Origin of the sequence: Duganella sp. CF402 (genome assembly GCF_900109645.1) — a bacterium.
GTDB lineage: Bacteria > Pseudomonadota > Gammaproteobacteria > Burkholderiales > Burkholderiaceae_D > Rugamonas.
In genome coordinates, this window is the sequence record NZ_FOBG01000003.1 from 1 (window position 1) to 115343 (window position 115343).

The following is a 115343-nucleotide window of genomic DNA, read 5'->3' on the forward strand; positions in this document are numbered from 1 at the left end:
ATCGGCCGCTCCATGAGCATGAGGTCTTGCGATCCCCCACTTTCTCCCTTAGGACGTATGCGGTATTAGCGTAACTTTCGCTACGTTATCCCCCACTCCTGGGTACGTTCCGATATATTACTCACCCGTTCGCCACTCGCCACCAGAGCAAGCTCCGTGCTGCCGTTCGACTTGCATGTGTAAGGCATGCCGCCAGCGTTCAATCTGAGCCAGGATCAAACTCTTTAGTTTAATCTCTGTTTTATCTCGTTTTACCGAGATGGTTCGCTCACTCAAAATACTGACAGTATTACTACTGTTTTATTTCTTGTTGAGCATTTAATGCTTTTTGTTGCAGCACCAAATGCCCACACTTATCGACTGTTAATTTTTAAAGATCTTGTCTTGCACTGCGAAGCGTTTTGTTCGCAGCAGAGAGATGAGATTATGCAGTGTTTCGTACATCTCGTCAACCCTCTTTTTCCCTCGCTAACTCTGCATTTGCATGTTGTGTTTCGCGAGGGACAGAATCATATCAAAGACCCTCGAAGTTTGGCAAGCGCTTTTCCAGGAAAGCTTGCATGCCTTCTTTCTGAGCAGGTGTGCCGAACGCAGCCTGGAACAAACGACGCTCATAAGTAACGCCTTCCGACAGCGTGGTTTCAAACGCACGGTTGACCGAATCCTTGATCTGCATGGCGACCGAGGTCGACATCGAAGCGATCTGCTTGGCGATGGCCAGCACTTCCTCAATCAGCTTGTCCGCCGGGATCACGCGCGATACCAAACCAATGCGCTCAGCTTCGGCCGCATCAATAGTACGCGCGGTCAGCAGCATGTCCATCGCCTTGGCCTTGCCGATCGCACGCGGCAGGCGCTGCGTACCGCCCGCGCCCGGCACTACGCCAACCTTGATTTCAGGCTGGCCGAACTTGGCGCTGTCCGCTGCGACCAGGAAGTCGCACATCATGGCCAGCTCGCAGCCGCCGCCCAGCGCGAAACCGGCCACGGCGCCGATCACCGGCTTGCGCACGCGCAGGATGTGCTCCCAGTTGCGGCCGATGTAGTTGTCGCGATAGGTGTCCGGATAGGTGTAGTCCACCATCGCCGCGATATCTGCGCCGGCCGCAAAAGCTTTCTCGCTGCCGGTCAGCACGACGCAGCCAATGGCCGGGTCGGCGTCGAACTTATATAAGGCATCGCCGAGCTCGTTCATCATGCGGTCGTTCAGCGCATTCAGGGCTTTCGGACGGTTCAGGCGGATCAGGGCTACTTTGTCGTGCACTTCTACGATCAGGTCTTCATACTGCATGGGATTCTCCTCCAAGGTGGAATATTACTGATCGATTGTAGCGTCTATCCCCGGCACTCGGTATGATTGAAATTCGGCAATCAGTACTAAAGAGCTTCCCATTCTTAACTTCCTTCGCAACGACGAACTCCTGCGCAACGGCGATTTTCGCCGCTATTGGTCCGCAGCCATCCTCAACGGCTTTGGCAGTTATGTCAGCGCCCTGGCGATTCCGCTGTGCGCGGTATTGCTATTAAAAGCCTCGCCGGCGCAGATGGGTATGATGGGCGCGGCAGCAGCGCTGCCGTTCGCGCTGCTGGCTTTGCCAGCCGGCGTTTTCCTCGACCGCAATCGCAAGCTGCCTATTCTGTTAGCAAGCAAGGCGATTCAAGCGACGGCGCTGGGCAGCATTCCGCTGGCGTGGTGGCTGGGTGTGCTGACGGTGCAATGGCTGTACGCCGTATCCTTTATCACCGGCGCGTGCGGCGTGGTGGGCGGCGGCGCCGAGCAAGTCTTCCTGACCAACCTGATCGGCCGCGACAAGCTGACCGACGCCCAATCCAAGTTTGCCGCCACCGATTCCGCCTCGCGCTTGCTGGCGCCGGGCATGGCAGGCATCCTGATCCAATGGCTTACCGCGCCCTACGCAGTGATCTTGAATGCGCTCGGCTTCGTCGTCTCGATTGCCCTGCTGCGCAATGTGAAGGCCAACGATCCCAAACCGCCGCCTTCCAACAAGCACCCGCTGCGCGATATTCAGGATGGTTTTCGCTTTATCTGGAGCCAGCCGCTGCTGCGCACGCTGGCATGGACCTCGGGCCTGTGGCACATGCTGTTTTACGGCTTCGCCGCGCTGCACGTGATTTTTGCTACGCGCGAACTGGGCATGAGTCCCGGCATGCTGGGCGTGGCGCAGATGATAGGCGGGGTCGGCGTGCTGGCGAGCTCCTTCCTGCTCAAGCCGCTAACCCGGCTCTTCGGCGCGACCGGCGCCATGCTGACCGGCGTCGGCCTGTGCACCTTCGCCTACATTATCAATCCACTGATCCCGGCCAACCTGTTCGGCTATCCGCTGGCCAGCGCGATTGCCTGCGCCTGCCTGTCGCTGTTCCTCGATTGCGGCGTGATGTTATTCCTGATGCCCTACACCACCCTGCGCCAGAAGGTCACGCCAGATGAGTACCTGGGCCGCATGGTCTCCACCATGCGCTTCCTGACTGTGGCGATTGCGCCGGTCGGCGCACTGACGGCAGGCTACCTCGGCGAGCATTTCAATGTGCGCACCGGCCTGGCCTGCGTGGCGGCCGGCAGCGTGGTGCTGATGCTGTTGCTGGCCCTGTCGCCATCCGTGCGCCAGAAAAGCTGACTAGCCGGTAGGCTGGTTCCAGTGTCCACACACGGAGCCCGCCATGTTCAAATCCATCCTGCTGCCCACCGACGGCTCCGACCTGTCGGACAAGGCGACCGCCATTGCCATCGATTTCGCCAAGCTGCACCAGGCCCGCATTGTCGCGGTCACGGTGATCCAGCCGGTTCTGATGCCGTCGCTGGGCGACAGCGGCGCCATGATCGACACCGGCCAGTACGAAAACCAGATGCAAAGCGCGGCCCGCCACCATATCGAAAAAGTGACCAGCGCCGCGCGCGCGGCCGGTATTCCATGTGAAGGGGTGATTGCGATGTCGCCCAATCCCTACGAGGAGATTGTGGAAGCCGCCAAAAAGTACGGCTGCGACCTGATCATGATGGCCTCGCACGGACGCAAGGGCCTGAACAAGCTGTTTTTAGGCAGCGAGACGCAGCGGGTGCTGTCCCACACCACGCTGCCCGTGCTGGTTTTGCGTTAAAACTTCTTCGGCAGGAGCACCCAGATGGCGCCGCGCTGCTTCATGCGGCCGGCGTTTTCCGCCGCCTCAGCGCCAAAGCCGAAGAAGTAGTCGACACGGATGGCGCCGCGAATCGCGCCGCCCGTATCCTGCGCCATCACCAGCCGCTGCAACGGGATATCGCTGTTCGGCTGGGTGGTGGACAGAAACACCGGCGCGCCCTGCGGCAGCTGGGTGGCGTCGATGGCGACCGAGCGCTGCGGCGTCAACGGCACGCCGAGCGAGCCTTTCGGCCCCACTTTCGGATCCGGCAGTTTTTCCTCCTTGAAGAACACATAGCTCGGATTGACGTTGAACAGCTCTTGCATGCGGGTCGGGTGGCCGGCGATCCACGCCTTGATGCCTTGGGCCGAAGCCTGCTCCAAAGTCAGCTCACCCTTCTCTACCAGGTATTTGCCGATGGACTTATATGGATGGCCGTTCTGGTCCGCATACGCCACGCGCACGGTCTCGCCGCTTTCGCTCAGCTGTACGCGCCCGGAGCCCTGCACCTGCAGGAAGAACGATTCGACCGGGTCATCCACCCACAGCAGCTCTTTGCCACTGAAGTTGGCGGCTTCGATCTCCGCGCGGGTCGAGTACGGAATCACCTTCTTGCCGACCACCTTGCCGCGCAGCCGCATGCCCTTCAGCTCGGGATAGACGCTGGCCAGCTCGATGGTGACCATATCGTCCGGCACCCGGTAGAGCGGGGTCTGATAGGCGCCGCTCTTCTTGCGGGAGCCGTGCAGCAGCGGTTCGTAATAGCCGGTAATCAGACCATCGGTGGCGCCGTCCGGTGCGATCACCTGATTTGGCTCGAAGAAGGCCTCGAAGAAGGTACGGATCGCGCGCTCATCGCTGCCATTGACGGTGCGGGCGATGGTGCATGGCTCTTTCCACGTCGCCTGCTTGATCAGTACCGAGCATGAGGTCGTGAAGGCCGGCCAGGCGGCGCGCAGATCATCCTTATCCCAGCCCGGCAGTGCGGCGAAGGTGGCCGGGACCATTTGCAGCTTGGCCGGTGGCGCTGGCTGGGCTGGCGGCTGCGGCTGCGCCGGCGGTTGAGGCTGCACCGGCGGCTCGACCGGCTTATCCGGCGGCAGCGGGGTGGAAGTACAAGCGGCCAAGGCCAGCGCGACGGCGCTCAGCGGAACGAGTAGACTACGGGTCGTGAGAGACATAAAAGGATAACTATGTGGCTATTGATGGTTGAAGCAGGCGTGGCTTTCTTCCTGCTCGTCTTCATCGTCTGGTGGACCATGAAGGGCAAGAAGTAAGCTAATCAGTGCAGCGTGCGCGGCAGCGACAGCACGAATTCGGGGATCTTGACCTCGAACTGGTGGCCATCCTCGGCCACGCAGAAGTATTCGCCGACCATCGAACCCTGCTGGGTTTGCAACGCCGCGCCGCTGGTGTATTCGAATTGCTCGCCCGGCTGCAGCAGCGGCTGATGGCCCACCACGCCCAGCCCGCGCACCTCTTCCACGTGGTTGTTGGCGTCGGTGATGATCCAGTGGCGCGAGATCAGCTGCGCCGCTACCTTGCCGGTGTTCTTGATCGTGATCGAGTACGTAAACACAAAATTCGTGCGCTCCGGGTCCGACTGGTCCGGCAGGTACTGCGTTCTGACCGACACGGTAAATTCATAATTCGACATCAACATTCCTCTAATTTGCAAGCTTGGCGATTGTATATCGCCAAGGGTCCATTGCACCGCAAATCAGGCCGCGATGCAAGGAGGACGCGCCTGAAAACCGGCGCAAAACGGGTACAACCGGCCGGAGCAGCGTAAAATAGCGCATCTTTTTTATTGCAAGCCCAAAGCCATGACCACCTACCGCATTGCTCCCAGCATCCTGTCCGCCGATTTCGCCCGCCTGGGCGAGGAAGTCCGCAACGTCGTTTCGGCCGGCGCCGACATCATCCACTTCGACGTAATGGACAACCATTATGTTCCTAACCTGACCATCGGCCCGCTGGTGTGCCAGGCGATCCGTCCGCACGTGGATGTGCCGATCGATGTGCACCTGATGGTCAAGCCGGTAGACCGCATCATCCCGGACTTCGCCAAGGCCGGCGCCAACATCATCACCTTCCACCCGGAAGCGTCCGACCACATCGACCGTTCGCTGCAACTGATTCGCGACCACGGCTGCAAGGCCGGCCTGGTATTCAACCCGGCCACCCCGCTGAGCTACCTGGAACACGTGATGGACAAGATCGACATGATCCTGATCATGTCGGTCAATCCAGGCTTCGGCGGCCAGTCCTTCATCCCGCAAGCGCTGAAGAAAATCGCTGAAGCGCGCCGCCTGATCGACGAATCCGGCCGCGACATCCTGCTGGAAGTAGACGGAGGCATCAAGATCGAGAACATCGCCGCCGCTGCGGCAGCTGGCGCCGACACCTTCGTGGCCGGTTCCGCCATCTTCGGCCAGCCGGACTACAAGGCCGTGATCGACGCCATGCGCGCCAATCTGGCCAAGGTCTGAGACGATGAGCGTGCTGGCAGGCGTACGCGCCGCAATCATTGACCTCGACGGCACCATGCTGGACACGATCCCCGACTTCCACGTCGCGATCAACGGCATGCGCGCAGAACTGGGCCTGGGCCCGATCACGCAGGAGCAAATCGCCCTGATGGTCGGCAAAGGCTCGGAAAACCTGATCCGCTCCGTCCTGGCGCTGGATTGGGACGCGGGCCGCATCGAGGCCGCGTTTGCGCAAGCGATGGACGCCTATCAGCGCCACTACCTGAGCATCAACGGTAATTACAGCACGCTGTTCCCGCAAGTGATCGAAGGCCTGACTGCCATGAAGGCAAACGGCCTGCGCCTCGCTTGCGTGACCAACAAGCCAATCAGCTTCACCACGCCTTTATTGAAGCTGAAAGGCCTGGATCAGTTCTTTGAAGTGGTCTACGGCGGCGATTCGCTGCCGCGCAAGAAACCGGACCCGCTGCCGCTGCAAACCGTGTGCGCCGACTTCGACCTGCCGCCGTCGCAGGTGGTGGCCATCGGCGATTCCTCAAATGACGCGCAAGCCGCACGCGCTGCGGGTTGCCCGGTTTTGACGGTGCCATATGGTTATAACCACGGAGAGTCTATACACGAAACCGATTCCGATGGTATAGTAACCACGCTGCTAGAAGCGGCTAGCCTGATTCGTTCACATCACACCAATAGCTGAACACTGACCAAAATGTCGTCTCTCACCAAAAAACACATCGTCAACCAACCAGGCTCGATTGAGGCCTGGCTGTGGCGACGCTGGCAATCCTGGCATAACTAAGCCGAACTGATTGCTGTCGTCCGCCCGCTTGCGCGCGACAGGTTTTTTGATGCACCACTACGCTGGCACACCTCGGCCAGCGCATGGAGAGAACACATGACCGAACTCGAATTCAAATCGTTGGCCACGGATGGCTACAACCGTATTCCCCTGATCGCGGAAGCATTTGCCGATCTCGAAACCCCGCTCACGCTGTACCTGAAACTGGCCCAGAGCCAGAACGCCGGCAAGAACACCTTCCTGCTGGAGTCGGTGGTGGGCGGCGAGCGTTTCGGCCGCTTCTCCTTCATCGGCCTGCCGGCGACCACGCTGCTGCGTACCTTCGGCAACCGCACCGAGATCGTCAAAAACGGCGCGGTGATCGAGACGCACGAAGGCAATCCGCTGGACTTCATCGAGGCTTACCAGAAGCGCTTTAAAGTGGCGATCCGTCCGGGCATGCCGCGCTTCTGCGGCGGCCTGGCAGGCTACTTCGGCTACGACACCGTGCGCCACATCGAGAAAACGCTGGCCCACAGCGCACAGAAAGATGATCTGGGCCTGCCGGATATCCAGCTGATGGTGACCGAAGAACTGGCCGTCATTGATAACCTGAGCGGCAAACTGTATCTGATCGTCTACGCCGACACCACCCAGCCCGAGTCCTACTCGAAAGCGAAACAGCGCCTGAAAGACCTGCGCGTGATGCTGCGCCGTGGCGTGGAAGTGCCGGTGGCGACTGCCTCGGTACGCACCGAAGCCGTGCGGGAATTCGCCAAGGAAGACTATCTGAAAGCCGTCGCCAAGGCCCACGAATACGTGCTGGCCGGTGACTTGATGCAGGTGCAGATCGGCCAGCGCATCCGCAAGCCTTACGTCGATTCGCCGCTGAGCCTGTACCGTGCGCTGCGTTCGCTGAACCCATCGCCGTATATGTACTTCTACAATTTCGGCGACATGCAGATCGTCGGCGCGTCGCCAGAGATTTTGGTGCGCAACGAGACCGCGCCGGACGGCGAGAAAAAAGTCACGCTGCGCCCTATCGCCGGCACCCGCCCGCGCGGTTCGACGCCGGAGCGCGACGCCGAGCTGGCGAAAGAACTGCTGGCCGACCAGAAGGAAATCGCCGAACACGTGATGCTGATCGACCTGGCGCGCAATGACCTGGGCCGCATTTCGGAAATCGGCAGCGTCAAAGTAACCGATCGCCTGGTCATCGAAAAATACTCGCACGTGCAGCACATCGTCTCCAACGTTGAGGGCAAGCTGAAAGACGGCCTGTCCAACCTGGACGTGCTGCGCGCCACCTTCCCGGCCGGTACGCTGACCGGCGCGCCGAAAGTGCGCGCGATGGAAATCATCGACGAACTGGAAATCAGCAAGCGCGGTATTTACGGCGGCGCTTGCGGCTACCTGTCCTTCGGCGGTGAGATGGATGTGGCGATCGCGATCCGCACCGGCGTGATCAAGGACGGTAACCTGTACGTGCAGGCCGCCGCCGGCATCGTTGCCGACTCCATCGCCGAGATGGAATATCAAGAAACTGAACACAAGGCGCGCGCTGTGCTGCGCGCCGCTGAGCAAGTGCAAGACGGCCTGGATGGGGAGTTCTAATATGCTGCTGATGATCGACAATTACGACTCCTTCACCTACAACATCGTGCAATACTTCGGCGAGCTGGGTGAAGACGTGCGCGTTTTCCGCAATGATGAAATCACCATCGCGGAGATCGAGGCGCTGAACCCGGACCACATCTGCATTTCGCCGGGGCCGAAAGATCCTGCGCAGGCAGGCATCTCTATCGCAGTGCTCAAGCACTTCGCCGGCAAGAAGCCGATTCTGGGCGTGTGCCTTGGCCACCAGGCCATTGGCGAAGCGTTCGGCGGCAAGGTCATTCGCGCCAAGCAGGTCATGCATGGCAAAACTTCTTTAATCGCGCATACGGGCGTGGGCGTCTTCAAGGACATCCCATCTCCCTTCACAGTGATCCGGTATCACTCGTTGGCCATCGAGCGTAGCTCGCTGCCGTCCTGCCTCGAAGTGACGGCATGGACCGACGACGGTGAAATCATGGGCGTGCGCCACAAGGAATACGACATCGAGGGCGTGCAGTTCCACCCCGAGTCCATCCTGTCGGAACACGGCCACCAACTGTTGAAGAACTTCCTCGTACGCTGATTAAAGAAGGAATAGCCATGCCTATCACCCACCAAGAAGCACTGGTCCGCTGCATCGAACACCGCGAGATTTTCCACGACGAGATGCTGCACCTGTTCCGCCAGATTATGTCCGGCGAGATGTCCCCAACGATGGTCGCCGCCCTGACGATGGGCCTTCGCGTGAAAAAAGAAACCATCGGTGAAATCGCCGCCGCCGCAACCGTGATGCGCGAGTTCTCCACCAAGGTACCGATGGCCGACACCACCGGCCTGCTCGACATCGTCGGCACCGGCGGCGACGGCGCGCACACCTTCAATATCTCCACTACCGCGATGTTCGTGGCCGCTGCGGCGGGCGCGCGTGTGGCCAAGCACGGCGGCCGCAGCGTGTCGTCGTCGTCGGGCAGCGCGGACGTGATTGAATCGCTGGGCGCGAATATCAATCTGAAGCCGGAGCAGATTGCGCAATCGATCGCGCAGACCGGCATTGGCTTCATGTTCGCGCCGAACCACCACGCCGCCATGAAGCATGTGGCGCCGGTGCGCAAGGAACTGGGCGTGCGCTCGATCTTCAATATTCTCGGGCCGCTGACCAATCCGGCCGGCGCGCCGAATATTTTGATGGGTGTATTCCACGCCGACTTGGTTGGTATTCAAGTGCGCGTGTTGCAGCGCTTGGGCGCTCAGCATGCCATCGTGGTGTACGGCAAAGACAATATGGACGAGGTGTCGCTGGGCGCATCGACGATGGTCGGTGAGCTGATTAACGGCGAGATCCGCGAGTATGAAATCCACCCGGAAGATTTCGGCATGTCGATGATCGCCAGCCGCAATCTGAAGGTGGCCGATGCGACCGAATCCAAGCAGCGCATGATGGAAGCGCTGCGCGGCGAAGCCGGTCCGGCCTACGATATCGTCTCGCTCAACGCCGGCACTGCGCTGTACGCGGCCGGCGTGGCCAGCTCGATCGAAGATGGCCTGAAGCGCGCACGCGAGGCGATTCACTCCGGCGCGGCACTGCGCAAGATCGATCAATTCGTCGAAGTCACGCAAACGCTCGGCCGAGGTAACTGACCATGTTCGGCATCCATGACCTGACGCTGTTCATCATCTCGGGCCTGCTGCTGAACATCATGCCCGGACCGGACAACCTGCTCATCATGACGCGCAGCGCCGCGCAGGGCTGGCGTGCCGGTTCAGCCGCTGCGCTGGGCATCGGTACCGGCACGATGGTGCATGTGCTGGCGGCGGCACTGGGCTTGTCGGCCGTGCTGTCCACCTCCGCCGCCGCCTTCACGGTGGTGAAGTGGGTCGGTGCGGCCTACATCGTCTACATGGGCATCGGCATGCTGCGCGCCAAGCTGCGCGGCGAAGAAGTGGCGGAAGCGCCAGCTGTGCAGCCGCTCGCATGGCGCAAGATCTACCTGCAGGGCTTGCTGACCAACGTGCTGAATCCTAAGGTGGCTTTGTTCTTCCTCGCGTTTGTGCCGCAGTTTATCCATACCGATTCCAGCAACAAGCCACTGGCTTTTATCATTCTGGGCGCGATCTTCAATTTCAACGGCATGCTGTATTGCCACGGCCTTGCCTTGTTCACCGCCTTCGCCAGCGCGCGCCTGAACATCAAGCCGCTGGTGTCGCTGTGGCTGAACCGCACGATGGGCGGCCTGTTCCTGGCCCTCGGCGTGCGCCTTGCACTCTCGGAGCAAAACTAATCATGTCTGACATTCTGAACAAAATCCTCGCGGTGAAAGCCGATGAAGTGGCCGCCGCAAAAAAACACCGCAGCTTCGTCAGCCTGCGCGACGAGGTGGAATCCAACACCGAACTGCGCGCCGGCCTGCGCGGCTTCGAGGCCAGCCTGCGCGCCAAAATCGACGCCGGCAAGCCGGGCGTCATCACCGAAATCAAGAAAGCATCGCCATCGAAAGGCGTGATCCGCGGCGACTTCCGCCCGGCGGAAATCGCCGCCACCTACGAGGCCAATGGCGCGGCGTGCCTGTCGGTGCTGACCGATGAACAGTTCTTCCAAGGTTCGGTAGCCTACCTGCAGCAAGCACGCGGCGCCTGCTCGCTGCCGGTGCTGCGCAAGGACTTCATGATCGACATTTACCAGATCTACGAAGCGCGCGCGATGGGCGCCGATGCGATTTTGCTGATCGTCTCCGCGCTGGACCACGGCCTGATGGCGGAAATGGAAGCCGTAGCCCACGAACTGGGCATGGACGTGCTGGTGGAAACCCACGACGGCGACGAGCTCACCGCCGCCCTCAAGCTGAAAACCCGCCTGCTGGGCGTGAACAACCGCAACCTGCGCACGTTCGAGGTGTCGCTGCAGAACACCCTCGGCCTGCTGGACCGCATGCCGCCGGAAAAAATGGTCATCACCGAATCCGGCATCCTGACCCCGGCCGACGTCAAAACCATGCGCGACGCGAATGTCCACGCCTTCCTGGTCGGCGAAGCGTTTATGCGCGCGCCTGACCCTGGCGCCGAATTGGCTCGCCTGTTCGGCTGAGCACCGCCTCCGGCGCGATCTCGTAACGGTCGCGCCCTCTTTCCTTAGCGCAATACAACGCCTTGTCGGCGCGGACCAGAATGCCATCCAGGCTTTCCTCCGCGCTGCTCTGGCACGCCACGCCGACGCTGACGGTGTACGGCGGGATGTCCGGGCGCGGCGCGCGCAGCGCTTGCTGGATGCGTTCGGTGATGTGCAGCGCCCAATCCAGCCCGGTGGCCGGCAGCAGCACCACGAATTCCTCGCCGCCGAAGCGGGCCACGTGGTCGGAAGCGCGCAAGGCGCTGGAAATGACTTTTGCCACGTCCACTAAAACCCGGTCGCCGACAGCATGGCCGTGACAGTCGTTAATCCGTTTAAAGTGATCAATATCGATATTCAGCATGGTCATGAATGTGCCTTCCCGGCGCATCAGGGCATGCTCTTTGGCGTAAATATCAGCGAACCCTCGACGGTTTAATACCTCGGTTAATGGATCCAGCGTAGAACGGCGTTCAAGAATGATTTGCAGTCGGCGCGTACAAACCGTCATAAAACCTACGGTCATCAGCAAAATCATGAAATGGCCGACCGCCAGGTATAAACTCTGGAACGCGCCCACGGTGGTTAAATCAACATGATCTCCGCCGAATATAAATGCGATCACACCGCGCGTGAAAACCACCACGGTTTGAATCGACATTAAAATCAGGAAAAACCGTGAAGAAAAATGCGGTTCGCCATATTTCCTGATCAAAAATACCTGGCGAACATAAAATACCAATACCGAGAAAGAAAATACCGCGACGCGGGCGGCGAAATTCGGTTCGACAATCCGCCAATATGCAATGCCCAGCGTTGTCACGACCAAGACCATCTGGAACAGGCGCCAGGACGGCGGTATCTCATACAGCTTTTCCGTGCCGATCAGCGTTAATCCCAGCCCGCAGGTTAATGCCGCATTCGCCGCCAGCGAGGTAAATGCCGAGGTTTCGCGCAGGGTGAAAAGCACGGCGCCGATGACCAGCAATACCAGGCCGATAGCCCATTCGCGCATGCCTTGAATCTCTTTGGGGAAGCTCAAATGGGCCGAGTACAGCACGACGCTCATGGCGCAGGCCATCAGCGTGGCCATGAAAATAATAGTGGTAGGGTCGAGCAGAATCACAGTACACGCCAGATTTGAGCTTTTACATGCCAAAAGTTAGCATAATTTCAGGGTAAAAAAAAGCCGCATCAGAGGGATGCGGCTTGAAAATCAGCGACTTGCGCTCGGTCGTAGCGGTCCGGACCTCTTAACCGCCGATTCCAGCGTCAAAGTGACACCCGGTACGCGGTCGCCTTGCAGGACCAGATCGAAACTCATTAACTCGTCGCGACGGAAAGCCATCACCTGAATCGTGTCGCCGACGGCATAACGCGACAGCAGATTATCCAGATTGGTGGCCGTTACGCGCAGGCCGTCGACGGCAACCAGAATATCGCCCGCCGACAAACCAGCGCGGTGGGCGGCGCCGTTCTCATGGACGGCCGACAGTTTGCAATCATTGCCATCACGGCCCAGATTCGCGTCGAAACTCGGCTTGGCCGATTTGCGTTCGTCGTTATATTTGACGCCGAATGGCGCCAGCAATTTAGCCAGCGGTAAATCTTCGGTACCACGAATATATTTATCGAAGAAGGGTTTAAAGCGCCCGCCGCTGATTTCATCGAACAATGCTTCGGCTTCAGCCGGAGTAACGCCACGGCCAGCGCCATGATAAAAGTCGCGGCCATAACGCTGCCACAATGCGCGCATCACATCGTCCAGCGACTTCTTGCCACCAGTTTTGGCGCGGATACTCAAATCCAGCGCCAAACCAATTAAAGAGCCTTTGGTGTAATAACTGACGATGGAATTCGGCGCATTTTCATCCTGGCGATAATATTTACCCCAGGCGTCGAAACTCGAATCGGCTACGCTTTGTTTAGTGCGTCCGCTACCGCGTAATACGCTGCCCACGGTTTTACCCAGCAATTTAAAATACGCCGGCTCGGCGATAAGTCCGGCGCGCACCAGCATTAAATCGTCGTAGTAACTGGTGAAACCTTCAAACAACCACAACAGCGGCGAATAATTTTCAACTTGGAGGTTATACGGCGCAAATACGGCGGGCTTGATGCGCTTCACATTCCAGGTGTGGAAATACTCGTGGCTGCACAGGCCGAGATATTGCAGGTAGCCGTCGCTGACTTCCTTGCCCTTGTTCGAGGTGGTCGGCAGGTCGTTGCGATTGCAGATCAGCGCGGTCGAAGCGCGATGCTCCAGCCCGCCGTAGCCGTCGCCCACCGCCATCGTCATGAACACGTAGCGGTCCATCGGTGCCTTTTTGGTCTTCGGCTCGAAGAAGGCGATCTGGGTTTCGCAGATTTTTTTCAGGTCGGCGGACAGGCGCGCCAGGTCCAGATTCGGCACGCGGCCGGTGATGACGATGTCGTGCGGGACGCCGTGCGCCTTGAAGGTGGCCAGCGCAAAGTCGCCCAGCTCCACCGGGTGGTCGATCAGCTCATCGTAGTTGGAGGCGATGTAAGTGCCAAAACCATAACGTTTCGCTTTCAGCTGCGGCAGCGAAGTGGCCACGCGCCAGTCTTGCGCCGCCTCGTCCTGCGGACGCTGGATGTCGACCACGTGCGGTTGCTCTTCCTGTCCCAGCACGCGCAGGAACACGCTGGTGCCGTTGAAGAAGCCGTGGGTCTGGTCCAGATGCGCGGCGCGTACCGACAGATCCCAGGCGTAGATTTCGTAATGCACGGTCAGCGGCGCGCGGCGGTCGGCCAGCGGCGCGGCCTGCCACGAGTGCTTATCCAGCTTGGTCAGCTCGACCGGCTCGCCCTTCGATTCGGCGCGGATGCGCACAATATTGCGAGAAAACTCACGAATCATGTAGCTGCCGGGGATCCACGCGGGCAACGCGAAAATCTGGCCGCCTTCGGCCGGCGCGCTCACCGTCACCGAAACGTGGAACAAGTGCGCGGCCAGATCATGGCCGACGATGGTATAGGCGATAGCCGATTGGTTTTTTTTCATCATAGATCCTGTTTTGTGTCGATGTCGCGCACTACGCCTTCGTCATCGACCACCACGTCGCTGACCGCGTGGCTTTTTAAAATTGCGCGCGCACCCTGGTCGCCTTCCAGCGCCAGCAGCAACGGCAGGTGATATGCACTAAAGGCGACCGGATTGCCGCGCCGTCCTTCAAAAACGGGTGCCGCGATACGCGCGCCACGCTCGATTGTAGCAACCAGAGCGCGCATGGTGTCGGGACGGACGTGCGGCATGTCGCCCAGCCCTATCAGCCAGCCTTCGGCGCCCTTGGTATGTTCAATCGCAGTGGTGAGGGATTCGGCCATGCCCATGTCGGCGGTGGCGCAGACGCGCACTTCGCAACCGAGGCGGCCCAGCAGCGCGGCGACCTTGTCGTCGCCTTCGCGCACCACCGCGATTACGCGTGGCAGCACGGCCAGCATGTTCTTTGCGCTGGCGGCGACGACGATTTCGCCGTCGGCCATTTGTTGGAGCAGTTTGTTTTCCACGCCGGACGGGTCGAAACGTCGACCGCGTCCGGCGGCCAGCAGGATGCCGGTTAAAGCCATCAGGTGCTGGCCAGGTCGAACGGTAATTTGCGCAGGCGCTTGCCGGTCAACTTGAACAGCGCGTTGGCAAACGCCGGCGCCAGCGGCGGCAGGCCCGGTTCGCCCATGCCGGTTGGCGGATCGTTCGATGGCACGATATGCACCTCGATCTTCGGCATGTCGGTCATGCGCGCCACGGTGTAGTCGCTGAAGTTCTGCTGCTCCACCACGCCGTCCTTCAGCGTGATGGCGGCGCCCGGTAAGGTCATACCGAGCCCCATCAGCGCCGCGCCCTGGATCTGCGCCTCGATGGTCAATGGATTGACCGCCGTGTTGCAGTGAACGCCCGCCGTTACCTTGTGCAGTTTCGGCTGACCGTTCTTCACCGAGGCGACCACCACGTAGGCGATCACTGTGTTGAACGATTCGTGCACTGCCACGCCGTATGCCTGGCCTTTAGGTAAAGCCTTCTTGCCATAGCCGGATTTGGCGACCGCCAGATCCAGCGCGGCGACGTGGCGCTTGCCCTTCTCGCCCATCAGCTTTTTGCGATAGGCCACCGGATCCATCTTGGCCGCGTGCGCGGCTTCGTCGATCAGGGTCTCCATCACAAAGGCGGTGTGGGTCGAGCCCACGGAACGCCACCACAGTACCGGCACATTGGTCTTGACCGAGTGCGCGCTCAGGTTGAGCGGCACTTCATACGGCTCTCCCATGCCTTCCACCATCGTCGCATCAACGCCGTCCTTCACCATCATCGGCTCGAACGGCGTGCCGGTGACAATCGACTGGCCGACGATGACGTGGTTCCACGCCACGATCTCGCCCTTGGCATCAACGCCGATATCGGCGCGGTGCACGTGCGATGGGCGATAGTAGCCGCCCTTGATATCGTCCTCGCGGCTCCAGATCACCTTGATTGGCTCCTTGTGGCCAGCAGCCTGCCATACCTTGGCGATATTGACCGCTTCAACGAGGTAGTCGGAAGTCGGCACCGCACGACGGCCGAAACCACCGCCGGCCATCATGGTGTTCAGCACCACCTGCTCCGGCTTCAGGCCAGCGGTGGCGGCAATCGCGCCTTGATCCACGGTCTGGAATTGCGAACCGGCCCACACAGTGCAGCCATCCTTGCGCAGGTCGACCACGCAGTTCAGCGGCTCCATCGGCGCGTGCGCCAGGTACGGGAATTCGTAGACGGCGGAGATTTTCTTCGCCGCGCCGGCCAGCTTGGAGGTATCGGCCTTGCGCACGGGATTGCCCGGCTTTTGCGACAGCGCCTTGTACTCGGCCAGCTGCTTGTCGCTGCTGACCTTCTCCACGCCGCTGGTGTCCCAGTCGATGGCCAGCGCTTCGCGGCCCGACTTGGCCGGCCAGTAGCCATCAGCGATGACCACCACGCCGCTGCCGCCGCGATCCGTTTTCACTTCCAGCACATCGATCACGCCTTTGATAGCCTTGGCCTTGCTGGCATCGAACTTTGCGACCTTGGCGCCGAATACCGGCGGACGCGCCACCACGGCGACCTTGCTATCCGGCGCCTTGAAGTCCATACCAAATTGCTGCTTGCCGGTGGACTTGGCGCGCGCGTCGAGGCGCTTCACCGGCTTGCCGATGATGGTGAAATCTTTCGGGTCTTTCAGCTTGACGGTGGCAGGCACCGGCTGCTTCATGGCCGCATCGGCCAGCGAGCCGTAGGTCGCCTTCTGGCCTGCGGGGCCGATCAGGGTACCCTTCACGGTCTTGATCTGGTCAGCCGGCACTTTCCACTGCTCGGCCGCCGCCGCGATCAGCATCAGGCGCGCCTTGGCGCCGATTTCGCGGTATTGAATAAACGAGTGGGCCACGCTGCCCGAGCCGCCGGTGATCTGGATGCCGAAAGCCGGATCCTTGTACTGCTCACCGGCCGGCGCCAGCGCGCCGTTCACCAGCGACCAATCGGCGTCCAGCTCTTCGGCGATCAGCATCGGCAGCGCGGTTTGCACGCCCTGTCCGAATTCCAGGCGGTTGACCTGCACCGTCACGCGGTTATCCGGTGCGATGTGCAGGAAGGCGTTCGGTTCATAGGTTTTGGCCGGCGGCTGCTGCGCATTGGCGAAACGTCCGCCGCCCGGGACCACGAAGCCCAGCACAAAGCCACCACCGGCAACAGCACCGGCTTTCATGAAGCTGCGGCGCGAAATGCCGGACGCCGAAGCGCTGGCGATCATCCCTTGGTTAAGCCATTCGATACGCATAATGGTCTCCTTCAGGCGATGGATTTGGCAGCGTCTTTGATAGCGGCGCGAATGCGCTGATACGTACCACAGCGGCAGATATTCCCGCTCATGGCATTATCGATTTCAGCATCCGACGGATTCTTGTTAGTGCGCAGCAGCGCGGTGGCGCTCATGATCTGGCCACTCTGGCAGTAGCCGCATTGCGGCACGTCGATCTTGACCCACGCATCCTGCACCGCCTTGCCGACTTTATCGGTTTCCATCGCTTCGATGGTGGTGATCTTCTGGCCGGCGGCGGCCGAAATCGGCGTCACGCAGGAGCGGATCGGCTGGCCGCCCAGATGCACCGTGCAGGCGCCGCACAGCGCCATGCCGCAACCGAACTTGGTGCCGGTCATATTCAGGTTGTCACGCAAGGCCCACAGGATCGGCGTCGAAGGGTCGGCGTCTACCTGTACATCTTTACCGTTGATGTTCAAAGTGATCATTCAAGTCTCCTGTTGTCCCTGCGTTGGATATTTACTGCTTAACTTTGCTGAATTTTTCTTCCAGCATTTTGGCGTCGATCGCGCCCGGAATGCGCGAGCCGTCGGCGAAGAAGATGGCCGGGGTACCGGCCACGCCCAGCTTGCGGCCCAGCGCCAGCACTTCATCGTTCGGCGAATCGCACGATGCGGCGGCTGCCGGCGCGGCCTTACCGCCGATCATCCAGTCGTCCCATGCCTTGCCACGATCGGCCGAGCACCAGATGTTCTTCGACTTGGTGAACGAATCATCCGACAGAATGTTGTACATGAAGGTGTAAATAGTGACGTTGTCGGTTTCCTTCAGCGTGGTCTGGCGCAGGCGCTTGCAGTAGCCGCAGTTAGGATCCTCGAACACCGCGATCACGCGCGAGCCGTCGCCCTTGACGGTTTTGATGGCTTTATCCAGCGGCAGGTCGGAGAACTTGATCTTCGAAATTTCGTCGATGCGCTCGCGCGTCAGGTCGGTGCCGGTGGTCAGGTTGAACACGTGGCCGTTGACCAGGTAAGTGGCGGTTTTGTCGGTGTACAGGATGTCGCTGCCGATGCGCACCTCATACAGGCCGGCGTAGGGGGTCTCCTTGACCGAGTCCACCTTGACGCCGACGCCCAGGCGTGGCTCGATCAGCTTCTTGATCGACTCAGTGCTCGGCGGGTTTTGCGCGCCGACACAGGATGCCATCAAAACGGACAACGACAGCAAAGCGATCTTACTCTTTCTCATAACTTCTCCGGTAACGACTGATCACTTGCCCATCGCGTGCGAGATGAGGCGGCGCTTCAGCACAGGTAATTTATCCAACAAGTTTAATCCGAAATTACGAACCACGCGCAGCGGCTCAATATCGGTCTCGAACAGGCGCGCCAGGCCGTCGGTGGTGAGCTGCATCAGCAGCACATCTTCCTTGCGGGCGCGCTCGTAGCGGGCCAGCACGCGGTCGTCGCCGATGCTGCGATGCGACTCGCGTTCGGACAGGGTTTTAATCAGTTGCGCGACGTCGGCGAAGCCGAGGTTCATGCCGTGGCCGGCCAGCGGATGCACCACGTGGGCGGCGTCGCCGATCAGGGCCACGCGCGCGGAGGTCATCTTGTGCGGGCGCACCAGCTTCAGTGGGAAGTCGCGCACCAGCTCCGGCTGCAGCGGCGTCAGGGCGCCGAGCTTTTCGCGGGCGTACACCGCGAGGCGGTCGGCGATCTGCTGCGCCGACTCGGTGCGCAAGGTATCGGCCAGCGCTTCCGGCGCCGACCACACCAGCGATACCTGATTGCCCGGCAGCGGCAGCAAGGCCACGATGCCCTCGGCGCCGGTGAACCATTGGAAGGCCGCGCCGTGGTGCGGCAGTTCGCAGGCAAAGTTGGACACCACCGCGCACTGGTTATAGCTGCGGTAGTCGAAACCGATATCGCACTGGCCGCGCACCCAGGACTGGGCGCCGTCGGCGCCAACCACCAGCGCGGCCTTGATGCTGCTGCCGTCGTCAAGGTGCACGGTGGCGCCGTCTTCAGCGCGCAGCAGGCCGGTGGCGCGGCCGGTGGCCGTCTTCACGTTCTGGGCGAAGCGCAGCGCGGCGTCCAGCGCCTGGTTGAGGTTGCGGTCTTCAAGGATCCAGGTCAACGTGTCGGCGTGGGCGCCGAAGGCGTCGAAGGCCAGGCCGCCCGCGCCGGGACCGTCGCCGTAGACCTGCATGGCGTCGACCGGCGCCACCCGCGCGTGGTCGAGCGCATCCCACACGCGCAGCGACGACAGCAGCTTGTGGGCGGTGTGATTGAGCGCGTAGACGCGGGCGTCCCAGCCCTGCTCCGCCGAAGCGGGCGGCGTTGGCGGCAGCGGCGGGCCGAGCAAGGTCACACCCAGGCCGGCCTGGGCCAGGCCCAGCGCAGCGGTCTTGGCAATCGCGCCATTGCCAACGATACAAATATCACTTTCGATCACGCGCAGCGCTGCGGGAGAGGTGGGCTTATTCATCCAAGCATTATAGCGTTTGTAGGAAATGGAAATTGCCCCTTGCGCATTGCCAGCCATGTGCTATAATTCTGCTCCTTGGCCTGGTAGCTCAGTTGGTAGAGCAGAGGATTGAAAATCCTTGTGTCGGTGGTTCGATTCCGCCCCGGGCCACCAAGAACATCACAAAACGCCGATCTCGCAGTCATGCAGGTCGGCGTTTTTGTTCGTGCGCGAGGATACGATGCCCCAGAGCCCGATGTTGCTGCGCCGCCTGCTGCGCGCCAAAGACCGGATGGACGGCGCTCCCCACGAGGAGTGGCCGGTTGAGCGGCTAGCCGAGGTGAGCTCGGTCTCGGCGGCCTACTTCGCGCGCGAGTTCAAGAAAGCCTTCGGCCTGCCGCCCCATCGCTACCTTCTGACGCGCCGCATCGAGCGCGCCACCGCCCTGCTGCGCGACACCGACCTGCCAATCACCGACATCGCCCTGCAAACCGGCTGGACCAGCCTGGGCACTTTTGGCCGCATCTTCCGCGACATCACCGGCGCCAGCCCCGGCGAACTGCGCGCGCAAGAACGTTCGCTGCCGCAGGCGGGCGCGCAGATCCCCGAGTGCGTCACCCGCAACACGCAGCGGCCGGACCTCAACATCGCAGTTTTGGAGAAGCGCCGCATCAAAGCCGCTGGCAAACTGTAGTCTCTTTCCAAGGAGGCAATATGACGCAAAATATCAATGTGGTGGGTCTGTACGTGCGCGACCAGGACGAAGCGCTGGCGTTTTACGGCAAGCTGGGCTTCGTGGTGCATACCGACGTCAAAAACGGCAATTACCGCTGGCTGACGGTGCAGCATCCGGACCAGCCCTCGCTCCAACTGGGCCTGTTCAAACCCGGACCGCCCGTGCATGACGCCGCCACCACACAAACCCTGAACGAAATAGTGGCCAAAGGCGCGATGCCGCCTTTGGTCCTCACTGTGGACAATTGCCGCGCCGCCTACGACCGCCTGCTGGGCCGCGGCGTGGAATTCACCCAGAAGCCGGTCGAGCGCTACGGCAAGGTCGACGCCGGCTTCCGCGATCCGTCCGGCAATGGCTGGAAGATGATCGAAGCGTCGTGAAGGCTTCGTAACGCCGACCCTACGCTGGCCGGCATTTTATTAAACGGCCGTTCGCGGCCAGCATCAGCAATCCTGCAAAAAGCAGCATCCATGCGGTTGGTTCTGGCACTGCAACCACCGCATTCCCCATACCGGCAGTCAGCTCGAGACTCCCACCCGGATGCAACGCAAGATATCCTGGATCAATAAAAAAGTAAGGGTCGATATAGGCGCTGGCCTCCGCCTCAAACCGGCTACCGGGCGGCGGCATATAGGACGACGCACGGGCGACGAGATTGACGATTGCGAACCCATATCCAGTAATATCGGTTTGTATTCCCAGTGAACCCATGAAATGACCGTTCGTGCCGGTTACCGTGAACGCGCTCTCCATGTAACGGGTACCACCATAGGTCACCATCGAGCATGCAAAACTTGTGCATTCAAGAGAAAAGAACGTATTTTTATAATCACCACCGCGTTCATTTAGACTGAATTGCACTGCGGCTGTGTTCTGACCGGGATAAGAGCTGGAATCAAAAGCGAGATCATGGCCTGACACCGCGTACTCCCCGATAAAACTCAGCGGCACATAGCTATTGGGATCTCCATGTACGGCGACACCATAAAATATCGCGCCCGAGGCCGCCGCGCTTACCTCACCGTGCAGATTAAAAACAGCGGTCTCGGCAAAAACGGAGGGCTTCACGTTGTTAGACACGATCACCCTGGATAGCTTTTCGTAATTGTCAGTGTAGTGCAGATCTTCAGAGATGAAATCTGTCGAATGCGTCGAATTAGTTACCAAGTTGGACATCGGATTTCTGCTGTCAAGGCTGATGTACTCTTGGTAGAAAGTGATGGCATCGGCTGCAGTGGACGGAAGATGATGAGCTAACATCAAGCCCAAAACGAATGCGCGGATACGGCTGGAGCCCAGCATATACACCCCCCTAGTTTATGAATTATGGAATTTGAGGCAGAAGCGGCGTGTAATTTTTGCATTCATTTGTAACAATGTCCAGCATGCCCTCCAAAAATCTCCGGCGTCAGTCACACTTCCTCAAAGTTGCCCTAGCAGTATATTTTCAATAATATATCGTTACCAAATGGATAACCCATCTGGAACGACAATAATCACTACTAGGGCCACTACAATGAAATTCATTCCTCTTCTCGCCGTTGCCGCCGCAACTCTGCTCACCGGCTGCGCCTCCGTGAACATGGCAAACAAAGAAGACTCCGCCAAAGCGAAGCAATTCGCCGCCCCGGCCGGCAATAACGCCGGCCTGTATGTGTACCGCAATAGCTTCGTCGGCAAGGCGTTGAAGAAGGATATCTGGGTAGATGGCAAGTGCCTGGGAGAGAGCGCACCAGATGTGTTTTTCTATACCCAGGTTGAAGGCGGCAAAAGCCTCACCATCTCCACTGAGTCTGAGTTCTCTCCGAATGACCTGACACTGAACGTCGACGCCGGCAAGAATTACTTCGTTCGCCAGTACATCAAACTGGGAGTACTGGTCGGCGGTGCAGGGGTTGAGCTGATGACCGAGCAACAGGGCAAGGCTGATATCGCCCCGCTGGAGATGGCTGTCGCTGGCAAGTGCAGCGTCATGAAATAAGTACACTCCAGCGAAATTGCTTACTTTCTGAATTGCCCCGGCTGGAACTACAGCTCGCGCCGCGCCAGCGGTGTGGCTGCCGGCAGCAGCGGGTTATTTAACTCGAAGATGCGCCGCAGCGGCAAGGCCGAGCGGCGCAGCATGTCGCCGAAGTAATCGTTGAACGCGCGCGCGTAGCTGCCGTCGGCCATCATGCGTTCCAGCCCTTGCTGGATGGTCGCCACCAGCGCCGGATTCGACTTCCTGACGAAGAAGTAGAACGCGCTCGGATAATGCAGCGCCAGGCCGGGCGCCACCATCAGGTCGTCCCAGTGGAAGGCGTCCAGCTCGTTCCATACCTCGAACACCGAGCGCGGGAAGTAATCGGCGCGCGACGAGGACAGCATCTTGAACATGCCACCATAATCGCTGCCGGTCTCCACCCGGTAGCCGTTGGCGAGCAGGATGTCGGTGTCCGGCCAGTCGTGGCCTTGCAGCGCGCTCAATTGCTGCAGGTCGGCCGCGCTGGGGGTGGCCTCGAAGCGCGCGGCGTCGCTGCGGCGGAGCAGCAGCAGGCGCCAGCCGATCAGGCCCATGTCGAGCGGGATGCGCACCGGCAGCAGTTCGGTTTCGCGCTGGCGCGAGGACATGGTCCACAGCACATCGATGGCGCGGCCGTTCTGCAAATCCACCAGTGCGCGCGTCTGGCCCATCTTGTAGGTAGGCGGTTCGATCGCATCCGGCTGCCCGGCGTAGGCCAGCGCCAGGCGCAGCAGCCGTACCGCGTAGTGTTCGGATTGATCGCCCTGCCCCTGCGGTTCGGAGCGCGGATAGCGCACCTGCGTGACTGCATGCGCCGGGCGCGCCGCGGCCAGCGCCAGCATGCCGCCCAGGATCAGTCGTCTGCGTTCAAACATGGGTAGCCGTGCCGCCCGTGCGCCGCCTTGCGCAGCGCTTTGACGGCATACATGGCCTGGTCGGCGTGGCGCATGAGGTCATCCATCACCTCGCCCTGCTGCGGATACATGGCCAGGCCGATGCTGGCCGATGCCGGCAACGCCACCCCGGCCACCACCAGCGGCGTGGCCAGCGCCTTGCTGATCTTGTCGGCGACCTGCTGTACCTTGGCCAGGCTCGACACCTCCTCCAGCAGCACCACGAATTCATCGCCGCCGAGGCGCGCCACGGTGTCGGCCTCGCGCACGCAGGCCGTGATGCGCTGCGCCACCGCCTGCAGCAACTGGTCGCCGGCCGCGTGGCCGTGCTGGTCGTTGACGCACTTGAAGTCGTCCAGATCGATAAACAGCACCGCGCCGCCCGCATGGCCGCGACGGCTGCGCGCCAGCGCCAGCCGCATGCGGTCCTGGAACAGGCGGCGGTTCGGCAGGCCGGTCAGTTCGTCGTAGCGGGCCGCGTGCGCCAGGTCGGCCTGCAGGGCGAAGCGTTCGATCGCGGCAGCCGCCTGCGTGGCGGCGAATTGCAGCAGCTCGTGCTCGGCTGACTGCAGCACGCGAGTACCATTCAGGTCCAGCCGCAGCTGGCCAAAAGCCGCGCCCGGCGTCGACATCGGCACCGTATGCCAGCCGTCCGTCTCGGCCCAGCCGGCGCCGTCCGACAAATAAGTCAGGCGGTCGTCCGGCTCCAGCACGGCCGCCAGCCGGCGCACCGGCAGCAGCGCGCGCAGGGTGGCGTCGAAGGCGCTGAACATGCTGTGCAGGGAGTCGGACTGGTGGGCGGCGGTCGACAAGGCCAGCAAGGCCGCCTGCCGCGCTTCGCCGCGTTTGCGCTCGCTGATGTCGCGCGCCACGCCGATGCGCAGCTTGTCCTGCGGCGACCAGTAGGCAGTCCATTGGAAATGTATGGCGGCGCCGTCCTTGCGCAGGTAGCGGTTTTCAAAGCCGTAGCCGGGGCGCCCGCCAGCGACTTCCGCCATCTCGGTGCGGGTGCGCGGCAAATCGTCGGGGTGGATGAAGTCCTGGATCACGCGGCCGATCATCTCGTCCGGCTCATAACCGAGGACCGTGGTGCAGGCGGGGTTGACGAACGCAATCTGGCCGTCTTCCTTCACAAGGAAAACGACGTCCAGCAACAAGCCAGCCAGATCATGCAGGGTCTTCTCCATGACCTAGCATACCGTAAAAAGGTATTACCCAAGCCCAATATCGTAAGCGCGCGCGGATCCCGTTGTATTTACCACATCAGGTCATCGGGGATCTTGAAGTCGGCGTACGGATCATCCTCCTCCACTTCGGTGCTGGCCTGCTTGACGCGCACCACGGTGTCCGGATTGCGCTCGGCGATCTTGTCGGCGATCACGCGCGGCACCAGCTCGTAGCCGCCGCCCTCGCCCACGATCACCAGCCGGCCCGCCACCAAGTGCTCGCGCACGGCGGCGGTCACGTAGATGCGCTCGACCTTGGTGCCGAAGGTGAAGTTGTAGGCGATATCGCCGTTCCTGCCCTTGTCCTGCTTATTCTGCTGCACCATCTGGGTGATCTGCGCGGCAATGGCTTTCTGCTGCGCGGCGGCGTCGCGTTCAGCGTTGGCCAGGCGCGCCTTTTCGGCGTTGGCGCGCTGCAGTTCCTGCGCGGCCAGCTTGGTTTCATCGACGCTTTCCACACCGGCGCGGCGGTTATCCTTCTGCTGCTTGCTCTTGCTCTGGTGGGCGACCTTCACTTTGTTCTTGTCGACCAAGCCGGCTTTTAATAACTGGTCTGCCAGTCCCATGATGCTAACTCCTTATAAAACGAAGGCGATAGGATACTACAGGCTGTTGAGCAGAACCTGCTTCATCTGCTGGCAATGCGTCTGAATCCTGTCCTTGCCCCAATCGGCCGCATGTTGAAGCATCAGGTGCTGCTTCACGCTGTCGATCGAATTGGCATAGTAATCCTTCTTCGCCACCGGCGAGAAATTGCTCAAGGCAGAGTTCTTGCTATGGCTGATCAGGCACAGGTTGCCGAATGAATGCAGCCACTGGTCATCCAGGATAGCCGCGCCGTCCTTAGGCTGCTGCGGATAGAAGTGCTCGACCGAGCTGCGGAACGTAAAGTAATAGCCGTCCACCCGCGCATCCGTGGTGCGATGCTGGCGCCACAGTAGGAAGTCGAGATAGTTGAAGACCAGGTTGTGGCGTATCGCGCCAAACCGCAGGATTTTTTCCAGCGCCCCGTCCAGCTCCGGCCCGCGCTGCGCCTGGCACTTGCCCTTTTTCTCGTAAATGATGTCGCCATAATCCGCGCCCTCGCCCACCGCCAGGAAACGATCAAACACAAAAGCCTTAGCCACCGACTCCATGTGCTGAAGATAGGCGCCTGCCTCTACCCGATCCGCATGGAACAGGTAGTGCAGCGCGGCGTTCAGCCAGTGCTTGTACATCATCGTCGGCGTAGAAACGTGGAATGCCGACAGCAGCATCAGCAACTGGCGGTTGATGTCCTCCGGCGCAAACGTATGCTCGTAATCGCCCTGGCCATGCCTGCTGCCGGCACGCTCGCGCCACTTGTAGCGGCTGAGGCTCCAGCGGTCCTTGCTCATTTCCCGCTTGATCACATACTGATCCAGCAGGTATTTGCACTTCAACAGGTTGAAAGCGAATGCCTTCACCTTGTCAATTGCATTCTCAGGCTTTAGCACATACTTTTCGAAATGCGCAATCAAGCCCTTGTCATCCAGGCTGACCGGCTCTGTCATGCTCAAGACATGCAGCAGGAAGTTAGGGAAGTTGATGACGGCGTTGAAACGCTCCGGCGCCTCCTCCTTCTCCTTCGGCCGTTCGGACGGCGGCGTGCCTGCAAGGATAGCGTCGAGCGACATCTCCGTGCCGGTTGACGCTTCCTGCCTGCACAGCAGCTGGCATAGCTGCCCGAAGTCCCGGTGCGCAAATCCCCCCCAATCGCGCTCGCCAAACAGCGGCCCGCGCAGTTCCGGCTTGAATGCGGCCTGCACATACTTTTCCATGTCGGCGCAGGCGTCCCAGATCTGCTGGAAACAGTCCTGGCTTTGGGCGCGCTCCTGCGGATCGTGGATATCCTGCAGCACGGCTAGCATCCGCGCCTTCAAAACCTCGTGTTTTTCCAGCTGCTCGCCACGGCTGTTCATGATCTCGAAGTAGTGATTCAGGTCCGTATCCGGCGGCACCTCGACACGCATGATGTGCACGCACTCAAACAGGTAATCGGCAAACGCGTGCCACTCATCGCCGACCAATTGCGGCAGGATTTTCTGCATCAAGCGGTAGCCATTCAGGATGGCGGTGTTGACCTCGTCCTTGTCCAGCAATTCCAACGGATCACGCTTGAACCGGCCGTCGAAGATAGCAGCAAAGGTGCTGGCCGATTTCGGCCTGCTTGCAAAACAAATATTCAATCGCTTGAACCAGGCAAAGCGCGCCGGATCCTGCCGCCGCAGGCAGGATGCCAGCAAGGACAAGGTGGTCAGGCGCTGCTGGCCATCAATTGTCTCGTAAATAGTGCGCGGCGTGCCTTCACGCTTGAACACCACCAGGCTGCCGATGTAGTAATTCCGGCGCTCCTCGCCCGGCTTGGGCATGTAGTCCTTGACGTCCTGGATCAGCTGCGTGATCTCGCCCTCGTCCCACGCGTAGTTACGCTGATACATGGGGATCACGTAGTCGGCATCGTCTTCCAGCATCGCCCTGGCCGAATAAGCTTCAATTCTTTTATCGGTCATAGGTAGCCCATCTCTTTGAAACGCTTCACAACTTCCCCGGCCTTATCCCAGCGCTGCTTGTCGATCTGCGGCAGGCTGCAGCTCAAAAACTCGCCAGGATGCACAGCATCCCGCAGGGTTTTGAACAGGTTATTTTCCAGTACATGGTTATCCATGCTGGCCAGTTGCACCGCCTCGCGTTTAAGGCGCAGACTATAGGCCCAGATGAAAATTTTCTCAACCGCGTGTGACAACCCGGCTGCGCCGAATTTGTCCATGTAGTACATCAAAAGGCAGTCGAACATCTGGCGCACGTAAGCATCGCCGGAGCCTTTGCGACCGGGATAGGTATTCAGCATCTTGATGATGCCGGCCGCCGATTCCGAGAGCCCGGCTAGTGGCGCCTTGCCGCGAATGCGCGTCATCTTGTCCTGATAGTGGGTCATCATCTCGAAGAAGCGCCGGCCGTTGATGATGATTTGATCCAGCTGGAATGGGAATTCCGCAGCTTGATGCACCAGCCGTAAAGGCGCCACGTAAGGATGCTGTTCGCTCTTCGACAAGCTCACGCCCTTGAACAACAGGATATCGTCCTTGCTGAAATACCGGGCCGGTTCGCCCCTGCACCAACTGCGGACGCGATACAGGTAATGAGCAAACAGTTTTTTCAGCTCGCCGGTATCCGTGCTTTCCCAGCGCGCCACGCTGGCCGCCATCAAATGGGCATCGGCGTCGTCGAACTCGCGCAAGTGATAGGCCTTGAGCAGGTCATGGGGATCAAGATCCCTACCACGCGCGTTCTGCGAATCGAAAAACTGGAAGGCTTCCGACACATCATCCAGCTCAAAGGTAACCACTTCACAGCGCGTGAGCAGGAAATCAGTCAACGCCTCAGTGAAGTCTTCGCGGGCGACGATGCGCATGATCTCGTGGTAGTTTTTGTAAATATTGGCCTTGGAAATCTCGCTACTGAACTCCGGCTTGAACATGCCGGCCGCCAGCTCCCGCAAATGCGCGGAGCCGAACTTCTGCGGGTTGTTGAGCAGCGCACGCACTGCCAGCAGGAGAGTAATGATGCGCTGCTGGCCATCGACGATATTGCGGCCCTTCGCGTCGCGATGAAACACGATCGTTCCAAGACGATAGGATTGCCTGGTCTGGTGGGCCGCGATATCAGCGAACAGCTGGTTGACGTTCTTGATCGTCCATTTGTACGGACGCTGGTAAGAAGGGATGAACAGCGTCTGGTCACACAACAGTTTCTTAACGCTGATAATTTGCCGCAGCGGGCCGACAGCCGCCATACGCCTGATCCTTGGATGCAAAATATTCACCGTAACATACATGGCCGGGCGTGTCACCCGGCCTTATGCAAAAAGGCTTACTTCGTCTCCCAGCCGCCGCCCAGCGCCAGGAACAGCGCGATCTGGTCGGACGCCAGCGCGGCGTCGGAGGCGGCCCAGGCGGCGTCGGTGGCGGCCAGCGTGCGGTCGGCGTCCAGCACCGACAGGAAATCGGTGCGGCCATACTGGTACAGGCGGTGTGACTGCTCGGAGGCCAGCGCGCTTTCGTCGCGTGCGGTTTTCAGCGCGGCGTTGCGGTCCAGTTCACGCGCGTAGACGGTCATCGCGCTTTCCACTTCCTTCAGGGCGTTGAGCACCGTGCCGTCGAAACGCGCCAGCGCGCCGTCGGTGCCGGCTTCCGCTTGCGCGATGCGGCTGCGGGCGGATCCGGTGTCGGGTAGCGTCCACGAGATCAGCGGGCCAAGGCTCCAGCGGAAGGCGTTGCCGGCGCCGAAGTGATCCAGCAGGCCGGTGCTGCCGACCGAGGCGCCAAGGCTGATGCTCGGATAAAGGTCGGCCGTGGCCACGCCGATGCGCGCAGTGGCGCCGGCCAGATTGCGTTCGGCCTGGCGAATGTCGGGACGGCGGCGCAGTAGCGCGGCACCATCGCCGACCGGAATCTGCGTGGTCAGGCGCGGCGCGGCCTGGCATTGCAGCAAGTGCATATTCATCTCTTGCGGCGTTTTACCGGTCAGCGCGGCGAGGCGGTAATGCGCTACGCGGTGTTGCGCTTCCAGCGGCGGCAAGGCGGCCTGCAACTGCGCCAGCTGGCTGCGGGCGCGCGCGCCGTCGATGGCGGTACCGCGGCCGGCGCGGGTGCGTTCATCGGTCAGCGCGACAAATTTCTGCTGCAGGTCCACGGCTTGCTGGGCGACGGTGATCTGGCGCACCGCCGCGCAAGCGTCGGCGTAGGCGCGCGCGGTGTCGGCGGCCACCGTCACGCGCACCACGTCCACGCCAGCTTGCGCGGCCTGGGTGTCGGCATTAGCCGCTTCCACCGCTCGGGCGATCTTGCCGAACATGTCGGCCTGGTACGAGACGCTGACGCCAGCGTCATAGGTGAATTTATCCGGCAGTGCGGTCGGCGAGCCTTTCACCACGCCGGAAGAACGGCCGACGCCAGGCGCGGCGCTGACGCTCACCTGCGGCTTGCGCTCGTCTTCCACCTGATCCAGAACGGCGCGGGTCCGCGCCAGGTTGGCGGCGGCCACGCGCAGATCGGTGTTGGCGGCCAGCGCCTGTTCGATCAATTTGTCGAGCACCGGATCGTCGTACAAGCGCCACCAGTGCGCGGGCAAGGGCTCCGGCTTGTAGGCGGTTTCCTGCACGCCAAGGAAAGGTGCGGCCGCTTCGGGGCGCTTGGCCACGGCCTGCTCCGGCACTTTGTAATTGGGGCCGACCGTGCTGCATGCGGCCATTGAGGCCAGCAGCGATAGCGCGGCAATGTTCTTGATTGCGTTCATGGCATCCTCCGCATTACGAGTGCTTGGTTTGCACATCGACCGTCACGGTCTGGCCGGCGATCAGTCGCGCACCGGCCGGCAGCGCATCAAGCTTGATGCGTACCGGGATACGCTGCGCCAGCCGCACCCAGTTGAAGGTCGGGTTCACGCTGGACAGCAGGTTGGCCGAGGTGCTGCGGTCGCGGTCCGCCACGCCGCCGGACAGGCTTTCCACGTGGCCCTTGAGGCGCAGCGATTCACCCATCGGTAGCACCACCACGGCATCTCCGACTTGAATCGCGGGCAGCTTGGTCTCTTCGAAATAGCCTTCCACGTAATAGGAGTCGCTATCGATCAGCGCCATCACGGCGCGGCCGGCGCTGACGTAGGAACCGGCGCGCAGGTCGAGGTTGGAGATGGTGCCATTCACCGGCGACACCACGCGGGTGCGCTCCAGATTCAGCTTGGCGGTATCGCGCGCCACCACGGCTTGCGCCAGCGCGGCACGTAGCTGGTCAACGCGCGACGAGCCCTGCTCCCGCGTTTCGGCCGACACCAGGTCGCGCAGGTCGCTATTGCGGCGCGACTCCTTGATCGCTTGTTCCAGCGTGGCGCGCTGCGCCTGCTCAGCCGCTTCCGCCTGGCGCAAGGCCAGTTCGAAACGCGCGCGGTCGACTTCAAACAGCACCTGCCCGGCCTTGACCTGCTGGTTGTCGTGCACCAGCATGGCGGTGACCTGGCCGGTGACGTCCGGCGCCACTTGCACCACGTCGGCCTTCACGCGGCCGTCGCGGGTCCACGGTTCCACTTCGTAGTGCTGCCACAAGCGCCACGCCAAAGTGGCAGCAATGGCCACCGCGATCATCGTAACGATAAACCGGCCCGTGGCCAGCAAGGAATTTTTGAGGTTCATGATTGGCCCCGATTGGTAATGAAGGTAGAGAAGCTGGCCAGCAAAATAAAGAACAGCGCAAATTCAAACAGCGCGGGATGCCATACCATGCGGTAGAAGCCGACGCGCATCAGCAGCCGTCCCAGCACGCGCGTGCACACCAGCGCGAGGATGGACAACAGCAGCAAGGTGGGGACGTATAGTCCGTACAGGCTCAATTCAGCAGTCACGATGCAATCTCCGGTTGATAAGCGGCCGCGCGCGGGAACAGGTCGCGGCGCATGCTGGCCAGTGCGGCGGCGGCCTGGTGGCGCGCTTCACCGGCGCCGGATGCCGCTGCGGCGCACACGGCGCGCAGTGTGGTGTCCAGCTTTTCCAGCAGCGCGGCAGGCGCCTGGCCGTGTTCATGGCCGCCGCTGCCGAAATGTGCGCCAATGTTTTGCAACAGGGGGCGCAGCGCCACGCCAGCTTGTTCCAGCGTCTGCTGCAAGCCGCATAGCTGCGCCACGTGCAGGCCGACGCGCAGTTCGCGCAAGCCGTCCACCGCCACCGCTCGCGCTTCCGGCGTTGGATGGGCGATGGCGAGGCGCGGCATCAGCAGGCCGATACGATCGACCATGCGGGCGGAAATCGTCAGCAGCGGGGCCGAGGCCACCAGTGCGGCCGGCGGCGCAGCTTGCGCCGCTTGCGCCATTTGCGCTACTTCGCGGCGGGCGGCGCGCAGCATGCGGCGCGCCATCCAGTCGCCGCCCACGGTGCGAATCAGGCTGGTGACGGCGGCGGCGGCGATAAAGCCGAACAGCTGCGCCACCATGCTGTTCAGGAAGCCCGGGATATCCAGCGTGCCGGTATCCTGCAGCGACAAGGTGCCGGCCACGCCAATCAGGAAGGCCAGCGAACTGCCCGCCGTGGCGGGACGCGGCATGAACACGCCGCCGATCAGGAACACCGGCGCAATCACCAGCACCAGCATTTCGTAGCTGTGCACCGCCGGCAGCACGAACATGATGTAGAACGCCGCCACCGGCATCGAGATCACGGTCCATTTGACGAACATGCGGATCAGCGGCACCGGGTTATCCTGCGTGGCGAAGAAGCAGCAGGCCACGCCGGCCATCATCGGCGCAGCGGCGCCGGACGGCCACGCGGTGAAAATCCAGAACGCGCAGCACAGCAGGATCGTCACCGCCGCCGCCAGCGCCGAGCGCAATGCCATGCCGTGGTCGCGGTGCAGCACGGCCGGCGTCAGGTGCGGCGTGTAGCCGGCAACGCCGCCCTGCATCACGGTACTGACGTTGCTGCGCAACTCAAGGCCGTCTTCGCAGGCTTCGATCAGCGCATCCAGACGCTGCGCCAGATTCAGACGCAGGATGGCGCTCCAACCGGCGTTGGCCGGCAGTTCCGGCGTGAGCTGCGCCAGCGCCGCGCGCAGCTGGGTGGCGCGGGCCGGGTCGGCGTCGCGGCCGGCCTGCACCCAGGCAGCGATATCGTCCAGCAGCGCGGTCCACGGCGCCAGGCTATCGGGATCGGTTTCGCGCAGCGCGTTCAAACGGTCTTCCACCGCCAGCAGCAGCGGCACCATGATGGCCAGGCGGTCGTGCAGGCCGTGCACCATGCCGGCGGTCCAGCGCAATTGCGAGGTGTCGAACGGCAGATGGGTCGACATCACGCGCAGTTCGCTGATCTCGCCGGCCAGCGCCAGGCGGGTGTGCAGCGCTTGCGTCTTGTCGGCGCGGGGCTTGAGCACATCCGCCATCCAGCGCTGCGCATCGGCGATGGCGCGGTCCAGACGTCCCAGCAGCGCCGGGCCGACGCCCTGCGGAAACAGCAGCGAGTGCACCACGGTGGCAGACAAAATGCCGATGGTGATTTCTTCCACGCGCGCCAGGCCGCTGTCGAAAATCGAGGCGGGATCGCTCACCGCCGGGAAGCCGATCAGGCCTGCGGTGTACCCTGCCAGCATGAAGACGTAGGAGCGCGGCGTGCGGTCCAGCAGCGAGATGTACAGGCAAAGACCTACCCAGCAGGCCAGCGCCAGCGACAGCAGCTCCGGCGCATTGGCCATGCGCGGCACCATGAAAATGGTGGCGGTACTGCCGATCAGCGTACCGCACACGCGGAACAGCGCCTTGGAGCGCACCGCGCCGGAGAACGGGCTGGCCACGATGTAAGCCGTCATCATGGCCCAGAAGGGACGCGGCAGGCCGGCCGCCAGCGACACGTACAGCGCCAGCATGGAGGCCATGAAGCATTTGAGCGAGAACAGCATCTCGCTCATCTTGGGCGCGTTCATGATGCGTTGCGCTCGGCCAGTACCTGGTCAAGCTTCAGCAAAACGCGCACCGTGGCTTCCACATCGGCTTGCGGGATGTCCTTGAACAGGTCGCGGCGGAATGGCGCCAGCGCTTTTTCAAGGCGGTCGGCCATGCGCTTGCCTTCGGCGGTCAAGGTCAGCGTCTTGGCGCGGCGGTCGCTCGGATCATCCTTGCGCAGCACCAGTCCCGCCGCCACCAGTTGGTCGATGATGCGTACCAGCGAAGGCGGCTCAATGCCGACAGCGTCCGCCACGATCCCCGGACGCACACCGTCGCCCAGGCGATGGATCATCAGCACCGGCCACGCGCTGGCGTGGGACAGCTCGAAATCCGCCGTTAGCGCGTCGGCCGCGCCCTTGTAGGCGCGCGCCGAGTGGATCAGCGTGTGGGTCAGGGTCATCAGGGTTTTGTCGTAGCTGCTCATCGCGGACTCGTTTAAATATGCTTAGGATGCTAAATATTAGCATCGAACGAAAATCTTTGCTGGGCAGACCTGCGAATTTGCGATATCGTTATTTTTTAAGTATGTTTGATGATTATGAAACTGAATTGCATGCTGCTCGCTTTCGCGGCTACCGCCAGCGCATCGGCGGCCGACACCACGAACGTCCCGGTTGAAAAATTTTTCGGCAAGCCAGCCTTGACCGGCGCCCATATGTCGCCCGATGGCCGCAACGTTGCGCTGCGCATGCTGTCGCCGGCAGGGCGCAGCATGCTGAACGTGGTCGATACCGAGACGCGCACGCAGAAAGTGGTCGCCAACTTCGGCAACGCCGACGTCAGCGTGTTTTACTGGCAGAGCGATACACAGCTGGTCTACACCGTCATCAATGTCGACCACGGCGGCAGCATCGGCAGCCCAGGCATGTATGCGGTGGACCGCGACGGCAAGGAATTCACACCGCTGTCGGCCACCATCGTGCGCCAGCGCTCCTTTGCCGACAGCGACTACAGCGACCGCAGCTACCTCGCCGCCCCCACCATCCACGGCTTCCCATACCGGAAAGCCCCATACATCTTCGTGATCGCGCGGACCGACGACAAGGAAGAACTGGTGCGCCTGAGCACGCGCGGCAGGGGCATGGCCTCGGTCAACGCACCGCACCAGACCTACCGCTGGCTGTCAGCGCCAGATGGGCAAGTCCGCATCGCCGTCGCCCGCCGCCAGGGCAAGGACATCGTGTTCTATAAAGACGATGGCGGCTGGCGCGAACTGGCGTCGTTCAACCCGCAATCGGCAGAAGCCTTCCAGCCCCTGTTGTACGTGGACGGCCGCCTGTACGTGCGGGCCTACAATGGAAAAAACGAATCCTCCATCTACCGCTATGACCTGGCGAAGAACGCGATTGAATCCACGCCGCTCATCACCGTGCCCGGCTTCGACGCCGACGGCTACTTCATCGTGGACGACAGCAAGCTGCTGGGATTCCGCGTCAACACCGACTCCGAAAACACGGTCTGGTTCGACCCGGCGATGAAATCCATGCAGGATGAAATAGACGCCCTGCTGCCCGGTGCCATCAACACGCTCTCCATCGGCGCGCACAGCGAAACGCCGCATGTGCTGATCGATGCCCACAGCGACACGCAGAACCACGACTACCTCTTGTACAACCGAGACAGCAAGAAGCTGCTGCGCCTCGGCGCCTCCCATCCCGGCATCGACAGCAGTCAGATGGCGCCCATGTTCATGAAGCGCTATCCGGCGCGCGACGGCTTGCAGATTCCGGTCTACGTCACCAAGCCGGCAGCGGCGTCCGGAAATCCGCTCCCCACCGTGGTGCTGGTGAGCGATCCGCAATGGCAACGCGGCGGCAATTGGGAATGGAACGCGGAAGTGCAATTCCTTGCGTCGCGCGGCTACACCGTGCTGCAACCGCAGCCGCGCGGCACGCCGGGCTTCGGCCGCGCGCATGAAGCGGCGGGCGCAAAACAATGGGGACTGGCGATACAGGACGACATTGCGGACGCAGTGAAGTGGGCGGCGGCGCAGGGCTACACCGACCCGGCGCGCGTCTGCATCGCCGGCGCAGGCTATGGCGGCTACGCGGCAATGATGGGACTGATCCGTGATCCCGGCGTGTTCAAATGCGGCATCAGCTGGTCCGGCATCACCGACATTGATGCCATGTTCCGCCGCGACTGGAACGACATGGCGGAACCGAAGGCGTTGGCGCAACTGCGCGAGATCGTCGGCGATCCCAAACTGGACGCGGCGCAGTTCAAGGCCACCTCGCCGCTGCACAATGCCGCGCGCATTAAACAGCCGGTGCTGCTCGCCTACGGCAAGGAAGACAGCCGCGTGCCGTTCAGCGACGGCCGCAAGTTCTACGAGGCGCTATCCGCCACCAATCCAAATGTGGAATGGCGCGAATACACACCCAGCGTGGAAGACTGGAAAACGCAGGGCAACCGCATCGACCTGTGGAAGCGCATCGAGGCCTTCCTCGCTAAAAACATCGGTGCCGCAGTGACGCCAACTACACCTGGTTCTTGAAGAACTTCTCCGGCGAGATGCGGATGGCGGCGCCGGTCGGGCAGGCGCGCACGCAGGACGGGCCGCCTTTCAGGTCCTTGCACAAGTCGCACTTGACGGCCTTCTTCTGCACCGCTGGATCGTAGTCGGCCTGGCGCTCGCCCGGCGTGGCGCCAAGGCCGAATAGCAGCCATGACAGGCCACCGCCGCGCTTAGGCGGCTTGTCCACCGCCATCTGGATCACGCCATACGGGCAATTGCGCTCGCAGTTGCCGCAGCCGATGCAGGCGTCGCTGATGAACACTTCCCCTTGCAGCGAACGGCCGATGGCGTCCGGCGGGCAGTCCTTCATGCAGTGCGGGTTCTCGCAGTGGCGGCACGCGGTCGGCAGGTGGATGTTGGCGAAGGTCGGGCCCAACGCGCGTTTTAAACGTGACGTCCCATTGTGCGTTTCAGCGCATGCGGTCTCGCAGTTATTACACTGGATGCACATGGTCTCGTTGATCAGCAAAACGTCCGACGCCTCGCCCACGCCCTGCCCCAGCAGGAACTGCATCAAGTCGCCGTCGCGGCTCTTGGTGTGTTCGAGCAGGACGTTTTGCTCGGTGCGAGAAATCACCTGATCCTCGACCGACTTGCGCCAGCTCGGATTGGCGATCAGCTGGTCGCGCACCGTTTCCGCATCCAGCACCAGCGCTTCTGTCAATACCGTGGCGGTCACCGTGGCGCTGCGCGGCGCATCGCGCAGCAGCGCCATCTCGCCGACGTAGTTACCGGCGGCCACATACGACAGGATGCGTTCACCGCCGCGCGCTTCATCCTTGCGCGACACCGTCACCGAACCGCGCCGGATCAGATACATGCCGTCGGCCGGATCGCCTTCCTTGAACAGGTGCTGCTTGGCCTCGAAGCGCTTGACCGTGACGCCGCCCGCCACCAGCGCGTCGATGGCGGTGCGCGACAGCATATTCCCGAGGTAGTTGTAGATCGCGTTGCGCACGAAGACCATGTCCATGCGCTTGCGCACATCGTCCACCGATGCGATCAGCTTCAACATGGTGCGGCGCGGCGTTTCCATCAGTACGCAGTGTTCACCGGCGCGGATGGTGGCGGAACGGCGGCGGCCCGAGATCAGGCCCATTTCGCCGAAGTACTGGCCCTTATCGAGCTTGATCTGGCGCACCTTGCCATCGCTGCCGGCCAGCTCGATCTCCACCGTACCTTCCAGGATCGAATAGAAGGTGTTGGTGTAGTCGAACTTGCGGAAGATGATGTCGCCCTTGCGCGGCGTGAGCAGCGTCGATTCGAGCATGAATTCGCGCAGCTGCAGCGTGGTGACTTGGCTGAACAACGGCACGCTGGCCTTGATCTCCTCGATCACTTTCGAGACCTGCGCGCCCGGACGCCACGGCACCAGTTTCTCGCGCAGCAGCGCTTCGTCGGCCGGCTGCACCGGCTTGCCGACGATGGTCTGCACCACCTCGTAGCCCTGGTTCATGGCCTGCTTGATCAGCGGGTAGCCGCCCAGCGCGCCGACGATGTACAGGCCCGGCACATTGGATTCATACGTATCCGACAGCGCCGGCGTGGACGCCGGATTCGCATTCGGGAACACCACGCCGAAGCTCTCAATCAGCTTGCGCGGCGGCGTTGCGCCCAGACGCGCGATCACGCGATGCGCGTGCACCCATTCCTCGCCGTGCTTGCCGTTGAAGATGAAATTCAGCGGCGTATCGCTACCCGGCTCGATGTACTTGGTGGAGGCGCTGTAGCGCACCTTGATCTTGCCGCTCTTTTCCGCCGCTGTGATCAGTACGCGGTTACCCTCTTTACAGGTGGCGAATTCCTCCTGGCGGTTCAGGATGTAGACCGTGTTCTTCTCGGCCAGCGCCAGCGCATTCTCGATACCGGCATCGCCGGCGCCGACCACCACGATGGTCTCGCCCTCGTATTCGTCCGGATCGGACAGCGTGTACTGCACCTGCGGCAGGTCTTCGCCCGGCACGCCCAGCTTGCGGATATTCCCTTGCAGGCCAATGGCCAGGATCACCGCCTTCGATTTCCACGTGCGCGCGCCGGTACCGTTGCCTTGCGTGGTCAGCGTGAAGATGCCGGTATCGGCGTCGCGCACGATGGCCGTTACGCGCTGGTCGTGTTGAACGTTGACGCCTTGCTGCTTCATCTCCTCGTTCCACACCGAGAGCACCGCCTCGCGCTTGCCGACGCTGAAACCAAGGTCGCTGCGCAGCGGCAGGATGCCCGGTTCGGCCATCACGTGCTTGCCCTTCTGGTACTGGTAGATGGTGTCCGACAAATGCGGCTGCGCTTCCAGCAGCACGTGGCGCACGCCCAGCGCCTTGGCGCGGGCGGCGGCGGAGAGGCCGGCCGGCCCGGAGCCGACGATAACGATCTCGTACAGTTCAGTAGCGTCCATGATTAATTCGCCTGCGGTGAAATGGTGCGCGACAGGCCTTGCAGGCCGTTCGCAAAGACGTCCGGCTTGAACGCGTCCTCATTGGCCAGCGACACGCGCAGCGCCGCCAGCTTGCGGTTCATCTCGGCCACGCCGGCAGCGCCGCCCAGCGCGCCCTGCTTGGCCAGCGATGACGACAGGCTGGAGATGGCCATGTAGGCCTGCTCGGCGCCGGCGTAGTCGGAATACTGTTGGCGTTTGGCCTCATCGATCAAACCTGCCAGCACGGCGCGCTGCATCAGCGGCGTAAAGCGCTGCTGTTCCAGTTTGTCGATGTAGCGCTGGATGGTGGCCGACAAGGCCGACGCCAGCGCCAGCGGATCGGCGCTGCGGCCGGCCACGCCGCTGGCGGTATTGCCCGCCACCGCCTGGTGCAACTGCGTGACTTGGGCGCTGAAGGCATTCGCGCCAGCAGGATCTGTGGCGCGCACGATCGCGCGCAGCATCAGCAGGTTGCTGTCGTTGAGACGCATGCGGCCCGGTCCCACGCCGAGGCGCGGGGTCCACTTCTTCTCGCTCATCGGGTGATGGCAGGCGTGGCAATCGAACAGCGCCAGTTCCGGGAACAGGCCGTCGCGCCCGCGCTTAGGATCGGCCAGCGCATCCAGCTGGTTCTTGGAAGCCAGCGCCTGGCCGATGGCCCACAGACGCACGCTGTCGTAATCACCCTTGCGCTGGCGCCAGTCATCATCGACCTTGTAGTGTGCAGGGGCCAGCTGGGCGAAGGTATCCAGCTCAAAGCTCAAACGCGGATGGCCCGCGCCCATAATGCGGTGCGAGACGAAGCGGCTGCTGTCGCCCACGTGGCAAGACAGGCACAACTTCGCCTGCTCCACCGGCTTCTCGGTCGGATACATGCCCTTGGCGACATTGTCCGCGTGCGTGGCGCCGGGAGCGGTGTGCGAGCGGATCCACTTGTCGGCCGGGCCGTGGCAGGCCTCGCAGCCCACGCCATCGGTCACCATGTGACGCTCGCCGCGCAGCGACGGCGCAGGGTTGTGCGCGTGGCAGTCCAGGCATTCCTGCGCATTCTCCGCGCCCTGCTTGAGACCCAGCTTGGCGGCGATGGAGCGCGATTGCGCGTTCAGCAGCACGGCGTAAGCCTTGGCGTGCTTGTCCAGCCGCAGCCAGGTGGTGTACTCATTTTGCTGCACGCTGGAGCCAGTCCAAGGCGCCACCGCACCGTGGCAGGTGCTGCTGGCGCAATTGACCGTACCGACCGACTGGTGCGGCGACGCATTCGGCAGCACCGGCGAGGTCGACGAGCTGGCGGCCAGCACCAGCCCACAGGCCAGCATCAGGCAGGCGGACAGCATCCTTTTCATTTCTTTCCTTTCTGCGCGCGCGGCACGTAATCGCCCGGCACGCCCTGATCGCTCACAGTCCAGATTTGCGAATCAGGCTTTAAATACAGTTTAGCCATTTCTGCGGCATTGAACGGACGCGAACCGATACGGCCGAATACCGCGATCTGGCCGCCCGTTTCATCCACCGCGCGGTCGCGGTCCAGCCCCTTGGACAGGGCCAGCGCCGGGGTGCGGGTGCGGCTCCACGCGATCAGCTGCGGCTTCGGCTCCGGCGAGAAGCCATAGAAGCGCGGCTGCGTGTCGGGCGCCGTCAGTTGCAATACCTTCAACCCATTGGCGCCGTCGGCCACGTAGCCGAACAGCGAAGCATTGGTCGAACCGACAATGATGTCTCTTGCATCATTCAACTGGCCGTCCGCATCGAACATCTGGTACACCTTCGGCTCCGCCGGTTTTTCCACATCGATGATGGCCAGGCCTTGCTTGCCAGCCGCGACGTAGGCGTACGTGCGCGCCACATACACTTTGCGCGCATCGGCCAGCGCCACGCGGCCCGGCAGCAGCGCCGGTTTGGCCGGCAGCGTCACGTCGATCACGCGCAGGCCGCTCTTGTCGGTGACGAACAGGTAGCGGAATTGCAGCGCCGAGGCGCGTGCGCCGTCCAGCGCCACAGTCGCCAGATGGCGCGGCTTCAACGGATCATTCAGATCGACGATCACCATGCCGGCATCGGCGGCGATGTAGGCGATATGCCCGCCCAGCACGATGTGCTGCGCGCCGTTCAGCAAGCCGTTCGGATTCCAGGTCAGCGCGCGGTTGAGGAAGTTGTTGCGCGCCTCGCCGTCGGCCAGCGTGTCCACGTTCACCAGAATCAGGCCCTCTTGCGAGTCGCTGATGGCGGCGTAGTGGTAAATCGGATGGAAGGCCTGCTCCTGATTCGTCACGCGCATCAAATCGCCCTGATTGCGGGTCGGCGCGATCGGCTGGTTGGTCGGCAGCGCCATGCAGGTGGCGTACTTCGACGGCACTTGCGTGTTCTGGCCCAGCGGCGAATACGGCGCCGTGACGATGCGCTGCGACACGCCCTTGTTGGCGATGCTGGCCACGTCATACACGCGCAAGCCGCCCTTGCCTTCCGCCGTGAACAGGTATTCGCCGCGCAGTTGCAGGCAGTTAGCCGCGCCCTCGGTCGGATGCGCGTGCGTTTCGGTCAACTCCATCTTGCGCGCCTTGTGCTGCTCGAACCAGTCCGGGTAAGCGTAGCGCTGCAGGTAGCTGCCCTTCACCGCCTGCGGCTCGTCCCACTCGGTGACGGTGGCCGCTTCCACGTGGCCGGCCTCGCCGATCCACGCGTTGTAGCCGACGAAGTTGACGAAGTTGGTCCCTTGCAGCAGCAACTGCGCCATGATGGCGTTGTTGTCGTTGTTCTTCGAGACGTGGCAATCGGAGCAGGTCTTGGTCTCTTCCTTGCGCTCGGTGTGCGGATAGTGCGGCGCGAAAGCCTGCGACGAGAAGCCGCTGGAGGCAATCGGCGGCTGCTGGATGTAGATCTTCTCGCGGTTCGAGTTCACCGACGACAGCACCAGCGCGGAGCTGGAACGCACCGGCGTGATCTTCGAACCTTTCACCGGGCCGGCCACGCCGAGCTGGAACATATCGTCGCGCGCCACTTGAGGATTGTACGAAGCGTAGTTGCGCGACTCGCCGCCCTCGTAGTGCAAACGCTCCGTTTTCCAGTTGGCCTGGATCGGCAAATGGCAACCGGCGCAGCTGGTGGTCCACGACAGGTGGCAGCTATGGCAGCTCATCTTGTCGTTGTCGTGCGCCAGCTTGCCGACGCCCGGTCCCCACTTGCCTTGCTGGCCTTCCGGCCCGGCGCTCATCAACTTGGCGCGCGCGGCTTTCTCGTTGTAGTGCGGGTTGGCCGGATTGACCGAATCCTTCACCAGACTGACTTCCCATTCTTTTTTCGGATCGGTAGCGGCGCGCTGGTACAAGCGGCCTTCGCGCCATTCGAAGCGCTGGCGGCCGTCCTGCGTTTTCAGCAGCGACATGTCCATGCCGCCCGGCTTGGCCGCAGGGCCGCTGGTGCGCAGGGTTGGATACTTGGTGGCGCTGCCGTGGCAGTCCACGCAGTCCACTTCAATCGCCGCCGCCACTTCGCCGTAAATGTGGCCGTTGCTGTGCGCATCCTGCGAGAAGTGGCAGTCCACGCACTGCATGCCCTTCTCCATGTGGATGGAGGCAAGGTGCACGGTCTTCTTGAATTTATCCGGGTCGTTATCGTCGATGATATTGCCCTTGGCATCCAGCAGCGCGCCCTTGCGGTCACGCTTGTAGATGGCGCGGAAGTTCCAGCCGTGGCCGTGGTAGTCGGCGAACTGCGTGTCCTTCAGAGTCGGATTCAGGCTCGATACGTTCTTCAGGAATTCCGGATCGCTCCAGTTGCCGCGCGTGGCCGCTTCTTCCGGGTTGCGTGCCTGGATGGCGCGGATCTCGGCGTCGGTCGGATACTTCTGCTTCTTCGGCCACATGGACGGCGCATCCGATTCGTAGTCCCACATGGTGTAGCCGTAGAACGAGTTCACGAAAATGTTCGGCTGGTGCATATGGCAGGTCATGCACTGCGACGATGGAATCGCGCGCGTGAATTCGTGCTTGATCGGATGGCCGGACTGGTTCTTCGGAATGGTCGGGTCGACGGTTTTGGTCATGCCGCTGTTTCCAGCCGACGCGTAAGGACCGGAGTGCAGCGGATCACGGTCGTTGGCGTAGATGGTGTGGCACGCGGTGCAACCGGAAGAACGATAGTCGCCCGGCTGCTCGTTCGTGCCGAGGAACCACAGGTGCGGGTCGTTCAGGCGCGTCTTGGTGATGTTGATGGCCGGGACGGCGATGCGGCCGCCGGTGCCGGGACCACGGTTGGACTGGTGGATATCCGGGCGGCCCGGTTCATCCAGCTTTTGCAGCGTGCCGGAGCTGTTCGGCAAACCGATTTCAGGAAACGCGCTGCCGATTACGCGGCCGCCGCGTTCGAACACGCGGAACACGTCGGCCGGTGCGATGGTCTCCCACGCAGGCAGCGGATACAGGCGGTCGAGAATGCCCTTGTGGACAAACAGCTCGTTATCCACACGCAGCGGATTGACGATAGCCGCAGCCGCGCCTTCCGGCGTGTACGACTCGCCGAGGATATAGCGCTTGTACGGCAGGATGCCGTTGTTGTAGCTGGCGCCACCCCACAGCATGGCCGACGTGGCCATCAGGCTGCGTTCCTGCGCCTGGATGATCGGCAGGTGGCAGGCGCCGCATGCATCGCGCGCTACGCGCAAATCGCCAGGATTGATGAAGCGGATGTAGGCCGGGTGCTCCTTATTCAGCTTGGCGTAGGAACCTTGCGGATTGGCGGACGACGGATGCTGCCAGTACTTCTCGTCGCGCGGCAGGATGTGCGCCGCATCCAGCGCCGAGCGGTAGGCCGGGCTTTCCGGCTTGCCCTCGCCGACCACGGAAGCATTGCCGCCGTGGCAGTCGGTACAGCCCAGCACCACGCCGGGATTGGCGTGCATGGTGTGGCGGTCGGTGACGGTATGGCAGCTCAGGCATCCGGACGATTTGGCTTCGGCCTGCTTTTCGGTTTGCGCGGCGGGAGCGGCAGGCGCCATGATGTACTCGCGCAGGCTCAGGGCCGGGCCGGAATTGGCGCTCACCAGCGTGACCACCGCTGCGGTCATCAGCAGCAGCGCCAGTGCGAGGATATGTTTGAACGCCTTCATGTCAGTAACTTAAAACCATGTTGAATAAAACGGAATACAGCGTGCCCTGTTTGTCGCCGTACAGGGCTTTCAGTGCTTTGCCGGGACGCAGCGCGGCCACGGAGCTATTGATAATCACGTTCTGGTTGTAGAACGGCCGCCAGTGCGTGCCGACCGAAAAATCGACGCCCATCTCTTTCGACGGAATCGACTGCGCGCGCAGCACTTCCAGCACGCGCGTGTCCATAAAGCGCAAATACGAGACGTTGCCGAATACGCGCAGTTCCGGCGCCACGTCGAGGTCCGCGCCCACGCCCAGCAGCATCAGGCCGGGATTGACGAAGTTGGACTGGCCTTCGTCCTTGGACGAGCGCAGCGACGGCAGGATGCCGTTGCGGCCCGACAGCGCCACACCGCCGCCGCCGATCAGCGGCAAGCCTTGGCGGATCGAGAAGCTGGTGTCCGAGCCGGCAATCTGCGGGTTTTCCATGATGGCGTCGTAGCCGGTGGACTTGTTGTCGTACGGGTCCTTGTCGCCGGAGGCCAGCACCAGCGAGGCGCGCGCGCGAATCCAGCTGAAGTCGCGCGACAGTTCGCTGGCGTGGTAGCCGGCGCGGATCTGCTGCGCGGTGTGTGCCAGCGGATCGTGCTCGTTGTGGCCCAGCGCCAGATAGGTCGACGTGGCCAGGTTCCATTCGCCGATATGGCCGTCGCCGCTGTAACCGAGATAGGTCACGTGGTAGCGGTGCGAGCGCAGGTCGCCGAGGAAGGCCGGGCGCACCAGGAAGCCGTTGGTGTCGTAGGTCTTTTCGGTTTCCTGATTGCGGTTGTGGACGATGCTGGCTTGCGAGGTGAAGCCGATCCACGGCCAGTCCTGGCGATACAGGTTGGCCAGATAGATCTGGTCCTTGCGCAGGCCTTTGCCGACGGCGTTCAAGCCGCTGTTGGTGTCCTTTTCGAAGCGCGCGAAGGCGGCGAGGTTGTACTGCCAGCGGTTGTTGTCGCGATTACCGAACAGGCGCACGCCGAACGGCGAGTCCTGGAACAGGAAGCCACGGAAGTCGTTGGTGAACGGCTGGATGCCGACGCGCAGGGAGTCGAAGTCGTAGCGGTCGGAGACGTTGCGCAGGTGGACGTCGGCGAACATTTCCTGGATGCCGACGAAGTTGTCGTTGCGGCGCTTGCCCAGCGACGGATCGATGCGCAGCGCGCCGGATTCCTGCACCATCGCGCGGTTAAAGTTGAAGACCGGGACGAAGCGCAGTTCATAATCCGGCGGGCGGAAGGTGGTGTCGCCTTTGATCAGCCCCAGATTCAGGATCAGGTTTTGCACCATCACCGTTTGCTGGCCGCGACCGAAGATGTCGTTGGCGCCGGGGCCGGTGCTGATCTGGCCCGCCACTGGCGTCGGCAGGCGGCGCAGTTCCAGCAGCGAGTCCGAGACCACGCCGAGGTTGAAGAACAGGTCGGGGCCGTATTCCTTGAGAACCGGCAGGTCGGCCTTCAGCGCGTTCTGGTTGTAGGGGTCGTACCACGGGAACTTGAAGCCCAGCGTTTGCATCAGGCGCCAGCGGTCCGTCACCGGCAGCGATTCGCGCGGCAGGTTGGCTTGCGGTGGCGGTACTTGCGATGGATCGATAGTCGGCAGCACGTCGGCTTGCGGCACGCCAGCCGTGGCGCCGGGGCGCGCTGGCAGGATGCCGTCGATGGCGTCCGGGATGCGTGCTGCGCCTGGCGCGTCGAATACTTCGATCGTCATTTCGCCGTATTCTGCCTGAGCCATTTGAATCCAACCGGCGCGCTGGGCGTCCAACGGAACCTTGTACCAGTCGCCGCGCTGTTCAAGGATGCCAACCATTGCGCCACGCGACAGCTCGGCCACCGGCAACGATCTGGCATTTGGCTCGGCGCGCACCGGCACAGTAACAGCCAGCACCTGCAACTGCTGCGGCGCGGCCTGCACGGCAGCTGCGACCAGCATCGACGTGACACCGAGAGAGAACGCGGTCTTATATGCCATCACACACGCTCTGCTCTGTGCTGTTGTTGAATGGCGCCTGCGGGCACTGGGCGTAGCGCAGGTTGCGGCCTTGCGGCGCCAGCGTGTCCGCACGGCGCGACGCCGGCGCGTGACCGATGCCGGTCTTCAGGGACGCCGCAGCGCGCGACACGCCCAGCATGCCGATCATGTCATCCTGGTCAACGCCGTCGCCGGACACGCCGATCGCGCCGATCAAGGTCGTGCCGCGATAAATCGGGAAGCCGCCGGGGAAAGTCTGCATGCCGTTTTCCAGCCCGATCGCATTACCGGTGCAGCTCATGTTGGGCGCTGCCGGCGCCAGGATTGCCCCCACCAGCGACGGATACACCAGATCCAGCTGCAAGCCGACGTTGAACGGACTCCACGTCGCCGTGGTCTTGGACAACGGGCCGGCCGGGTTACCGTCAATCCCGTCCGGGAAATTCGGCCGTGCGATATTGCCGATCGAACGCGCCGAGAACGCGATGCCATCGCTGAATACCGCCGGATTCGCAAAGAAGCTGCGCGACGTCGCCATGTAGCTATCCACGCCGAACAAAGCGCCCTGCTTCAGCGAGCCATTGAAGTAGCCCAGCTGCGGCAAGGCGGAAATCGCCGCCGAGGCGCCGGGCGACGAGAAGAACGCCGCCGTGCGGGCCTTCTGCAATGACACGTCGACGCCGAACACCGGACCGTCGCCGCTGCGCGCAAGGCCCAGCACGTGGCCAGCGGTATCGACCACCGACACCGTCACCTCCGCTGCGGAACCAACCGGGATGCGGATCTGCGCGCGCGCCTGTGCGGCCACGCCCAGCGCTTGCGAAATCACTTCCTGTACCTCCGCCGCGCTCATGCCGGCACCACCGGAAGCTACCGGCAACGGCGACACCGACGCGCTGGCAGGATAGCGATTGCCGGACGAGGCATTCACCAGAATCTGCGAGCTGCCTTGCGCGATAAAGCCCGATGCCGCTTCGCCGAATGCGGTGCCGGCCAGGATGCCGGCGCCGTCGTAGTAGCCGTCGACCGCCAGCAGGCCGCCGGCCATACCGCTGATGCGCGAGGCGGTTACGGCCACCGGCTGCGAGGCCGTATTCGCATACGTCAGCGTGACGCCGCCTGCGGTGATGCGGTCGGCGCGGATGCAGTCCGGCGCGGCAAAGCCGGTTTGCGCCGACAGGGCGATGCGTTCGTCGAGATCTGCGCCGCTGTTGGTGGGTGCGGGATCGAGGCCGTACACGCCATCCGCAATCACACCGACGCCGCCGACAACGCGGCCGTTTTTGTACAAGGGGAAGCCGCCCGGATCAGCGGCGAGTCCCAGCGGCGAACGCTTGGGACCAATGCCGACGCCCACGCCGCGTTGTACCAGGTCGCCGCATGGTAGTTGGCTGAACTGCACGCCGAACAGCGGACCGCCGGCGGTTTGTGCGATGCCGGGTACGAAGTGGTCCTGCACGATGAAGCTGGCGGTGCGGGTGCTGAAGGCGTTGCCGGATGAGGACAGATAAGCGCCGGTCAGCGCTTTGGCGACGGCGGCGAGGTCGGAGCCGATCAAGCCGCTCAGGCCATCGAGGCCTTGCGGGCTGTCGGCGCTGTTCTTGCCGCTGCCGCTGAGGATATTCACGGTGGCGCCGGCACCGGTCATGCGGTACACGGCCAGCACGTTGCCAACGCGGTCCACCACCGCGATGGTGGCCTTGGCGCCCAGCTTGGACGCAGCTTCCGCGCCCTGGGCCAGCACCTGCTCCACTTCAGCCGCCGTCATCGACTGCGGCGTGGCCGCAGGCGTGAAGCAGCTGCCAGAACTCGACGAGCCGCCGCCAGAGCCGGATGAAGATGACGATGCCCCACCACCGCCGCCACTACACGCAGTCAGCGCAAGAGCAGCGGCCAGCGCCAAACTCGTTACGCGCGCGCTCATGGCTTCATCACTTTCGCAGCTTTCGGGCCGGCGTGCAGGTCCGGCATGTGGTAGCCGTGGCACATCGCGCAATCCGATTTCACTTTGCCGACTACCGGCTCGGTGCCGACGTGGCAATCGCGGCATTCTTTAATGGTCGGCATCAGCACATCGCTGGACTTGTTCGACTTGGCGGCCAGGTGGCAATCGCCGCATGGCGCCTGCTTGTGCGAGGCGTGATCGAAGGCCGCTTTCGGCATCCACGCATGCGGCGCGGTGACCGGCGCGATCTTCCACTGCGGCAGATCCGCACCCGGCGTCCCGGCCTTGCCCGGCCCCGGCACGCGGCTCACGTTGTGACACACAATGCACGAAGTCTTTTCAAACAACTCGGTCGCCGCCGCAGCGGCACGCGCACGCGCATCTCCCCCGCCCTGCACAAAGCTGGCCGGCGCGCCCGAAGGCATACCCGGACGCACCGTGAATACAGGACCGCTTGCCGGCGGCGTATCAACCGCCACCTTGCTGCTGCTAACGTAGCCATAGAACTCGCGCAGCGTGGTCAACACCTCCGGCACCGAGCCATGCGGCACCTGACGTTGCGACAGCGCCGGCTCAAACGCCAGCGTGTGACAAGACTGGCAATCGCGCTGCATGCTCACGCGCTCAAAGCCGCTGCCGCTCGCATTCGGACGATGGCAGCTCGCGCATTCCAGCTTGCTCTTGCCATTCGGGCTGGCGATGCCGCCCGCCGCCAGGTGGATATCGTGCGGGAACTTCAGCGCATTCGCTTGCGCAATCGGCGCACCACCCTGACGCACACGCACAAAGGTCGTCTCCGAAGCCGCCACTTGCACACGGAACTGCGGGTGCGCCTTGGCGAAGTCCTTCACGTTGGCGACCTGCGTGCCTGGCAGCTTGCTTTCCAGATCACCGTGGCACGACGCGCAACCGGCGCCGATGTAGCGGCGGTTCTGCGACACCAATCCCTCCGCGCCCTGATGGTCGCGGTGGCAGGTGGCGCAACGGGTTTCGTGCAGCGCCGGCATCGATGCCACTTTATCTGCCACGTGATTGCCAATGCCCTTATGGCACGCCAGGCAGTCCTTGTCCTGCACTTGCTTGAACGGCTCGGAGTGGCACGATTTGCAGTCCAGCCCAAACGGCTGGTGCGATGCCGACAGCGTGCCCGGATTCCATTGCGCGTCCAGTCCCAGCGCCGTCGGCGAGGCGCGCACGTACGTGCTGCTCAACACCGGCGCCGGGTGCGGCGTCTTGCGCAGCTGCGGCGCTTTTTCCTCCACCGGCTGGAACACGGCCGGCCACAAGGATGCCACTACCGGCAGCACCAGGCAGGCCAGCAGCACCAGCACAAACGCCAGCCATGACATGGTCCGGCGCCCGACCAGCGGGCGTTGCAGGGCGTCGATCTCCTTCTGGAGCTTATCGTTGTTACGGGCTTGCATAAGCGATTACCAGTAGAAGAAAACCGAGACGATGTGCGCGATCAGCGCGACCAGCAAAGCGATCGACATCGGCACATGGAACAGCAGCCAGATTTCCGTCAGCGTGCGCAGTCGCACGAAGGAGCGGATGCGTTTCAGCTGCTGCAAACGGCGAAATTGCAGCGTATAGATTTCGTTCGAGTTGGCGTCCGACTGGTCGCCCACTTCGCGCAGGCGATGCAGCACGCGCTGAGTGGCGCATTGGCGGTTGCGGCCCGTCAGGCGCTGGCGGCGCTTGTTGAAGATCTGGCAGGCGGCCGATTCCTCCACCAATGCCAGCAGCTGCGGCGGACGGCCTTGCGCCAGCATGCGGCAGCGGTCATCGAGGTCGCGCAGGTCTTGCGCGATCTGGTCCAGCGTGCGGCCGTCGAGCAGGTCCCCCATCAGCGACGGGTGGTACAGGTACAGCGCCACGCCCCAGATGCCGCTGATGATAACGGCCATCGTCAGCGCGTAGGCGAAGGTGTGGATGTTCCAGCCGAATTCAAAGCCGCAGTGCAGCGTCGCCACCACCGCCAGCGCCAGGCCAAGGTAGACGTGGGCCGACAGCCAGCCGCGCAGGGTGCCCATGCGCGACGCGTAGGCGCGTTTGCGCACGCCGAGCAGCAGCAGGAAGACGATCAGCAGCGCGCCCAGTGTCCCGAGTCCGTAACCGAGGATGGTGCCGCCGCCCGGTTTGATCGGCGGATTGTCCAACACGTACAGCGCAATGCACAAGGCCAGCAGGGCGATGGCCCACTTGGCGTAGCGGAAGCGCTGGAACGACATGAAATTGTCTTGCAACATAAGGTGACTTCTGGCGGTGGGCTGGTGTCTGTTTATTCAACTATGATTGCAAACAGTCAACTATATGCCGGCAGTCTAACACTAACCGGCATGGGAAATTTGGCGATCTTTGCTATTTGGGGCTTATACGCAACTGTATTTGTGCATCACCCGGTTTGGCGGCGTGTGGAGCCGATTCCAAATCGCCCGGCGCGGCGATGGCGTTGCCGGATTTGGAGATGCGGGCGGTGACCACCAGCTGCGGGAACTGGGACAATTTCACGCCGGGCATCATGCCCATTGTGTCGTCCAGTGTGAATTGCAGCGGCAGCTCGCGCACTTGTTTGCGCAGCACTGCGAGCGGGAAGCGCGGGCCGTCGGCGGCTTTGGCGACGATGAAGACAGTGTCGGTGTCGGCCACTTGCGCGCGCAGCGCCGGATCGAGTTCGACGCGGCCGCTGACGGCGGTGGCCGATGATGCAGCGGCCGGCGATGGCGCGGCGGAGGCGCCTTCTACCGGTGCGCCGATGTGGGCCAGGTTGTCGCGCGCCATTTGGGCGAATTCGGAGCCGGGAGTGGCATTGGCCAATGCGGCTTGCCAGTGCACGGCGGCCGATGCGAGATCGGTGCGCTCAAAGGCGGCGTCGCCGGACAGGATCAGGGCCTTGACGTTTTTCGGGTCGGCAGCCAGGGCGCGGGCCAGCAGGCGTTCCGGTTCGCCGCGCAGTTTCTGGTTCTGCGTCATGGCGAGGACGTCGGCGTAGTCGGACAGGATTTGCGCGTCGTCCGCGATCAGCGCGACCAGACGCTGGTAGGCGCCGCTGGCGGCGACGAAGCGGCCCATTGCGCTGTAGGAGCGAGCCAGCAGCGCCCAGCCGTTGGGATCATTCGGCTCGCGCGCCATGCGATCGGCCAGTTTGGCGACCATCGCTTCGGCTTCGCTGCTGGTGTGCGGATCGAGCGCCTGGCCGGCAGCGGCAGGCGCTGCGCCCGGAGCGACCAGCGCTTGCGGCGTGCCGAGCGTGGCGTACAACACGCCAGAGCCGGCGATCAGTACGAGCGCCAGCGCAACGGCCTGCCAGCGCGCCACCGGCACAGCGCCCGCAACTGCAGGCGTTGCGGCCGGATGCACGTCTTCGGCGACGCGTTGTTCAAGATCGCGACGGGCGGCGGTGTAGGCTTCGGCGTCGATGCTGCCTTGTTCGCGGTCTGCTTCCAGTTCACGCAACTGGTCGCGCAGGACGGCCAGATTCAGTTGATCGGCTTGCGGCGCGGCGCCCGCGTCACGGCGCGACAACAGAGGACGCAACACCAGCCACAGGACCAGCACGCACATCACAGCGGCGGCGAATACAAAGCCGTTCATGGCTGCTCCTTGTCGTTATCCAGCAGCGCACGCGCGCGTTGCAATTCTTCTTCGGACGGCTGCGGCCCGGCGTCGCGCGATCGCGCCGCGCGCAAGCGCGACACCAGCAACAGCGCCCCCGCCAGCAGCAACAGGAACGGCCCAAACCACAACAGCCAGGTGGTCGACTTCACTGGCGGCCGATACAGCACAAAATCGCCATACCGCTGCACCATGAAGTCCAGCACCTCCTGCTCCGACTTGCCCTGCGCGAGCTGCTCGCGCACTTCGCGCCGCAAGTCTGCCGCCAATCCGGCGTGTGAATCGGCGATGGTCTGGTTCTGGCACACCAGGCAGCGCAGCTCTTCTTCCAGCGCCGCCGCACGCTTGTCCAGATCTTCAGTCGCGTGCACATTCAACGCGATCGTCATCAATACAGCAGCAATCCACTTAGCCATTGCCGCCCTCCTTGTTCAGCTTTGCGATCAACGGCACCAGCGTGCCTGTCACAATCTCCGGCGTCAGGATGCCGATCTGCTTGTAGCGAATCACGCCGCGCTTATCGATCACAAACGTCTCCGGCACGCCGTACACGCCATAGTCGATGCCCACTCGGCCATCCTGATCGAACGCCGACACCACATACGGGTCGCCCGCGCGCTGCAAATTGGCGATGCCTTCGTCGCGGCCATCCTTGTAATTCAAACCGACGATAGGCGCAAGCTTCATGCGCGCCATCTCCATCAGCACCGGATGCTCCTGGCGGCACGCCACGCACCACGACGCCCACACATTCAGGATCCACACCTGCCCCGCCATATCGCGCGTGCCGATCTGGCACTCCGGCAGATGCAGCTGCGCCAGCGCAAACGCCGGCGCCGGCTTGTCGATCAACGGCGACGGCACCTCGCGCGGATTCAGACGCAAGCCCACCCACAAAAATCCCAGCAGCGCGACGAACACGCCCAGCGGCAGAATAAAGCGTTTCATGCGCGGCCTTTCTTCAGACGATAGCGCTTGTCCAGCGCCGCCAGCAAACCGCCAAACGCGATCAGCAACGCGCCGCTCCAGATCCACGCCACGAACGGCTTGTGCTGGATGCGCACAATCCAGTTACCCGGCTTGACCTCCTCGCCCAGCGCCAGATACAGGTCGCGCGTCGGACCGCGATCGATAGCCGCTTCCGTCATCGGCATGCCGCCCGATGCGAACTGGCGTTTCTCCGGCAGCAGCGTGGTCACATGCTTGCCGTCGCGCGTTACGTCAAAGGTGCCGCGCACCGCCGAGTAGTTCGGGCCTTGCACATCCTGCAGACCGACGAAGCGGAAATCGTAGCCGCCCACGTGGTGGATATCGCCGCTTTGCATCGGCACATCGTGCGAAATCTCGCGGCCCTTCACCAGCGTTACGCCGATCACGAACACGCCGATACCGGCGTGCGCGATCAGCATGCCCCAGTAGCTGCCCGGCAGCGTTGACAAGCGATGGCTGAAGCGCGTGCGGTTGTCTTCAAACACGCGCAGGCGCTGCAGCAGGTGGCACACGCTGCCCAACAGAATCCACGCAGCCAGCGCGAGGCCCATCACCAGCAGCGGCGACATGCCGACCGCGATGGCGGCGGCAATCGACAGCAGCACGGCTGCCGCGCCAACCCAGCGCAGGCTGCGCACGTCCTTGAAACCGGCCTGCTTCCAGCGCAGGAACGGGCCGGCGGCCAACAGCAGCAGCATCGGCGCCATCAGCGGCACAAACACAGTTTCGAAATACGGCGGGCCGACCGAGATCTTGCCCATGCCCAGCGCGTCGAGGAACAGCGGGTACAGGGTGCCAAGCAGCACGGTGCCGGCAGCCGCCACCAGCAGCACGTTATTCACCAGCAGCAGCGACTCGCGCGAGAACAGCGCGAAGCGGCCGCCCAGTCCCACCTGCGGCGCGCGCCATGCGTACAGCAGCAGCGAGGAGCCGACCACCAGCGCCAGGAACACCAGCACGAACAAGCCGCGCTTTGGATCGGTGGCAAAGGCGTGCACGGAGGTCAGCACGCCGGAGCGCACCAGAAAGGTGCCGAGCAGCGACAAGGCGAACGCCATGATGGCCAGCAGCACAGTCCAGTTTTTGAAGCTGCCGCGCTTTTCGGTCACGGACAGGGAGTGGATCAAGGCGGTGCCGACCAGCCACGGCATGAAGGAGGCGTTTTCTACCGCGTCCCAGAACCACCAGCCGCCCCAGCCCAATTCATAGTAGGCCCAGAAGCTGCCGAGGAAGATCCCCAGCGTCATGAAGGTCCACGCCACCAGCGTCCACGGGCGCGACCAGCGTGCCCACGCGGCGTCCAGTTGGCCGCCGATCAGCGCGGCGATGGCGAATGCGAATGCGACCGAGAAGCCGACGTAGCCCATGTACAGCAAGGGCGGGTGCGCGATCATGCCGATGTCTTGCAGCAGAGGATTGAGGTCCTGGCCTTCGGCCGCGCCGGGCAGCAGGCGCTCAAATGGGTTGGAGGTCCACAGGATGAAGGCGAGGAAGCCGACGCTGATCAGACCCATCACGCCCAGCACCCGCGCCACTACTTCGGCCGGCAACTGGCGGCTCAGCGCCGCGACGGCGGCGGTCCACAGCACCAGGATCTGAATCCACAGCAGCAGCGAGCCTTCGTGTCCGCCCCATACGGCGGAGACGCGGTAGTACAGCGGCAGCAAGGTGTTGGAGTGCGAGGCGACGTAGAGCACCGTGAAGTCGTTGGCTACGAAGGCTTGCACCAGGCAGGCGAAGGCGAAGGTGACCAGCAAGGCTTGCGCATAGGCGGCCGGCCGCGCCAGCGCCATCCAGCGCGCGGCAGCCGATGCGCCCGACACGGAGGCGGCACCGGTTGCGCGGCCGCGCAGCGACGCGAAGAGTGGCGCGACGCCTTGCAGCAGCGCGACGCAAAACGCCAGCATCAGCGCGAAGGAACCTAGTTCTGGAATCATTTCTTGTCCTTGGCCTCGGCGGCCTCTTTCAGTGCGCGCGCGGCGTCCGGCGGCATATAGTTTTCATCGTGCTTGGCCAGCACTTCGGTCGCGGCGAACACACCATCGGCGCCCAGCTTGCCCTGCACCACCGCGCCTTTACCTTCCTTGAACAGGTCCGGCAGGATGCCGCTGTAGCGCACCGGCACCCGTTGCACCATATCGGTGATGATGAAGTCGACGCTGACGCCGTCACCTTCCCGGCGCAAGCTGCCCTTCTCCACCAAACCGCCCATGCGCAGGTTGCGCGCGCGGTCCGGGCTGGCCAGCAGTTCGGTCGGCGTCACCGAGAACACGAGATTCTTCTGGAAGGCGGACGAGATCAGCCACGCCGCCAGCGCCAGCAAGGCCAGGCCTGCCGCCACCAGCGCGAGGCGCTTGGTTCTAGGTTTCATCGTGATCCTGTTGATGTTTCAGCTGTTCCAGCGCGGCGCTGCGGCGCAGGCGCAGAGCTACATACTCGCACAGCGGCAGCAGCAGCGAGGCGCCGATCGAGCCCCACACGTACAAGCCGTATCCGCCCATGTGTAGCCATTCGCTCATGCATGCTTCTCCTCATACTGCGCCTTCAGCCATGCGCTGCGCTTCTCGCGTTCGAGGATGATGCAGCGCAGGCGCGTCAAGGCGGCGGCGAAGGCGTAGGCCCATGCGCCCAAGGTCACCAGCAGCATCCCGGTCAGCATCACGGCGGCCATGCTCGGCGCGGCGGTCAGGCTGACGGAAGCGCCCTGGTGCAAGGTGTTCCACCATTTGACGGAGAAGTAGATGATGGGGATATTCACCACGCCGACCAGCGCCAGCACGGCGCCGGCACGGTCGGCCCGGCGCGGATCGGCGATGGCCGATTGCAGCGTCATGAAGCCGATGTAGAGGAACAGCAGGATCAGTTCAGAGGTCAGGCGTGCGTCCCACACCCACCACGCGCCCCATGTCGGCTTGCCCCACAGGGCGCCGGTCCACAAGGCCAGCACGGTGAACATGGCGCCGGTCGGCGCGAGGGCGCTGGCCATCATCGACGACAGGCGCGTGTTCAGCACCAGACCGAGGCCGGCCCAGAAGGCCATCGCCAGATAGATCACCATCGACATCCAGGCGGCGGGAACGTGCACGTAGATGATGCGGTAGGAGTCGCCCTGCTGCCAGTCGGTGGGCGCTTGTACCAGCCCGACGTACAGGCCCGCAGCGGTCAGCAGGACTGCCAGTGCGAGGAACCACGGGATTAATTTGCCTGCCAGTGGATAGAACTGTTGTGGAGAGGCGTAACGGTAAAGCAGGCTGGTATTCATTGTGGACATTGTATCAACAGTGTTCACTCAGAGGCAATGCGCAAAGCGGCCGCTGTGGCCCACGGAGCCAGTGCCACTGCGGCTGCCAGCAGGCCTCCCAGTAAAAATAAATGTGATTGTGGATCTGACGCCACAGCCGCGCCGGCGCCGAAAATTAGTACGGGTACGTACAGTGGCAAAACTAATAACGCAATCAGCACGCCGCCGCCACGCACGCCGAGCGTCAGCGCCGCGCCAATGGCGCCAATCAGGCTGAGGATGGGCGTGCCGAGTAAAAGACTGGCCATCAGGATGAGGACTTGTTCGGCCGGCAGGCCGAATTGCAGCGCCAGCAGCGGCGAGAGGATGACCAGCGGTATGCCGGTGGTGAGCCAGTGCGCGAGGATTTTACCGGCGACCAGCAGTGTGGCGGGTTCCGGCGAGAGCAGCATCTGTTCCAGTGTGCCGTCGGCATGGTCTTGTGCGAACAGGCGGTGCAGCGCCAGCATGGAGGCCAGCAGCGCGGCGATCCACAGCATGCCGGGGCCGATGGTGCGCAGCATGGCAGGTTCCGGCCCAAGGCCCAGCGGCGCCAGTGCGGCGACGATGATGAAGAAGAAGACCGAGGACAGAACGTCCGCGCGGTTGCGCATCGCCAGCAGCAGGTCGCGGCGAATCACGCCGAGGAAGGCGGTCATCATGGCGCGGCGTCCGGCGGCGCGACGCCAGCGGTCGGCCGGACGGCGGCCTTGGTCGCGGCGGGCGGCGCGGGCGCGGTGACGCGGTCGAGGTTAAGTTCCAGCGCTTGCGCCGGATTCAGTGCAAGGTCGGTGTGGGTGGTGTAGAGCAGCATGCCGCCGCGTGCGAAGTGGCGGTCCAGCGTCGCGCATAGCGCGGTCACTGCATCCTGGTCCAAAGCGTTGAATGGTTCGTCCAGTATCCACAGCGGTGCGGCTTCGCCTTCCGCGCCATGCAGGCGCGCCAATGCCAGCCGCTTGCGCTGCCCTTGCGACAGCGAACGCGCCGGCAGTTGCGCCGCGCGGCCCAAGCCCAGCGCGGCCAGCGATTGCTCGGCGGCGCGGCGGTCCAGCGTGCGGCCTTGCAGGCGCGCGGCGTAGACCAGGTTTTCCCATGCCAGCAATTCGTCTTTCACCGCAGCCGCGTGGCCGAGGTAAATCATCTGGCTATGATATTCATCGCGGCAGGCGGCAATCGACCGGCCCTGCCAGCGCACTTCGCCCGCTTCGGCATGCGCCAAACCAGCGAGAGTACGCAGCAAGGTGGTCTTGCCGCTGCCGTTGGCGCCGCGCACGCGCAGCGCCTGCCCTGCTTCCAGCGACAACGACAAGCCCTTGAACAGGCGGCGTTCTCCGCGAACGCAACACAGGTCGAGGGCTTGCAGCGTCATCGCGTGGGCAGCTTACTTGCGCTTGGCGGCGCTGGCGTCGCGCGCGGCGCGGAACTCGGCGTCCTTGGACCAGTTAGGCCAGTCCTTGGATTCCGCCAGGTCGCGGCCCAGCGAGTACAACATGCCCAGGTCGTGCGCCATGCCGGTGAAGCTCCAGTCGGCGCTCCACTCGTCGGATGGCTGATGGTAGTTGTTGGTCACATATGCTTCCTCGATCTTGCGGCCGGCTGCCTCGCCGCCGTCCACCAGGTCATTACCCGAACCGTACGAAATGGCCGGCACGCCGCGCTTGGCGAACGGGAAGTGGTCCGAGCGGAAGAAGTGGCCCGCTTCCGGCACCGGATCCGGCGTGTAGGCCAGGTTGTACTGCTTGGCCTTGGCGATCAGCTGGTCCAGCAGATCCAGCTTGGCGCTGCCGGAGATGGTGAAGTTGCGGGTCGGACCGACCGGGCTCAGTGCGTCCATGTTGATCACGCCAACAGTGGTGGCCAGCGGGTACACCGGATTGGCCGAGTAGTACTCGGAACCCAGCAGGCCTTTCTCTTCCGCCGTCACCGCCAGGAACACCACGCTGCGCGCCGGTGCCGGCGCCTTGCCGTAAGCGCGCGCCAGTTCCAGCAGCGCGGCGATGCCGGTGCCGTTGTCGATGGCGCCGTTGTAGATCTTGTCGCCCTTCGCATCAGGCAGGCCGACGCCGAGGTGGTCCCAGTGGCCGCTGTAGATCACGGTTTCATTTGGCTTCTTGGTGCCCGGCAGGCGTGCCAGCACGTTTTTCGACACGATGACCTGCGCATCCACCGCGTAGTTGGCCGACAGCGTGATGCCTTTCAGCTCCGCCGTTTTGAAGTCGCGCGTTTGCGCCTGCTTCTTCAGTGCTTCGAAATCGAGGCCGCCGCGCTTGAACAGTTCCACCGCCAGGTCGCGCTGGATCCATGCTTCCATCGGCGCGTGCGCTTCCGATGGCTTCTTGCGCACGATGTCGTACATCACGTTGGTGTTGGAGTTCTTCACCGTGTTCCAGCCGTAGGAAGCCGGTGCGGTTTCGTGCACGATGATGGTGCCCAGCGCGCCGCGACGCGCCATCTCTTCATACTTGTAGGTCCAGCGGCCGTAGTAGGTCATGGCCTTGCCGCCGAATTCACCTTCACCGGTCTCGAAGTCCGGATCGTTGATCAGCACCACCGCCAGCTTGCCCTTCAGGTCCTGGCCCTTGAAATCGTCCCATTTGCGCTCAGGCGCGGTCACGCCGTAGCCGACGAACACCAGCGGCGCGTTCTTGAAGTCGACCAGCTTCGAACCGTTCATCGCCGCGCGCACGGCCATGTCGTCGCCCTGCTTCAGTTCCTGCGCGGTCCTGCCATCATTGATGGTCAGCTTGACCGGGCCCTTGATTTCAAAACGGCCCAGCGGCACGTCTTGCGTCCATGCGCGCTTGCCTTTGATCAGATCACCGCCCGGCTGCAAGCCGGCGGCCTTGAATTGTTCGATGATGTAGGCGACGGTTTTGGTTTCGCCGGCGGTGTTCGGGCCGCGGCCTTCGAATTCGTCCGACGACAGTACCTTCACATCCTGCGACAGACGTTTTGCGTCAATCTCAGGACCGTTCGCCGCGTGGGCGGCAGTCGCTGCAAACGCCGCGATCAGCGACATTACAAGCATGGTTTTTTTCAAGCTAGCCTCCGTGGGTTACACAAAATCGTGACCGGTCATACTGCCACGAATCAACCATCACGACAATGCCATAAGTAATTACCAACTTTGCAATTATTTCCTGTAGGATATAGGCTTTCTTGCAAGGAGCCCTCTATGCGCCGTTTGATCACCGCCCTGCTTTGCCTCAGCCTGGCTGCCATTCTGCCCGCCGTCGCCGCCGACGATGCGCCGAAGATGAGCGCACAGCAGTTCCTGTCATCGCTGACTTTCCGCGAAGGCAAGGTCCAGCTGCCGGGCGATATCGCCACGCTGGACCTGCCGCCCACCTTCCGCTATCTGGATCCTGCCGACGCCGGCAAGCTGTTGAGCGAAGGCTGGGGCAATCCGCCGGGCGCGAAGACGCTGGGCATGATCGTCCCGGCCGACGTCAACCTGCTGAGCGCGGCCGGCTGGGGCGTGGTGGTGACGTATGACAAGGACGGCCATGTCAAGGATGACGACGCCGACACGATCAACTATGCCGACCTGCTGAAAGACATCCAGGAAGGCATGATCGAAAATAACAAGGCCCGCAAGGAACAAGGCTACGCGCCGATGACGCTGGTGGGCTGGGCCGAACAGCCGAGCTATGACAAGTCGCAGCACAAGCTGTACTGGGCCAAGGAACTGCATACCGAAGGCGATAACGAAAACGGCTTGAACTACAACATCCGCGTGCTGGGCCGTGAAGGCGTGCTGGTCCTCAACGCCGTGTCCGGCATGAACCAGATTGCGCAAGTTAAAACCGAGATGAAAAAAGTCACTGCCTTCACCGACTTCACGCCGGGCAACCGCTATAGCGATTTCAACGCCGGCACCGATAAGGTGGCGGAGTACGGCATCGCGGCGCTGGTGGCGGGCGGCGTCGCAGCCAAGCTGGGCTTCTTCGGCAAGATCTTTGCCTTGCTGCTGGCCTTTAAGAAAATCATCCTGATCGGCGTGGCCGCTATCGGCAGCTGGGTCTACAAACTGCTGGGCCGCAAGCGCGAAGAGAAAGCCGCAGCGGTTGACCTGAGCAAGCCGGAGTAAGTTGATGGGCAAGCTGATCGTCTGGCTGCTGGCGGCCGGTAAAATGGGCAAGCTGCTGACCACTTGCGGCACCATGCTGATTTCGATGGTGGTGTATAGCTGGGTGTATGGTTGGCGCTATGCGGTCGGCTTCGTCGGCCTGATCTTTGTGCACGAGATGGGCCACTACGTCGCCGCCCGCCAGCGCGGGCTGAACGTCGGTGCGCCGACCTTCATTCCGTTTGTCGGCGCCTGGATCGCGCTGAAGGACCAGCCGCACGACGTCGAGACCGAGGCCTACATCGGCTTTGCAGGCCCGCTGGCCGGCACCGCCGCCGCCATGATCTGCTACTACTTCGCGCGCAACAACGACAGCAGCCTGATGCTGGCCCTGGCCTATTCCGGCTGCATGCTCAATCTGTTCAACCTGATTCCGATCTCGCCGCTGGACGGCGGCCGCATCACGGCCATCATCTCCCCCAAGGTGTGGCTGGCCGGCGTGCCGCTGCTGGCGGCGCTGTTCTTCTATCATCCGAGCCCGATGCTGATCCTGGTCGCGGTGCTGGCTTACCCGCAGCTCAAGGAGGCCATCTGGGGCGATCCGGCCAAGGCCGGCGATTACTACACCGTGCCACGCGACACGCGCATCAACTATGGCGTGCTGTACCTCGGCTTGGTGGCCTTCCTGGCGATGATGAGCTACAGCGTCCACGATATGCTGGACGGCTCGGTGAAGTAGCGTACGGTCAGGGCGCGGCAGCGCGCCCACACTGGCAGCCTGTACGTTTCAGGGGCAGCCCATGCCGGAAGGACCATCCATCGTCATTTTGCGCGAGCAAGCCGAAGGTTTCGCCGGCCGCACCATCAGGCACGCCAGCGGCAACAGCAAAGAGGTCGACTATGCGGCGCTGGGAGGGCAGTCCATCGTCGCCCTGCGCAGCTGGGGCAAGCATTTCCTGATCCAGCTGCAGGACCGCGCGCTGCGGATTCATTTGCTGATGTTTGGCAGTTACCGCATCAATGAACGCAAGGACGCGCAGCCGCGCCTGAGCCTGGGCTTTGACGATGGCGAGGAATTCAATTTCTACAGCTGCTCGGTAAAAACCCTGCCGCCCGACCTGGACGCGCAATACGACTGGAGCGCGGACGTGATGTCGGATCAGTGGAACGCCAGGGCGGCGCTGAAGAAGCTGCGCGCCCGGCCGGACATGCTGGTGTGTGACGCCACGCTCGACCAGGAGATGTTTTCCGGCGCCGGCAATATCTTCAAGAACGAAGTGCTGTTCCGCATCCGCGTGCATCCGCTGTCCACGGTGGGCGCGCTATCGGCCGCCAAGCAGCGCGAGCTGGTGGAGCAGATGCGTGTGTACGCCTTTGATTTCCTGCGCTGGAAAAAAGCCTTTGTGCTCAAACAGCACTGGCTGGCGCACACCAAACGCATCTGCCCGCGCTGCGACCTCCCCTTCCACAAAGGATATCTGGGCAAGACCCAGCGCCGCAGCTTCTTTTGCGTGAAATGCCAGAAGCAGTACCCGCCAGCCGGGTGATCACCGCACCGCTGTAGCGACTATTGCGCGGCCGTGCGGTCCCTTGCGCCGACGCGGCACCACAGGAAGGGACGCGGCTCGGCGCCCACCGCCGCCCGGTGCGTGGTGCAGCTGGCGGCATCCAGCTGCAGGCCGTATTGCTGCAGCCGGTCGGCCGCTTGCGCGATAGTGATGCGGTCCTGCGCCGCCAGGTCGATGCGATGCTGCGGCGGCAGGTCGAAGGTGCAGCCGCCGGCCGGCAAGCGGCGCAGTTCCACTTGCAGGCGAACGCGCTTCATCAGCCATTCCAGCTTGTCGCAGCCGGCGGCATCGTCGGTCAGCCCCAGTGATTGCGCCACCGCCAATTTGCGCAGGCGCGTGCCGTCGCGGTCATTGCGGGCGGCGCTCAGCAGCAGGTAATGCGGACCGGGACGCTCGGCGATGGCGGCCAGCTGGCGCGCACGCCAGGCCGGCGATTCCGGCAAGCCGGTACCCAGCGCCATCACCCGCACCTGCTTCGGCATGAAGGTTGCCATCCAGCCGGACGGCGGGTCGGGCTGGGCAAAGAACACGATGCTGTCGGCCGGCCTGGCGATCGGCGGCACCTCGGCGCTGAAGGCCTGCCCGGCCCACTCCGCATGGCCCCAGTTCGCAATCGGGAACACGCCCAGCGCCAGCGCGGCCAGCAGCACGCCGGCCACGCGCTGCGCCTGCGGCGCGATGTACTGCCACGCCAGCCAGATCGCCAGCGGCGCCAGCAACTCCAGCGGCACCAGGTAGCGGTAGATGCTGAACATGCGCATCCACACCAGGTAAGCCACGGCCACGAACACCAGCAGGAAAGCGCTGCGCGGCGCCAGCTTGCGTTCTGAACGGCGCAGCAGCCACACCACCAGCAGCGCTGCCAGCACCATATACAGCACCGGCCACAGCGCCAGCTTGAGCGGGATCTCCGACACGCGCCGCGTGTTGAAGGCAAAGATGAATGGCCACAGCAAGTTTTCCATCCAGCCTTGCGGACGGAAGAACACGTCGATCACGCCGCCGTCCTGCGCCAGCGGGCTGCGGAAGATATTGTTAAATTGCGGGAACAGCGGATTGCCGAAGGTATGCCACATTTTCAGGAACCACCAGCCGCCGCTGATAGCCATGCCGCCCAGCACGCCCGTGCCATACACCAGCGCCAGCCGCAGCCGCTGCCACCATGCCAGCGGCGCCGTCAGCAAGGCCGCGCACAGCGCCACCGCATAGGTCGCGTTGGTGAGCTTGAGGCCGGCGCTGGCGCCCATCGCCGCGCCGGCCGCCAGCACGGTCCATGCGACGCGCGCTTGCCACTGCGGCAACGCGTCCCAGCAGCGCAACACCAGATACAGCGAGGCCAGCGCCGGCAACGCGCTCAGGTTGTCGCCCATCGTGTTGCCCAACTCGCTGAGGAAGCCCGGCGCGAACAGGCCGGCGGCGGCCAGCAGCAACACGGTGCGGCGTGGCGCGGCATCGCCCAGCAGCTGGCGGGCGATGCCGGCCAACAGCAGAAAGGCCAGGCCATGCAGCGCGCCCATCACGAAACCGGCCGCGCGCGGCGGCAGCCATTGGTTCAGGTAGTAGTACGGCAGCTCCAGCGTGGGATTGAAATAGCTCTGGAAACCGGCCGGCGAGAAATCGAAACCGATGCGGCCATTGAGCAGCGCGTGCACGTTGTACAGATGGTAGTTGCGCATGTCCCAGCCATCGTCCTGGCCGCTGGCCAGCGACAGCAAGCCCAGCAGCACTGGGACCAGCACAATGGCCCACGCACCGGCGCGCGGGCGATGCAGCCACGCCGTGCGGCGCGCGAACCACGCATCCAGTCCGGCCAGGCGGGTATCGATAAATTTAAGCATCCGCTTGATAATGAAGCTGACAAAGGCGCTATTATAGTTTCTACCGACAACTTATTATGATAAGAGTAATGCGGTGGGAGGAGACATGACGCAGCTACACGCTTCGCTACGCAGCGAAGGCAAGTTGTCGCTCAACTGGACTTACCTGAACGCCATCGCCAACGGCATCTCGGCGATCGACCTCGGCGCGCTGGCCCTGCGCAACCTGCACGACGCGCACCAGTTCGTGCGCGAGTACGGCTTCGACCTCGAGCAGCCGGCCGCCGTGGCGCTGATCCGCCGCGCCCATGCCGAGGCGGTGGCCTTCATCCGCTGCAGCTTCCTCACGCCCGAGCAGGCCGGCCTGATCCCGCCCGAGGTGGCCGAGCCGGACGATCCGCTGCAATTGCTGGTGTACGCCTCGCTGCGCGGCCAGCATGTCGACGTGCGGCGCCTGTGGTCGTGCGCCGTGCTCAAGGTGATGCACGGGATTTTCTACATCGACAACAACCTCAAGCTGCGCCACTTCCACGCCATCCGCGCGCAGGTATTCGGCACCCTGGACGAGGTAATCCGCCACGACGGCGAGCAGCACTACCTGACCGACGGCGAAGTCTGCCTGCCGCTGCTGCACTACGACCGCAAGGACAACAAGGGCCGCAACAGCATCCTGCTCAAGCTGCTGCAAAAGGCCGCCTACCTGGCGGCCGACATCTTCGACCACCTCGGCGTGCGGCTGGTGTTTGCCACCCGCTGCGAGTGCCTGCTGGCCCTGCGCACCTTGCAGCGCGCGCATTTGCTGTCGGTCACCAATGTCGACGCCGAGCGCACCCGCAACACCCTGCTCGACCTCGACGCCGCCAAGCAGGTGTTCAACAAATACCGCGCCCAGCTTGAACACAGCAAGGACTATCCGCTGGACCTGCTGCGGCAAATGGATGCCGAGCTGGCCGAGATCGCCCAGCCGCAAACCCGCTGCGACAATCCGCACAGCGGCGTCGGCTTCAACAGCATCCAGGTGACGGTGCGCAAGATGATCCACGTGCAGCAGCTCGATGCCGCGCCGGAGCAGGATTACGACGTTGGCTTCTTCTTCGAGTACGAAATCCAGCTCATGGACGAGGCCAGCTACCAGCGCAGCCTGAGCGGACCGGCCAGCCACGAAGCCTACAAGAAACGCCAGCTCGACACCGCCCGCACCCGTGTGTTCGGTCGCGAACTGATGCGCTGGATCGCCAGCCATTCCGACGCCTGAATAGTGCGCCGCGCGCGGCGGCATCGTCCTACCATAGGACCGTGAAGCGTATCCTGTTCACGGCGGCCTTGCTGGCAGCAAGCCTGGCCGCTGCCCAACCCGCCGCCCGTCACGCGCCCAGCGTCACGGTATCGGCTACGCGCGATCCGGTCGACAAGTCGTATCGCAAGATGATCGCCGGCATGGAAATGTTTGAGCGCCGGCACGCGCTGGCGCCGCAGGCCACGCTGCGCTTCCAGTTGCTGCCGCGCCTGCCGGGCACAGGACTCGATGGCGTCACGCTGCGCGTGGCGGGCGACACCGTCTCGCTGCCGGTGCCGGTGGCGCCCGACCACAGCTTCACGCTGGAACGCAACGAGCAAGCCCTGCAGGAAGATGCGGCTGTCATCGCCAGCAGCAAGGCCAGCACGCTGACGTGGCGTGCGCAAGTGCGCAGCCCCAACGTGCCGGACGGCATGCGCCGCCTCGGCGATTTGCGGCTCGAATGCCTGGTCGGCGTGGAGGCGGGGCTGCTGTCCAACAACGCGCAGTGGTTCGCCTGGCTCGGTGAACTGTTCACCAGCGCTGACAGCGTCTGCAACGCCGCCGATGGCAACTACCTGTTTTTCGCCGCCCGTCCGCTGGCCGGCGTTACCCTGTTCGACGGCAACCGCAGCGCCAACCTTCCCGCCAGCGCGCTGTATGCCGGCGGCACGCAAAGCCCGGCCTCGCTGCGCTTTTGCGATTGCGAGGCGCTGCTCGACCGCAGCTACTACGCACCGATCTGGGACCGCAGCTGGTCCGACGAAACCCTGCTAAGCTTCAAGCACCGCGACCCACTGGAATGACCATCATGAACCTGATCCCCACCTTGCGCCTGGCTGCGGCCAGCCTGCTCATGCTGACCGCCTGCGCCAGCGCCCAGCCGCCGACGGAAGCACTCTGGAAAAAAATCCAGGCCGCCAACAGCGACCAGCGCTGCGATAACAGCAGCCAGTGCCACAGTCTGGGCGTCGGTTCCAAGGCCTGCGGCGGACCAGAAAACTACATCGCCTGGTCGAGCAAGAGCGGCGACGGCGCCCAGCTCAAGGCCCTGGTTGAACAGCACGCCGCCGCCCGCCGTGATGACGACAAACGGCTGGGCATGATGTCGACCTGCTCCATCGTCAGCGATCCCGGCGCCAGCTGCCGCGCCGGCGTGTGCGTCGTCAACGAACGCAGCATCATGCCGCCGGGCCAGGCCAACAGCAAATAAAAAAACCCGCGTCGTACTGCACGCGGGTTTGAGCGGGAGACTGCTAACTTAGAACGCCAGCGCTTGCTTCTTGCTCGAGTTCTGGAACAGCGGCAGCGGATCGGTGGCGTCAACATCGATCACGGTGGTGCCCTGCTTGACGCCGCTCAGCAGGAAGTTCACCGCGCCCACGTAGCGCTTGCCGGTCGCCAGGCCCGACCAGCTCATGCCCACGCTGGCGGTGCCGCCGATGGTGGCCGAGCTTGGCACGTTGACCTTGAAGTTGCCGCCGGTCGAGGCCGAGTTCACCAGCCAGCTCGACAGCGCGTAGGTCGCCGAACCGCCGCGCGGCGCGTAACCGATGACGCACACCTTGTAGTCGCCAGCGGCTGGATTCAGCAGCTGCACCGACTCGTTGGCGGTGTCGCCGCCGCTGCTGCCGACCACGGTCGAACCCTTGATCACCACCAGGTCCAGGTCGCTCAGGCCGGAGGTCGCACCGCTCACCTCAGCATCGAACAGCGAGAAGCGCGCGGCAATGGTGCCGGCCGGGATGCTGACCGTGTGCAGGTTGACGCCAGCCGAACCGCCGGCCGCGCACTGCGCATTGGCGGTCGACAGGCTGGAGCCCTGCACCACGGTGCGGGTGTCCTGCGAGGCTGGAATCAGGCCGCCCTTGACCGCACTCAGGGTGCCGGCAAAACCGGTGCCCACGGTGATGATCTTGCTGCCCGAAGTCGCTTCGCTGTACACGCCCGAGGTCACCGCCAGCGCGCTGCCGCGCACGGTCAGCGGGCTGCGCACGGTGTGGCTGCCATCGCTCCACACCAGCTTGCCGTAGGCCCAGGTATCGACCGGCGCATCGACGCGGGTGATCTTCACCGTGAAGGTGGCCTTGGCGCCGGCCGCCAGCACCAGCTGCGACGGCGCCACTTGCACCGTGTAGCCCGGCACCGAAGCGGTGGCGTTGTAGGTGGCGGTGGTGCTGCCGACGTTGGTGACGGTACGGGTCAGGGTCATCGAGCCCAGCACGTTGCCGGCGGTCAGCGAGGCCAGGTTCAGGTTCTGCGCCGCGATCGAGCCGCCGAACGCGCTGCACTGCGACGTCGAGTAGATCAGGCCCTGGCCGCACAGGAAGCGTGCGTAGTCGATCGGCGCGATGTCGTACACCAGGCCCGGATCGGCCGCCGAGGTCGGCTTGATGTGGCCGGCGCCCTGGCCCCACGGCAGCGTGCCGGTGTTCTTGGCGGTCGCATCCCACGCCACGCCGCTGGTCAGGCCGTCGGTGTAGGTGTCGTAGGCGGTGGTCATCAGGGCCGACTTGATGGCGGCCGGGGTCCAGTCAGGGTGGCGCTGTTTCAGCAGCGCCGCCACGCCCGCCACGTGCGGCGAGGCCATCGAGGTGCCGGTGTAGAACGCCCAGTCGGCGATCGGCGATGGATCGCCGGCCGCGACCGCATTGCGCTGGTCCTTGCTCAGGCCGGCGGTAACGGCGGCCAGGATGTCGGTGCCCGGTGCGGTCAGGTCCGGCTTCAGGATGTTGGCGTTGGCCACGTTCGGGCCGCGCGACGAGGAGCCGTTCATGATCGGCGCCTTGACGCTGGTATCGACCGTAGCGCGCAGGTTGCCCAGCGCGCCAGTGGCCGAGGTCGGATTGGCCGCCACGTAGTCCTTGACGATCTTGCCGTTTTCCTTGGTGATGTGCACGGTCGACACGGTGTGCGGCTGGCTCAGGATGGTCGATGCGCCGCCTTCCACGTTGGCGATGATCACACCCACTGCGCCGGCGGTCTTGCCGTTGGCGCTCTTGTTGACCAGCACGTTGTTGCCGCGGTCGCACACCAGTACCTTGCCGGTGACCTTGGCCGGATCGAGCAGCGCCGACAGGCCGTCGGCGGCGCCGAAGCACTGTGCCAGCTGGGCCGGATCGGCGCCGGCCAGGCCGGCGTCCCTGGACAGGATCAGCGGCGCGGACGGGGTGTTGGCGTTGCCCGAGGTGCCGGTCACGGTGGCGCCGTTGCCCAGCGTAGCGTCGCCGAGGTAGATGCGGTCATGGGTCGAGTTGCCGACCGTGGTCAGCCACGGGCTGATGTGGGCCACCGGGGCCGGCGCGGTCGCGGTCGGACCGGAGTTGCCGGCCGAAGCCGCCACGAACACGCCCGCTGCGGCCGCGCCGAAGAAGGCTTGCTCGGTCGCCTCGTTGAAGGTGCCGCCGCCCGCGCTCGGGCCGATCGAGAAGTTGATGACGTTGACGCCATCCTTGACCGCCTGGTTGATGGCGGCCACGCTGTTGGCGGTGGCGCAGCCGTTCTTGGCGGTCACGCCGTCGGTCCAGCACACCTTGTAGGCGGCGATGCGGGCGCGCGGCGCCACGCCGGAGGTGCGGCCCAGGTTGACGCCGCCGGTTTGCACCAGTACCTTGTCGTTGCCGCCGGCCGTGCTCGAGGTGTGGCTGCCGTGGCCGCCCGAACCTTCCGTACCAGCCACCGAATCGCGCGCCGAGTTGAACTCGGTCCAGTGCAGGGTTTGCGAAGCTTGCTTGTAGAAGCGCGCACCGATCAGCTTGTTGTTGCAGTTGGCCACGCTGAAGCCTTCGCCGGCGTCGCAGTTGCCCTTCCAGGTAGCCGGCGGCGCGCCGTAGGCCAGCGTGCTGCCGCTGTGGCTAGGGTTGCCGTTCTCGTCGACGCGGTCGGCGTAGCTGGCGTTTTCCGGCCAGATGCCGCCGTCGACGATGCCGATCACGATGTCCTCGCCGGACGCGCCCTTGCCGCCCAGCTGCTCCCACAGGCCGCCGGCCTTGTCGAGGCCGATGAAGGAATTGACGTAGCTGTCATCGAGCTGCATCACCGAGTCGGCGGTGATGGCGGCCACGCCGCTGTTCTTTTTCAGCGCGCGCACTTCATCGTCGGTCAGCAGCGCGGCAAAGCCGTTGAACACCACATCGTACTTGTGGGTCACTTCGGCGTTGGCGACGGTGCTGATGACGTCGTTCTGTTTGGCGTCCAGGTAGCTGATGTAGGCCTGCACGTCGGCGGCGTCGACATTCAGGCGCTGGCCCTGCGCCGGCATGGTGGCGGCCAGGCCGGCCACCTGGCCGGTGTAGGTGGCGGCCGGCTTGTCGACCAGCTGCACGATATAGGATTTGCGCTCGGCTTCCGCGTGGGCGCTGGCGGCCAGCGCCGACAGCATCAGCAAGACGCCGGTGGCGACGGGACGAAGTTTGATTTTCATGTGCGGGCTCCCGGTTCAGGCGTGGTTGTTCTTGTTGGCGCGACGGCGCACCACCAGGCTGATCGCAGCCAGGCCCAGGCCCAGCATGGCGTAGCTCTCTGGCTCCGGTACCGGCGCCAGGGTCAGGTTGTCGAACGCAAACTGGGCCTGGTTGTCGGATGGATTGATGCAGCTGGTGTCGGTGAAGATGCAGGAACTGATGGTGACGCTGCTGAACGAGGTGCTGCCGAACTTGGACGCCAGGTCGGCGCTGAGGAACGGCGACTTGCCGCCGGCCAGTGCCGGGAAGTCGAAGGCGTAGGTGACGGTGCCGCCGCTGGTGGTGGTGCCGGTGACGGTCAGCTGGCCGTAGGAATAGCCGGGCAGGTTGTCGACCGGCGCCAGGAAGGCGTAGTCGATGCTGCCGAGGCGGAAGGCCTTGCTGTCGCCGCGCGCAATGTTCACGCTGCCGTCGTTGACGCCGAGGTAGTACATGCTGCTGTTGCCGCTCGGGCAGGCGGCGATGGCGCACAGGTAAGGGTCGCCGCCGTAGCCGATGGCGCCGGCAAAGCCGGTGCCGCCCGGGCCGGCCGTCGGCGTGTCGATCACGGTGAAGTGGTAGTCGCCGGCATCGAAGGTATCGAGGCCGTTGTAGGTGTTGGATTCGAGGGAGTCAAAATCGATGGTGTCGGCCATGACTGGCGCGGCGCTCATCAGTGCGAGTGCACCGATCACGGCCGCCCCGGCTTTTTTCAGCGGGATGAAGTCGTTCATTGTCTGCCTTGTGGTAAAGGGATGAGCCATGACTCGCCCGGTCGGTCGCCTGAGAGAGCCCTGATTACTTTTTTTAAAAAGTAACAATCAATATAGCCAAACCCCTTGCGCAAAGTAACGAAAGATTAACTTTTATTATTTGATTATCTTTTCAAAAACCAAATAAAATCCTGCTTGCACTATGAAAGTTTTGTCATCATCTGGTCATCAAAGTATGCTCGGCAGGTTGTATTTTCGTTGTAATTGTGCAAAAACTTCTTGGAATAGACGTAAAAAAGGCCAGCCCGTGGGGCTGGCCTGCGATGGTACGATGACTGGCCGATGAAAATATTGTTATAACTTTCCCGGCAACAATATCGGCCTTGTTTCTTGCTTATTTCTTGCTTATTTCTTGCTTATTTCTTGCTTATTTCTTGCTTATTTCTTGATATACGTATCCAGCCAGTCGATCACCGTGTGGTGCCACAGCACCGAGTTGGCCGGCTTCAGCACCCAGTGGTTCTCGTCCGGGAAGAACAGGAACTTGCTCGGAATGCCCTGGCGCTGCAGCGCGGTAAACGTGCCCAGGCCTTGCGCGGTCGGGATGCGGAAATCGAGATCGCCTTGCACCACCAGCATCGGGGTCTTCCAGTTCTTCACCTTCAGCGCCGGGTTGAACTTCTCGTGCAGTTCCGGCACCTCGTAGTACGGGCCGCCGTTCTCCCACTCGGTGAACCAGATCTCTTCGGTCGAATAGGCCATGCCGCGCGTGTCGAACACGCCGTCGTGGTTGACGATGCACTTGAAGCCGTCGGACCAGTTGCCGGCAATCCAGTTCATCATGAAGCCGCCGTAGGAGGCGCCCAGCGCGCAGCTGTGCTCGCGGTCCAGCCACGGGAACTTCTGCACCGCTGCGGCCAGGCCTTTTTGCAAGTCTTCCAGCGGCTTGCCGCCCCAGTCGCCGCTGATCGAGTCGGTGAACTTCTGGCCGTAGCCGGTCGAGCCGTGGAAATCGATGAACACGGTGGCGTAGCCGGCGCCGGCGTACACCTGCGGATTCCAGCGGTAGCTCCACGAGTTGCCGAAGCTGCCCTGCGGACCGCCGTGCACCAGGAAGGCCACCGGATACTTACGGCCCGGCTGCGCGTTCCACGGCTTCATCACGTGGCCGTACACCGTGTCGCCGTTGGCGCCGGTGAAGGAGAACTGCTGGTACTCGCCGAACTTGACGTCGGCCAGCGCGGCTTCGTTCAGGTGGGTCAGCTGCTGGGCCTTGTCGGCGGTGCCGCCCAGCTTGAACTGGTACAGCTGCGCGCCGGACGCCAGGTTGGCTTGCGCGATCACCACCGTGTCTTTCGCTACATCGAAGCCGCTGACGTAACCCTTGCTGGTCAGCGCCGTCACCTTGCCGCTGGCGGCGTCGATGGAGAACAGGCGGTGCTGGCCGATATCGTCGGCGTTGGCCAGGATGGCCTTGCTGTCCGGGGTCCAGCGGAAGTCCGCGATCGAGCGGTCCCAGCTGTCCGCCACGGTGCGCTTCTTGCCGGTCGCGACATCGATCAGCACCAGGTGGAAGCGGTCGGCCTCGAAGGTCGGCTTGTCCATTGCCACGTAGGCCAGGGTCTTGCCGTCCGGCGAGTAGATGGCCTTGGTGTCCCAGGCCTGGTTGTCGGCGGTCAGGTTCTTCGGCTCGCCGCCGGTGACCGGCACCGTGTAGACATCGAAGTTGGTCGACCAGGCTTCGGTCTTGCCGGCGATGCGGGCCGAGAACGCCACGGTCCTGCCGTCCGGGCTGAAGTGGTATTCGTCATGGTCGCCGAACGGCTTGGACGGCACATCACCGTCGAGCTTGCCGCTGAGGCTGACCGGCTCGGCGCTGACCTTGCCGGTCGCGTCGATCGGCGCCGAGTACAGCACATTGTTGCGGCCGTCGGCCCAGGTATCCCAGTGGCGCACGAACAGCTTGTCGTAGACCTTGCCGCTGGCCTTGACCCTGGCTTGTTCGTCCGCGCGCTTCTTGCTGCAGGCGAGGTCGGCGCATTCGCGGTACACGGCCATGCTAAACAGCAGGCGGTCGCCCTGTGGCGACAGGCGGAAGTTATCGACGTCCAGCGGCAGGTCGGTCACCTTGCTGGCTTCGCCGCCGGCCAGTGGCAAGCGCCATACCTGCGACGAACCGGAGCGGCCCGACAGGAAGTAAATCGCGTCGCCGTTGGGCGACCATTCCGGATCGGTGGCGCTGGCGGCGGCCTGGGTCAGGCGCACCGGCGCCGCTTTCGGGTTGCGCAGATCCAGCAGCCACAACTGGGTGTTGCCACGGTTCTTGTCCATGTCGGTGGTGCGCACCGTGTAGACCACGCGGCTGGCGTCGGGCGACAGCACTGGGCTGCCGACGCGCTCCATCTTGACCAGATCTTCAACAGTGAAGCCGCGCGGCGCGGCCATCGCGCTGGACGCCATCGCGGCGCCCAACAGCAGCAAAGGGATTCTCATTCGGTGGATCTCCGATGTTATTAAAAAAATACCGGCTTATGGCCGGGCATCGGACATCATACCAAGAGCGGGCCCGGCGGGCGTAGGCTTGTTACACGCTTGTTACTTTGCGCTATCTGGGATTGCGCACCTGCCGCACAGCCTCCCAGTAGCTGTCCACCTGCGCCTGATGGCGCTGGTAGAAGTTGCGGTTGACGCTCAGGTACATCGGCGTGACGATCAGCGGCGTCGGCAGCATGTCGACTTCGCCCTTGTATTTGCGGGCGATGATGGCTTCGCCCTCGCCTTGCTGCGTGACCACCGCCGCCACCCGGTTTTGCGCCAGCATGGCGAACGCCTGCTCAGGACTGCCGGCGCTGTCGTCGATCACCACGTTGAGCTGGCGCAGCAGCGAGACGTGCAGCAGCCCCGGCTGGGTGCCGACCGGCTGCCGGCCCAGGTTGAGGAACTGCTTGCCATCCCAGTCCACCGTGCCGCCGTGCCGGCGCGAGACGGAAAAGTTCAGCTCGCCCACCGCACGGCTGGCGTCCGGCTGCGAATCTGTCATTGGAAAGGCGCTGTACGAGGTGCGCTCTTCGATGAAGGCCGCCAGCATGGCGTCCACCTGGCCGGTGCGCAGCTGTTCCATGCACTGGAAGCGCGGCGCCACCACGATCTGGATCTGCACCGGCTGCAGGCGCGAGGCGCGCCGCAACACATCCTGCGCCTGGCCGGAGCCGTCCGGGGACGTCAGCGGCGGGAAAGGATGGTCGAAGACGCACATCTTCAATTCCAGCGGGGCGGCTTGCGCCAGCAACGGGAAACCCAGCAGCAGCGACATGGCAATCTGGCGCACGGCAGCTCCTTTCATAGTAGGCAACAAATATCTTATCGCACCATCGCAAAAAGTTCTTGACTTATTTAAGACGACCGGTCATATTATATTCATGGCTAAAGCAAACGTTAAAGAGCAGATCGTCACCACCAGCTTGAACCTGCTGCACAGCAAGGGGTTCAACGCCACCAGCGTCCAGGATATTACCGACGCTGCCGGGGTGCCGAAGGGCTCGTTCTACAACCACTTCTCCAGCAAGGAAGCGCTGGGGCTGGAAGTGTTGCAGCGTTACACCGAAGGGGTGGGCCAGCTGGCGGCCGTGCTGCACGACCGGGCGCTGGCGCCAAAGCAGCGCCTGCAGCAGTACTTTGGCGCCATGATCGCCGGCAACGCCGCCAACGAATTCAATTTCGGCTGCATGCTGGGCAATTTCAGCACCGAGCTGTCGAACCAGATCCCGGCCATGCGCGGCGCCATGCGCCAGGCGCACGGCGGTTCGGCGGCGGCGCTGGAGGCCGTGATCGCCGACGGCCAGCAGGACGGCAGCATCCCTGCTGGCGCCCCGGCTGCCGAACTGGCCGGCTTCATCAACGACGCCTGGCAAGGCGCGGTGCTGCGCGCCAAGGCAGAGCAAAGCAGCGAACCGCTGGAACGCTTCATGCGCGTGGTGCTGGGCCGTATTTTGACCTGAATTTTTTTTCGGCCGTTTTTTAAGACGACCGGTCATATTGTAGTTTTTATCTAACCCTGAAAGGAAACATCATGAACTTCAAAGACTCCGTCGTCCTCGTTACCGGCGCCAACCGTGGTCTGGGCAAAGCAATTGCGCAAGCGGCCGTCAAAGCCGGTGCGCGCAAGGTGTACGCCGCCGCCCGCAACCCTGCTTCGGTGGATATCGCCGGCGTTACCCCGATCAAACTGGACGTGACCAACGCGGCCGATATCGCCGCCGCCGTGCAAGCGATTCCCGACCTGACCATCCTGGTCAACAACGCCGGCATCTCCACCGGCAGCGGGGTGACCACCCCCGATGCGCTGCAAGCCGCACGCGATGAACTGGAAGTGAATTTCTTTGCCCCGCTGGCGCTGAGCCATGCGTTCGCCCCCACCCTTGGCCGCAACGGCGGCGGCGCCATCGTCAACATCCTGTCCGCGCTGAGCTGGATCAGCCTGCCAAGCACCGGCACCTACAGCGCCTCCAAGGCGGCGGCCTGGGCGCTGAGCAACGGCCTGCGTGGCGAGCTGCGCGCGCAAAACACCCAGGTGCTGTCGGCCCACATGGGTTATATGGACACCGACATGACCGCCGGCATCGATGCGCCGAAATCGGCTCCGGCCGACATCGCCGCCGCCATCGTCAGCGCGCTGCAAGCGGGCGAAGATGAAGTGCTGACCGACGCTATCTCGCAGCAAGTGAAAGCCGGCTTTGCTGCACCGCGCAGCGCCTACCTGGGCGAAGCGCGCGCCGCGTAAATTGCGCCGCGCCGCAGCATTGAGGCGGCCGCGCAAAGCGGCCGCCCCGATAGAAATAATTTTCGGAATCTGTAATAAATCGCGTATTTTCAAGCACCAAAACCGGGCATAATCATCCACTCAGCCAGGTGAAAAAGCCCACGTTCCTGCCGGCTTGACGTGTGCGCAATTCGTTTTCCCCGCCGGTAATGCTTCGCTTTGTATTGCCTCACAACCAGTTGTGAACAATTGTAAATTGGCGTTGTATGAGCCCGTTCGGCGCGCTAAGGTATTAGCTTGCACGGCTCCTCTGCGACGACCCGCGCAGCCTAGTCACACGAAATACGGGAAACGCTATGCTTACTGCCACCTACGTCTTATTGACGCTCTCTATCGAACAAAAAAAGGAACGCCACTTCATTTCGCGTCTGCTGCAATACGTGCAGTCGATCGCGCGCCGTCCGCAGGAAATCGATCCTGTGTTCATTGAAGCCCAGCTCAAGGAGCTGACCAGCTTTGCCGAATCCCGCCACCAGCGCAAGCTCGAAGCCTGCCTGATGCCGGCCATCCGCGCCGCCGAACCGAACAGCACGCCGCTGCTCAACGATCTCGAATCCCTGAGCCAGCGCGGCAGCGCCATGCTCAACGCCGTCTACCGCTGCCTGCGCCGCGCCATGCGCCGCAGCGCCTCGCAGGGCAAGTTCCTGTGCAAGACCGTCGACCTGTATTGCCACAACCTGCTCAAGCGTCTCGACAAGGAGGAGCAGGAACTGCTGCCGCTGGCGCAAAAGGTGATTTCCAGCGAGGAGTGGTTTGAAATCGGCAGCCAGTTCCTGGCGCAGGACGATGACAACGCCGCCTCGCGCCCCGAGCTGCGCCCACGCCGCGACTATCCCGGCATGGGCTACGGCCACGCCGCCGCTTAGCGGAAGGCGTAGCTGGCGTTCACGTACACAAAGCGCCCGCGCGGATCGTAGGTGCTGGTGTCGTAACCATACTGGAACTGCGCGGCGATCGGGACGAAGGTCTGCGGCTGGCGGTCGAACAGGTTGCGCACGCCCAGCGTCAGCGTGGTGTTGCGCAAGCCGCGCCACGCCAGATTGGCATCGTAGGTCGCCTGCGCGCCCATGAAGACCCGGTTGCCCAGCAAATCATGGGCTGCCTCGTAACGCGCGCGGTAGTTCTGGATCAGGGTGGACGACAAGGCGCCCGCGCTCCAGGTCGCGCTCAGCGTGTGCTTCCAGCGCAGCACCACCCCGCCCGCATCGGCGCCGATCACCGCCGTGCCCTTGGCGTCGACCAGCGTGCCCACCTTGTGCGACACCACGCCGCCGGGACTCATCTGGTCGAACTTGTCCATGTAGGTGCCGTTCAGCGCCACATCCAGCCGGCCCTGGCCGAAGCTGTGACGGCCGGTGACGAACAGATCGGCGCCCTGCACGGTGGCGTTGCCGGTATTCGCCAGCACGGTTTTCACCAGATCGATATCGTTGCCGTTCAGGACCACCAGGCCGGCGTAAGCCGGATCGCCGGCGCGGAAGCGCGACACCACTTCCTGCGCCGACGGCGTCGCCAGGATATCGCTGATCTTGATGCGGAACAGGTCGACGCCGGCGTTCAGCCAGCTGGCCGGCGACCACACCACGCCCAGCGTGGCCTGGCGCGATTCTTCCGGCCGCAGGTTCGGGTTGCCGCCGGTCAGGCCGTTCACCTGCAGCGAGCTCTGGCCGGTTTTCGGATCGCTGAACGCCACCGTGGTGCCCAGCACCTGCGGGCGCCACAGGTCGGTCAGGGTCGGCGCGCGGAAGCCGCTGCCGGCCGAGGCGCGCAGCAGCAGGCTGCGCAGCGGCTGCCAGCGCAGGCTGGCCTTGTAGTTGGTGGTGGTGCCGACATCGTTGTAGCGGTCGCTGCGCAGCGCCACGTTGGCTTCCAGCGTGGACAGCAGCGGCGCATTGATCTCGCCGAACACCGAACTGATGCTGCGGCTGCGATCGACCGGCGCCGAGGCGCCGCCGGCGCCGCCGATATCGCCACTCAGCAGCGCAGCGCTCGGCGCCAGCTTGTAGCTTTCATGCCGCGCCTGCAGGCCTGCGGCATACTGCACCGCGCGGCCGTCCAGCTGGAACAGGTCGCCGCTGATCTTGCTGTCGACGATGTTGCTGTCGGACCAGCCGTCAATGGTCTTGCCGGTGTATTGCGCCGCTTTCAGCTTGTCCGCCAGCGCGCCGGTCTGCACGCCGCCGGGCGCCCACGGGTTCCAGTTGTTGGCCGGGTCGTTGATGATCTTCGCGTACTCGACCTGCAGGAAGTAGCCCGACGGCAGCGTGCCCGACACCTTGCTGCGGTTGGCGGAGAACGCCACTTCGTAATCCTGCCCCCACACTGTGCCGCGCGCGCCGCCGACCAGGCGCGACTGGGTGGCCACGTCGCGCGACTGGCGCGGGCCGAAGTCGAACACGCGGCTGGTGATCGCCAACGGCTGGCCAATCAGCGCATTGAAACCCTGCGCCTGCAAATACGGCACGGCGATTGCCTGATAGGCAGGATTGCTTGGATACAGGATCAGCGCCGGATCGACCTTCTGCTGGGTGAAGGCCTGGTCCACCACCAGGAAGCTGCGTCGCACCGGGCTGGTCTGGATGGTCTGCGTCACCACGCTGCGCGACAGCAGCGCGTCGGCAAACAGCTGGTGCTGCTCGTTGAGTTTGTAGGTGAGGTTGCCGGTGACGTTGGCCAGCTCGCGCGCCGGCAGCAGGTTGGTGTCCGAGGCGCTGTCGTAAGCGCAGTAAGGCGCGCCCTTGCTGCTTGGCGTCGGATTCTTGAACATCTGGATATCGGCGCACTTGCCCTGCGCCGCCAGCGGATTGCCGTAACCGGTGGCCGGCGACGCGCCAAAGCCCGGCGCGCGGTCGTTCGGATATGCTCCCGGCATCACCGCGCCCTCAATGTTGCCCTGCCCGGTGGCGCCGGACACGTAGTACGGCATATTGTTGCCCGACCTGGCGTAATCGCGGTCACGCCCGAACAGCGCCTTCTCCTTTTCCCACGAGGCCGACAACACGGCGCTGTAACCGTCGGTATCCAGCTTGCCCAGGCCGCCGACCAGGGACGCCTTCTGGTTCTGCGCACCGCCATGCGTGGTGGGCGAACCGGCGCCGCCCGTGATTTCCAGCCCTTCGAAGTTTTTCGACAAAATGAAGTTGACCACGCCGGCCACCGCATCGCTGCCATACACGCCGGAGGCGCCGTCCTTGAGCACCTCGATGCGCTCAATCGCCGCCAGCGGGATCACGTTGACGTTGACCGTGGCGCCGCCGCCGCTGGCAAACGCCGCCAGCCGGCGGCCGTTGACCAGCACCAGCGTGCGCTCCGCGCCCAGCCCGCGCAGCGAGATCGACGCCAGGCCCGAGGTGCCGCTGGACGCGCCGCTGGCGCTCGAGGTGGCGCCGGCCGACGACAGCGAGGCGATCGACGCCAGCAAGCTTTCGGTGCTGGTGGCGCCGATGCGCTGGATATCCTGCTTGCTGATCATCTGCACCGGCAACGCGGTCTCCGAATCGGCGCGCTTGACCGACGACCCGGTCACCTCCACCCGCGCCATCTTCTCGCCCTCCGCAGCCTGCTGCTGCGCCGATGCCGGCAGCGCAATCAATGCCGCTGCGCTGCCGGCAAACATCATGCGCAACGCGTGCGCCAATACGGTTTCCTTCATTGTGCTCTACTCCCTTTGGTTGACGTTTTTAATTTTTTTAAAGCGCAGCAGTCCCCGCCGGCCAGCCTTGGAGGGCTGGCCGGTGCGGATTTGGCTGTGGATAGTGCTAGCTTATGGCGTTATTGCGAGGCGCCGGCTTCCTGCATCATGCGGCTCAGCAGATACAGGCGCGGCGCCACCGAGTCGATGGTGATGTACTCGTCCTTGGCATGCACGCCGTCGCCGGCCAGGCCGAAGGCTTCCAGCACGATGGCCTTGCCGGAACGGCCCGCGTAGCCGGCATCGGTGCCGCCGCCGGTGCCGGGATACAGCGCCAGCTTGCGGTCGATTTCGCCGTAGATCGCCTGCGCCTTGGCGGCCCAGGCGCGCGCCGCCTCGCTGGCGATGAACGGCGGCCGGCCCGGCTCGATGTCGATGGTGGTGACGGTGTCCGGCACCAGCGGCGTCGCCACCTTGTCGCGCAAGGCTTGCTGCAGGCGCGTGAGGCCATCGGCGGCGCTCAGGCGCACATCGCCCAGCGCGGTGGCGCTGGCCGGGATCTGGTTGGTCACCAGGCCGGCATTGGCGCGCGTCCAGTTCAGCTGCGCGCCCGGCACCTCGATATCCTTGGTCTGCATGATCTGGTGCGACAGCTCGACCAGCGCATTGCGGCCGGTCTTGGCCGACACCCCGGCGTGCGAGGCGCGGCCCTGCACCGTCATGTTGGCGGTGGCGATGCCGCTGGCGCTCATCAGGATGCCTTCCAGCTGCGCGCCGTTCGGCTCGCAGGAAAACACGAAGTCGTGCTGTGCGCCCTGCGTGGCTATCCATTCGCCGGAAACGCGGGAACCGATTTCCTCGTCCGGGTTGAAGATCACCGTCAGCTGCGCGTAATCGCGCCAGCCGCGCGCATGCAGCATCTCGACGGTGTGCAGGATCAGCGCCACGCCGCTCTTGTCGTCGGCGATACCGGGACCGTACACCCGGTTGCCGTCGACGCGGTACGGCTGGCTGGCCAGGATGCCGGGCTGGTAGACCGTATCCATGTGCGCAATCAGCATGATGCGCTTGCGGCCCTTGCCAGTGAAGCGGCCGGTGAGGATATTGTCCCTGCGCTCCACCGCCGCGCCCAGCGCCTTCAGGCGCTTCTCGCTGTAGTCGGCCACGCGCGTCACGCCGGCGGTATCGCTGCTGCCCGATTCCATCAGCACCAGATCCTTGAGCGTGGCCAGCAGCGGTTCCTGCTGGCCGCGCGCGGCGTCCAGCAATCCGTGGTCGGCGGCGGATGCAGCAGCTGCGGCGCTGATCAGCGCCGCCATCAAAAGCTTCTTCATTGTCCATTCCTCGCTAGTTGCACATAGAAGCGGATCGCTTCCAGATAGTTGTCCACGCCCAGGCGCTCATTGGTGCCGTGGAAGCGTGGCAGATCGTCCTTGCCCGCGCGTACCGGCGAGAAGCGGTACACATGCTGGCTGACGTCCTTGTAGTGGCGCGCATCGGTGGCGCCGATCACGATGCCGGGCGCCACCACCGCGTCGTTGAACACTTCGCGGATGGTGCGATTAATCAGCGCATACTGCGCCGACTCCATTGGCGACACCGGCGATGGCTCGGAGGCGCCGGCGTCCAGCTCCGCGTGCACCTCGTCGTTGTTGACGGCATCGCGCACATGCGCCATCACGCCGGCCACCGAGTCGCCGGGACGGATGCGGAAGTTAACCACCGCATCGGCGCGACCGGGCAGCACGTTGTCCTTGTTGCCGGCGTGGACCACCGTCAGCGCGGTGGTGGTGCGCAGCACGGCGTTGGTGCCGGGCGCCTGCGCCATTTGCTGCTTGACCACCGGCGCGAACAGCCACAGGTTGGACAGCACCACGCGGTTCATGCCTTGCATCTCGGGCGCGATGCTGTCGAACATGTCGCGCGCCACGCCGCGCAGCTCAACCGGCATCTGCTGCTTTTCCAGCGCGGCCAGTGCTGCGCTGATGGCGCCGATCGCGGTCTTCTGCGGCGGCATCGACGAGTGGCCGGGCGCGGTCTGCACCGCGAGGTTGACGCTGGCATAGCCCTTCTCCGCCACGCCGATCAGCGCCACCGGACGGGCGATGCCGTTCATGATGCCTTGCGTGACCAGCATGCCCTCGTCGAGGATATAGTCGAGCTGCACGCCGCGCGACTTGAGCAGCCTGGCGATTTCCACTGCGCCGCGCCGGCCGCCGACTTCCTCGTCGGCGCCGAAGCCGAGATAGAGCGTGGCGCGCGGCTGGTAGCCCTGCGCCAGCAGCGTTTCCACCGCCTCCATCTGCGCCACCAGGCTGCCCTTGTCGTCCCACGAACCGCGGCCCCACACAAAGCCGTCCTTGACCACGCCGTCGAACGGCGGCTGCTGCCAGCTGGCCTCCGTACCCGGCGCCACCGGCACCACGTCCTGGTGCGCCAGCCACATCACCGGCCTGGCCTGCGGGTCGCTGCCCTGCCAGGTGAACAGCATGCTGTGACCGACCATCTCGCGCTTCAGCGTCGCGTGCAGACGCGGGAAGGCTTGTTCCAGGTAGGCTTGCATCGCCACGAATTGCTCCGCGTTGGTGTCGCCCGACGCGGCGTCGGAAATCGTGCGGAACTTCAGCGCGCCGGCCAATCGTGCCGCCACCGCATCACGTTCCAGCGCCAGCGGCGCAATCGTTTTCACATCAAGCTGGCGTGACGACAGCCGCCAGGTATTCCATGCCAGCACCGCGACGACGATGCCAATCATCGCCAGCGCGGCCCATAAAATTCGCTTCAACATAAATCGAAAATCCCCACTTTCAAGATCTAAAAAACTGCGCCACAATGGTGCGCCTCATGGTGGTGCGTGGTCCGTTTTGGACACTGTTGTTTTGCGTTGTTGCGGACGATTCTAAAGCTTGCTTATGCAATATCGTGCAGCTAATATCGCCAATATGCAGACCAATCCCGCCACCGAACTCGCGCCGCTAGATGTGCAATTGCTATGGCTTCCGGAAGCCATGCCGGGCAGCGTTTTTGCCGCGATCGATGTGCTGCACACCGCCGGCGGCATACTGCAGATGCGCCAGCCGCAACGCGAGCGGCCACTGACATGGCACGTGATCACGCCGCCCGGCGTCGAGGCGCCGCTGAGCGCCAGCGCCATGCCGCTCTACACCAAACTGCCGGCGCAGGAACTCGCGCCCGACCGCACTTTGATCGTGGTGCCGGCACTGGGCACGCGCAACGCGCCGCACCTGGGCGAAATCATCGAACGCCATCCCGAAGTGCTGACCATGCTGCACGACCACGCGCTGCGCGGCGGCCTGATTGCGGCCTGCTACACCGGCATGGCCTTCCTGGCGCGACTGGGCTTGCTGAACAGCGCGCGCTGCGCGCCGCCGTGGGCCTATCAATCGTGGATGAAACACAATTACCCGGACGGCGATTTCGCCACCGACGAGCCGATGTCCTTCCATGAGCGCATCGCCACCTGCACCGCGCCGGCGCTGCAAACCGAATTCATCTCGGCGCTGCTGGGCCGCCTGCTGCATGCCGACATCACGCAAGCCTGCATGCAAGTGCTGAACTACCAGCAGCGCCGCCAGCAGATCACCTCCGACCTGGCCGGCGCCTGGCTGACCACCACCGCCGACAGTCCGGTGTACCGCGCCACGCAATGGCTGCAGGCCAACCTGGAACAGCCCTACAACCTGCAAACGCTGGCGGAGGTGGCGGCCACCAGCGAGCGCACTTTGCTGCGCCATTTCCGGCAGGCGGTGGGCATGTCGCCGCTCGACTATCTGCACAAGCTGCGTGTGGAGCGCGCCAAGGTAATGATGGAAGTCTCGCTGCACAACTTCCACACCATCGCTTCCGCCTGCGGCTATGCGGACGCCAATTCCTTCCGCCGCCTGTTCCACCAGGCTACCGGCATGAATCCCAGCGTCTACCGCGAACGCTTCACCTTGCGGGCACGCCGCCCGCACTGGAAGGTGGAGCAAAAATCTGAAAGGGCTCTCGCATCATGACCCACGGCGCCACGATCCTTCACCTCCGTGGCGCTGCCGGCATGAGCGCCATTTACCGCAAGGTCAGCTGGCGGCTGCTGCCGCTGCTGATGCTGTGCTACGGCGTGGCCTATCTGGACCGCGTCAACGTCAGCTACGCCAAGCTGCAAATGGGCGCCAGCCTCGATTTCAGCGACCAGGTCTACGCCTGGGGCGCCGGCATTTTCTTCCTCGGCTACTGCCTGTTCGAACTGCCCAGCAATCTGCTGTTTGAAAAAATGGGCGCGCGCAAAACCCTGCTGCGCATCATGCTGTGCTGGGGCGCGACCGCCGCCGCCAGCGCCTTCGTGCGCGAACCGGTCGAGTTCTACATCCTGCGCTTCATGCTCGGCGTGTTCGAGGCCGGCTTCTTTCCCGGCGTGGTGCTGTACCTGACGTACTGGTTCCCGGCGGCGCGGCGCGCGCGCGCGATCGCCCTGTTCGGGTCCGCCGCGCTGATGGCTGGCGTGGCGGCCGGCCCGCTGTGCGGCGCCACGCTGCAATACTTGCACGACTACGGCGGCCTCGATGGCTGGCAATGGATGCTGCTGCTGCAAGGCCTGCCGGCCACGCTGCTGGGCGTGGTGGCCTACTTCTACCTCGACGACAAGCCGCAAGACGCGCGCTGGCTGTCCTCCTTTGAACAGCAGATGATCGAACAGGACCTGGAGCGCGACGAGGCAGCGCTGAACGCGGGCCAGCCGGCAGCGGACAGCGACGCCGAACCGCCGTCCGCGCTGAGTACCGTGTGGTCGCTGCTGCGCGAGCCGTCGATATCGCTGCTCGCGCTAGCCAACCTGCTGTTGCTGGCCGCCAGCTACGCGCTGGTCTTCTGGTCGCCGACGCTGATGCAGCGTTGGGGCGCAGGAAGCCATATGCAGCTTGGCCTGCTGGCCGCCATCCCCAACCTGGCCGGCGCGATCGGCATGATCATGATCGGTTACGACTCCGACCGCCGCCACGAACGGCGCGGCCACTTTATCGCCTGCATGGTGCTGGCCGCCGGCGGCCTGGGACTGGCGATCGCCGCCGACCACAATCTCGCCTGGTCGCTGGCTGGCCTGACGCTGGCATCGCTGGGCATCGCCTCCGCCTCGCCGCTGCTGGTGTCGATCGTCACCGGCCTGCTGAACCGCAGTCGCGCCGCCATCGGCATCGCACTGGTGGGCAGCTTCGGCCTGCTGGGCGGCGCGGTGGGACCGCCGCTGAGCGAACGCATGCTGCACTGGGGCGGCAGCGCCGGCATGCTGGCCGCATTGATCGTGCTGTATCTGGCGGCGGGCGTCATCTTGCTGTGGGCCTTGCGCCTGGCGCCGCGACGCGGCGGCCCCGATGCCGGGCATGGCCAAACCGACAAGATGGCTCGCAACTAAGTGTTGGGCTAGAATCTGGAACGCGCCGCGATCCGGCGCGCCCGATTACCCAACCTACAAGCGAAACTACCGATGCGTTTTGTACTGCCTCTCTTAGCGGCCGCCATCGCCGCCGGCGTGAATGCCGCGCCCACTCCCATCACCCTCGATCAAGCAATGGCCAATCCGGACTGGATCGGGAATCCCGTGGAAGCGGCATGGTGGGGCTGGGACAGCCGCCAGATCTACTTCAAGCAAAAACGCACCGGCTCCGCCGTCCGTGACACTTATCAAGCCACCGGCGGCGTGAAACTGGTAGAAGAAAAACAGCTGGCCAATCTCGATAGCGAGCATGTGGTCTACAACCGCGAACGCACGCGCGCCGTCCTGCTGCGCAACGGCGACCTGTTTGAACGCGACCTGAAGACCGGCGCCCTGACGCAAATCGTGCGCGGCACCACGCCGGCGTCGGACGCGCAATACGCCGCCGACGGCAACCACGTGCAGTTCCGCGTGGGCAGCGACTGGTTCAGCTGGAGCCGCGCCGAGCGCCTGGTGTCGCCGGTCGCGCTGCTGCGCACCGCCAAGGATCCTGAAGCCGCACCGGACGCCGACTTCCGCCGCGACATGCAGCTGCGCCTGATGTCGACGCTGGCCCGCATCAAACAGGAGAAAGACGAAACGCGCGACCAGCGCAACGCCGACCGCGCCGCCGACGCCACCCGCGCGCCGCTGCCGATCTACCTCGGCGATAAAGTCACCATCGAAACCAGCTCGCTGTCGCCGGATGGCCGCTACCTGCTGGTGGTCACCGCCGTGAAGGATGGCGACAAGCGCCGCGTCGGCAAGATGCCGCGCTACGTCACCGAATCGGGCTACGAAGAAACCGACGACGAACGCAAGCGCGTGAGCGAAGCCGGCCCGCTGCAGCAGCAACTGAAACTGGTGGAAGTCGCGACCCGCAAAGTCACCGAGCTGTCGCTGGACGACCTGCCGGGCATCAAGACCGATCCGCTGGCGGAAATGCGCGCCGCGCAAAAACTCGATGCGCTGAAAGGCAATCGCAGCGTGCGTTTTGAAGGCCGCGAAGAATCGATCCGCTGGAGCGCCAACGGCGCGCGCGTGGCCGTGATGGCGCAAGCGATCGACAACAAGGACCGCTGGATCGCCGGCGTGGATCTCACCGCCGCCAAACTGAAACCGCTGCACCGCCTGAGCGATGCGGCATGGGTCAACAATCGCGGCAACGACTTCGGCTGGCAGCCGGACAACAGCACCCTGTGGTACGAATCGGAAGAAAGCGGCTACTCGCACCTGTACCTGCAAGGCGCGGACGGCAAGGCGCGCGCCCTCACCTCGGGCAAATGGGAAGAGTCGAACGTGACCTGGTCGGGCGACGGCCAGACCGCCTACTTCATGTGCAACCCTAAACTGCCGGGCACTTATGAAGTCTGCTCCACCAACACCAAGGACGGCGCGCTGAAGGAACTGACCTCGCTGGGCGGCGTCGAAAGCTTCACCCTGTCGCCGGACGGCCGCAAGCTGCTGGTGCGCTACTCCACCGCCTACATGCCAACCCAGATCGGCACCGTCGCCAGCACCGGCGGCGCCATCACCCAGCTGACCGACACCCGCACCGCCGAATTCAAGGCACGCGAGTGGATCCAGCCTGAAATCGTACCGGTGCCATCGACCCACGGCGCCGATCCTGTCTGGGCCAAGCTGTATCGCCCGGCCACGCTGGAAGCAGGCAAAAAATATCCGGTCGTGATGTTCGTGCACGGCGCCGGCTACCTGCAAAACACCACCAAGCGCTACCCGGTCTACTTCCGCGAGCAGATGTTCCACAACCTGCTGGTGCAGAAGGGCTACATCGTGCTGGACATGGACTACCGCGCCTCGCTGGGCTATGGCCGCAACTGGCGCACCGCGATCTATCGCCAGATGGGCCACCCGGAGCTGGAAGACTACGTCGATGGCCTGAACTGGATGGTGGCCAACCAGCAGGGTGACGCCGCCAATGTCGGCATCTACGGCGGCAGCTACGGCGGCTTCATGACCTTCATGGCGCTGCTGCGCGCACCGGACCAGTTCAAGGCCGGCGCTGCACTGCGCCCTGTCACCGACTGGACCACCTACAATCACGAGTACACCGCCAACATCCTGAACACGCCGGAGCTGGACCCGCAAGCGTACAAGGTGTCGTCGCCGATCGAATACGCCGACAAGCTGAAAGGCCACATCCTGATCGCCCACGGCATGATCGACGATAACGTTTTCTACCAGGACTCGGTGCGCATGGCGCAGCGCTTCATCGAACTGAAAAAGGACAACTGGGAACTGGCCTCGTATCCGCTGGAGCGCCACGGCTTCGTGCATCCGGAAGCGTGGTACGACGAATACCGCCGCATCTACCAGCTGTTTGAACGCACCCTGAAACAATAAACAGGAGAGTTATGAAAAAGCTTGCCGCCTCGCTGATCCTGGCGACCTTGTTCACCGCCGCCCACGCCGAAACCAAGCACCCGGCGTGGTCGCGCAGTTCCAATGTGTATGAAGTCAACCTGCGCCAGTACAGCAAGGACGGCACGCTGAACGCGTTCACGGCCGACCTGCCGCGCCTCAAGCAGCTAGGCATCGACATCATCTGGCTGATGCCTATCCATCCGATCGGCCAGAAGAACCGCAAGGGCGCCCTGGGCAGCTACTACGCGGTGCAGGACTACAGCGCCGTCAATCCGGAATTCGGCAGCATCGACGACGTGCGCAAGCTGGTGAAGCAGGCGCACGCGCTGGGCATGCACGTGATCCTCGACTGGGTGGGCAACCACACGGCGTGGGACCACCCGTGGGCTACCCAGCATCCGGACTGGTACAAGAAAAACGACAAGGGCGAAATCGCCGCCGTCAGTTTTAAAAACGGCGCCGGTGAAACCGAGGAATGGGCCGACGTCATCGGCCTCGATTACAGCAACAAGGAACTGTGGCCGGCCATGACGGCGGCGATGGCGTTCTGGGTCAAGGATATCGGCGTGGACGGCTTCCGCGCCGATGCGGCAGGCTTCGTGCCGACCGACTTCTGGAACCAGGCGCGCGCGCAGCTGGACAAAATCAAGCCGGTGTTCATGCTGGCCGAAGGCGACGACGCCGCGCTGCACGACAAGGCCTTCGACGCCAGCTACGACTGGTCGCTGAACGGCATCATGAAGAAGATCGGCAAAGGCGAAGCCGGCGCCGCAGAATTGCGCGCTTACGTCGGCAACGCGGGCAAGCCTTATCCGCGCGACGCTTACCGTTTGCAGTTCACCAGCAACCACGATATCAATTCGTGGGAAGGCACGGACCAGCAGCTGTATGGTCCTGCGTGGGGCGCGATGCAGGTGCTGAGCTACACCCTGCCCGGCATCCCGCTGGTCTACAACGGCCAGGAAGCAAAGCTGGACAAGAAGCTGGCGTTCTTTGAAAAAGATCCGATCGAGTGGAAAAACATCGATCTGGAATTGTTCTTCGCCGGCTTGAACGCGCTGAAGAAACAGCATCCGGCGCTGTGGAACGGCGCCTCGGGCGGCGCGGTGCAGCTGCTGGAAGTGGGCAACGACAAGCTGTTCGCCTTCAAGCGCCAGCAAGGCGCGGACAATGTGCGCGTGATCGTCAACCCGACCGGCCAGCTGCAGAAATACAAACTGGCCGGCGACGAAGGCCAGGCTTTCCTCAAGCCGTGGCGCTGGCGCATCGTCGTGCCGGAGTAAGGCTTATTCGGTAGCCAGTCGCTTGCCGAGACGGTACAGGTACTCCTGGCCGTCGTACAGCGACTTCACGCGGATGTGCTCATTCAAACCGTGCGCGCCGCTGCCTTCCGGGCCGTGGAACATACCGCTGATGCCGTAGGTCCAGATGCCGGCGTTGTTCAGGAAACGGCCGTCGGTGCCGCCGGTCGACATGGTCGGAATCACCGGCACGCCCGGCCACATATCATTACTGATTTCCTCAACAGCTTTCATCAGCGCTGGCGGCATCGGCGGCATCGGGCCGTCAACGCCATCGCCGACGCGGGTGATCTTGATCTTGTCATCAGCCACCACGCGCTGCAGCGTGGCCTGCACTTCGGCGATCGGCTCGCCCGGCAAGATACGGCAGTTGACGATGGCGCGTGCGCGCTGCGGCAGCGCGTTGTCGGCATGGCCGGCATCGACCTTGGTCGCCACGCAGGTGGTACGCACGGTGGAGTTGTGCACCGGGCTTACGGCGTACAGGCGATCCAGCGCAGCCTGGTCCGGCGGATCTTGCAGGATGGCCTTCATGTCTTCCGCCACCTGGCCTTTTTCCACTTTCGACATGCGCTCGTAGAACGCGCGCGTCACCGGCGACAGCTTGAACGGGAACGAGAACTGGCCGAGGCGCGACAAGCCGTCGGCCAGATGGTAAATCGCGTTGTCCTTGAACGGCGCCGAGCTATGGCCGCCCGGATTGGTCACCTCCAGCTGGAAGCTCTGGTAGATTTTTTCGCCGGCCTGAATCCCGTGGCGTACCGGCTTGCCTTCCTTGTCCAGCAGGCCGCCGCCGCCTTCGTTGAGCGCGATCTCGGCATCGATCAGCGCGCGCTGATGGTTGACCAGATATTCGGCGCCGTCGAACTTGGACGGCACCAGCTCTTCATCACAGGTCAGCGCCAGGATGATGTCGCGCTTGAGCGGCAGCTTTTCTTTTTTATACAACAGCATATTGTTGACGAAGGCAGCGGCCATCGCCTTGTCGTCCGAGGCGCCGCGCGCGTAGAACATACCGTTTTCCTCGACCAGCTTGAACGGATCGCGCTCCCAGTCTTCGCGGTTGGCTTCCACCACATCGATGTGGGCCAGCAGGAGCAAAGGCTTCTTGCTGCCGTCGCCCTTCAGGCGCGCCACCAGATTGCCCTTTTTCGGGCCGCCGGGCGGAATCACCAGTTGGATCTCGCTGTCCTTGAAGCCGCCGGCCTTCAGGCGCTTGGCCATCTTCTGCGCGGCCAGCGTGCAGGAACCGATCGAGTTGGTGGTATTGGTTTCCACCAGCTCCTGGTAAATCGCGCGCATCTGCTGCTGCACCGGCGTCAACGGCGCGCCCTGCGCCGCGCCCGCCACCGCCAAACCTGCCGCCAACCAAGCTGCCTTCTTCATAGAGATCCTGTTCAGGTGAGATTGCATAAGCGGTCAAATTTATACTTCGACCATAAGGCTGTCAATAAAATGGATTCAGACCCTTGCCAAACTACGCCGGCGGTCGTTATAATGCGTGCCCTTGGCCTGGTAGCTCAGTTGGTAGAGCAGAGGATTGAAAATCCTTGTGTCGGTGGTTCGATTCCGCCCCGGGCCACCAAGATTCAAAAAAAACGCCGATCTGCTCTTAGGTCGGCGTTTTTGTTTTCAGCGCAAAAAGTTCGCATTAGCGAGTGCCCAAAAATCAGAGGGCTGGACCGGCAAGCCAGTTAAGGGACGGCACTTCGCTACGACGCTGTCACCTGTCTATTGGTGAAGAAAGCTTCAATGACGTGCGGGTCACAGCCCCGCGTTATCGTAATCCAGAAGTACTCATCTATCATTTTAGGGTATGCCCTATGCCTCTTGCCAAGCAACTTCGGCAAACTACTCCACTCTTCCCCGGAAGTGAGTAACTGGCTTTGCAAATCCATCAATTCATTCTGGATCTTGAATAGATAATCTGTATAACCCGCACCGTCATTTTTAAGATTCAGCCCCTCGTATATAGGGGTGTCCCAAGGCGAAAATAAATTTGGACGAAGAGCAAATAATGTCTTTGCGGCCCCCACTGGACCGACGCTCACATCAAAATCCCGGTTTCGGCCCAGTTTTCTTGCTGCTTGTTTCTGCGCTAAAGCATCGAACAATTCGGAAATAGCTCTTCTATTTTTTTCCAAATCGTAATCTAACAAGCTTTCATCCGTAGATGGAAGGCTCAACTCGTGCTGTGTGTACCATTGAGTAAAGCTTTCGATGGTTTTCTCCTCGTCAGCCTTCTTAAATTGACGGCATCCCCAAGAGCGAAGCCAGGCAAGTAGTGCGACAACTTGTTCTTTTGTATTAAGTTGAAGGTTAGGATATCTTTCCGATAGCGTTAAATACTTTGCGTCGTAACCTGATAATTGATTATAAAGATAGCACGCTGTTTGCAGATGCTTCAGATTCATTTTTTATATTCACCTCAGTTAATCGACGCCATAGGCTGTCGATGAGAAGTCATTCTCCATCTCGATATCCAGATCATCCTGCATTGGTCTTATGGTATCTGACCACCCTGTCCAACGCTGTAACAGTGATATTCCGGCAATACGATAGCGTGCCAGGTGATCTTCCCAAGGGTAAGTATCATACCCGGCTGGCATGCTACATTGATCCAACCTCCCATGCTCATCCTTAGTCACCCACACCAGTGTTGTACTTTCCTCGATCAATTTGCTCACCAGACCTTTTGCGGCCTCGATATCGGTTTGGTCAATCTTAAAGAAGAGCAAATTCATCAAACAGCCAACAGGAATGGCATGTTCGAGTTCGATTTTTTTCTTCTGATCGCGAGCCGCTAACGCCGCCGTTGAAATCCAAACGTTTTTTATTTGCTTAGTTGCAAGAAGTCGTCGCTGGTAAGCGCGTACATTATGCGCAATCGCATGCTTGCAGTCGTTTTTAGTCCCGTGTCCATACCCCTTTCCCCAGAGAACAATGGAAGCAGCGATATGCGCCGCAAGGCCTGGCAACGATAGCCCCTCGCGCGATTGTCCATTCATGGACGGGCTGGGTATTTCAGCTGATGACACTTTAAGCTCCACTAGAAGAAAAGGTAGTTAGGTTAGCTCAGAGCTTGCTGAGCAGCAACTCGGCAGTGAAGAAATGCCACCCGCAACCGGTCAGCGCTACAGATCGACGACTCGATGTGGATTTAGACACCCCAAATTTTTGCGAACTCCCAGCCTTCCACTTGTAAATGGCTGAATGGCTTACCTACCGAAGAGAAATTCAGCTCCTGCTGCCTCAGGCACATGTGCTTTGTCTTGAAAATCCTTATGTCGGCGTTTTTTTGCCATCCGCTGATATCCAATTCAGCATGTCTCCCGCCCGAGATTTCATTAGACCGCCATCCCGGAACGGCCTAATGTCGCGGTGACCACTTTCCACACCACGACACTATAAAAATGAAGAGACTCCTCACCTCGCTGTGCCTGGCGGCCAGCGCGCAGCTGTGCCTTGCCGCCTCCCCCGCCCCCGTCAAGCTGACTATCGACGCCAATCAGGTCCGGGGGCCGATGACGCCCATCTGGGCCTGGTTCGGCTACGACGAACCCAATTACACGACGGCGCCCAACGGCAAGAAGCTGCTGACCGACATCGCGGCCCTGAGTCCGGTGCCGGTGTACGTGCGCGCGCACAATCTGATGACCTCCGGCGACGGCAGCTACGCCCTCAAATGGGGCTCCACCGGCATGTACAGCGAGGACAAGAACGGCAAGCCGGTCTACAACTGGGCGATCGTCGACCAGATCTTCGACACCTACGTGCAGCGCAAGATGAAGCCGCTGGCGCAGATCGGTTTCATGCCGCAGGCGCTGTCGCAGCGTCCGGAGCCCTACCAGCACCACTGGCAGCCAGGCACGCCCTACCAGGAAATCATGACCGGCTGGGCCACGCCACCCAACGATTACGACAAATGGGCCGAGCTGATCTACCAATGGGTGCGCCACAGCGTCGAGCGCTACGGCCAGCAGGAAGTGGAAAGCTGGTACTGGGAAGTATGGAACGAGCCGGACGGCCACTACCTGATCGCGCCCGACACCAAGCTCGAATACTTCAAGATGTACGACTACGCGGCCGACGCCGTCAAGCGCGCGCTGCCGACCGCGCGCATGGGCGGCCCGCACACGGCGGGCGCCGGCCGCTTCATGGACGACTTCCTGCAACACGCCCTGCACGGCAAGAATTTCGCCACCGGCAAGACCGGCTCGCCGCTGGACTTCGTGGCCTTCCACGCCAAGGGCGCGCCCACAGTGGTCAACGGCGTGGTGCGCATGGGCATGGGCACGCACTTCAAGCGCCTCGACGATGGCTTCGCGCTGGTGCAAAAATACCCGGAACTCAAGGGCATCCCGGTGATCATCGGCGAATCCGATCCGGAAGGCTGCGCCGCCTGCGGCATGCGCACCAACCCGGAAAACGCCTACCGCAACGGCACCTTATACGCGAGCTACACGGCGGCCTCGATCGCCCGCGAATACGACCTGGCCGCCAGGCGCGGGGTCAACCTGATCGGCGCGGTGAACTGGTCGTTCGAATTTGAAGACCAGCCCTGGTATGCCGGCTTCCGCGACCTGGCCACCAACGGCGTCAACAAACCGGTGCTGAACGTGTTCCGCATGTTGGGCATGATGCGCGGCGAGCGCGTAACGGTGGGCGGCGATCAGACCTACGACGCGGCCCGCATCCAGGCCGAAGGCGTACGCGGCGCGCGCACCGACATCAACGCGCTGGCCACCAGGGACGGCCACAGCATCGCCGTCATGGTGTGGAATTACCACGACGATGACCTCATCGACAGTGGCGCGCCGGTGGAACTGCAGATTGCCGGCATCCCCGCCAAACAGGTGAAGCTGCGCCACTTCCGCATCGACCAGGAGCACAGCAATTCCTACAGCGCCTGGCTGCGCATGGGTTCGCCGGCCAGCCCAACCGCCGCGCAGGCGGCGCAGCTGCAGCAGGCCAGCGAGCTGGCTCAACTGGGCGCCACCAGCACGCTGAAGACGCCCGGGGGCAAGACCACCGTCCAACTGCAACTGCCGCGCCAGGCGGTGTCGCTGGTCACGTTGAGCTACTAAACATCAAAAGAATGCCCGCCAAGCGGTTTCGCTTGACGCGGGCAATTCTTCGCCCTATATTAAACCAATAGGTTAATTAATCGATTGGTAAAATGAAATGCAGGACCAACTGAGCCGGACTTTTTCCGCCCTTGCCGACCCCACCCGCCGCGCCATGCTGGCGCGGCTGTCGAGCGGCGAGGCCAATGTTTCCGACCTGGCCCAGCCCTTCCTGGGGGAGATGAGCCTGCCCGCCGTCACCAAGCATCTGCAAGTGCTGGAAAAAGCCGGCCTGATCACCAAGACCCGCAACGCGCAGTGGCGCTCCTGCAAGCTCAACGGCGACGGTCTCAAGGACGCCGCCAACTGGATGGAGCAATACCGCGTCTACTGGGAAGAAAGTTTCGACCGCCTCGATGCCTATCTGAAAACAGTCACCGCCAAAAAACCGCCAACAGGAGATGAAAATGTCTGAGTTCAACGCCCCCAACGAAATCCGTATCGTCCGCCTCTACGACGCCCCCGTGCAGGCGGTGTGGGATGCGTGGACCGACCCCGCCCAAGTGGCGCAATGGTGGGGCCCGCGCGGCTTCAGCATCACCACCCATAGCAAGGATTTGCGCGTCGGCGGCCACTGGCGCTACACCATGCACGGCCCGGACGGCACCGACTGGCCCAACAACACCAAGTACCTTGAAGTCGAACCGCTGCGCAAGCTGGTCTACGACCACGGCGGCAACGACACCCAGCCGCCGCTGTTCCGCGTCACCGTGCTGTTCGACCAGCTCGACGGCCAGACCCGCATGGACATGACCATGACGGTGAAGGACGCCGAAACCGCCGCCCAGACCCGCACCTTCATCAAGCACGCCAACGGCGACTCCACCTGGGACCGCCTGGCCGAATACCTGGGCAAGCGCCTGGCCGACGAGGACAAGTTCGTCATCAACCGCAGTTTCGAGGCGCCGCAGGAGGTGGTGTTCGATATGTGGACCCAGCCCGAGCACCTGGCGCGCTGGCTGCCGCCGACCGGCCTGGAGATGCACTTCCTGCACGCCGACATCCGCACCGGCGGCCGTTCGCTGTACCGCATGGGCAACGAGCAGTTCACCATGTACGGCCGCGCCCACTACGAGCAGATCCGCCGCGCCGACCTGCTGGTCTACACCCAGCAATTCTGCGACGAACACGAGAACATCAGCCGCCACCCGATGGCGCCGCTGTGGCCGGAAACCATGCGCACCATCGTCACCTTCCACGCTGAAACGCCAACCCGCACCCGCGTCACGGTGAGCTGGTCGGTGGCCGGCCATGCCACGGCGGAAGAGCTGGCCGTGTTCCTCGACCACCGCGCCAGCATGATGGGCGGCTGGACCGGCTCGTTCGACAAACTGGAGGCCGTTCTCGCTGCATAGCAGCAAAGTCCAACAGCACAGCCGCCTTTTGCTCTAGAATGATCATATTGTCATCATTACATGGGCTGACTATGAAACGGGTGATCTTCAATCAAAAAGGCGGCGTGGGTAAATCGAGCATTGCGGTCAACCTGGCAGCCATTGCGGCCAGCCAGGGCAAGCGCACGCTGTTGATCGACATCGACCCGCAGTGCAATTCCAGCCGCTACCTACTGGGCGCAACCGTGCACGACACCACGCCGACGCTGGGCGCCTACTTCGAGCAGGTACTCAGCTTCAGCATGTTCGCCCAGGCGCCCAGCCACTACGTCCATCCGACGCCGTTTGAAAACCTGTCGGTGATCGTGGCCCACCCCGAGCTGGGCGACCTGCAATCCAAGCTGGAATCGCGCAACAAGATCTACAAGCTGCGCGACCTGCTGCGCGAGCTGGGCAAGGAATACGACGAGATCTATCTCGACACCCCGCCCGCCTACAACTTCTTCAGCCAGTCCGCCCTGATCGCCGCCGACAGCTGCCTGATTCCGTTCGACTGCGACGATTTCTCGCGCCAGGCCTTGTACACGCTGATGAACAACATCAAGGAAATCAAGGCCGACCACAATGCCGACCTGCACATCGAAGGCATCGTGGTCAACCAGTTCCAGCCGCGCGCGCTGCTGCCGCAACGCATGGTCGACCAGCTCAAGGAAGAGGGCCTGCCGGTGTTCGACAACAAACTGTCGAGCTCGATCCGCATCCGCGAATCGCACGAGCGCAACCTGCCGATGATCCACCTCGACCGCAACCACAAGCTGAGCCAGGAATACCTCGCGCTGTACGGCGAACTGAAGGCCGCCTGAGCGGCCGGCGGACAGCCCGGACGCGCCGGGCCAAAATCTGTAATATACTACACACTACAGATAACAAAGCAGCCGCCATGCCGATTCCCGACACCGCTCCCGCCATTCCCCGCCCGCTGGCCCGCGAGGAGGTCTACCGTTCGCTGAAACAGTGGATCGTCGACCTCACCCTCGCCCCCAACGAAATCCTGCGCGACCATGACCTGGCCGAACGCCTCGGCGTGTCGCGCACGCCGGTGCGCGAAGCCCTGCGCCAGCTGGAGGACGAAGGCTTGGTGATCACCAGCTTCCACAAGTGGACCAAGGTGGCGCCGGCCGAGCTGGACGAAGTGCTGCAGCTGTACCCGGTGGTGGCCGCGCTGGAAGCGGCCGCCGTTCGACTGGCCCAGCCGCAGCTGTCGCCCGCCGACTTCGACCGCCTGGCCGCCATCAACCAGGCGATGGCGCAGGCGATCGCGCGCGGCGACAGCCCGGCCGCGACCGGCCACGACACCGACTTTCACGCCCTGCTGGTCGAACGCAGCGGCAACCACGAAATCGCCCGGCTGCTGCGCAGCCTGCGTCCGCGCATCCAGCGCATCGAACTGGCGTTCTTCGGCAACCAGCCGTTGGCGCTGCAATCGGTAGCCGACCACGACCAGATCATCGCGGCGCTGCAACGCGCCGACGCCGACGCTGCCTGCGCCGCCATGCAGCGCAACTGGGAATGGCAGCCCACCACCAAGGAGTAAGCATGCAAACCGCCCTGATCGTCATCGATTTTCAAAACGCCGTCTTCATCGCACCGGCAGCGCACCAGGCCCAGCAAGTGCTGGCGCGCATCGCCGCGCTGATCGCCGCCGCCCGCGCCGCCGGCACCCCGGTCATCTACGTCCAGCACGAGGAGGCCGGCTGCGAATGGGAGCGCGGCACGGACAGCTGGCAATTCCCGGCGGCGATCGCCCCGCAGCCCGGCGACTTCATCAGCACCAAGTCGCAGTGCGATGCGTTTTTCGGCACCGGCCTGCAAGCGCACCTGCAACAGCAAGGCATTCAGCGCGTGGTGATCTGCGGCTATGCCACCGAGTTCTGCATCGACACCAATGTGCGCCACGCGGCCAGCAGCGGCCTGGCGGTGACGGTGGCGGCCGACGCCCACACCACGCGTGACCGCGCCCACCTCGACGCCGCGCGCATCATCGAACACCACGCCGCCACCTGGCGCGGTTTCGGCGGCATCCAGCTGATCGACAGCGCCGCCATCCATTTCGGCGCGGAGTAAGCCATGCCCGACATCGCCACCGAACTGCTGCAGCCGCCCGAGCACATCCCGCCCGGCTTTGCCTCGCTGTCACAGGGCGTGTTCCATGCCTCGACCATCCTGTTCCCGGACGTGGCCTCGTTCCTGTCGCGCCAGGCACAGGCCGGCGTCGGCTACAGCTACGGCCAGAACGGCACGCCCACCCACTACGCGCTGATGGAAAAACTGGCCCAGCTCGAAGGCGGCGGCCACGCCGTGCTGGTGCCGAGCGGGCTGGCCGCAATCACGCTGGTCAGCGCCTGCGTACTGTCGGCCGGCGACCATGTGCTGCTGCCGGAAGCAGTCTACGGCCCGACCGTGGATGTGACGCGCGCGCTGTTCGGCAAATGGGGCGTGCGCTGCTCGACCTACCCGAACCAGGCCGGCGCCGATATCGCGCGGCATTTCGAAGAGCGCACGCGGCTGGTGTGGGTGGAGAGCCCGGCTTCCAACTCGCTGGAGATGCAGGACGTACCGGCCATCGTCTCGGCCGCGCACGCCCAAGGCGCACTGGTGGCGATGGACAACACCTGGGCCACGCCGCTCGGCTTCCGGCCGCTGGATCACGGCGTCGATTATTCGATCCAGGCCCTGACCAAATACGTGGGCGGCCACTCGGATCTGCTGATGGGCTCAGTCGCCACGCGCGATCCCGAACGCTACCGCCAACTGCGCGACACCGGCGAACTGCTTGGCTACTACGTCGCCGCCGACGAATGCTTCCTGGCGCTACGCGGCCTGCCGACGCTGGCGCTGCGGCTGGAACGCCACTACGCCTCGGCGCTCAAGCTGGCGCAGGCGCTGGAAGGCCACCCGGCCTTGGCCAGCCTGCACTATCCGCCGCTGCCGTCCGATGCCGGCCACGCCCTGTGGCGACGCGACTTCAAGCTGGGCAGCGGGCTGCTGTCGTTCGCGCTGCGTGAGCGCGAGCTGGCCGCCGTCGAACAATTCGTCGCGGCGCTGCGCTACTTCCGGCTCGGCAATAGCTGGGGCGCGGTGCACAGCCTGGTCGCAGTGTCGCCGCTGCGCGCGCCGCAGCAAGGCTGGCTGGTCCGTCTGCACGTGGGCCTGGAAGATGCCGACGACCTGCTGCACGACGTGATGCAGGCACTCGGCAAGTTGTAGAAAAAATACCACAGCAATACCAATTTAAAATCTGGTACTCCTATAATCAGACCAATTTATGGGAGGGGCTATGGATCGCAGGCGTTTTCTCGAGGTGACCGGCATGTCAACCACCGCCTTGCTGGCGGGCTGCGGCAGCGGCGGCAGCACACCGGGCGCGACGCCGGCGCCAGCCTGCTGGCCAATATGCAGCACTTCGACAGCATCAAGCCGGCCGCCATCGTCAAGTGCAGCTCGGTGGAAGACATCCGCAACAGCCTGGCCTTTGTGCGCAACAACAAGCTGGCGGTGACGCCGCGCTGCGGCGGCCATAGCTGGGCCGGCACCTCGACCACCACCGGCGTGGTGCTGAATGTCACCAACATGAACGCCATCCAGGTGAACGCCGACGGCAGCGCCAAAATCGGCGCCGGCGCGCGCCTGGCCGAGGTCTACGACACCCTGATCGGCCACGGCGTCTGTATCCCCTCCGGCACCTGCCTGACGGTGGGCATTGCCGGCATCACGCTGGGCGGCGGCATCGGCATCCTCGACCGCCAGTACGGCCTGACCTGCGACAACCTGCTGGCCGCCGAAGTGCTCACCGCCGATGGCCGCCTGCTCAGCTGCGACGCCAGCCACGAGCCAGACTTGTTCTGGGCCTTGCGCAGCGGCGGTGGCGTGTTCGCTGTCGGCCTACTGCCTCGGCCCGGCCAGCGTCGTGCAGCCATACTGGAACGACTTCCTCGCCGCCACCGGGCTGACCAACGCCGCCCTCGCCCAGCTGTCATACCGCGACGCCGCCTGGGGCATGTGCGCCGGCTACATCCTCAACGAGTGCAGCCTGAGCCAGGCGGTGAAGACAGCGCAGGCGGCCGGCCTTTCGGGCTCCTACATCTTCGACCACATGGGCGGCGCTTACGTCAACTACCTCGACCCGCTGCTCAGCGGCTGGCAGGCGGCGTACTACGGCGCCAACTATGCACGGCTGGCGCAGGTGAAAAAACAATATGATACGGGACAGGTGTTCAAGCAATTCCAGGGCGTGCTTCCGGCATAATACGACGCACCACCCACTCTTTCGAGCCGCCATGAGCGACAAGCCGTACTGCGATCTCATCATGAAAGGCGGCATCACCAGCGGCATCGTGTATCCGCGGCTGGCCGCGCGGCTGGCGCGCGATTACCGCATCAAGAATATCGGCGGCACCTCGGCCGGCGCGATTGCCGCTGCCGCTTGCGCCGCCGCCGAACTGGGACGCAGCAGCGGCAGCAATCCCGCCGCCTTCGAGCAGTTGCAGGAACTGCCCAACGAACTGGGCGCGGAGGCGCACGGCGCCACCCGCCTGCTGTCGCTGTTCCAGCCGGCGCCGCCGCTGCGCCGCCATTTCGCGCTGGTGCTGGCTTGCCTCGGCCAGACATCGGGCGGCGAGCGCATCGTATCGGTGTTGCAGGCCGCCTTCCCGCACTGGCTATTCCTGATCATGCTGGCGCCCTTGCTGCTGGCCATGCAGCTGCTGGCCGGACGCGACGGGCATGCCGCCGCCAGCGCCACGCTGGCCATGCTGCTGGCGCCGCTGGCAGCGTGGGCCGCCGCCGCCGGCCTGCCCTTGCTGCTGCGCCTATTGCGCTGCGCGCCGGCCACGCCATCCGGCCTGCTCGGCGCGCGCCTGTTCCTGGCCGCGCTGGCGCTGATGCTGGCGGCAGCCTCGCCGCCCGCCGCGCGCCCGCTGCTGCTGGCCGTCGCCAGTCTGTTCCTGGCCGTGGTGGCGGCCGGCGCCAGCAGTGCTTGCGGCGCATGGCGCCTGTTCAGTTCCCTGCTGCGCGGCCTGCACGGCAATTTCTACGGCATCTGCAACGGCCTCACCAGCCAAGGCGGCAATGATCCGCGCAGCGGCCTCACCGACTGGCTGGACGCCTACCTCAAACAGCTGGCCGGGCTGCAGGACCCCACGCGCCCGCTGGTGTTCGGCGACCTGTGGCATGCCGCCGGCAAGTGGCAGGATGAACAGCCCGACGCCAGCCAGCGCCGGATCAACCTTGAGGTGGTGACCACCGCGCTGTCCCAGCACAAGCCGTACGCCCTGCCGTTCCGCGACGGCAGCGGCGCGTTTTATTACGACCCGGCCGAATGGCGCCGCCTGTTCCCGGCCTACGTGGTCGACTATCTCGACCGCGTGGCCGTCGCGCCGGAAAACGGCCAGCCGCTGTTGTCGCCCAGCGGCGCCGTGCTGCATCGTTTGCAACCGGGCGCCAAGCTGCCGGTGATCGTGGCGGTGCGCATGAGCCTGAGCTTCCCGCTGCTGCTGTCGGGCGTGCCCTTGTACGCGCTCGATTTCACCGAGAAGCAAGGCCGCGCGCCGGCGCCGGTCAAGCGCGTGTGGTTTTCCGATGGCGGCATCTCCAGCAACCTGCCGCTGCACTTCTTCGACGAACTGCTGCCCGACCACCCGACCTTCGCCATCAACCTCAACGACGAACACCCGCTGCATCCGATCGACGACAGCCAGCCGCCGGCCAAGCGCGGCCGCGTGTTCCTGCCGGCCACCAACCGCCAGGGCATCCTGCGGCCGTGGCAGGCGCCGGAAGACAGCACGCCGGCCGGGCTGTTCGCCTTCCTCGGCAACATCTTCGCCACCATGCAGCGCTGGCGCGACGAAAGCCTGTTCCCGTATCCGGGCTACCGCAACCGCATCGCCCACGTGACGCTGAAAGCCAACGAGGGCGGCCTCAACCTCAACATGCCGGCGCCGCTGATCGCGGTGGTCAGCCAGAGCGGCGAGACCGCCGGCGACATGCTGTACAAGAAATTCCATCCCCACGGCGGCGGCCAGGGCTGGCGCGAACACCAGCGCCAGCGCCTGCTCACCGTGCTGGGCAACCTCGAACGCACCGCGCTGCACGCGGCCGCTACCCAGCCGCGCTGGCAGGCCGCCATCTACAGCTACCAAAGCATCCGGCGCCAAAAGCTGGCCACCGATCTGCTGCAGCACCTGGCCGACATGGGCGCCACCGTGGAGCGCGCCGGCGCCACCCGCGTCGACGACATCATGCCGCGCCCGCGCCCCATCCTGCGCATGGCGCCGCGCCTGTAGGCAGTGACAATCGGTGATTTTCTCCGCGCGACAAACTGATACTATCTTCACAATGTTTCCATAAAATGAAGAGGTAGCCATGCACAAAGGAATGCCACTGCGCCGGCTGGCGCTGAACATGGCGCTGCTGACGCTGGCGGGCTGCGGCGGTGGCGGCAGCAGCGCCGGTGGCGGCGGCACGCAGCCGCCCGCGCCCACCTACACCGTCGGCGGCAGCATCAGCGGCCTCAAAACCGGCGGCCTGACGCTGGCCTCGGGCGCCGACAAACTCAGCATCGCCGCAGCGGCCACCAGCTTTACCTTGCCGACCGCGCTGGCCGCCGGCGCCAGCTACGATGTCCGCATCGGCAGCCAACCGCCGCGCTTCACCCAGCGCTGCGCCGTGGCCAATGGCAGCGGCGCCATTGGCAGCGCCAACGTCAGCAACGTCGCGCTCAGTTGCGTCGACCACCCGGCACTGGTCGGCACGCTGGCCGGCAACGGCAACCCCACCAAGCTGCCCGGGACGGCAGCGGTGTTCAACGAACCGCAGGGACTGGCGGTGGACGACGCCGGCAACGTCTTCGTGGCCGACCGCAAGAACAACCGCATCGCCAAGATCACGCCGGCCGGCGTGGTCAGCACCTTCGTCGGCGCCACGCCCGGCCAGGCCGCCACCGAGGCGGAACTGGCCTTCGGCTACGCCGACGATATCACGCGCGACAAGGACGGCAATTTCTACGTGGTCGGCAACCACATGGTGCGCAAAATTACCAAGGAGGGCGTGGTCAGCACCGTGGCCGGCGCCGCCGAGATCGGCTACGCCGACGGCCCCGGCGCGCAAGCGCGCTTCAACACGCCGCTCGGCATCACGGTCGACAGCGCGGGCAACCTGTACGTGGCCGACACGCTCAACCTGCGCATCCGCAAGATCACCCCGGCCGGCGTGGTCAGCACCATCGCCGGCAGCGGCGCGCGCGGCGCGGCCGATGGCGCGGCCCTGCAGGCCAGCTTCAACAATCCCTACGGCGTGGCGGTGGACAAGGCCGGCAACGTGCTGATCGCCGATACCCTGAACCACCTGGTGCGCAAGCTGGGCACGGACGGCACGGTGTCCACGCTGGCCGGCCACGACAACGGCGTCGACGCCGGCGACGGCCAGGGCACGCAAGCCAGCCTGAAGCAGCCGAGCGGCATCACGGTCGATGGCGACGGCAATCTGTACGTGGCCGAGCTGGGCGGCAAGGTGCGCTCGATTTCGCCGTCGGGCTACGTCGCCACCATCGCCGGCCAGTACGCGGCACCCGGCAGCGTCGACGGCCTCGGCAGCGTGGCGACCTTCACCACACCGCACGGCATTGCGCTCGACGCGACAGGCAAGCTGTACATTGGCGACCCCGGCGCCGGCCGGGTGCGCAAGATCGCCGAGCAGTAAAAAAAACACCCCGCCGCTGGCGGGGTGCTTGATGCGCAGGGCAAGATCAGGAACGGCGGCGGCGCGCCACTATCCCCATCAGCCCCAGACCGGCCAGCAGCATGCCGTAAGTGGCTGGCTCAGGAACAGGTGCGGTCATCGTGCTGTACAGGCCGGCAGTCGACAGCGTATCGAAGCGGGTGGTCACGCTGTGGATGCCGGTGGTGCCGGCATCGAACACATAGAACGCCGTGCTTTCCTTGAAGTGGCCGTCATGCTCGGAGCCACCGCCGACGTGGATCCCGATCACGGTGAGGCCATACAGCGCCTGGGTGAAGGTCATGGTCTGGCCCGACACCGAACCGTCGGGGACCAGCGGCACTCCGCTCGACGACACACCGATCGACGCCAGCAGGGTGGACGCCGCCAAGGCGTGGCCGGCGTTCACCAGGTTGCCCACGTCGAAGCCGGCGCAGCTGATTTCGGTGGTGATGCTGGTCAGGTCACTGGTGAGGCTGCAATCCGGCGGCGCTACCGGCGCTGCCGCAAAGGCCGATGCGCCCAGCATGGTGGTGGCCAGGACTGCTGCTTGCAGACTCTTTCGTACGAACGTTTTCATGTTTCCATCTCCCCTGTTTTGGTTGTGCAGTCATTTCATGCTAGCAGCGGGAATGGTTTCCACGTTCAAAAAAGACATTTCATTTTTATATCAGGTATTACTGGTTCGATAGCACACTTGTATGGTCCCAATAGAAATTCGCAAAGGGCAATTTGTCTTATGATTTAATGAATTCTAAGGAGAAATTTTTGTGGCCCGGATGCCACATTGCCGCCTAACGCTTGCGCGCGCGGCGCACCGCATTCCACAGTTTTTCGACCGCCTCGCGGTGCGCGGCATAGTAAGCCGGGTGGACTTGCAGATAGATCGGGGTGGCGTCAAACGGCTTGGGCAGGACTTCGATGCGGTCGCTCAGGCGCTCGACCAGCGGCTGCGATTCGCCCTCCAGCGCCACCACCGCCTGCAGACGGCCGCGCACCAGTTTTTCCAGGTTCTGGGCGATGCTCTTGGCGCCCTCGTCCACCGTGACGCCGGTCTGGCGCAAGCGCTGTGCCACCGCCAGCCCCACCTGGATGCCGACCGGGCGCGCATCGAGGCCGGCGAAGCCGCTGCCATCCCATTGCACCGCACCGCCCTTCTGCCGGTAGACCACGAAACGCACCACGCTCAGCGCGCGCGTCTCGTCGGCCGCCGCGCCGGCCATCGGGAATACGCCGTACGCGATGCGCTCGGGCAGGAAGGCCGCCATCACGCCATCCACCTCGCCGGACTTGAGCTGGGCGAGGCAGCGCAGGCGCGGCGCAACACGGTTGTCGATGGTGACGCCCTCCTCGCGCGCAGCCTGCCGCAGCAACACTTGCGCCGCGCCGCTGCCGTCGGGCATGGTGTGCGGGGGAAACGGCTGGTCGAGCGTGCACAGGCGCAGCGTCAACGCATGGGCATCGCAGGCGAGGATCAGTGACAGGGAAAGCAGGAAGCGGAGCATGGGGCTACTCTACCCGCATCCGCCGCCGGCGGCGACAAACTTTCTCAGGCGGCCAGGCGGGTGGCCAGGCGGGCCCGCAGTTCCTTGATTTCGGCGGCGTAGTTGTCGCGCGCAGTAACGGCGCCGACCAATTCCATCTCGGCCGCCAGGCGGGCGTCGGACAGGGCGGCGCTGGCGGCGACGCTGCGCTCGATCTGGGCCCGCAGGTCGGCCAGCTGGGCGTCCTTGCCCTCGATGGCCAGCTGGTCCTTGGCCTTGCCGACCAGGGCGTCGGTGGCGATGGTGCGGGCGTTGCGCAGCTCGGCCATCAGCTGTTCGATCTCCTCGTTGCGCTCGGCGGCCAGCGCCTGCGCCTGGTCGCGCGCGGCAGTGACGCTGCCGAGTTCCTCGCGCACCGCCTGCAATGCTTCCTCGCTGCGGGCCTGGGCCGCGCGCGGGCCGGCGCTGGCCTCGTCCGCCATCTGCCGCACCCAGTCGCCGAGGGCGGCAGCGATCGGTTCAGGAATCTCCAGTTTGGCGTCGGTCATGGCGGGCTCCGGTAAAAATAGATTCCATACAATACCGCAAGAGGTTGCCACAAGGCAAGAATGAGCAGCCTGTCCCGTCATCCTGCAATGCGTCGCCGCATGCACCCGGTGCGATGCATTTTTGCTATCCTCAGGCTTCCTTTCCACCACCATGAGGTCAACATGATCCGCTATGCCCTCCTGCCCTGCTGCTGGCCAGTGTCCTGCCTGTCTACGCCCAGTCTCCTGCCGCCGACGTGCCGCTGATCGAGCGCGCCAAGATCTTCGGCAACCCCAGCAAGACTGGCGGCAAACTCAGCCCGGATGGCAAGTGGCTGTCGTGGATCGCCCCGCGCGACGGCGTACTCAACGTTTGGGTGGCGCCGGCCGGTGACCTGTCCAAGGCGCGCCCGCTGACCGAGGAAAAAACCCGCCCGCTGCGCACCAGCTTCTGGTCTCCGGATTCCAAACATGTGCTGTTCATCCAGGACAAGGGCGGCGATGAAAACTTCCTGCTGTACGGCGTCGATGTCGCCAGCGGCAAGCAGACCAACTACACCCCGTTTGAAAAAACCCGCGCCTCGGTGCTGCACATCAGCAGCAAGATCAAGGACCGCATCCTGGTCGGCATCAACAACCGCGACCCGCGCTGGCACGATGTCTACAGCCTGGAACTGGCCACCGGCAAGCTGACGCTGGTGCAGCAGAACGACCGCTACGGCGGCTACCTGGCCGACGACCAGCTCAAGCTGCGTATCGCCGAAAAACACGCAGCGACGGCGGCACCAGCTACTTCCGCATCACCGACGGCAAGATCGACAAGCGCAGCGGCCGCGTGCGCGAGTCGGAGCAGATTGTCGATGCGATGGCGGCCAAGAACATCCCGGTGACCTACGTGGTGTTCCCGGATGAAGGCCACGGCTTTGCGCGGCCGGTCAACAACATCGCCTTCAACGCCGTGACCGAGAACTTCCTGGCCAAATGCCTGGGCGGGCGCGCCGAAGGCATCGGCGGCGCGCTGAAAGCCTCCACCGCCCAGGTCAAGCACGGCGCCGAATTCGCGCCAGGCGTGGCCGAAGCGCTGCAGTAAGCACCACGCTTGCGCTGCCTCAGTCTCAAGCTGAGACACGTTCATTGCGCTGGCGGTATATCCCTGCCGCCAGCGATGAACGATAATGCCGATACAGTCCTTTAAATGCAAAGACACGCAAGCTGTGTTCAGCAAAGTCCGTGTGGCACGGTTCGCCCAGATACAAGCCGCTATCGAACGTAAGTTGCAGCAGCTCGACAATGCGACAACGCTGGATTCACTGCGCGTACCTTGGGGCAATCATCTAGAATCCTTGGGCGGTAATCGCAAGGGGCAGCACAGCATCCGAATCAACAAACGCTACAGAATCTGCTTCACCTGGACTGCTGCAGGTCCGGCAGACGTCGAAGTCGTTGACTACCACAGCTAGCAACGGAGGTCGTAATGATTGAGAACAAAATGCGCCCGATCCATCCGGGAGAAATCCTGCGCGAAGACTTCCTGAAACCGCTGAAGCTGACGCCAGCTGCACTGGCAAACCTGCTGGATTTGCCGGCCGCGCTCATCATCGATATCGTCAAGGAAAAATGCCCGCTCTCCGCCGAGGTAGCACAGCGGATTACCCGGCGCTACGGCGGCGACGCGCAGTTCTGGCTCAACCTGCAAGCCAGCTACGACCTTAAGACGGCGCAGCGCCGGCGCGGGCCAGCGAGGCGCGCAAGGTCATCGTGACCGGGTAGTCGCGGGTCACCGGCCGCTGCAGGTCGTAGCAGCGGTTCAGCAGGTCGCTGACGCCGTTCTGCGTCATCTCGCGCCACGGCATGTGCACCGTGCTCAGGCGCGGCGCCGAGAACTCCGCGCTTGGCGTGTCGTCGTAGCCGATCACGGAAATCTCGTGCGGCACGCGGATGCCGGCCTCCTGGAAATAGGACAGCGCCCCGGCCGCCATCTCATCGTTGGCGCAAAACATGGCACTGCAGCGCCGCCCCGATTCCACCAGCTCCTTGGCCGCCGACCAGCCGCCGGCCGGCGAGAAGTCTTTTTCCACCATCCACATGGCGCCGGTGTCGATGCCGGCCGTGGCCAGCTCGCGCTTGAAGGCGTCCACCCGCACCACGTTGTCGGGCAGGCTGGCCGGACCGGACACCAGCGCGATCTCGCGGTGGCCATGATCGAGCAAGGTGCGCGCCGCGATCTTGCCGCCCAGCGTGTGGTCGACCGTGAAGCAGTGCCCGGCGATGCTGTCGAAGGAATGGTTGAGCACCACCATCGGCTTGGGGCGCGGCCCCAGCGCCGTGATGTCCTCCTCCTGCAGCACATTGGTCATCAGGATCAGCCCGTCGCAACCGCGCTCGACCAGGAAGGCCATGCCCTCGATCGCCTGCTGGCGCGCTCCGCCCAGGCCGGCGCCGAAGGCCACCACCATGTGCAGCCCGGCCGCGCGCAATTCGGTGTCGATGATTTGCAGGATGGGCGTGTAGAAGGTGCCGCTCAGCACCGGGATGTACACGCCGATCATCTTGCTGTTGCCCGACAACAGCGTGCGCGCCGCATGCGAGGGCCGGAAGCCCAGCTCGTCGATGGCGGCCCGCACCTTGGCCAGCGTGGCCGGCGATACCGAGCCCTTGCCGCTCACCACGCGCGATGCCGTGCCCAGTCCCACGCCCGCCAGCCGGGCCACGTCTTTAATGGTCGCCACGTTGTTTTTTCACGTAAGTCATGATGTTGAGAAAAGTATCGGTCCAGTATAACCGACGGTTGTCCGCCAGATAACGTACCAGCTCTTCATGCGCCTGCGCGCTGGTGGTCAGGTAGTCGCCGCCGACGCCGTGGAAGGTGAAGTTGACCATCGTGCCCTGTGCGGCCGCCTGCTGCACCAGCGCGATCAGTTGCGCCCCGCTCAGCCCTTCCGGCGCCGCCACGCCCACCGCGTAGCGATCGAGCGCCGTCATCGATGGTGTCACCGCCGCCCCGCTCACCTTGATGCCGACAAAGGCGTCGCGCAAGCCCGGCAGGTAATCAACGCCGGCCGCCAGCACATCACCGCATGGCACGGTGTAAGTGCGCTCGCGCCGGCCGTCGATGGCGTGCAACATGGTATTCCCCAGCCGGACCTGATCCTGCATCTGCGCCGCCGTGGTGGTGTCGAGGTCGCGCTGCGGCTGCACCCAGTCGTGGCCCGGCGCCTTGCGCGAGCACTGGTGGAACAGGCTGTGGTTGCCCAGTTCATGGCCACTGGCTGCCGCGCGCCGCCAGTCGGCCATGCGCTGCGCCACCGCCGGATTCGACAGCTGCAAGTAGAAGCTGCCCTTCAGGCCGTATTTGTCGAGGGTGGGAATGGCGTAGTCGAGCTGCGAATCGAGCGCGTCGTCATAGGCCAGGCTGACCGCCGCGCGCGCGCCGTGCGGCCAGACAAAAGCGGTATCAGCGGCGCCCGCACAGGGCGCCAGCAGCAACGCCGCCAGGGTCAAGCAGGTGCGTAATGTCATCCGGGGTCCCTCTCGTGGAAACGTTCCCAGATAATCGCATCCACCCTCATTGATGTCAACGATTGGAAACGTTGCCAATTTGCCTCACTTGGGCAGGTTTACGGCCCAACTGCTGCGCTGCGAATTGACTTTGATTTTTGATGAATGCTATATTTGCCACGTTATTGGAAAGCTTTCCAAGCAGTAGAGCAGCCGTAGTTGTTGATAAAAACACAGGAGATAACATGCATTATCCTAAGGCACGACAGACATTAATGAGCCTGGCAGTCGCCAGCGCCTGCGCGGCAGCCCACGCGCAGGAAGTACCGGCGAAAGCCGCAGAACCAGAAACCCAGAGCGTGGTCGTTACCGGCCTGCGCGCATCGCTGCAATCGTCGCTGAACCTGAAGCGCAATTCCGACGGTATCGTCGACGGCATTGTGGCGGAAGACATCGGCAAATTCCCCGACACCAACCTGGCCGAGTCGCTGCAGCGCATTTCCGGCGTCTCGATCGACCGTTCGATCGGCGAAGGTTCCAAGATCACCGTGCGCGGCGTCGGCCCCGACTTCAACATGGTGCTGCTGAACGGCCGCCAGATGCCGACCTCGAACCTGGGCGACCTGAACGGCCGCGCGTTCGACTTCGCCAACCTGGCGTCGGAAGCCATCTCGCAAATCCAGGTCTACAAGACCAGCCGCGCCGAATCGCCGACCGGCGGTATCGGCGCCACCCTGAACGTGATGACCGCGCGTCCGTTCGAGCGTCCGGGCATGCACGCCAGCATTGGCGCCAAAGCCGTGCACGACACCACCAACGGCAACCTGCCGGGCGACGTCAAGGCCAGCAACTCGACCACGCCGGAAGTGTCGGGCATCTACTCCAACACCTTCGCCGACAACACCTTCGGCGTGGCGCTGACCGGCAGCTACCAGGAACGCAACCTGGGCTACAACACCGCCGCTGTGTCCAACGGCTGGAAAGGCCCGTTCCGTGGCGATGAAAACAACTGGGGCACCATCCCGCAGGGTCCGAGCGACTCCTGCCCGACTTGCGTGATCACCAACCGCCCGACCGGCAGCCAGCTGTACTCGGTGCCGCAAAACCTGAACTACAACTTCAACGGCGTCAAACGCCAGCGTACCAACGCCCAGCTGACCCTGCAGTACAAGCCGGTCAGCACCCTGGTCACCACGCTCGACTACACCTTCTCGGAAAACAAGATCCAGACCAAGCGCAACGACCTGTCGGCCTGGTTCAACTTCGGCCCGTCGAGCAGCTCGTGGACCGCCGGTTCGCCATCGAGCCCGCTGATCTACAAAGAAATCATCCCGCTGAAAGATGGCGCCGGCACCTCCGACATCGCGATGGGCGCGGCCGACTTCGCCACCAAGACGCAAAACAAATCGCTGGGCTTCAACGCCGTGTGGAAACCGTCGAGCGAGCTGCGCTTTGAACTCGACACCCACCACTCGACCGCCACCTCGGGCGCCGACAGCCCGTTCGGCTCGAGCAACACGCTGGGCACCGCCAGCTTCAGCCGCGGCACCACGACGGCCGACTTCAGCAAGGACTTCCCGGTGCTGAGCATCGAGGGCGCCGACTTCGTCAAAGCCGGCCAACAAGTGACCGGCTCGGTGTTCACCAATTCCTACATGCGCGGCGAGATCGACCAGACCCAGGTCAAGGGTGCATGGAAGGTGCTCGAAGCATCCGAGCTGAAGTTCGGCCTCAACTACACCAAGTCGGACAACCGCTCGGCCTTCTCCAACCAGCAGCGCGACACCTGGGGCGGCGCCACCAAGCCAAGCGACTACCCAAGCAGCGTCTGGCACCAGCAAAGCGTGCGCCAGTACTTCGACCAGATCGACGGCAGCGGCAGCCCGAACCTGTTCAACCAGTTCTACACCTTCAACTTCGCCCAGGTGCGCCAGCTGGCGGCCACCGCGTCCGGCAAGCCTGAGCTTTACCTGCCGAAGACCTACTTCGACAACGACGCCCGCACCTCGGAAAAATCCAAGTCGCTGTACCTGCAGTTCAATACCGACTGGGATACCGCATTGCCGATCCATACCGCCGTCGGCGTGCGCTACGAGAAGACCGACGTCATCTCGACCGCGCTGGTGCCGGCCGCCGTCGACATCAAGTGGGTGTCGCAGAACGAGTTCCCGATCACCTTTGGCGACCCGACCTTCACCACCCTGACCGGCAAGTACAACAACGTGCTGCCGAGCTTTGACTCCGACATCGAACTGACGCCGGAACAGAAGCTGCGCTTCAGCTACGGCGAGACCATCGGCCGTCCACGCTACGACCAGATCCAGGGCGGCACCACGCTGAACTCGCTGGTACGTACCGACGGCGGCACCGGCTCGCAGGGCAACCCGTCGCTGAAACCGGTCAAGTCGAAAAACCTCGACCTGTCCTACGAGTGGTACTACGGCAAGCAGAACTTCGTCTCGCTGGGCGTGTTCAAGAAAAACCTCGAGAACTACGCCGGCCAGTCGCGCATCATCGCCACCCCGTTCAACCTGCACACGCCAGTGGGCGGCGCGCTGTGGAACGAAGCGCTGGGCAAGGGCTGCGCCAATACCGACACCACCTGTATTCGTAACTACATCTTCCGCAACCACCCGACCGCCCCAGGCGTGACCCGTGGCGCCGACGATGCGCTGGGCAACGCCACCGGCACCATCATTGGCCAGCCAAGCGATCCGGTCGCACAGTTCCAGATCACCTCCTTCTCCAACCAGAAGAAGGCCAACCTGAACGGCGCCGAGATCAACCTGCAGCACATGTTCGGCGACAGCGGCTTCGGCTTGTCGACCAACTACACCTATGTGCACTCGGGCCTGCGCTACGACAACAACAAGGTGGGCGAGCAGTTCGCGCTGGTCGGCCTGTCGAACTCGTACAACGTGATCGGTATCTACGAGGACAAGAAGTGGACCGGCCGCCTGGCCTACAACTGGCGCGGCGAGTTCCTGTCGTCGACCTTCGACGGCTCGGGTCCTAACCCGCAGTACGTGGAACCGTACGGCCAGGTCGACATCAGCGTCACCTACGCCTTCAACGACAAGCTGAGCCTGCAACTGGAAGGCATCAACGTGACCAACGAGATCACCCGCGTGCACAGCCGTACCAAGCAGCAGCTGGAATCGGTGACGCAGAACGGTCCGCGTTACATGGTGGGCCTGCGCTACAAGTTCTAAGCGTTGTAGCCGTACCACTCGCACCACCCCGCAAAGGCCGCTGCTTCGTCAGCGGCCTTTTTTCGGTTAAACTTTGTGTAACCCATTACGTAATAAGGCCCAACATGCTGAGACGTATCGTGATCGTAGGCGGCGGTTCTGCCGGCTGGATGACTGCCGGCCTGATCGCTGCCGAGCATCGCGCGGCCGGCGGCCTGCAAGTCACCCTGATCGAGTCGCCCGACGTGCCGGCCATCGGCGTCGGCGAAGGCACCTGGCCCAGCATGCGCGACACCCTGCACCGCATCGGCGTGTCGGAGTCCGATTTCTTCCGCGAGTGCGACGCCTCGTTCAAGCAAGGCTCGCGCTTCAACCGCTGGATCGACGGCGGCGACAACGATTACTACTTCCACCCGTTCGTGCTGCCGCAAGGCTATGGCGAAGTCAACCTGCCGGCCCAATGGCAGGCCCGGCATCCGCAAATCCCGTTTGCCGACCTGGTCAGCTTCCAGCCGCACCTGTGCACGCAAGGCCGCGCGCCCAAGCAGGCGCAGACGCCCGAGTACGCGGCGGTGGCCAACTACGGCTATCACCTCGACGCCGGCAAGTTCGGCCTGTTCCTGCGCAAGCACTGTCTGGAAAAGCTCGGCGTGCACTACGTGCCGGACCACGTGGTGGGCATCAATTCGCATCAGAACGGCGACATCGCTTCGCTGCAGACGCAGAAGCACGGCGCGCTCGAGGGCGACCTGTTCATCGACTGCACCGGCATGCAGTCGCTGCTGCTGGGCCAGCACTACGGCATCCCGCTGATCCCGCAACAGCACGTGCTGTACAACGACTCGGCGCTGGCGGTGCAAATCCCCTACCCGGCCGACGAGCATCCGATCGCCTCGCAGACCAGCTCCACCGCGCAAAGCGCCGGCTGGATCTGGGACATCGGCCTGCCGACCCGGCGCGGCATCGGCCACGTCTACGCCAGCGGCTACATCAGCGACGACCAGGCCGAGGCCGAACTGCGCGCCTACATCGTGCAGACCGGCGGCCCGCAAGACATCCCGCAGCCGCGCAAGCTCACCTTCGATCCCGGCTACCGCGAAAAATTCTGGCACCGCAACTGCGTGGCCATCGGCCTGTCGGCCGGCTTCATCGAACCGCTGGAAGCGTCGGCGCTGGCCATCGTCGAAATGTCGGCCGCCATGCTCAGCGACGACCTGCCGGCCACGCGCGAGGCGATGGACATCGTGGCCAGGCGCTTCAACGAGGCCTTCACCTACCGCTGGGAACGCGTGATCGACTTCCTCAAGCTGCACTACGTGCTGAGCAAGCGGCGCGACACCCCCTACTGGCGCGACAACACCGATCCGGCACAAACGCCGGAACGGCTGCGCGAACTGCTGACCCTGTGGCAGCACCGCGCGCCCTCGCGCAGCGACTTCTACCGCATCGAGGAAGTGTTCCCGTCCGCCAGCTACCAGTACATCCTGTACGGCATGGGCTTCCGCAGCAACTTCAGCCGCGCGTCCAAACCGCAGGAAGCCGGCATGGCCGACGGCTATTTCCAGGAAGCGGCCGGCCTTACCCGTAAAATGCTGGGCGCGCTGCCCGACAACCGCACGCTCATCAACCACATCAAGCGTCACGGCTTGCAGAAAATCTAAAACGAGAGACAGCAATGGCAAATCCGGTTTTACTGAACAACCTCGAACACCGCGACCTGCGCGTGATCACCCGTCGCGGCGCGACGCTGGGCGACCAGGTCATGGCGGTTACCACCTTCCCGTCCGAATTCCGCGACGTGCAGGCGTGCTTCCCCATCGTGTTCCGCAAGACCGTGGACGGCCTCGGCTTCGAGCCGATCGCCCTGTTCGGTTTCCAGGAAGGTGAAAACCTGTTCCTCAAGGACGAGCGCTGGGATGCGCCCTACCTGCCGATGATGCTCGAGCGCCAGCCCTTCCTGATCGGCGTCAACGGCGACCAATTGATGGTCAACATCGACCTCGACCATCCGCGCGTGAGCCAGTTCGACGGCGAGGCCATTTTCCTGCCGCACGGCGGCAACACCGAGTTCCTCGAACAAACCAACTCGCTGCTGTTTGGCATCCACCAGGGCTTGCAATCGTCGCCCGGCTTCCTGGCTGCGCTGCTGGAGCACGAACTGCTGGAAAGCTTTGTGCTCGACATCGAACTCAACGACGGTTCGCAAAACCGCCTGGTCGGCTTCTACACCATCAACGAAGACCGCCTGCAAGCGCTGAGCGGCGAAGCCATCGCCAAGCTGCACGCGGCCAACTACCTGCAGGCGATTTACCTGGTGATCGCCTCGCTGTCGAACTTCCGCGCGCTGATCGACCGCAAGAACGCCACCGTCCATGCCTGAAGCCATCCGCGAAGTCAGCGGCCTCGGGCCGGCCGACCTGACCGACGACATCCTCACCGCCACCACGCCGCTGGTGCTGCGCGGCCTGGCGTCGAGCTGGCCGATGGTGCGCGCCGCGCAGGAATCGGACCGCGCCGGCAGCGACTACCTGCGCCGCCACTACCAGGGCGCCACCGTGGGCGCCATGCTGGGCGGACCGGATGACGGCGGCCGCTTCTTCTACAACAGCGACCTGAGCGGCTTCAACTTCCAGATGGTGCACGCCAAGCTGAGCGGCGTGCTGGACGAAATCGAAGCCAAGAGCCAGATGGATCCGGCGCCGACCATCTACGTCGGCTCCACCACCATCGACACCTGCCTGCCCGGCTTCCGCCAGTTCAACGACTTGCAACTGGGCGCACGCGACGCGCTGGCCAGCATCTGGATCGGCAACCGCACCCGCATCGCCGCGCACTACGACTTGCCGGACAACGTGGCGGTGGTGGCGGCCGGCCATCGCCGCTTCACGCTGTTCCCGCCGGAGCAGCTGCAGAATTTGTACGTCGGCCCGGTGGACTTCACGCCGGCCGGCCAGGCCATCAGCCTGGTCGATTTCCTCAACCCGGATTTCGACAAGTTCCCCAAGTTCGCCGAAGCGCTCAAGCACGCGCAGAGCGCCGAACTGGGGCCGGGCGACGCCCTGTTCATCCCCAGCATGTGGTGGCACCACATCGAGGCGTTGGACGCCTTCAACGTGCTGGTCAACTACTGGTGGCGCCAGTCGCCGGACTACATGGATACGCCGACCAACGCCCTGATGGCCGCCTTCCTCACCATGCGCGACCTGCCTCAAGCGCAGCGCAAGGCATGGCAGGAAATCTTCCGTCATTACATTTTTGAAGCCGACGAAGAAACGGCCGCACACATTCCGCCGAACGCGCGCGGCGTCATGGCCCCGCTGACGGCCGACGGCGCGCGCGCACTGCGCACCCACCTACTCAAAAGATTCAATCGCTAAAGGAGACCACCACATGCGCGACTCGAATAATCGCCAACCCATACGCCGCGTCGTCATTTGCGGCGGCGGCACCGCCGGCTGGATGGCCGCCGCTGGCGTCTCGAAAGTGCTGGGCAAGCTGCTCGACATCAAACTGATCGAGTCGGAAGAAATCGGCACCGTGGGCGTGGGCGAAGCCACCATCCCAACGCTGATGAACTTCCACAACGTATTGGAAATCAACGAGCAGGAATTCATGGCCGAGACCCAGGCCACCTTCAAGCTCGGCATCAGCTTCGAGGAATGGCGCAACGTCAAGGAAGACTACATCCACTCGTTCGGCGTCACCGGCACCGACCACTGGACCGCCGGCTTCCAGCACTTCTGGCGCAAGGGCGTGGAGCGCGGCATCGCCAGCGACTACGGCGACTACTGCCTGGAACTAAAGGCGTCGAAGGAAAACCGCTTCGCCCACCTGCCCAACAACGGCATGAACTACGCCTACCATCTGGATGCCGGCCGCTACGCCAAATACCTGCGCCGCCTGAGCGAGCCGCGCGGCGTGCAGCGCATCGAAGGCAAGATCGTCAGCTACGACAAGCATGAGAACGGCGACGTGCGCTCGGTGATGCTGGCCTCGGGCCAGGTCATCGAAGGCGACCTGTTCATCGACTGCACCGGCTTCCGCGCCTTGCTGATCGGCGACGCCATGCAAGAGGAAGTGGAAGACTGGTCGCAATGGCTGTTCTGCGACCGCGCCATCGCGGTGCAAACCAGCTCGGTCGGCGACGCCGTGCCGCTGACACGCTCGATGGCGCACCAGGCCGGCTGGCAGTGGCGCATCCCGCTGCAACACCGGGTCGGCAACGGCATCGTGTACTCGAGCCGCTACCTCGACGACGACGCCGCGCGCAAGCAGCTGCTGGCCAACGTCGAAGGCAAGACCCTGATCGAACCGCGCGTGATCAAGTTCAAGCCCTGCCAGCGACGCAACACGTGGAAAGGCAATGTGGTGGCGATCGGCCTGTCGAGCGGCTTCCTCGAGCCGATCGAATCGACCAGCATCCACCTGATCCAGCGCAGCGTGATCCGCCTGATGCAATCGTTCCCGTCGGACGGCATCCAGCAGGCCGACATCGACGAATACAACGCCCAGTGCAACCGCGAGATCGACCACATCCGCGACTTCATCATCCTGCACTACCACGTCAACAACCGCACCGATTCGCAGTTCTGGATCGACGCGCGCGAGATGAGCATTCCGGATTCGCTCAAGCACCGCATCGACCTGTTCAAGGAAACCGGCCGCGTGTTCCGGATCCCGAACGAACTGTTTGCGGAGAACTCGTGGATCCAGGTGATGCTGGGCCAGGGCATCATGCCGAAGTCGCACCACCAGACCGCCGACCTGATGAGCGACGAAGAACTGCGCGGCTTCCTCGGCGGCATCAAGGGCCGCATCGACCGCACCGTCGTCCAACTACCGACCCACCAGGCCTACGTCGAACGCTACTGCGGCCGCCCGGACATGGGCGCCAAAGCCGCCTGATCAGCGCCGCCCCGGCTAACGCCACCTTCGGGTGGCGTTTTTTTTGCGCCACACTCCACAAAAATATTTATCATTTCCATATTTTGTAAGTAGTAATATTACAGACCCATCCGGAGCACAGAAAACCGGAGGCAAAATCACAACAACAACGGAGATATGTATGAAACTTAACTGTAGTTTAGTTTCAATGCTGAAACTCGCCCTGAGTACGGGCACCCTCAGCATCCTGGCAGCGTGCGGCGGCGGAGACGCCGGCACCGGGGCCCCGGCCAGCAAGGCGCTGGCCATGTCCGCCACCGTGCAGAGCGGCGTCGGCGTCAGCGCCGCGCCGGTCGCAGCCGGCAGCATCCGCATGCACTTCCACCGCACCCAGCGCGACGAGGCCCAGTGGGGCGTGTACTCGTGGGACGGCCCGGTCAACCCGAGCCCGGCATGGATCAGCGGCCGCTTCATGATGACCCAGGCCGACAGCTTCGGCGGCTACGTCGATATTCCGGTCAATACCGGCAAGTCGGCGATCTGGTTCCTGGTCACCGACGGCAGCGGCAACAAGAACTGCGGCAACGACCAGTCGGCCAACTTCAGCGCCAACATCGCCAGCGCCGGCCAGGAAGTCTGGCTGCTGGAAGGCGACTGCACTGTCTACAATACCCAGCCGGCCATCAGCTTCGGCAACCTCAACAGCGCCAACGCGCACTGGCTGAACGCCACCACGCTGGCCTGGCCCGGCGTGCCGGCCAGCGGCGCCAGCTACAAGCTGTACTACGCCGCCAACGGCGGCCTCGGCTCGAGCGTGGACGGCGTCACCGGCGCCGACGGCAGCATCGCGCTGACCAGCGCCGCCAGCCTGCCGACGGCGTTGCAGCAAAAGTATCCGCACCTGGCCGGCGCCACCGCGCTGACCATCACGCCGTACGACGCCAACAGCCTGGGCGCCAAGGCCAGCAGCCAGTTCGCCATCGCCCAGTTCGATTCGGGCGGCAAGCTGGTGCAAGTGACCTCGCTGCAGCTGGCAGGCATGCTCGACAGCGTGTTTGCCCGCGCCATCAACGCCCAGCTGGGCGTGACCTTCGGCAGCAACGGCGCGCCGACCTTCCGCGTGTGGGCGCCGACCGCCAAGTCGGTCAGCCTCAACCTGTATCCGGACGCCAACGCCCCGCTCGCCGCCACCTACGCCATGAAGCGTGATTTCGGCACCGGCGTGTGGAGCTACACCGCGCCCGACGCCAGCTGGGTCAACCGCTACTACTACACCTACAACGTGCAGGTGCTGTCGCGCTGGGCCGGCAATACGCTGGTCAACAACACGGTCACCGACCCTTACTCGCTGAGCCTGAACGCCAACAGCCAGCGCAGCTTCGTCGCCAACCTCGACAGCCACGCGCTCAAGCCGAACGGCTGGGAAGGCCACCCCTCGCCCAAGCTGGCG

The 115343-nt window shown here is 63.5% G+C and carries 100 protein-coding genes, 2 tRNA genes, 1 rRNA gene and 1 pseudogene (1 of these 104 running past the window's edge); 49 read left to right on the plus strand and 55 right to left on the minus strand.

The genetic code is table 11. The features are described 5' to 3' along the window. Both BMZ70_RS22160 and BMZ70_RS22165 read right to left on the minus strand, forming a co-directional pair. Positions 1-231: ribosomal RNA gene (locus BMZ70_RS22160) — 16S ribosomal RNA — on the minus strand; the annotation flags it as partial. A 283-nt stretch (positions 232-514) separates the two neighbouring features. Then, positions 515-1291 (minus strand): enoyl-CoA hydratase, encoded by a 777-nt coding sequence (locus BMZ70_RS22165; protein WP_092279591.1) that lies wholly within the window; start codon positions 1289-1291, stop codon positions 515-517. 130 nt (positions 1292-1421) lie between these two features. Between BMZ70_RS22165 and BMZ70_RS22170 the strand changes: the two genes are divergently transcribed. Beyond that, a complete protein-coding gene (locus BMZ70_RS22170; protein WP_255372224.1) occupies positions 1422-2636 on the plus strand; it encodes an MFS transporter in 1215 nt (404 codons plus the stop codon). A 43-nt stretch (positions 2637-2679) separates the two neighbouring features. Next, a complete protein-coding gene (locus BMZ70_RS22175; RefSeq protein ID WP_092279595.1) occupies positions 2680-3117 on the plus strand; it encodes a universal stress protein in 438 nt (145 codons plus the stop codon). Here BMZ70_RS22175 and BMZ70_RS22180 read toward each other — a convergent pair. Both BMZ70_RS22180 and apaG read right to left on the minus strand, forming a co-directional pair. Continuing rightward, positions 3114-4319: a murein transglycosylase A gene (locus tag BMZ70_RS22180; protein WP_092279597.1), complete on the minus strand. Its 1206-nt coding sequence runs from the start codon at positions 4317-4319 to the stop codon at positions 3114-3116. The two genes, BMZ70_RS22175 and BMZ70_RS22180, sit on opposite strands and share 4 nt — an antisense overlap. Positions 4320-4420: 101 nt before the next feature. Next, positions 4421-4795 (minus strand): Co2+/Mg2+ efflux protein ApaG, encoded by a 375-nt coding sequence (apaG, locus tag BMZ70_RS22185; protein ID WP_092280339.1) that lies wholly within the window; start codon positions 4793-4795, stop codon positions 4421-4423. Positions 4796-4964: 169 nt separating this feature from the next. Between apaG and rpe the strand changes: the two genes are divergently transcribed. From rpe to trpC, 7 genes are all read left to right on the plus strand, one after another. Beyond that, complete coding sequence (gene rpe / locus BMZ70_RS22190) at positions 4965-5630, plus strand: ribulose-phosphate 3-epimerase (protein ID WP_092279599.1); 666 nt, start codon at positions 4965-4967, stop codon at positions 5628-5630. 4 nt (positions 5631-5634) lie between these two features. Then, entirely contained in the window at positions 5635-6327 is a 693-nt protein-coding gene (locus BMZ70_RS22195) for a phosphoglycolate phosphatase (RefSeq protein ID WP_092279601.1), read from the plus strand. Between the two features lie 198 nt (positions 6328-6525). Then, entirely contained in the window at positions 6526-8022 is a 1497-nt protein-coding gene (gene trpE, locus BMZ70_RS22200; protein WP_092279603.1) for an anthranilate synthase component I, read from the plus strand. 1 nt (position 8023) lies between these two features. Next, complete coding sequence (locus BMZ70_RS22205) at positions 8024-8587, plus strand: anthranilate synthase component II (protein WP_092279605.1); 564 nt, start codon at positions 8024-8026, stop codon at positions 8585-8587. A gap of 17 nt (positions 8588-8604) precedes the next feature. Then, positions 8605-9642 carry an anthranilate phosphoribosyltransferase gene (trpD, locus tag BMZ70_RS22210; protein ID WP_092279607.1) on the plus strand — a complete coding sequence of 346 codons (1038 nt, stop codon included), beginning with the start codon at positions 8605-8607 and terminating at the stop codon, positions 9640-9642. Between the two features lie 2 nt (positions 9643-9644). Beyond that, complete coding sequence (locus BMZ70_RS22215) at positions 9645-10283, plus strand: LysE family translocator (RefSeq protein ID WP_092279609.1); 639 nt, start codon at positions 9645-9647, stop codon at positions 10281-10283. Positions 10284-10285: 2 nt separating this feature from the next. Next, positions 10286-11086 (plus strand): indole-3-glycerol phosphate synthase TrpC, encoded by an 801-nt coding sequence (gene trpC / locus BMZ70_RS22220; protein WP_092279611.1) that lies wholly within the window; start codon positions 10286-10288, stop codon positions 11084-11086. On the opposite strand, the gene BMZ70_RS22225 is transcribed toward trpC, so the two are convergent. From BMZ70_RS22225 to BMZ70_RS22255, 7 genes are all read right to left on the minus strand, one after another. Continuing rightward, positions 11037-12233, minus strand: a complete 1197-nt coding sequence (locus BMZ70_RS22225; protein WP_229205549.1) for a GGDEF domain-containing protein — start codon at positions 12231-12233, stop codon at positions 11037-11039. The genes trpC and BMZ70_RS22225 overlap by 50 nt on opposite strands. Before the next feature lie 90 nt (positions 12234-12323). Then, the gene (locus tag BMZ70_RS22230) at positions 12324-14135 is read right to left on the minus strand and encodes a M61 family metallopeptidase (protein ID WP_092279613.1); all 1812 of its coding nucleotides are present in this window, start codon (positions 14133-14135) and stop codon (positions 12324-12326) included. Further along, complete coding sequence (locus BMZ70_RS22235; RefSeq protein ID WP_092279615.1) at positions 14132-14698, minus strand: nucleotidyltransferase family protein; 567 nt, start codon at positions 14696-14698, stop codon at positions 14132-14134. Before BMZ70_RS22235 ends, BMZ70_RS22230 begins: the two co-directional genes overlap by 4 nt. Further along, positions 14698-16914, minus strand: coding sequence for a xanthine dehydrogenase family protein molybdopterin-binding subunit (locus tag BMZ70_RS22240; protein WP_092279617.1), 2217 nt, complete (start codon positions 16912-16914; stop codon positions 14698-14700). The genes BMZ70_RS22235 and BMZ70_RS22240 overlap by 1 nt, the downstream gene beginning before the upstream one ends. 11 nt (positions 16915-16925) lie before the next feature. Beyond that, on the minus strand, positions 16926-17384 hold the full coding sequence (locus tag BMZ70_RS22245; protein ID WP_092279619.1) for a (2Fe-2S)-binding protein: 459 nt from the start codon (positions 17382-17384) through the stop codon (positions 16926-16928). 31 nt (positions 17385-17415) lie between these two features. Next, a complete protein-coding gene (locus BMZ70_RS22250) occupies positions 17416-18144 on the minus strand; it encodes a DsbC family protein (RefSeq protein ID WP_092279621.1) in 729 nt (242 codons plus the stop codon). A 21-nt stretch (positions 18145-18165) separates the two neighbouring features. Next, entirely contained in the window at positions 18166-19386 is a 1221-nt protein-coding gene (locus tag BMZ70_RS22255) for an FAD-dependent monooxygenase (protein WP_092280343.1), read from the minus strand. Positions 19387-19463: 77 nt separating this feature from the next. Between BMZ70_RS22255 and BMZ70_RS22260 the strand changes: the two genes are divergently transcribed. The 3 genes from BMZ70_RS22260 to BMZ70_RS22270 all read left to right on the plus strand — a co-directional run bounded on the left by BMZ70_RS22260 (position 19464) and on the right by BMZ70_RS22270 (position 20481). Continuing rightward, positions 19464-19539, plus strand: a tRNA-Phe gene (locus tag BMZ70_RS22260). Between the two features lie 67 nt (positions 19540-19606). Then, positions 19607-20059 (plus strand): helix-turn-helix transcriptional regulator, encoded by a 453-nt coding sequence (locus tag BMZ70_RS22265; RefSeq protein ID WP_092280345.1) that lies wholly within the window; start codon positions 19607-19609, stop codon positions 20057-20059. 20 nt (positions 20060-20079) lie between these two features. Further along, positions 20080-20481 carry a VOC family protein gene (locus BMZ70_RS22270; protein WP_092279623.1) on the plus strand — a complete coding sequence of 134 codons (402 nt, stop codon included), beginning with the start codon at positions 20080-20082 and terminating at the stop codon, positions 20479-20481. Between the two features lie 19 nt (positions 20482-20500). Here BMZ70_RS22270 and BMZ70_RS22275 read toward each other — a convergent pair whose 3' ends face one another. Continuing rightward, entirely contained in the window at positions 20501-21403 is a 903-nt protein-coding gene (locus BMZ70_RS22275) for a hypothetical protein (protein ID WP_092279625.1), read from the minus strand. Between the two features lie 214 nt (positions 21404-21617). Between BMZ70_RS22275 and BMZ70_RS22280 the strand changes: the two genes are divergently transcribed. After that, positions 21618-22082, plus strand: a complete 465-nt coding sequence (locus tag BMZ70_RS22280; protein ID WP_092279627.1) for a DUF2846 domain-containing protein — start codon at positions 21618-21620, stop codon at positions 22080-22082. Between the two features lie 47 nt (positions 22083-22129). On the opposite strand, the gene BMZ70_RS22285 is transcribed toward BMZ70_RS22280, so the two are convergent. From BMZ70_RS22285 to BMZ70_RS22330, 10 genes are all read right to left on the minus strand, one after another. Continuing rightward, complete coding sequence (locus BMZ70_RS22285) at positions 22130-22978, minus strand: substrate-binding periplasmic protein (RefSeq protein ID WP_092279629.1); 849 nt, start codon at positions 22976-22978, stop codon at positions 22130-22132. After that, positions 22957-24183 (minus strand): sensor domain-containing diguanylate cyclase, encoded by a 1227-nt coding sequence (locus BMZ70_RS22290; protein ID WP_092279631.1) that lies wholly within the window; start codon positions 24181-24183, stop codon positions 22957-22959. Before BMZ70_RS22290 ends, BMZ70_RS22285 begins: the two co-directional genes overlap by 22 nt. A 68-nt stretch (positions 24184-24251) precedes the next feature. Next, positions 24252-24788 (minus strand): DUF2058 domain-containing protein, encoded by a 537-nt coding sequence (locus BMZ70_RS22295; protein WP_373922543.1) that lies wholly within the window; start codon positions 24786-24788, stop codon positions 24252-24254. Between the two features lie 36 nt (positions 24789-24824). Continuing rightward, the gene (locus BMZ70_RS22300; RefSeq protein WP_092279635.1) at positions 24825-26753 is read right to left on the minus strand and encodes a DUF262 domain-containing protein; all 1929 of its coding nucleotides are present in this window, start codon (positions 26751-26753) and stop codon (positions 24825-24827) included. Then, complete coding sequence (locus BMZ70_RS22305; RefSeq protein WP_092279637.1) at positions 26750-28036, minus strand: DUF262 domain-containing protein; 1287 nt, start codon at positions 28034-28036, stop codon at positions 26750-26752. The genes BMZ70_RS22300 and BMZ70_RS22305 overlap by 4 nt, the downstream gene beginning before the upstream one ends. Before the next feature lie 77 nt (positions 28037-28113). Further along, complete coding sequence (locus BMZ70_RS22310) at positions 28114-29538, minus strand: efflux transporter outer membrane subunit (protein ID WP_092279639.1); 1425 nt, start codon at positions 29536-29538, stop codon at positions 28114-28116. A gap of 13 nt (positions 29539-29551) precedes the next feature. Then, positions 29552-30430: an efflux RND transporter periplasmic adaptor subunit gene (locus BMZ70_RS22315; protein WP_092279641.1), complete on the minus strand. Its 879-nt coding sequence runs from the start codon at positions 30428-30430 to the stop codon at positions 29552-29554. After that, the gene (locus BMZ70_RS22320; protein WP_092279643.1) at positions 30427-30639 is read right to left on the minus strand and encodes a DUF1656 domain-containing protein; all 213 of its coding nucleotides are present in this window, start codon (positions 30637-30639) and stop codon (positions 30427-30429) included. The genes BMZ70_RS22315 and BMZ70_RS22320 overlap by 4 nt, the downstream gene beginning before the upstream one ends. Further along, positions 30636-32702: an FUSC family protein gene (locus BMZ70_RS22325; RefSeq protein ID WP_092279645.1), complete on the minus strand. Its 2067-nt coding sequence runs from the start codon at positions 32700-32702 to the stop codon at positions 30636-30638. Before BMZ70_RS22325 ends, BMZ70_RS22320 begins: the two co-directional genes overlap by 4 nt. Further along, positions 32699-33148 (minus strand): MarR family winged helix-turn-helix transcriptional regulator, encoded by a 450-nt coding sequence (locus BMZ70_RS22330; protein WP_092279647.1) that lies wholly within the window; start codon positions 33146-33148, stop codon positions 32699-32701. Before BMZ70_RS22330 ends, BMZ70_RS22325 begins: the two co-directional genes overlap by 4 nt. A gap of 129 nt (positions 33149-33277) precedes the next feature. Here BMZ70_RS22330 and BMZ70_RS22335 point away from each other — a divergent pair, with 129 nt between their 5' ends. Further along, positions 33278-35221: a prolyl oligopeptidase family serine peptidase gene (locus tag BMZ70_RS22335; RefSeq protein ID WP_165403593.1), complete on the plus strand. Its 1944-nt coding sequence runs from the start codon at positions 33278-33280 to the stop codon at positions 35219-35221. On the opposite strand, the gene BMZ70_RS22340 is transcribed toward BMZ70_RS22335, so the two are convergent. The 17 genes from BMZ70_RS22340 to BMZ70_RS22420 all read right to left on the minus strand — a co-directional run bounded on the left by BMZ70_RS22340 (position 35205) and on the right by BMZ70_RS22420 (position 57613). Continuing rightward, the gene (locus tag BMZ70_RS22340) at positions 35205-37634 is read right to left on the minus strand and encodes a cyclic nucleotide-binding domain-containing protein (protein WP_092279651.1); all 2430 of its coding nucleotides are present in this window, start codon (positions 37632-37634) and stop codon (positions 35205-35207) included. The genes BMZ70_RS22335 and BMZ70_RS22340 overlap by 17 nt on opposite strands. Positions 37635-37636: 2 nt before the next feature. Next, positions 37637-38998 carry a multiheme c-type cytochrome gene (locus BMZ70_RS22345; protein WP_092279653.1) on the minus strand — a complete coding sequence of 454 codons (1362 nt, stop codon included), beginning with the start codon at positions 38996-38998 and terminating at the stop codon, positions 37637-37639. Beyond that, entirely contained in the window at positions 38995-42756 is a 3762-nt protein-coding gene (locus BMZ70_RS22350; protein WP_092279656.1) for an LVIVD repeat-containing protein, read from the minus strand. The genes BMZ70_RS22345 and BMZ70_RS22350 overlap by 4 nt, the downstream gene beginning before the upstream one ends. Before the next feature lies 1 nt (position 42757). After that, entirely contained in the window at positions 42758-44755 is a 1998-nt protein-coding gene (locus BMZ70_RS22355; protein ID WP_130301073.1) for an SH3 domain-containing protein, read from the minus strand. Next, complete coding sequence (locus tag BMZ70_RS22360) at positions 44745-46679, minus strand: heme-binding protein (RefSeq protein ID WP_092279660.1); 1935 nt, start codon at positions 46677-46679, stop codon at positions 44745-44747. The genes BMZ70_RS22355 and BMZ70_RS22360 overlap by 11 nt, the downstream gene beginning before the upstream one ends. Then, positions 46676-48124, minus strand: a complete 1449-nt coding sequence (locus BMZ70_RS22365) for a cytochrome c3 family protein (protein WP_092279662.1) — start codon at positions 48122-48124, stop codon at positions 46676-46678. The genes BMZ70_RS22360 and BMZ70_RS22365 overlap by 4 nt, the downstream gene beginning before the upstream one ends. 6 nt (positions 48125-48130) lie before the next feature. After that, a complete protein-coding gene (locus BMZ70_RS22370; RefSeq protein ID WP_092279664.1) occupies positions 48131-48949 on the minus strand; it encodes a hypothetical protein in 819 nt (272 codons plus the stop codon). A gap of 112 nt (positions 48950-49061) precedes the next feature. Continuing rightward, positions 49062-50294: a c-type cytochrome biogenesis protein CcmI gene (gene ccmI / locus BMZ70_RS22375; protein ID WP_092279666.1), complete on the minus strand. Its 1233-nt coding sequence runs from the start codon at positions 50292-50294 to the stop codon at positions 49062-49064. Further along, a complete protein-coding gene (locus BMZ70_RS22380) occupies positions 50291-50731 on the minus strand; it encodes a cytochrome c-type biogenesis protein (RefSeq protein ID WP_092279668.1) in 441 nt (146 codons plus the stop codon). The genes ccmI and BMZ70_RS22380 overlap by 4 nt, the downstream gene beginning before the upstream one ends. After that, positions 50724-51263: a DsbE family thiol:disulfide interchange protein gene (locus BMZ70_RS22385; protein WP_092279670.1), complete on the minus strand. Its 540-nt coding sequence runs from the start codon at positions 51261-51263 to the stop codon at positions 50724-50726. The genes BMZ70_RS22380 and BMZ70_RS22385 overlap by 8 nt, the downstream gene beginning before the upstream one ends. Beyond that, positions 51260-53242, minus strand: a complete 1983-nt coding sequence (locus BMZ70_RS22390) for a heme lyase CcmF/NrfE family subunit (protein WP_092279672.1) — start codon at positions 53240-53242, stop codon at positions 51260-51262. The genes BMZ70_RS22385 and BMZ70_RS22390 overlap by 4 nt, the downstream gene beginning before the upstream one ends. After that, positions 53239-53676, minus strand: coding sequence for a cytochrome c maturation protein CcmE (gene ccmE, locus BMZ70_RS22395; protein WP_092279674.1), 438 nt, complete (start codon positions 53674-53676; stop codon positions 53239-53241). The genes BMZ70_RS22390 and ccmE overlap by 4 nt, the downstream gene beginning before the upstream one ends. Continuing rightward, entirely contained in the window at positions 53666-53824 is a 159-nt protein-coding gene (gene ccmD / locus BMZ70_RS22400; protein WP_092279676.1) for a heme exporter protein CcmD, read from the minus strand. Before ccmD ends, ccmE begins: the two co-directional genes overlap by 11 nt. Beyond that, entirely contained in the window at positions 53821-54567 is a 747-nt protein-coding gene (gene ccmC, locus BMZ70_RS22405) for a heme ABC transporter permease CcmC (RefSeq protein WP_092279678.1), read from the minus strand. The genes ccmD and ccmC overlap by 4 nt, the downstream gene beginning before the upstream one ends. A gap of 23 nt (positions 54568-54590) precedes the next feature. Then, on the minus strand, positions 54591-55247 hold the full coding sequence (gene ccmB / locus BMZ70_RS22410; protein ID WP_092279680.1) for a heme exporter protein CcmB: 657 nt from the start codon (positions 55245-55247) through the stop codon (positions 54591-54593). Further along, positions 55244-55954, minus strand: a complete 711-nt coding sequence (ccmA, locus tag BMZ70_RS22415) for a cytochrome c biogenesis heme-transporting ATPase CcmA (RefSeq protein ID WP_092279682.1) — start codon at positions 55952-55954, stop codon at positions 55244-55246. The genes ccmB and ccmA overlap by 4 nt, the downstream gene beginning before the upstream one ends. Before the next feature lie 12 nt (positions 55955-55966). After that, on the minus strand, positions 55967-57613 hold the full coding sequence (locus BMZ70_RS22420; RefSeq protein WP_092280347.1) for a M28 family metallopeptidase: 1647 nt from the start codon (positions 57611-57613) through the stop codon (positions 55967-55969). A 147-nt stretch (positions 57614-57760) separates the two neighbouring features. On the opposite strand from BMZ70_RS22420, the gene BMZ70_RS22425 reads away from it, so the two are divergent. From BMZ70_RS22425 to BMZ70_RS22435, 3 genes are all read left to right on the plus strand, one after another. After that, the gene (locus tag BMZ70_RS22425; RefSeq protein ID WP_092279684.1) at positions 57761-58675 is read left to right on the plus strand and encodes a DUF2167 domain-containing protein; all 915 of its coding nucleotides are present in this window, start codon (positions 57761-57763) and stop codon (positions 58673-58675) included. 4 nt (positions 58676-58679) lie between these two features. Then, positions 58680-59393: a site-2 protease family protein gene (locus tag BMZ70_RS22430; protein ID WP_092279686.1), complete on the plus strand. Its 714-nt coding sequence runs from the start codon at positions 58680-58682 to the stop codon at positions 59391-59393. Between the two features lie 61 nt (positions 59394-59454). Continuing rightward, on the plus strand, positions 59455-60201 hold the full coding sequence (locus BMZ70_RS22435) for a DNA-formamidopyrimidine glycosylase family protein (RefSeq protein WP_092279688.1): 747 nt from the start codon (positions 59455-59457) through the stop codon (positions 60199-60201). A 20-nt stretch (positions 60202-60221) separates the two neighbouring features. Here BMZ70_RS22435 and BMZ70_RS22440 read toward each other — a convergent pair whose 3' ends face one another. Then, entirely contained in the window at positions 60222-62060 is a 1839-nt protein-coding gene (locus BMZ70_RS22440) for a DUF2029 domain-containing protein (RefSeq protein WP_092279690.1), read from the minus strand. Positions 62061-62145: 85 nt separating this feature from the next. Here BMZ70_RS22440 and BMZ70_RS22445 point away from each other — a divergent pair, with 85 nt between their 5' ends. Genes BMZ70_RS22445 through BMZ70_RS22455 form a run of 3 tightly spaced genes read left to right on the plus strand, consistent with a single transcriptional unit; the run spans position 62146 to position 64528 of the window. Beyond that, positions 62146-63294 carry a TIGR04552 family protein gene (locus tag BMZ70_RS22445; protein WP_092279692.1) on the plus strand — a complete coding sequence of 383 codons (1149 nt, stop codon included), beginning with the start codon at positions 62146-62148 and terminating at the stop codon, positions 63292-63294. Between the two features lie 41 nt (positions 63295-63335). Further along, positions 63336-64121, plus strand: coding sequence for a hypothetical protein (locus BMZ70_RS22450; protein WP_229205550.1), 786 nt, complete (start codon positions 63336-63338; stop codon positions 64119-64121). A 5-nt stretch (positions 64122-64126) separates the two neighbouring features. After that, on the plus strand, positions 64127-64528 hold the full coding sequence (locus BMZ70_RS22455) for a hypothetical protein (protein ID WP_092280351.1): 402 nt from the start codon (positions 64127-64129) through the stop codon (positions 64526-64528). A gap of 48 nt (positions 64529-64576) precedes the next feature. Here the strand turns inward: BMZ70_RS22455 and BMZ70_RS22460 are convergent, their stop codons facing one another. From BMZ70_RS22460 to BMZ70_RS22475, 4 genes are all read right to left on the minus strand, one after another. After that, complete coding sequence (locus BMZ70_RS22460; RefSeq protein WP_092279694.1) at positions 64577-67738, minus strand: S8 family serine peptidase; 3162 nt, start codon at positions 67736-67738, stop codon at positions 64577-64579. 15 nt (positions 67739-67753) lie between these two features. Beyond that, a complete protein-coding gene (locus BMZ70_RS22465; RefSeq protein WP_165403592.1) occupies positions 67754-68491 on the minus strand; it encodes an NF038120 family PEP-CTERM protein in 738 nt (245 codons plus the stop codon). Positions 68492-68908: 417 nt separating this feature from the next. After that, positions 68909-70963, minus strand: coding sequence for a S9 family peptidase (locus BMZ70_RS22470; protein ID WP_092279698.1), 2055 nt, complete (start codon positions 70961-70963; stop codon positions 68909-68911). 112 nt (positions 70964-71075) lie between these two features. Continuing rightward, positions 71076-71798: a substrate-binding periplasmic protein gene (locus tag BMZ70_RS22475; protein ID WP_130301071.1), complete on the minus strand. Its 723-nt coding sequence runs from the start codon at positions 71796-71798 to the stop codon at positions 71076-71078. A gap of 91 nt (positions 71799-71889) precedes the next feature. On the opposite strand from BMZ70_RS22475, the gene BMZ70_RS22480 reads away from it, so the two are divergent. From BMZ70_RS22480 to BMZ70_RS22490, 3 genes are all read left to right on the plus strand, one after another. Next, a complete protein-coding gene (locus BMZ70_RS22480; RefSeq protein ID WP_092279702.1) occupies positions 71890-72468 on the plus strand; it encodes a TetR/AcrR family transcriptional regulator in 579 nt (192 codons plus the stop codon). A 71-nt stretch (positions 72469-72539) separates the two neighbouring features. Beyond that, on the plus strand, positions 72540-73250 hold the full coding sequence (locus tag BMZ70_RS22485) for an SDR family oxidoreductase (protein ID WP_092279704.1): 711 nt from the start codon (positions 72540-72542) through the stop codon (positions 73248-73250). 335 nt (positions 73251-73585) lie between these two features. Beyond that, entirely contained in the window at positions 73586-74155 is a 570-nt protein-coding gene (locus BMZ70_RS22490) for a hemerythrin domain-containing protein (RefSeq protein ID WP_092279706.1), read from the plus strand. Here the strand turns inward: BMZ70_RS22490 and BMZ70_RS22495 are convergent. The 3 genes from BMZ70_RS22495 to BMZ70_RS22505 all read right to left on the minus strand — a co-directional run bounded on the left by BMZ70_RS22495 (position 74152) and on the right by BMZ70_RS22505 (position 79708). Then, positions 74152-76941, minus strand: a complete 2790-nt coding sequence (locus tag BMZ70_RS22495; protein ID WP_092279708.1) for a TonB-dependent receptor — start codon at positions 76939-76941, stop codon at positions 74152-74154. The genes BMZ70_RS22490 and BMZ70_RS22495 overlap by 4 nt on opposite strands. Before the next feature lie 119 nt (positions 76942-77060). Beyond that, positions 77061-78254 (minus strand): glutamate carboxypeptidase, encoded by a 1194-nt coding sequence (locus BMZ70_RS22500; protein ID WP_092279710.1) that lies wholly within the window; start codon positions 78252-78254, stop codon positions 77061-77063. After that, positions 78251-79708 (minus strand): M20 family peptidase, encoded by a 1458-nt coding sequence (locus tag BMZ70_RS22505; RefSeq protein WP_092279712.1) that lies wholly within the window; start codon positions 79706-79708, stop codon positions 78251-78253. The genes BMZ70_RS22500 and BMZ70_RS22505 overlap by 4 nt, the downstream gene beginning before the upstream one ends. A gap of 124 nt (positions 79709-79832) precedes the next feature. Here BMZ70_RS22505 and BMZ70_RS22510 point away from each other — a divergent pair, with 124 nt between their 5' ends. The 4 genes from BMZ70_RS22510 to BMZ70_RS22525 all read left to right on the plus strand — a co-directional run bounded on the left by BMZ70_RS22510 (position 79833) and on the right by BMZ70_RS22525 (position 86058). Next, positions 79833-80939, plus strand: a complete 1107-nt coding sequence (locus BMZ70_RS22510; protein WP_229205551.1) for a GlxA family transcriptional regulator — start codon at positions 79833-79835, stop codon at positions 80937-80939. A gap of 41 nt (positions 80940-80980) precedes the next feature. After that, positions 80981-82330 carry an MFS transporter gene (locus BMZ70_RS22515; protein WP_229205552.1) on the plus strand — a complete coding sequence of 450 codons (1350 nt, stop codon included), beginning with the start codon at positions 80981-80983 and terminating at the stop codon, positions 82328-82330. A 72-nt stretch (positions 82331-82402) separates the two neighbouring features. Then, positions 82403-84754, plus strand: coding sequence for a S9 family peptidase (locus BMZ70_RS22520; RefSeq protein WP_092279718.1), 2352 nt, complete (start codon positions 82403-82405; stop codon positions 84752-84754). 11 nt (positions 84755-84765) lie between these two features. Then, positions 84766-86058, plus strand: coding sequence for an alpha-amylase family glycosyl hydrolase (locus BMZ70_RS22525; RefSeq protein WP_092279720.1), 1293 nt, complete (start codon positions 84766-84768; stop codon positions 86056-86058). A gap of 3 nt (positions 86059-86061) precedes the next feature. Here BMZ70_RS22525 and BMZ70_RS22530 read toward each other — a convergent pair whose 3' ends face one another. Then, positions 86062-87462, minus strand: a complete 1401-nt coding sequence (locus BMZ70_RS22530) for a M20/M25/M40 family metallo-hydrolase (protein WP_092279722.1) — start codon at positions 87460-87462, stop codon at positions 86062-86064. Between the two features lie 123 nt (positions 87463-87585). On the opposite strand from BMZ70_RS22530, the gene BMZ70_RS22535 reads away from it, so the two are divergent. Further along, a tRNA-Phe gene (locus BMZ70_RS22535) sits at positions 87586-87661 on the plus strand. 127 nt (positions 87662-87788) lie between these two features. Here BMZ70_RS22535 and BMZ70_RS28125 read toward each other — a convergent pair. Beyond that, on the minus strand, positions 87789-88490 hold the full coding sequence (locus BMZ70_RS28125; RefSeq protein ID WP_130301068.1) for a hypothetical protein: 702 nt from the start codon (positions 88488-88490) through the stop codon (positions 87789-87791). A gap of 18 nt (positions 88491-88508) precedes the next feature. After that, positions 88509-89114, minus strand: a complete 606-nt coding sequence (locus BMZ70_RS22545; protein WP_130301066.1) for a hypothetical protein — start codon at positions 89112-89114, stop codon at positions 88509-88511. 375 nt (positions 89115-89489) lie between these two features. Between BMZ70_RS22545 and BMZ70_RS22550 the strand changes: the two genes are divergently transcribed. The 11 genes and pseudogenes from BMZ70_RS22550 to BMZ70_RS22600 all read left to right on the plus strand — a co-directional run bounded on the left by BMZ70_RS22550 (position 89490) and on the right by BMZ70_RS22600 (position 100291). Continuing rightward, a complete protein-coding gene (locus BMZ70_RS22550; RefSeq protein WP_092279728.1) occupies positions 89490-91163 on the plus strand; it encodes a GH39 family glycosyl hydrolase in 1674 nt (557 codons plus the stop codon). A 97-nt stretch (positions 91164-91260) separates the two neighbouring features. Further along, positions 91261-91617, plus strand: coding sequence for an ArsR/SmtB family transcription factor (locus BMZ70_RS22555; RefSeq protein ID WP_092279730.1), 357 nt, complete (start codon positions 91261-91263; stop codon positions 91615-91617). Beyond that, complete coding sequence (locus BMZ70_RS22560; protein WP_092279732.1) at positions 91610-92557, plus strand: SRPBCC family protein; 948 nt, start codon at positions 91610-91612, stop codon at positions 92555-92557. Before BMZ70_RS22555 ends, BMZ70_RS22560 begins: the two co-directional genes overlap by 8 nt. Positions 92558-92628: 71 nt before the next feature. Continuing rightward, positions 92629-93399, plus strand: coding sequence for a ParA family protein (locus BMZ70_RS22565; protein ID WP_092279734.1), 771 nt, complete (start codon positions 92629-92631; stop codon positions 93397-93399). Between the two features lie 77 nt (positions 93400-93476). Then, on the plus strand, positions 93477-94130 hold the full coding sequence (locus tag BMZ70_RS22570) for a GntR family transcriptional regulator (RefSeq protein ID WP_092279736.1): 654 nt from the start codon (positions 93477-93479) through the stop codon (positions 94128-94130). Positions 94131-94132: 2 nt separating this feature from the next. Then, on the plus strand, positions 94133-94660 hold the full coding sequence (locus tag BMZ70_RS22575) for an isochorismatase family protein (RefSeq protein ID WP_165403591.1): 528 nt from the start codon (positions 94133-94135) through the stop codon (positions 94658-94660). A gap of 3 nt (positions 94661-94663) precedes the next feature. Next, the gene (locus BMZ70_RS22580) at positions 94664-95803 is read left to right on the plus strand and encodes a trans-sulfuration enzyme family protein (RefSeq protein ID WP_092279740.1); all 1140 of its coding nucleotides are present in this window, start codon (positions 94664-94666) and stop codon (positions 95801-95803) included. Between the two features lie 186 nt (positions 95804-95989). Continuing rightward, positions 95990-96400 (plus strand): annotated as a pseudogene (locus tag BMZ70_RS29345) (FAD-dependent oxidoreductase); the annotation flags it as partial. A 289-nt stretch (positions 96401-96689) separates the two neighbouring features. Next, positions 96690-96842 carry a BBE domain-containing protein gene (locus tag BMZ70_RS29350; protein WP_373922545.1) on the plus strand — a complete coding sequence of 51 codons (153 nt, stop codon included), beginning with the start codon at positions 96690-96692 and terminating at the stop codon, positions 96840-96842. A 31-nt stretch (positions 96843-96873) separates the two neighbouring features. Further along, on the plus strand, positions 96874-98877 hold the full coding sequence (locus BMZ70_RS28130; RefSeq protein WP_130301064.1) for a patatin-like phospholipase domain-containing protein: 2004 nt from the start codon (positions 96874-96876) through the stop codon (positions 98875-98877). A gap of 79 nt (positions 98878-98956) precedes the next feature. Then, a complete protein-coding gene (locus BMZ70_RS22600; RefSeq protein ID WP_092279746.1) occupies positions 98957-100291 on the plus strand; it encodes an NHL repeat-containing protein in 1335 nt (444 codons plus the stop codon). 46 nt (positions 100292-100337) lie between these two features. Here the strand turns inward: BMZ70_RS22600 and BMZ70_RS28135 are convergent, their stop codons facing one another. The 3 genes from BMZ70_RS28135 to BMZ70_RS22615 all read right to left on the minus strand — a co-directional run bounded on the left by BMZ70_RS28135 (position 100338) and on the right by BMZ70_RS22615 (position 102341). Then, positions 100338-100889 (minus strand): PEP-CTERM sorting domain-containing protein, encoded by a 552-nt coding sequence (locus tag BMZ70_RS28135; protein WP_130301062.1) that lies wholly within the window; start codon positions 100887-100889, stop codon positions 100338-100340. 214 nt (positions 100890-101103) lie between these two features. After that, positions 101104-101814 (minus strand): substrate-binding periplasmic protein, encoded by a 711-nt coding sequence (locus BMZ70_RS22610; RefSeq protein ID WP_092279748.1) that lies wholly within the window; start codon positions 101812-101814, stop codon positions 101104-101106. A 44-nt stretch (positions 101815-101858) separates the two neighbouring features. Next, on the minus strand, positions 101859-102341 hold the full coding sequence (locus tag BMZ70_RS22615; RefSeq protein ID WP_092279750.1) for a hypothetical protein: 483 nt from the start codon (positions 102339-102341) through the stop codon (positions 101859-101861). Positions 102342-102577: 236 nt separating this feature from the next. Here BMZ70_RS22615 and BMZ70_RS22620 point away from each other — a divergent pair, with 236 nt between their 5' ends. The 4 genes from BMZ70_RS22620 to BMZ70_RS22630 all read left to right on the plus strand — a co-directional run bounded on the left by BMZ70_RS22620 (position 102578) and on the right by BMZ70_RS22630 (position 104082). Beyond that, on the plus strand, positions 102578-103210 hold the full coding sequence (locus BMZ70_RS22620; protein ID WP_229205553.1) for a TolB family protein: 633 nt from the start codon (positions 102578-102580) through the stop codon (positions 103208-103210). Continuing rightward, on the plus strand, positions 103186-103410 hold the full coding sequence (locus tag BMZ70_RS28955; protein WP_229205554.1) for an alpha/beta hydrolase family protein: 225 nt from the start codon (positions 103186-103188) through the stop codon (positions 103408-103410). The genes BMZ70_RS22620 and BMZ70_RS28955 overlap by 25 nt, the downstream gene beginning before the upstream one ends. 85 nt (positions 103411-103495) lie before the next feature. Next, positions 103496-103780, plus strand: a complete 285-nt coding sequence (locus tag BMZ70_RS22625) for a type II toxin-antitoxin system RelE/ParE family toxin (RefSeq protein ID WP_092279752.1) — start codon at positions 103496-103498, stop codon at positions 103778-103780. 14 nt (positions 103781-103794) lie between these two features. Further along, a complete protein-coding gene (locus BMZ70_RS22630) occupies positions 103795-104082 on the plus strand; it encodes a HigA family addiction module antitoxin (protein WP_092279754.1) in 288 nt (95 codons plus the stop codon). Here BMZ70_RS22630 and BMZ70_RS22635 read toward each other — a convergent pair. Next, positions 104030-105049: a LacI family DNA-binding transcriptional regulator gene (locus BMZ70_RS22635; RefSeq protein ID WP_092279756.1), complete on the minus strand. Its 1020-nt coding sequence runs from the start codon at positions 105047-105049 to the stop codon at positions 104030-104032. The genes BMZ70_RS22630 and BMZ70_RS22635 overlap by 53 nt on opposite strands. After that, a complete protein-coding gene (locus BMZ70_RS22640; RefSeq protein ID WP_092279758.1) occupies positions 105036-105839 on the minus strand; it encodes a polysaccharide deacetylase family protein in 804 nt (267 codons plus the stop codon). The genes BMZ70_RS22635 and BMZ70_RS22640 overlap by 14 nt, the downstream gene beginning before the upstream one ends. A 254-nt stretch (positions 105840-106093) precedes the next feature. On the opposite strand from BMZ70_RS22640, the gene BMZ70_RS22645 reads away from it, so the two are divergent. From BMZ70_RS22645 to pulA, 6 genes are all read left to right on the plus strand, one after another. Continuing rightward, positions 106094-109030 (plus strand): TonB-dependent receptor, encoded by a 2937-nt coding sequence (locus BMZ70_RS22645; protein WP_229205555.1) that lies wholly within the window; start codon positions 106094-106096, stop codon positions 109028-109030. A gap of 104 nt (positions 109031-109134) precedes the next feature. Then, positions 109135-110670, plus strand: a complete 1536-nt coding sequence (locus tag BMZ70_RS22650; protein WP_092279762.1) for a tryptophan halogenase family protein — start codon at positions 109135-109137, stop codon at positions 110668-110670. A gap of 14 nt (positions 110671-110684) precedes the next feature. Next, positions 110685-111389, plus strand: coding sequence for a SapC family protein (locus tag BMZ70_RS22655; RefSeq protein ID WP_092279764.1), 705 nt, complete (start codon positions 110685-110687; stop codon positions 111387-111389). Further along, complete coding sequence (locus tag BMZ70_RS22660; protein WP_092279766.1) at positions 111382-112386, plus strand: cupin-like domain-containing protein; 1005 nt, start codon at positions 111382-111384, stop codon at positions 112384-112386. The genes BMZ70_RS22655 and BMZ70_RS22660 overlap by 8 nt, the downstream gene beginning before the upstream one ends. Positions 112387-112399: 13 nt before the next feature. Then, the gene (locus tag BMZ70_RS22665) at positions 112400-113914 is read left to right on the plus strand and encodes a tryptophan halogenase family protein (RefSeq protein WP_092279768.1); all 1515 of its coding nucleotides are present in this window, start codon (positions 112400-112402) and stop codon (positions 113912-113914) included. A 187-nt stretch (positions 113915-114101) separates the two neighbouring features. Beyond that, positions 114102-115343: the 5' end (the start) of a pullulanase-type alpha-1,6-glucosidase gene (gene pulA, locus BMZ70_RS22670; protein ID WP_229205556.1), read on the plus strand. 1854 nt of this gene lie beyond the right edge of the window; 1242 of the gene's 3096 nt are visible here — the first part of the coding sequence; its start codon is at positions 114102-114104; its stop codon lies off the right edge, out of view.

What these genes read in the sequence shown, in the direction of transcription:
- BMZ70_RS22165 (WP_092279591.1), bottom strand. Translation starts at nt 1,291, where the DNA reads ATGCAGTATGAAGACCTGATCGTAGAAGTGCACGACAAAGTAGCCCTG.
- BMZ70_RS22175 (WP_092279595.1), top strand. Translation starts at nt 2,680, where the DNA reads ATGTTCAAATCCATCCTGCTGCCCACCGACGGCTCCGACCTGTCGGAC.
- BMZ70_RS22180 (WP_092279597.1), bottom strand. Translation starts at nt 4,319, where the DNA reads ATGTCTCTCACGACCCGTAGTCTACTCGTTCCGCTGAGCGCCGTCGCG.
- apaG (WP_092280339.1), bottom strand. Translation starts at nt 4,795, where the DNA reads ATGTCGAATTATGAATTTACCGTGTCGGTCAGAACGCAGTACCTGCCG.
- rpe (WP_092279599.1), top strand. Translation starts at nt 4,965, where the DNA reads ATGACCACCTACCGCATTGCTCCCAGCATCCTGTCCGCCGATTTCGCC.
- BMZ70_RS22195 (WP_092279601.1), top strand. Translation starts at nt 5,635, where the DNA reads ATGAGCGTGCTGGCAGGCGTACGCGCCGCAATCATTGACCTCGACGGC.
- trpE (WP_092279603.1), top strand. Translation starts at nt 6,526, where the DNA reads ATGACCGAACTCGAATTCAAATCGTTGGCCACGGATGGCTACAACCGT.
- BMZ70_RS22205 (WP_092279605.1), top strand. Translation starts at nt 8,024, where the DNA reads ATGCTGCTGATGATCGACAATTACGACTCCTTCACCTACAACATCGTG.
- trpD (WP_092279607.1), top strand. Translation starts at nt 8,605, where the DNA reads ATGCCTATCACCCACCAAGAAGCACTGGTCCGCTGCATCGAACACCGC.
- BMZ70_RS22215 (WP_092279609.1), top strand. Translation starts at nt 9,645, where the DNA reads ATGTTCGGCATCCATGACCTGACGCTGTTCATCATCTCGGGCCTGCTG.
- trpC (WP_092279611.1), top strand. Translation starts at nt 10,286, where the DNA reads ATGTCTGACATTCTGAACAAAATCCTCGCGGTGAAAGCCGATGAAGTG.
- BMZ70_RS22230 (WP_092279613.1), bottom strand. Translation starts at nt 14,135, where the DNA reads ATGATGAAAAAAAACCAATCGGCTATCGCCTATACCATCGTCGGCCAT.
- BMZ70_RS22235 (WP_092279615.1), bottom strand. Translation starts at nt 14,698, where the DNA reads ATGGCTTTAACCGGCATCCTGCTGGCCGCCGGACGCGGTCGACGTTTC.
- BMZ70_RS22240 (WP_092279617.1), bottom strand. Translation starts at nt 16,914, where the DNA reads ATGCGTATCGAATGGCTTAACCAAGGGATGATCGCCAGCGCTTCGGCG.
- BMZ70_RS22245 (WP_092279619.1), bottom strand. Translation starts at nt 17,384, where the DNA reads ATGATCACTTTGAACATCAACGGTAAAGATGTACAGGTAGACGCCGAC.
- BMZ70_RS22250 (WP_092279621.1), bottom strand. Translation starts at nt 18,144, where the DNA reads ATGAGAAAGAGTAAGATCGCTTTGCTGTCGTTGTCCGTTTTGATGGCA.
- BMZ70_RS22255 (WP_092280343.1), bottom strand. Translation starts at nt 19,386, where the DNA reads ATGAATAAGCCCACCTCTCCCGCAGCGCTGCGCGTGATCGAAAGTGAT.
- BMZ70_RS22265 (WP_092280345.1), top strand. Translation starts at nt 19,607, where the DNA reads ATGCCCCAGAGCCCGATGTTGCTGCGCCGCCTGCTGCGCGCCAAAGAC.
- BMZ70_RS22270 (WP_092279623.1), top strand. Translation starts at nt 20,080, where the DNA reads ATGACGCAAAATATCAATGTGGTGGGTCTGTACGTGCGCGACCAGGAC.
- BMZ70_RS22275 (WP_092279625.1), bottom strand. Translation starts at nt 21,403, where the DNA reads ATGCTGGGCTCCAGCCGTATCCGCGCATTCGTTTTGGGCTTGATGTTA.
- BMZ70_RS22280 (WP_092279627.1), top strand. Translation starts at nt 21,618, where the DNA reads ATGAAATTCATTCCTCTTCTCGCCGTTGCCGCCGCAACTCTGCTCACC.
- BMZ70_RS22285 (WP_092279629.1), bottom strand. Translation starts at nt 22,978, where the DNA reads ATGTTTGAACGCAGACGACTGATCCTGGGCGGCATGCTGGCGCTGGCC.
- BMZ70_RS22290 (WP_092279631.1), bottom strand. Translation starts at nt 24,183, where the DNA reads ATGGAGAAGACCCTGCATGATCTGGCTGGCTTGTTGCTGGACGTCGTT.
- BMZ70_RS22295 (WP_373922543.1), bottom strand. Translation starts at nt 24,788, where the DNA reads ATGGGACTGGCAGACCAGTTATTAAAAGCCGGCTTGGTCGACAAGAAC.
- BMZ70_RS22300 (WP_092279635.1), bottom strand. Translation starts at nt 26,753, where the DNA reads ATGACCGATAAAAGAATTGAAGCTTATTCGGCCAGGGCGATGCTGGAA.
- BMZ70_RS22305 (WP_092279637.1), bottom strand. Translation starts at nt 28,036, where the DNA reads ATGGCGGCTGTCGGCCCGCTGCGGCAAATTATCAGCGTTAAGAAACTG.
- BMZ70_RS22310 (WP_092279639.1), bottom strand. Translation starts at nt 29,538, where the DNA reads ATGAACGCAATCAAGAACATTGCCGCGCTATCGCTGCTGGCCTCAATG.
- BMZ70_RS22315 (WP_092279641.1), bottom strand. Translation starts at nt 30,430, where the DNA reads ATGAACCTCAAAAATTCCTTGCTGGCCACGGGCCGGTTTATCGTTACG.
- BMZ70_RS22325 (WP_092279645.1), bottom strand. Translation starts at nt 32,702, where the DNA reads ATGAACGCGCCCAAGATGAGCGAGATGCTGTTCTCGCTCAAATGCTTC.
- BMZ70_RS22330 (WP_092279647.1), bottom strand. Translation starts at nt 33,148, where the DNA reads ATGAGCAGCTACGACAAAACCCTGATGACCCTGACCCACACGCTGATC.
- BMZ70_RS22335 (WP_165403593.1), top strand. Translation starts at nt 33,278, where the DNA reads ATGCTGCTCGCTTTCGCGGCTACCGCCAGCGCATCGGCGGCCGACACC.
- BMZ70_RS22340 (WP_092279651.1), bottom strand. Translation starts at nt 37,634, where the DNA reads ATGGACGCTACTGAACTGTACGAGATCGTTATCGTCGGCTCCGGGCCG.
- BMZ70_RS22345 (WP_092279653.1), bottom strand. Translation starts at nt 38,998, where the DNA reads ATGAAAAGGATGCTGTCCGCCTGCCTGATGCTGGCCTGTGGGCTGGTG.
- BMZ70_RS22350 (WP_092279656.1), bottom strand. Translation starts at nt 42,756, where the DNA reads ATGAAGGCGTTCAAACATATCCTCGCACTGGCGCTGCTGCTGATGACC.
- BMZ70_RS22355 (WP_130301073.1), bottom strand. Translation starts at nt 44,755, where the DNA reads ATGGCATATAAGACCGCGTTCTCTCTCGGTGTCACGTCGATGCTGGTC.
- BMZ70_RS22360 (WP_092279660.1), bottom strand. Translation starts at nt 46,679, where the DNA reads ATGAGCGCGCGCGTAACGAGTTTGGCGCTGGCCGCTGCTCTTGCGCTG.
- BMZ70_RS22365 (WP_092279662.1), bottom strand. Translation starts at nt 48,124, where the DNA reads ATGCAAGCCCGTAACAACGATAAGCTCCAGAAGGAGATCGACGCCCTG.
- BMZ70_RS22370 (WP_092279664.1), bottom strand. Translation starts at nt 48,949, where the DNA reads ATGTTGCAAGACAATTTCATGTCGTTCCAGCGCTTCCGCTACGCCAAG.
- ccmI (WP_092279666.1), bottom strand. Translation starts at nt 50,294, where the DNA reads ATGAACGGCTTTGTATTCGCCGCCGCTGTGATGTGCGTGCTGGTCCTG.
- BMZ70_RS22380 (WP_092279668.1), bottom strand. Translation starts at nt 50,731, where the DNA reads ATGGCTAAGTGGATTGCTGCTGTATTGATGACGATCGCGTTGAATGTG.
- BMZ70_RS22385 (WP_092279670.1), bottom strand. Translation starts at nt 51,263, where the DNA reads ATGAAACGCTTTATTCTGCCGCTGGGCGTGTTCGTCGCGCTGCTGGGA.
- BMZ70_RS22390 (WP_092279672.1), bottom strand. Translation starts at nt 53,242, where the DNA reads ATGATTCCAGAACTAGGTTCCTTCGCGCTGATGCTGGCGTTTTGCGTC.
- ccmE (WP_092279674.1), bottom strand. Translation starts at nt 53,676, where the DNA reads ATGAAACCTAGAACCAAGCGCCTCGCGCTGGTGGCGGCAGGCCTGGCC.
- ccmD (WP_092279676.1), bottom strand. Translation starts at nt 53,824, where the DNA reads ATGAGCGAATGGCTACACATGGGCGGATACGGCTTGTACGTGTGGGGC.
- ccmC (WP_092279678.1), bottom strand. Translation starts at nt 54,567, where the DNA reads ATGAATACCAGCCTGCTTTACCGTTACGCCTCTCCACAACAGTTCTAT.
- ccmB (WP_092279680.1), bottom strand. Translation starts at nt 55,247, where the DNA reads ATGATGACCGCCTTCCTCGGCGTGATTCGCCGCGACCTGCTGCTGGCG.
- ccmA (WP_092279682.1), bottom strand. Translation starts at nt 55,954, where the DNA reads ATGACGCTGCAAGCCCTCGACCTGTGTTGCGTTCGCGGAGAACGCCGC.
- BMZ70_RS22420 (WP_092280347.1), bottom strand. Translation starts at nt 57,613, where the DNA reads ATGCTTGTAATGTCGCTGATCGCGGCGTTTGCAGCGACTGCCGCCCAC.
- BMZ70_RS22425 (WP_092279684.1), top strand. Translation starts at nt 57,761, where the DNA reads ATGCGCCGTTTGATCACCGCCCTGCTTTGCCTCAGCCTGGCTGCCATT.
- BMZ70_RS22430 (WP_092279686.1), top strand. Translation starts at nt 58,680, where the DNA reads ATGGGCAAGCTGATCGTCTGGCTGCTGGCGGCCGGTAAAATGGGCAAG.
- BMZ70_RS22435 (WP_092279688.1), top strand. Translation starts at nt 59,455, where the DNA reads ATGCCGGAAGGACCATCCATCGTCATTTTGCGCGAGCAAGCCGAAGGT.
- BMZ70_RS22440 (WP_092279690.1), bottom strand. Translation starts at nt 62,060, where the DNA reads ATGCTTAAATTTATCGATACCCGCCTGGCCGGACTGGATGCGTGGTTC.
- BMZ70_RS22445 (WP_092279692.1), top strand. Translation starts at nt 62,146, where the DNA reads ATGACGCAGCTACACGCTTCGCTACGCAGCGAAGGCAAGTTGTCGCTC.
- BMZ70_RS22455 (WP_092280351.1), top strand. Translation starts at nt 64,127, where the DNA reads ATGAACCTGATCCCCACCTTGCGCCTGGCTGCGGCCAGCCTGCTCATG.
- BMZ70_RS22460 (WP_092279694.1), bottom strand. Translation starts at nt 67,738, where the DNA reads ATGAAAATCAAACTTCGTCCCGTCGCCACCGGCGTCTTGCTGATGCTG.
- BMZ70_RS22465 (WP_165403592.1), bottom strand. Translation starts at nt 68,491, where the DNA reads ATGAACGACTTCATCCCGCTGAAAAAAGCCGGGGCGGCCGTGATCGGT.
- BMZ70_RS22470 (WP_092279698.1), bottom strand. Translation starts at nt 70,963, where the DNA reads ATGAGAATCCCTTTGCTGCTGTTGGGCGCCGCGATGGCGTCCAGCGCG.
- BMZ70_RS22480 (WP_092279702.1), top strand. Translation starts at nt 71,890, where the DNA reads ATGGCTAAAGCAAACGTTAAAGAGCAGATCGTCACCACCAGCTTGAAC.
- BMZ70_RS22485 (WP_092279704.1), top strand. Translation starts at nt 72,540, where the DNA reads ATGAACTTCAAAGACTCCGTCGTCCTCGTTACCGGCGCCAACCGTGGT.
- BMZ70_RS22490 (WP_092279706.1), top strand. Translation starts at nt 73,586, where the DNA reads ATGCTTACTGCCACCTACGTCTTATTGACGCTCTCTATCGAACAAAAA.
- BMZ70_RS22495 (WP_092279708.1), bottom strand. Translation starts at nt 76,941, where the DNA reads ATGAAGGAAACCGTATTGGCGCACGCGTTGCGCATGATGTTTGCCGGC.
- BMZ70_RS22500 (WP_092279710.1), bottom strand. Translation starts at nt 78,254, where the DNA reads ATGAAGAAGCTTTTGATGGCGGCGCTGATCAGCGCCGCAGCTGCTGCA.
- BMZ70_RS22505 (WP_092279712.1), bottom strand. Translation starts at nt 79,708, where the DNA reads ATGTTGAAGCGAATTTTATGGGCCGCGCTGGCGATGATTGGCATCGTC.
- BMZ70_RS22510 (WP_229205551.1), top strand. Translation starts at nt 79,833, where the DNA reads ATGCAATATCGTGCAGCTAATATCGCCAATATGCAGACCAATCCCGCC.
- BMZ70_RS22515 (WP_229205552.1), top strand. Translation starts at nt 80,981, where the DNA reads ATGAGCGCCATTTACCGCAAGGTCAGCTGGCGGCTGCTGCCGCTGCTG.
- BMZ70_RS22520 (WP_092279718.1), top strand. Translation starts at nt 82,403, where the DNA reads ATGCGTTTTGTACTGCCTCTCTTAGCGGCCGCCATCGCCGCCGGCGTG.
- BMZ70_RS22525 (WP_092279720.1), top strand. Translation starts at nt 84,766, where the DNA reads ATGAAAAAGCTTGCCGCCTCGCTGATCCTGGCGACCTTGTTCACCGCC.
- BMZ70_RS22530 (WP_092279722.1), bottom strand. Translation starts at nt 87,462, where the DNA reads ATGAAGAAGGCAGCTTGGTTGGCGGCAGGTTTGGCGGTGGCGGGCGCG.
- BMZ70_RS28125 (WP_130301068.1), bottom strand. Translation starts at nt 88,490, where the DNA reads ATGAATCTGAAGCATCTGCAAACAGCGTGCTATCTTTATAATCAATTA.
- BMZ70_RS22550 (WP_092279728.1), top strand. Translation starts at nt 89,490, where the DNA reads ATGAAGAGACTCCTCACCTCGCTGTGCCTGGCGGCCAGCGCGCAGCTG.
- BMZ70_RS22555 (WP_092279730.1), top strand. Translation starts at nt 91,261, where the DNA reads ATGCAGGACCAACTGAGCCGGACTTTTTCCGCCCTTGCCGACCCCACC.
- BMZ70_RS22560 (WP_092279732.1), top strand. Translation starts at nt 91,610, where the DNA reads ATGTCTGAGTTCAACGCCCCCAACGAAATCCGTATCGTCCGCCTCTAC.
- BMZ70_RS22565 (WP_092279734.1), top strand. Translation starts at nt 92,629, where the DNA reads ATGAAACGGGTGATCTTCAATCAAAAAGGCGGCGTGGGTAAATCGAGC.
- BMZ70_RS22570 (WP_092279736.1), top strand. Translation starts at nt 93,477, where the DNA reads ATGCCGATTCCCGACACCGCTCCCGCCATTCCCCGCCCGCTGGCCCGC.
- BMZ70_RS22575 (WP_165403591.1), top strand. Translation starts at nt 94,133, where the DNA reads ATGCAAACCGCCCTGATCGTCATCGATTTTCAAAACGCCGTCTTCATC.
- BMZ70_RS22580 (WP_092279740.1), top strand. Translation starts at nt 94,664, where the DNA reads ATGCCCGACATCGCCACCGAACTGCTGCAGCCGCCCGAGCACATCCCG.
- BMZ70_RS29350 (WP_373922545.1), top strand. Translation starts at nt 96,690, where the DNA reads ATGGGCGGCGCTTACGTCAACTACCTCGACCCGCTGCTCAGCGGCTGG.
- BMZ70_RS28130 (WP_130301064.1), top strand. Translation starts at nt 96,874, where the DNA reads ATGAGCGACAAGCCGTACTGCGATCTCATCATGAAAGGCGGCATCACC.
- BMZ70_RS22600 (WP_092279746.1), top strand. Translation starts at nt 98,957, where the DNA reads ATGCACAAAGGAATGCCACTGCGCCGGCTGGCGCTGAACATGGCGCTG.
- BMZ70_RS28135 (WP_130301062.1), bottom strand. Translation starts at nt 100,889, where the DNA reads ATGAAAACGTTCGTACGAAAGAGTCTGCAAGCAGCAGTCCTGGCCACC.
- BMZ70_RS22610 (WP_092279748.1), bottom strand. Translation starts at nt 101,814, where the DNA reads ATGCTCCGCTTCCTGCTTTCCCTGTCACTGATCCTCGCCTGCGATGCC.
- BMZ70_RS22615 (WP_092279750.1), bottom strand. Translation starts at nt 102,341, where the DNA reads ATGACCGACGCCAAACTGGAGATTCCTGAACCGATCGCTGCCGCCCTC.
- BMZ70_RS28955 (WP_229205554.1), top strand. Translation starts at nt 103,186, where the DNA reads ATGGCGGCCAAGAACATCCCGGTGACCTACGTGGTGTTCCCGGATGAA.
- BMZ70_RS22625 (WP_092279752.1), top strand. Translation starts at nt 103,496, where the DNA reads ATGCCGATACAGTCCTTTAAATGCAAAGACACGCAAGCTGTGTTCAGC.
- BMZ70_RS22630 (WP_092279754.1), top strand. Translation starts at nt 103,795, where the DNA reads ATGATTGAGAACAAAATGCGCCCGATCCATCCGGGAGAAATCCTGCGC.
- BMZ70_RS22640 (WP_092279758.1), bottom strand. Translation starts at nt 105,839, where the DNA reads ATGACATTACGCACCTGCTTGACCCTGGCGGCGTTGCTGCTGGCGCCC.
- BMZ70_RS22645 (WP_229205555.1), top strand. Translation starts at nt 106,094, where the DNA reads ATGAGCCTGGCAGTCGCCAGCGCCTGCGCGGCAGCCCACGCGCAGGAA.
- BMZ70_RS22650 (WP_092279762.1), top strand. Translation starts at nt 109,135, where the DNA reads ATGCTGAGACGTATCGTGATCGTAGGCGGCGGTTCTGCCGGCTGGATG.
- BMZ70_RS22655 (WP_092279764.1), top strand. Translation starts at nt 110,685, where the DNA reads ATGGCAAATCCGGTTTTACTGAACAACCTCGAACACCGCGACCTGCGC.
- BMZ70_RS22660 (WP_092279766.1), top strand. Translation starts at nt 111,382, where the DNA reads ATGCCTGAAGCCATCCGCGAAGTCAGCGGCCTCGGGCCGGCCGACCTG.
- BMZ70_RS22665 (WP_092279768.1), top strand. Translation starts at nt 112,400, where the DNA reads ATGCGCGACTCGAATAATCGCCAACCCATACGCCGCGTCGTCATTTGC.